Origin of the sequence: Curtobacterium sp. ZW137 (genome assembly GCF_003762905.1) — a bacterium.
Classification (GTDB): Bacteria; Actinomycetota; Actinomycetes; order Actinomycetales; family Microbacteriaceae; genus Curtobacterium.
This window is the reverse complement of record NZ_RJKS01000001.1, coordinates 114,328-229,111: the sequence shown is the minus strand read 5'-3', so window position 1 is coordinate 229,111 and position 114,784 is coordinate 114,328. Positions and strand designations below refer to the sequence as shown.

The following is a 114,784-nucleotide window of genomic DNA, read 5'->3' as shown; positions in this document are numbered from 1 at the left end:
CTCGTGTTCCCGAGCGGAATGCGGGACGGTTCGCGCTCCTCGACGGATTGCGTTTCGCTGCCGCCCTCACGGTTGTCGCCTTCCACTTCACTGCTCGGAAGACGGATGCCTGGGCCACCCCGGTTTCCGAGCAGTCACCGGCGGTCTTTGACCTCACGAAGTACGGCGTTTTCGGCGTCGACCTGTTCTTCGTGATCAGCGGATTCGTGATCCTCATGACGGCCTGGGGGCGCCCGCTCCATCAGTTCGTGTCTTCCCGGGTCTCTCGGCTGTACCCCGCCTACTGGGTCTGTGTCCTCCTCACCGCCGGCGTGCTCGTCTTCAACGGCGCGCATTGGTTCACCACCAGCGATGTCCTGATCAATCTCACCATGGCGCAGGAAGCGTTCAACGTTCCCCACATCGACGGCGTCTACTGGACGCTGTGGGTCGAGATGCGGTTCTACGCGCTGATGGCGGTGTTCGTCATCGTCGGTATTTCAGAGCGTCGTTTGATTGCTTTCTCAGTCCTATGGCCGGTCGTGGCCGCGATCGCGGAGAAGACGCACCTTGACTTCGTCGCGTACGTGCTCGTTTGGCAACACGCGGCCTTGTTCGCCGGGGGAATGATGCTCTTCGTGATCATCCGGAACGGACACGAGTTCGTCCGGTGGCTAGCCGTGGGCACCGATCTCCTCCTCGCTCTCGCAACTTCCGCGCCGGAAGCCGCACAACGGATCCTCGGCACAACGGGAAGCGGCGTCCCGTCCCTTGCCGCGATCGGCTGTGTCCTTCTGTGCTTCGTCGCCGTTGCGTTGGTCACGATGACCCCGCTTCGCCGCGTGAACTGGAAGTGGCTCTCGGTCCTCGGAGCGCTGACGTATCCCCTTTACCTGCTGCATGAACAGATCGGCTGGGCGGTCATCGAGCACACACAGCAGCTGGGCTGGTTTCCTGCGGCTCTGCTTGCCGCGGCAATCGCCCTTGGTCTTGCTGCCGCTGTCCATTTCCTTGTCGAGCGGCCCGGCGGGCCCGTCCTCCGCCGAAGACTAACCGCAGGCCTTGCCCCCGCGATGAGCGGATCGACGCGTCCAACCGGTACGACCACTGCTGAAAACCTCAAGGTGAGCCAATCGTGACAAAGCGAGCGGTTATCATGGGTGACATCGGGTGGCCCGATCTTTACCACGTCGGCGACGAAGCCATGACCGAGGCGGCAGTCGAACAACTTCGGCTTCGGGGCGTGACTGACGTGACGTTGATCGCCGCAGATGCAAGCACGGCGTCAGCGGTACACGGCACGAAAGCAGTACCCAGATTCCACTTCAAGCTCAGGTGGCCGCGTGCGTGGCAAGACAGCCACCTCCGGAAAGTACTCACACCGCTCGAAGGGTACGTGCGAGGCGACGGCCCCGCCACGGACGTCTACGACGCGGTGTACGACTCCGACTTCGTGCTGATCGCGGGCGGGGGCAACCTCACCAGCACGTTCGTGCACCAGCTCTACGAGCGGCTCGCGCTGGTCCGGGTCGCTCGGCACTTCGGGCGCCCGGTCTACATCAGCAGCCAGTCACTCGGTGCTACCTACCGCCCGGCAGACCTACCCGCGATTCGGGAGATTATCGACTCCGCCCGCTGGTTCGGTCTCCGAGAGCGGGCTTCTTTCGAAAACGCCATCGCGCTGTCGACGAGCAGCCAGCGTGTTTGCTACACGGGCGACGACGCTCTGTTGCTCGAACGCAACTCCGTTCCAGCGGTGGCTCGAGACAGCCTGCCCGCTCGGTACTTCGTCGCGAGCTTTGAACGTCCCAGTTGGATTGCGGAGTCCGAGATACCTCGGTACTACGGCCAGATCCGTACGCTGCTCGAAACACTGAGCACCGCCCTTGACTGCCATGCTGTCCTCGTGCCGCACGCGGGCTCCTTCGACATCGAAAGGCCGAAGGACGACATCGTGTCGCACGACGAGATCGCGAAGGACTCGTTGGTCATCCATGCGCTCCCTTTGCTTCGATCGAAAGATGTGCTTGACATCATGGCGGACGCTGAGTTCTCGATCTCAACGCGCTACCACCCAATTGTGTTCGCCGGCCAATTGGGCTTGATCGGATTTGGGCTCGCGCACACTGCGTACACGTGGAACCGGATGCGCGGGGCAGCGCGACAGCTCGGCGGAGCGGATCTCGTCATGCCCGTGTCGGCCGTCTCCGACCCGGAGGCAATCACCGAAGTCATCCTCGAGACTCTGCGCTCCGGCGAACACAAGGGACGTCTCGCAGCAGCATCAGCGGCGAGGAAAGAGAATCAACGGACGTGGTGGGACACGATCGTGGCCGACGCGTCCTCATCAGAACGAGTCTCGGGGTTCGTCGAACTACCGGATCCCATCGTCGCGCACCCGGTTCCCGCCCTCCGCTCGTTCGCGCACTACCTCGCCAACGAAGCGACGGCTCGCGGGGTCGCCGATGAGTCACTGGCCTGGTGTCGCGAGACCCTCGAGACCGAGCGTCAATCCGCTTCGAAGGCAATCGACGACCAAAAGGCTCGAACCCGAACGGTTGAAGGGATGATGAAGCAGCGTGAAGAAGAAGTCCACAGAGGCCTTGAACAAATCCGGTCACTGCAATCAGCCTTGACCGAGGCTCGGGAAGCGGCCGCCTCTTCACGGACAGAGCTGGATCAGGCGACGGAGGAGCGGGACGCCTGGCGGACTTCCGCCCGCCAATTCCGGGCGGAAGTCCAGAGGTATCGCGACCGCCGGATCACCAGGTTGGTTGACAAGCTGGCAGGGCTCGTTCGCCGCCAGAAGTGAGACGCGTGCGGTGTGTCGACATCTGCTCAGCTTCAGGCCTGGCGATGTCGCTGAGCACTTGATACTCGGGTAACCTCCTGAGTATGACTTCAGTTGGGGCGACCAAAACTCGAAGCTGGCGTCGACGTCAGTCCTCTCTGGACCGTTTCATCAGCGAACACGCACAGCCGCTCCAGGAGCTACAGCGCCCTGTGGTCCTGATCGCTGGCTACCAAACCCGTGAGACCCTCGCGGCCTGGCGTAGCGCGTTCCAGTTCAGACTTCACGTCATCACCCCTCACGAGGTGATCCCTGGCATCGAAGGCATCACGAAGTTCGCCGCGACGTCGAATGACGCGATGGAGGAGTACATCGCCTCGATTGGGCCTGTGGCCGCCGTGATTGATGAGGAAGCCGAGTCGCTCCCGGATCGCCTGCAACGTTGGCAGCGATTCTTTTTCCACGTGACTGCTGGCGGCTACTTCATCGCCCCGGTCACCACCATCTCCAGCGCCTGGGCTGCGGGCCTTGAATCATTGAGCGCTCGGAGGATCAGTCCGGCAGAGATCGAGGAACTTCAAGCCTCCTCAGGGCTGACGGTCGACAGTCACGGTTATTCGATCACGGTGAAGAACCGAGATCACCTCGTCAAGGTCAAAGACGAAGATGCGATGGCAATCCTGCCAACGCGGCTCGGCGCCAACAACGTTCGGTTACTCGGCAGCCGAAAGTCCGGCGTTGGCCGCGGCGATTTGCACGTCGAGTCCCACGGCACGTTGGCCAAGCCCCGAATCCCCGCCCAGGCGATGAAGTACCCGACGCTTACATTGCGGGAGTTTCGAGGGCCGACGCACCTGAAGGATGCGATGTTGGCGGTGAACGGAACCACCGTGCTTCCGAGCTCCTTCAAACACCCCTGGCGGGCTTGGAACGACCGTCTGGTTAACCTCAACGAAGGTGTTGCAGCGCTCAACCCGGAAGACAAGCCGACCGAACGTCTTGAGGGGACCTACTACGACCTGACCTGCGCGGTACCCGGTCACTTCGGCCATGTTGTCACGGAGTCGTTGTCGAAGGTCTGGGGCTGGGATGAGGCAAAGGATCGAGATCCTGGCCTGAAAGCGATCTATCGCGTACCCAGCAAGGACTATGTTCCTTCGTTCGAGCGGACCCTCTTCGAAGCGGCAGGAATCGTCGAGTCCGACATCCACTGGGAGCACCGCAATGTCACCGTCGATCGGTTCGTCAGCGCGTCGCAAGGCTGGCAGAACGGCGGCTGGCATTACGTCCACCCCGTGGTCCCAGCCACGTGGTCGAAGCTCCGTGCCGCACTCGTCCATTCGTCGCCTGACGCGGCGAAGAAGATCTTCGTGTCACGGAAGTTCACCACAGTCAACCGTGCATGTCGGAACATCGAGGAGGTGGAGAGCTATTTCGCCGATCGTGGCTTTGCGATCGTCTATCCAGAGGCCTTGACAACAGAGGAGCAAGCAACCGTGTTCGGCAACGCGACAACCGTCGCTGGGCTCGCGGGCTCCGGCATGTTCAACATGCTCTTCGCAGAGCACCTTGACAAGGTGCTCCTGCTGTCTCATGACGCGTACACCGCCCGCAACGAACACATGTACGCCTCCGTACTCGCGGACGAATTCCACTACTTCTGGTCACGCGCCGACGAGCAGCACCCCCGGGGCAAGTTCTCTCTCGAGGCGTTCCATTCCGCTTGGGAGTTCGATTTCGAAGCGAACGGCGAGGCACTCGAGCGCGTGCTCCGCTAGGTCTTCACCCCAGAGCCAACGCCGGGAATGCTATGGCGCGGGACGGTCGCACAGGCCAGCCACGCGCACGCGCGACTCAGACAGTCTTGTTGTAAGCACCAATGACGTCGTTCGTCTTGCCGATCATCTTGAGCTCACCCTCGTTGAGCCAAGCGACCTCGTCGCACATGTCCTTCACGGTGCTCATGGAGTGCGACACGAGGATGACCGTGCGGCCCTCCTCCTTCATCTCCTTGAACTTCGTCCGGCAGCGCTTCTGGAACGTGGCGTCACCGACGGCGAGCACCTCGTCCACCACGAGGATGTCCGGCGTGACGGCGACGGCCACGGAGAACCCGAGCCGCACGTACATGCCGGACGAGTAGTTCTTCACGGGCTGGTCGATGAAGTGGCCGACGCCGGAGAACGACACGATCTCGTCGAACTTCCGGGTGACCTCCTTCCGGCTCATGCCGAGGATGGACCCGTTCAGGAACACGTTCTCGCGTCCGGAGAGCTCCGGGTGGAAGCCCGACCCGACCTCGAGCAGCGAGGCCTGCTTGCCGCGGGCGGTGATGGAGCCCTGCTCCGGCCAGAGGATCTTGGCCAGGCACTTCAGCAGCGTGGACTTCCCGGACCCGTTCTTGCCGATCAGGCCGAAGGTCGTGCCGTGGGGCACCTCGAAGGAGACGTCCTTGAGCGCCCAGAAGTCCTCGTGCACGGACTTCTTGCCGCGCATGACCATGCTCTTCAGCGAGTCGTTGCGCTCGCTGTACATACGGAATCGCTTCGACACGTGGTCGACGGTGACGGCAGCATCGCTCACAGCAGTTCAGCCAGCTTCTTCTCGTTGCGGGAAAACACGAAGTAGCCGAGCGCGAGCGAGAGGCATCCCGCCAGGGCGCACGCGACCAGATCGGTCCAGTTCGGCATCCGGTTGTCGTACATCAGGTTGCGGAACACGGTGGAGAACCGCTCGATGGGGTTGAGCTTGTAGACGTGGATGATCCACGAGTGCCCCGACTTGTTCGCGGCGTCCTCGACGAGCGAGAGCGGGTAGATGATCGGCGACAGGTACATCCACATCTGCAGGCCGATCCCGACCAGGTGCTGCATGTCGCGGAAGTGCACGTTGATGATCGAGAGCATCAGGCCGAGCCCGGCGGCGAACATCGCGAGGAACACCATCGTCAGCGCGATGACCGGCAGGTACAGCCAGAAGTTCGAGCCGGCGATCGCCAGCACGATCAGCAGCACACCCATCTCGACGAGCCACGTGAAGCCGAAGGACCCGACCGCCGCCAGGGGCAGCGTCATCCGGGGGAAGTAGACCTTCTTGATCAGCGACCCGTTGGAGACGATCGACGTCATCCCGGAGTTGATCACGTTGCGCGCGAAGATCCACGGCAGCAGACCGCACATGAGCCACAGCGGGTAGATGTTCAGGCCACTCGGGTCGCCCACCTCGAGCCGTGCCCGGAAGATGAACGAGTACACGATCGTGTAGATCAGCATCGTCGCGAGCGGGTTGATCAGGGACCACAGCTGACCGAAGACGGTACGGCGGTACTTTCCCTTGACCTCGCGCGCCGTGAGGTTCGCGAGGAGCTCGCGGGACGACACGAGTTCGTTGAGGTAGGACATGCTTTTCGGTTACAGCTCCTCCGGGGCGCGCCCTTGCGGCCCGATCAGATCAGGACGAGGCGGCCCGATCAGGATCAGGACGAGACATTCTCGCACAAGTATGTCGAGCGCCTCGCGACCGTCGATGTATGCCGCCCCGCACTTGGGGGTGGCTGGTTGGAGAACGATTGGGGAATCCTTTGTAGAGTAGTTGGGTGCTCGTCAGTTTCGCGAACCACTCCACAGCGCCCGTGAGTCTCGGCGGCGCTGAGCGGTCGCTCATCCGGTTCGTGGAGGACTGGCAGTCACGCGACCCCTCGATGACCCCGTCGTTCATCACGAAGGCGCCCAGGGGCAAGTTCATCGAAGCCCTCGACGAGCGCGGCTGGCGCTACCAGGCGCTGAGGTTCCGCGGGTGGGCACTCCCCAGCTCGCAGCCGGCTCCGGCGGCGGAACGAGCCGCGTTCGCGACGGTCGACTACGCCGCCGTCCGCGCGATCATCGCCGAGTACGAGCGGAACCGCCCCGACCTGGTCGTCACGAACACCCTCGTTGCACCGTGGGCGTCGTTCGCTGCCGCGGTCCTCGGGATCCCGCAGGCCTGGTTCGTCCGTGAGTACGGCGACCTCGACCACGGGCTGCACTTCCAGAGCGGTCGTGCGGCGACGCTCGGCGACATCGGCCTCTTCTCCGGCGCCGTCATCACGAACTCCGAGGCGATGCGCGACCACCTCGCCGAGCACATCCCGGCCGAGAAGCTCTCCGTCGCGTACCCGATCGTCGACACCGAACGGCTGCTGCGCACCCGTTCCGACACGCCGACGGTCACGCCGTTCCCGGAGGACGACCCGGGCCTCCGGATCACGGTCGTCGGTCGCGTGGAGGAGTCCAAGGGCCAGCACCGCGTGATCGACGCGCTCGGAGCGCTGCGCGAGCGCGGCGTCACGGCGAGCGTCTGCTTCGTCGGCGGCTGGAAGCACCCCGGCGAGGACCAGCGCCTCACCGACCGCGCACGCGCGCTCGGCATCGCCGACCACGTCGTCTTCGCGGGTGAGCAGCGCGACACCGCGCCCTTCATCGACGCCGCCGACGTCTGCGTCACCCCCTCGACCATCGAGGCGTTCGGCCGCACCACGGCCGAGTACATGACCCTCGGCCGTGCCGTCGTCGCCTCCCGCCAGGGCGGCAGCGCCGAGCTGGTCGAGCCCGGTGTCACCGGCGCCCTGTTCGACGCGGACGACACGGCGGGTCTCGCCGACGCTCTCGCCGCGTACGCGGCCGACCCCGCTTCGGCCGGGAGGCACGGTGCGGCTGCTCCGGACCGCCTCGCCACCGTCGTCGGCGCGGGTCGCGACAACGGCGCCGCCATCGAACGTCTGGTCGCGTTGGTCGGCACGGAGGGCTACCGGCTCCCCCAGGTCGCGCGCTACTGGTTCGAGCTCCCCGGTGCCTACGCGTCGCTCGGTGCGACGAGCGCCCGTGCGGCGGTCGGCCTGCTGGCGAACCGCGTCCGGTCGCGCTCCGGCCTGGTCGGTCGTGTCCTCGCGCGTCCGGGTGTCGTGATGCGGAAGCTGGCGCGTCGATGAGTGCTGACCGTCGACCGGTGACCATCGTCGTCCCGGTCTACGACGACCTGCCGGGGCTCGAACGCTGCGTCGAGGCCCTGCTCGAGACCGTCGACTTCTCCGTGGACCGGGTACTCCTCGCGAACGACGTCGGACCGAACGTGGACGCCATCGAGCGTCGGCTCCTCGAGCTCGTCGCCGACCACCCCGGCTTCGAGTACACCCGCAACGAGCGGAACCTCGGTTTCGTCGGCAACTGCAACCGTGCGGTCCTCGAACTCGACCGGACCGGCAACGACGTCCTGCTCCTGAACAGCGACACCGTCCCGCTGCCCGGGTTCCTCGACGAGATGACCGCGGTCCTCGCCGAGGACGACTCGATCGGCGTGGTCTGCGCGCGGAGCGACAACGCCACCATCGCGTCGTTCCCCTACGCCCGCCGGAACCCGCGCGCCAACCTCGCACCCCGGCGCACCCGTGAGCTGCACGGCCGCGTGAAGTACCTGCTCCCCCGCTTCTCACTGGCGCCGGTCGCGATGGGCTTCTGCTTCCTCATCCGCCGCGAGACGATCGACCGCTTCGGCCTGTTCGACGAGGTCTTCTCCCCCGGCTACGGCGAGGAGAACGACTTCTGCCTCCGCATCAACGAGCACGGCTACACCGCGGCGCTCGCGAACCACGCCCTCGTCCTGCACACCGGGTCGACGAGCTTCAGCGGTGACCGCGGCCCGACCCTCCGCCTCGAGCACGAGCGCATCCTGCTCGAGCGCTACCCGTTCTACGGCGGCGCGATCGCCCTGTTCCTCAGCCGCTACCGGGACGCCGTCGACGTGTTCGCGGACGCGTTCCTGCCGGACGACGACGCGGTCCGCGTGGCACTGCACCTGCCGGCCGAGGTCGACGGTGCCGTCGTGACCCGCGTCCGTTCCGTCCTCGCCGCCGCGCCCGAGCACATGGTCATCACGCTCATCGTCGCGCGTTCGCAGCTCCGCGCAGCGCGTCAGGCGTTCCCCGGCGCGCTCATCGCCGTCGGCGGCCGTCCTCGCCAGATCTTCGACGTCGCCGTCGCGCTCGGCGCCCTGACCACGTTCGGCCAGCTGTCGATGCTGAACGCCAACGCCCCGCGGTGGGTCCTCGTCGACCCGATCCCGCAGGACGTCCGGTGGTCGCAGGCCGTCACGCACCACCGCGCGAACGCCATCGACCGGATCCTCCGGCGGTTCGAGAACGAGACCCTGCCCTGGCAGGACGGCAAGTCCCTCGTCGAGGCCATCGAGACGGCCGCGCGGACCGAGATCGACCCGACCGCCCTCCGCGCCCGCTGGCACGCGGTCACCGACATCGCAGAAGCGACCGGCCTCCTCGTGCACCGCGCCCAGGTCTCGATGCGCCGCCTCGCCGCCCTCACCTTCGGCGCACGGAACCCCCGGATCGTGGCGCGCATCCGCTCGATCACCGGACGCGGCTGACCATCACGCCGAGCGTGCGGAGATGACGGAGCGCGAGGTCGTGGTCGACGGTGACGTCGTCCGTCGCCCCCGGAAGCCCTGGACCCTGACGGTGCACTCCCTGCTCCGGCACCTCCACGATCAGGGACTCCCCGTCCCGGAACCGCTCGACACCGACGAGCACTTCGAGTTCGTCCGCCTCGTGCCCGGCGACGGTGGCGACGCCGCCTGGCCGCACCAGACCACGACCGCTGCGGTCGCATCTGCTGGGGCGCTCCTCCGTCGGGTGCACGACGCGACGCGGAGCTGGGTGCAGCCGAGCTGGGCGGTGTGGGCTGTTCCACCCGAGGGCACCACCGTCATCTGCCACGGTGACCCGCAGCCCCGGAACACGGCCTGGCGCGACGGCCGAGCGGTCGGGTTGTTCGACTGGGACGTCGCACGTCCGGCGGAACCGGTCAGCGACGTCGCGTACGCACTCGAGTGGCTCGCACCGTTCGACGACGACGTGCAGCAGCTCCGTCGGCGAGGACTACGACCCGACGTGGATCGTCGCGGTCGCATCGGTGCCTTCCTCGACGGGTACCGGTGGGACGGCGCGTTCGACGTCGTCGATGCCGTCCTCGCGCGCCAGCAGCGCGCGATCGACGAGGTCGTGTGGCTCGGCCGCGCCGGCCATGAACCGCAGCGGTCGTGGGTGGCCGCGGGATGGCCGGACCGGTGGTCGGAGAAGCTCGTCGTCACCGAGCGGCTCCGCGAACGGGTCTCCTGACCGCGATCAGTCGCTCAGGTTCACCGCGAACTCGAGCAGCTCGAGCTCGAACCAGTCCCCCGGCTGCAGCCGCTGGTACAGGTACGAGCTCGTCGCGCGCGCCTGCACGCAAGCGAGCGCCGTCGCAGCGTCGACGCCGGCCGTGTCCGCGAACCGGCGGATCCGGTCGCGGAACACCCGACCGAGGTCGGGAGCGTCACGGAGTCCCTCGCGCTTCCCCGCGACCACGGTGAACGCGTCGTAGGCAGCGCTGCCACGCCAGCCCTTCGGGTCGATCGCCAACCACGGTTCACGCTCCGCGCTGAGCACGTTCCCGAAGTGCAGGTCCCCGTGGAGCATCGTCGTGGTCGTGTCGCCCCCGAGCAGCCGGATGGTGCTCCTCGTCCGCTCGATCACCGCGGAGGACAGGACACCGGGCAGGAGTGCGACCTGCCGATCGAGCTCCGCTTCCCACCCTCCGGCCGTGTCCGCGAGTGCCGGTGTGGCCGGCCCTGCGGGAACCGCGAGGCGCCGAGCCAGGTACCCGGCCGTCTCGATCGCCTCCTCCGCCGTCCCGATCGACTCGAGCGTGTCGGGACCAGCACGTTCCATCAGGAGCGCGAACGAGTCGGCGTCGGCATCGAGAAGTCGGACGGCGCCGTTCCCTCCGAAGCTGCGTAGCGCGTCCGGCTCGCTGCGGTTGCCGGGGTGCGGGAACGACACCTTGAGCGCTGCGGCAGTCTCGCCCCGCCGCACCGGCAGGACGATCGCGACCTCACCGTGCATCGGGGCGCCGTCGAGCTCGCACCCCCACCGGTCGAGCAGGCCGCCGATGATCGCCGGCAGTTCCGCGAGCCACGCCGTACCGGCGGATTCTTCGCGGTTCGTCGTCGCGCGGACGAGTCCTTCGGGCACTTCGACGGCCGGCCCGGGCATCAGGTCGCTTCCGGGAGGATCGTTCCAGCGCTGATGGTCATCCGGCGTCGGCGTCGGCGTCGGCGGCCGCGGTGAGCATCTCGAGGATGCCCTCCGGGAAGACCGGTGTTTCCGTGTCGAGCGGAACCCACCGCACCGGACTGCCCTCGTCCAGGACGACGAGTTCCGCGCTGAGCGGGACACGGTCCAGTTCTTCCGACTGCACCGCGAAGACATGCGCGTACTCATGCCCAGGGGAACCCTCGAACTCGAAGATGTTCTCGATGACGCCGAGGAGTGTCACGGTGGAGAGGGCCACGTCGAGTTCTTCCCGGAACTCACGCCGGAGCGCTTCGTCCGCGCGTTCGCCGAACTCGATGCCGCCACCCACGGCACGGTGGAACACGAGACCGCGGACGGTGTCCGTCGACTCGGAGAGCAGGACATGACTGCTCTTGACCGGCAACCCGACTGCGATGTTCCTGATCCCCGTCATCCGACCACCTTGTACAACCGACGGGCTGCGCACAAGAGCCTGTCCGCTCCCTAACCGACGGTGTGCAGCATCTCGACTCCCATGGAGCCGACCCGAGGGCGGTACCGCACCAGCGCGACCCGAGAGCCTTGGAGGTCGCCGAAGTCCCGCCGGCGCGATCGCTCCACGACGGCGACGGCTGCGTTTTCGGGCCCCGCCTGCCGGTGGACGCTGAGCGATATGTGCGCGGTGTCCCGGACGAACGCCATCGGGGGCGCAGTCCCACCGTGCAGATCGGCAGCCGCCTGCCGCATCCGCACGCGGATCGGAAGGAGGCTGTCGTCGTCGAACCCCTGGACGAACACACCGGCTGCCGAACCACCGAGGCCGAGCAGGCGACACCGGACGTCGAGCAGGTCGCGCGAACGATCGATCGCGTCGACGTAGTGCTGAACCGTCTCCGGCGCGATCCGATCCCGGTACGGCTCGAGGCTCGTGATCGTCATGTGCAGGTCCGCCGCCCCGTAGAGGTGGTGTCCGCCCCGGTACGCGGCGTCCAGCTCGGACGTGACTCCGGCGAGGCGTCGCGCCGTCTCCTCGGCCGGGAGCAGGACGAGGCTGAGCCCCCATCGTGGGTCCCCATCCGTCGGCGTCCGGTCGGGTCGGAGATCGCCAAGGACCATGCGCGCTCGGCCCTCAGCCCACAGGGCGTCGTACTGGTCCTGGCTCGCCACGGCACCACGGTATCGGGTGCGCGGACTTCGGACGGGACGTCCGTGGTGGGCCCGCACCGAGCCTCCCGGTTGAGCGACTGGCCGACGACCGTCGGAAGTTCCGCGAACCCCCCCTCGGTACTGTGTCGTCATGGCCCAAGCGACGCCACGAAGCGATCGCTCGTGCGTGAGCTGTTCGCTCGCATCGAGTCCGAGGCGGGGATCTCGCCGCACAGCGTCGAGATCACCATCACGGAGACCCCGAAGGTGAACTGGGGCATCCGAGGCATGAACGCCGAGGACCTGGTGCTGGACTACGAGATCGACGTCGAGTCGCCGATGGACCAGACCGGCCTGGTCGATCTCATCCGTGCGCGTCAGCGTGACCTGGGACACCCGCTCGTGGTGGGGATCTCCGGCTACTGCGGGTCCGGCAAGTCCACCCTGGCCAGGACCCTCGCGGCGGAGCTCGCAGGTGCGGTGCGGATCCGTGGTGACGACTTCTTGGACCCGGTGCGATCCCATCGGCGGTCGACGGACTGGGACGGTGTCGACCGACGACGACTGCTCGATTCGGTCCTCGCCCCGCATCGCGCCGCGCAACCCGGCGTGTTCCACCGCTTCGACTGGACCACGAGGTCGCTCGGCCCCGCTGAGCCGCTCCCCAGCGCTGACATCCTGGTCGTGGACCTGATCGGGCTGTTCCATCCGGACACGCTCCCGAGCCTCGACGTGACGGTCTGGTGTGACGTCGAGCTCGACGTCGCCGCACAGCGGGCATGGCGCGCGATGCGCGGCTCGGCAGGCGTCACGAGTCGCTCTGGCGAGACGTGTGGGTCCCGAACGAGCGCGACTTCGAAGAACGCTTCGCCCCGCAGCGGAGCGCGATGGCGCGCTACCGCCCTGCCTCGTAGCCCAGGTCCGAACGAGACGTGACCGGACACCGGACGGGAGGCCCGTGGCGGGCCCGCACCGGGCCTCCAGGCCGTCAGACCAGCGCGTCCACCACCGGACGGTGCGTCGCGACGCCGGTCGCGTCCCACGAGCCGAGCAGGTGCAGGGTGGCGATCCGGAACGTGAGGGCGCGGACGAGCAGCTGGCGCCACTCGCCGATGCCGTCGCCGAGCGCGTCGAGCGCGCTGACCGCCACCCGGTGCCAGCACACGGCGTCGACGGCGGCGACCGCCGCGTCGAACCCGGCGGGACGCCAGTAGGGCGGCCAGTCGATGATCGCCGGCGGTTGGCCCTCGGCGAAGAGCACGTTGCCGAGCAGGTCGCCGTGGACGAGCTGGGCGGGTGACTCGACGGGACGGAACGCCGCCGCGAGCCGGTCGAGCGTCGTGTCCGGCGGGAGCTCGGCCTCGCCCCAGGCCATCCGGTCGGCGCGACTCCAGGCGTTGTCCTTGCGGTCGAGGAACGCAGGTCGGTCGAGGTGCGTGATCGCCCGGTGGAAGGCGGTGCCCGCGCGGATGACGTCGGCGACGCGGGTCTCGTCGGCGCGGCCGGGCAGCCACTCCCACGCTTCCCAGCGGCCGGACCGCCAGCTGCCATCGGTGGTGGCGACGGGCCGGGGCGTGCGGAACGCCGCCGTGTGCTCGAGCGACGCGAGGACCTCGGCGCGCCAGTCGGTCTCCTCCGCGCCGTCGTGCGGGCGCAGGACCACGTCCCCGGCGCGCCACGTCAGGCCACGGCCGCCGGCGAGCCGTTCGAGCCGCGACCCCGCGACGCCGAACGCCGCCAGGGCGGCCGCGTCCGGCATCGTACGGTCGTCCATCGCGGGGGCGGGCGCTACACCAGGCAGCGCGGGCCGAGCAGGCTCTTCAGCTCACCGAACAGGTCGGGCGTCAGGTTCACCGGGAACGGCAGCTCGAACGTCCGGGCGACGTCGTCCTTGAGCAGCCGCAGCCGGACCTCGGTCTCCCCCGTGTGCCGGCCGAGCACCGCCGCCAGCTCGGTCACCGTCTCCGTCGTGGCCTGCCGTTCGGGCAGGGACAGCGTGAGCGGCCCGGAACCCATCACGTCGCCGAGCGCCGGCTGGAACATGCTCACCGCGTGCAGCGCCTTGCCGTCGTCGCGGACGTTCACGCGACCGCGGAGGACCACGATCGAGTCGGCCACCAGCGACGGCCCGAACTCCTGGTACGTCTTGCCGAGGAACATCACGCCGATCTGGCCGCCGAAGTCCTCGATGTCGACGATGCCGTACGGGTTGCCGCTCGTCTTGGCCACCCGGTGCTGCACGCTCGTCAGCAGTCCGGCGACCGTGACGGTCTCCCCCTCGACGGAGTCGTCGGCCGCGATGAGGTCGGCGATGGTGATCGACTGGTGCTTCGCGAGCTCGATCTCGAGCCCCGCGAGCGGGTGGTCCGAGACGTAGAGCCCGAGCATGTCGCGCTCGAACGCGAGCTTGTCGCGCTTGGACCACTCCGGACGCTCCGGCACCTGCGAGACGACCGCCAGCGACGGCTGTTCCTCGGCGACCTGGGCGAACAGGGAGTCGAAGTCGAAGCCGACGTTGCCGTGGACCTCGTCGCGCTTGACCTTCACCGCGGCTTCGACCGCGCCCTCGTGGATCTCCACGAGCGCACGGCGGCTGTCCCCGAACTCGTCGAAGGCACCCGCCTTGATGAGCGACTCCACGGTCCGCTTGTTGGCGGAGGAGATCGGGATCTTCCGGAGGAAGTCGTGGAAGGACTCGAACGCGCCCTTCTCCGTGCGGGCCTTCACGATGTCGTCGACGACGTTGAAGCCGACGTTGCGGATCGCGCCCATGCCGAATCGGATGTCCTCACCGACGGCGGCGAAGAAGCCGATCGACTCGTTGACGTCCGGCGGCATCACCTTGATGCCCATCCGGCGGCACTCGTTGAGGTACAGCGCGAGCTTGTCGCGGGCATCACCGACGGAGGTGAGCAGCGCCGCCATGTACTCGGCCGGGTAGTGCGCCTTGAGGTAGGCGGTCCAGAAGGACACCACGCCGTACGCGGCGGAGTGCGCCTTGTTGAACGCGTAGTCGGAGAACGGCAGCAGGATGTCCCACAGCGTCTTGATCGCCGCGGCCGAGTAGCCGTTGTCGAGCATGCCCTTCTCGAAGCCGGCGTACTGCTTGTCCAGCTCGGACTTCTTCTTCTTGCCCATCGCGCGACGGAGGATGTCCGCCTGGCCGAGCGAGAACCCGGCCACCTTCTGCGCGATGGCCATGACCTGCTCCTGGTAGATGATCAGGCCGTAGGTCGTGCCGATGATGTCCTTGAGGGGCTCGGCGAGCTCCGGGTGGATCGGCGTGATCGCCTGCTCGCCGTTCTTGCGGAGCGCGTAGTTCGTGTGCGAGTTCGCACCCATGGGGCCCGGACGGTACAGGGCGATGAGCGCGGAGATGTCCTCGAAGTTGTCGGGCTTCATCAGGCGCAGCAGGCCACGCATCGGGCCGCCGTCGAGCTGGAACACACCGAGGGTGTCACCGCGCTGCAGGAGCGCGTACGCCTCGGGGTCCTCGAGGCCCATGGTCTCGAGGTCGAGGTCGATCCCACGGTTGGTCTTGATGTTGTCGAGGGCGTCACTGATGATCGTGAGGTTCCGGAGCCCCAGGAAGTCCATCTTGATCAGGCCGAGCGACTCCGAAGCCGGGTAGTCGAACTGCGTGACGATCTGACCGTCCTGCTCCCGCTTCATGATCGGGATGATGTCGATCAGCGGGTCGCTGGACATGATCACGCCGGCGGCGTGCACGCCCCACTGACGCTTCAGCCCCTCGAGCCCCAGCGCGGTGTCGAAGACCGTCTTCGCTTCGGGGTCGGTCTCGACCACGGTACGGACGTCGACGGCTTCCTTGAAGCGTGGGTGGTCCTTGTCGAAGATCCCGGTGAGCGGGATGTCCTTGCCCATCACGGGCGGCGGCATCGCCTTCGTGAGCTTCTCGCCCATGCCGAACGGGAAGCCGAGAACGCGCGAGGAGTCCTTCAGCGCCTGCTTCGCCTTGATCGTGCCGTACGTGACGATCTGTGCAACGCGCTCCGACCCGTACTTCTCGGTGACGTACTTGATCGCCTCACCGCGGCGCCGGTCGTCGAAGTCGACGTCGAAGTCGGGCATCGAGACGCGGTCCGGGTTGAGGAAGCGCTCGAAGATCAGGCCGTGCCGGATCGGGTCGAGGTCGGTGATGCGCATCGCGTACGCCACCATCGAGCCGGCACCGGAACCACGACCGGGGCCGACGCGGATGCCGTGGTCCTTCGACCAGTTGATGAAGTCGGCGACCACGAGGAAGTAGCCCGGGAAGTTCATCTGGTTGATGATGCCGACCTCGTAGTCGGCGCGCGCCTGGACCTCGGGCGAGATGCCGCCGGGGTAGCGGTACTCCAGCCCCTTCGCCACCTCTTTCTCGAACCAGCTGTGCTCGGTCTCCCCCTCGGGCACCGGGAACTTCGGCATGTAGTTCGCCGCGGTGTCGAACTCGACGTTGCACCGCTCGGCGATGAGCAGCGTGTTGTCGCACGCTTCGAGGTTGTCCCGGAAGACGTGCCGCATCTGCTGCGGGGTCTTCAGGTAGAACTCGTCGGCGTCGAACTTGAAGCGGTTCGGGTCGTTCAGGGTGGAGCCGGACTGCACGCAGAGCAGTGCCGCGTGCGACTTGGCGTCGTGGGAGTGCGTGTAATGCAGGTCGTTCGTGCCGACGAGCGGCAGGCCGAGGTCCTTCGCGAGGCGGATCAGGTCCGTCATGATCCGGCGCTCGATCTCGAGGCCGTGGTCCATGATCTCGGCGAAGTAGTTCTCCTTGCCGAAGATGTCCCGGAAGTCCGCCGCCGCCTTGATCGCTTCGTCGTACTGGCCGAGGCGCAGGCGCGTCTGGACTTCACCAGAGGGGCAGCCCGTCGTGGCGATGATGCCGTCGTGGTACTCGCTGAGGAGTTCGCGGTCCATGCGGGGCTTGAAGTAGTAGCCCTCGAGCGAGGCCTTCGACGACAGCCGGAACAGGTTGTGCATGCCGGCGGTGTTCTCGGCGAACATCGTCATGTGCGTGTACGAACCCGCACCGGAGACGTCGTCCCCGCCACCGTCACCCCAGCGCACACGGGTCTTGTCGGAGCGGTGGGTGCCCGGCGTGATGTACGCCTCTGTCCCGATGATCGGCTTGACGCCGCCGGCCTTGGCGGCCTTCCAGAACTCGAACGCGCCGAACATGTTGCCGTGGTCCGTCACCGCCACGGCCGGCATGCCCTGCGCGGCGGTCTCCGCCACGAGGTCGTTGAGCCTGGCCGCGCCGTCGAGCATCGAGTACTCGCTGTGCACGTGCAGGTGGACGAAGGAGTCGGAATCCGCCACGGAACCTCCGGTTCGTACGAGCTGCTGCGGGACTCGAACAGCCTAACCGCGACCGCGGACAGACACGCCGCGGCACTCCCTCACCGCGCCCGCATCGCTCCTTCAGCGCTTCCTCACCGATTCCTCACCGATTCCTCACCGCACGAGCGGCAGCCAGATGTCGTCGACGATCTCCAGCACGCGGGCGTCCGGGATCCGCTTCAGCGTCATCACGAGGTCGTGGCGCATCAGGTCGGACGGCAGCGTGGTGAGCCCGTCGGGCCAGTCGCGTGCGGGGATCTCCCCGCGCGCGGCCGCACGGTCCAGGAACACCCGGCCGACGCTCGACCGGTCCCCGATCAGGCGTGCGCGGAGGTCGGCGGGGGTCAGCCCGGTGTCCGCGTTGATGCTCGACAGGTAGAGGCTGATCACGGTGATGAACCCGGACCGCGCGTCGTTGAAGTCCCGGAGCGCTGCGAGCATGTCGCCCCGCAGGGTCCCGGTGTCCGGCACGGTACGACGATCGAACAGCCCGGCGTGCTGGAGCGCGGCGAGGACGAGGTCCACCTTCGTGGGCCACCGCCGGTAGAGCACGGGCTTCGAGGTCCCCGCGCGGGCAGCGACCGCCTCGTACGTCAGGGACGCGTAGCCGCTCCGTTCGAGCTCCTGCCACGCAGCGTCGAGCAGTGCCGCCTCGAGCTCCGCACCGCGCCGTCTCGTCTTCGCAAGATCCACTTGCGTATCTTAACGCGCCGCAGTACGGTGACGCCAACAAGAAACGGGAGCGTATCTCCATCATGGACAAGAACCTGACCAGACTGGCCGTCGCGCTGATCGTCGGCGCGATGGCACCGCTGTTCGACTCGACGATCGTCAGTGTCGCGCTGCACACCCTCAGCCGCGACCTGCACACGAGCGTCGACACCATCCAGTGGGTGAGCACCGGCTACCTGCTCGCGATGGGTGTCACCGTCCCGATCGTCGGCTGGCTGCAGAACCGCATCGGCGGGCGGCGGCTCTGGATGAGCGCGCTCGTCGTGTTCCTGATCGGCAGCGTCCTGTGCTCGCTCGCCTGGGACGCCACGAGCCTGGTCGGCTTCCGGATCGTCCAGGGCATCGGCGCCGGCGCGATGATGCCGCTGCTGACCACGCTCTTGATGCAGGCGGCGGGCGGCCGGAACATCGGCAAGCTGATGTCGATCGCCTCCCTGCCCACCGCGCTCGGACCGATCCTCGGACCGGTCATCGGCGGCCTGATCCTCGGCGCGGCCGACTGGCAGTGGCTGTTCTGGGTGAACGTGCCGTTCGCGGTCGCCGGCCTCGTCCTCGCGTGGTTGTTCATGCCCGCCGACGGTCCTGTCGGCACCGCGCGGCTCGACGTCGTCGGCCTGGTGCTGCTCTCCCCCGCCGTCGTCGGGATCCTGTTCGGCCTGAGCAACGCCAGCCGGACGGACGGCTTCGCCCGGTTCGACGTCTGGGCACCCCTCGGCGCCGGGCTCGTCCTGCTCGTCGCGTTCGTCCTCTGGGCGACCCGTCGACGGAGCGCAGCCCTGGTGGACCTGGCACTGCTCCGGCACCGCCCGCTCGCCGCAGCCGCCACGCTGATGTTCCTGATGGGCGCCTCGCTCTACGGCGGCATGCTGCTCCTGCCGCTGTCGTTCCAGGAGCTCCGCGGGACCGACGCGCTCGGCGCCGGGCTGCTCCTCATCCCCCAGGGCGTCGGCTCGCTGCTCAGCCGTTCGCTCGCCGGCCGCATGACCGACCGGATCGGCGCCCGGGTCGTCGCCGTCGTCGGGTTCGCCGTCGTGCTCGTTGCCACGATCCCGTTCGCCTTCGCGGACGGCAGCACGAACCAGTGGTGGATCGCCCTGGTCCTGGTGGTCCGCGGGCTCGGCCTCGGAGCCGTGATGATCCCGATCATGTCGGTCGGCTTCGTCGGGCTCGACCGCCCGGACATGCCGCACGCGAGCACGATCACCCGGCTCGCGCAGCAGCTCGGCGGGGCGTTCGGCACCGCGGTGCTCGCCGTGGTCCTCGCGGGTGCGGTCGCCGGCGGCGAAGCTGCGGTGGCGTTCCAGCAGGCGTTCTGGTGGGCGATCGGCATCACCGCGTTCGCGACGGTGCTCGCGTTCCTGCTGCCCGGCCGGCAGCCGGCCGCGGCCGAGCCGGCAGCGCCGACGCCGGCGCCGGTGTCCGCTTCCGCTTCCGCGTCCACGTCCACGAGGTAGCCCCGATCGAGTGAGCAGGAGTGGCGCGCGAGGGCAGCCGACGCCGCGTCTTCTGCGCACTCGATCAGCCGGGGGCCGGGCCCTCCGCGGACCTGCCACCCTCAGAGGGATCGAGTGCGCAGCAGATGCGGCCCGAGCGCGGCTGACGCGCACCTACTGCGCACTCGATGCCCACGGGGACGCCAGCCCCGGGGGCGCCCCCGCCCCGGCCCGGGCCAGGCCGGGCCCGGCCTCAGACCGACGCGCTCCGGATGCGGTCGAGCGCGACCTGCAGGTCCTCCGGGTACGACGCCTGGAACTCGACCCACTCCCCGGTCCGGGGATGCGCGAACCCGAGCCGCACCGCGTCGAGCCACTGCCGCGTCAGCCCGAGCTCCGCGGCCAGCACCGGGTCGGCCCCGTACATCGTGTCCCCGACGAGCGGGTGCCGGGTGGCCGCCATGTGCACCCGGATCTGGTGGGTGCGCCCGGTCTCCAGGTGCACCTCGAGCAGGGTCGCGGACCGGAAGGCCTCGAGCGTCTCGTAGTGCGTCACGCTCGGCTTGCCGTCCGAGGTGACCGCGAACTTCCAGTCGCTCGAGGGGTGCCGTCCGATCGGTGCGTCGACGGTGCCGGAGGTCGGGTCCGGGTGCCCCTGCGCGAGCGCGTGGTAGACCTTCTCGACCGTGCGCTCCTTGAACGCCCGCTTCAGGCTCGTGTACGCCAGCTCGGTCTTCGCGACCACCATGAGTCCGGAGGTCCCGACGTCGAGCCGGTGCACGATCCCCGCGCGTTCGGCGGCGCCGGAGGTCGCGATGGTGAACCCAGCAGCCGCGAGGCCCCCGGGCACGGTCGGGCCGTCCCACCCCGGCGAGGGGTGCGCGGCGACGCCGACGGGCTTGTCGACCACGACGATGTCGTCGTCGTCGTGCACGATCGTCATCCCGGGGACGTGCGCGGGCACGATCCGTGGGGCTTCCTTCGGGGTCCACTCGACCTCGAGCCAGGAGTCCGCGTGCAGACGGTCGGACTTCTCGACGACCACGCCGTCGACGCGCACGCCACCGGCGGCGACGACGTCGGCCGCGAACGACCGGCTGAACCCGAGGAGCTTCGCGATGGCGGCGTCGACACGCTCACCGGCGAGCCCGTCCGGGACGGGCAGGGAACGCGTCTCGCTCACGTTGCGTCGTGCCCCAGCGAGTCGCGCTGGTCGCCATGAGGTCGACTGGAGGCTCGGGGTGCGTCCGCCGCGTCGGTGGACGCGACCGACGGGGTCGCCGTCGCCGCAGCGTCCGTGGCGGAGTCCCCACGGGCCTCCAGGCCGCCCTTGCCCTTGCGCTTGTCCGAGACCGTCCTGGTGCCGTCGAGGTTGACCCCGAAGATCACCAGCAGCACGAAGATCACCATGCTGACGCAGATGAACGAGTCCGCGATGTTGTAGATCGCTGGCATCATCCACGGCGTCGAGATGAAGTCGACGACGTGGCCCTGGCCGAAGCCGGGCTCACGGAAGAGGCGGTCGCTGAGGTTGCCGAGCGCGCCGCCGAGCAGCATGCCGAGGACGATCGCCCACCACATGGAGTGGATGCGCCGTGCGAAGACGATGATCGCGACGACGACCGCAGCGGAGACGATCGAGAACACCCACGTCATGTTGACCGCGAACGAGAACGCGGCACCGGGGTTCCGGACGTAGAGGAACTGCAGCGCGTTGCCGAGGACCGGCACGACCTGCCCGTACGGCAGGTTCGCGACGACCAGCGCCTTCACGATCTGGTCGGCCGCCACCACCACGACAGCGGCGAAGGCCAGTGCCGCGATCGCGCGGACACTGACCTTCGCTCGTTGGTCTTGCTGGGACAACGTCAGTTGCCGAAGCCCTGCGCCGAGGCCGGCGCGGGGGTGAGGCCGGACTGCTCGGTGCCCGACGAGGTGTCGAGCTCGTTGAGCTGACCCTGGATGTAGCTCTTCAGCTGGGCGCGGTAGTCGCGCTCGAACGTGCGGAGCTCGTCGATCTTGCCCTCGAGCTGGCGCTGCTCCTGCTCGAGCACCGCGACACGCTGACGGTTCGTGTTCTCGGTGTCGGCGATGATCTGGCGCTGCTTGCTCTCCGCTTCGGAGACGAGGCGCGCTGCCTGGGCCTGGCCCTCGGCGATGAGCGCGTCACGCTTCTCGATGCCTTCGCGGACGTGCTCCTCGTGGAGACGACGCGCGAGCGTGAGGAGGTTCGTGGTGCCCTCGGTGTCCTCGTCCGCCGGGACCGTGGTGGTCGGGGCGGCGGCTGCGACCGGCGCGGGCTCGGGAGCTGCGGCGACGGGGGCCGGCTCCGGCTCGGGCTCGGGGGTCGGAGCGGGAGCGGCTTCTGCGGCAGCGGCCGGCTTGGGCGCCGATTCGGCGGCCTGCAGGCGCTGACGGAGCTCCTCGTTCTCCTGGGTCAGACGGCGCAGCTCGACCACGACCTCGTCGAGGAAGTCGTCGACCTCGTCCTGGTCGTAGCCCTCGCGGAACTTGGTCGGCTGGAACCGCTTGTTGACTACGTCTTCCGGCGTCAAAGCCATTGCCGTCACCTCAATAGAACTGCTGAACGTGTGGAACCGAAACGTTGGGCCCGAATGTACCAGGCCCGACTTCCGGTGCGGATGCACCGCCGGAGCGGGCATCGATCCCGACCACCGTACACCGACGCCGGGCACGATCCGTGATCGTGTCCGGGCGTGGCGCGTGTCGTGGCCAGCCGGATCGGGTGCGGGAGGTCAGACCGCGGCGGAGATGACCCGGACGATGCTCATCAGGATGATGACGACGAGCATCACGATCGACCAGCCGAAGTCGAGCGCCACGGCTCCCATGCGGAGCGGCGGGAGCGCACGGCGGACGGCGCGGATGGGCGGGTCGGTCGTCGAGTAGACGACCTCGGCGACGACGAGCATGCCGCCGCGAGGACGCCACGAGCGGTTGAACGCCTGCACCATGTCGAGCGCGAACCGCCCCCAGAGCACGAAGAAGTACAGCAGGAGGAGGAAGTACAGGATCGTGAAGATCGCGGACACGTGCGGCTCGCTCGTCTCGGGTGAACGGTGCCGTGTGACACCGCGCACGGGGCGGGTGGGCCTGGGCGGCGCACCGTGGTCGGGTTGACCACGGGACGCGTCGACTCAGGACTGGGCGAAGAAGGACGCCTCGATGTCGGACTCTACCTCGGGCGCCTCACCGCTCACTGCGACGTGCGCCGGGGAGAGCAGGAACACCTTGTTGGTGACGCGCTCGATCTTGCCGTAGAGGCCGAGGGACAGTCCGCTCGCGAAGTCGATCATGCGACGGGCGTCGGTCTCGGTCATCTGCGAGAGGTTGATGATGACGGGGATCCCGTCGCGGAAGCTCTCGGCGATGGACTGGGCGTCCTTGTACTCGCGCGGGTGGACGGTGAGGATCTCGTTCATTTCCTGGACCGGGGTCGCCTTCTGTGCGGTCGTGTGCGAGCGGCGGAGCGGGGTGACCTGGGCGCCGCGCTGGTGGGTGTGCGGGGCCTTGGCCTCGGGGGCTGGCTGCGCCGGAGCCGCCGGGGCGGGCGTCGCGGCGGCCGGTGCGGGAGCCTCGTGCTGGCTCGCGGCGGGCGAGGAGTGGTGCTGCTGCTGCTGCTGGGCGCGTGCCTGCTGCTGCGGCTGCTCGTCCTCGTACTCGAGTTCCTCGTCGGCGAGGCCGAGGTAGACCATCGTCTTCTTCAACGGACCGGCCATGGTTCCTCCAGGGGTGTGCGTGCTCGTGGATGCCCTGCCTCGAGGCTAGGGCGCAGTCGGCCGGTTTCCGGTGATTGCCGTCCCGATCCGCAGGTGTGTCGCGCCCTCGGCGATCGCCTCGGCGTAGTCGCCGCTCATCCCCGCGGAGATGTCGGTCGCGGTGGGCACGATCAGCCGCACGCGCTCGGAGATCCCGCGGAGCCGGGCGAACGCCGGACGGGGTTCCTCGTCGAGGGGCGCGACGGCCATCACGCCGCGGAGCGCGATCGTGCCCGTGGCCGCGATCCGCTCCACCATGGCGTCGACGTCGTCCGGGTGCACGCCACCGCGACCGGGGTCGTCGGTGAGGTTCACCTGCACGAACCCGTCGATCACGGGTGGTTCGGGTTCCTGCTCCGTCGGCGCGAACGCGTCCACGACGGAGTCGCGGTCGAGTGACTGCACGACGTGCGCGTACCGGCGCACCTGGCGGGCCTTCTTCGACTGCAGCTGCCCGACGAAGTGCCAGGTGAGCGCCAGGTCGGCGAGTTCGGTCGCCTTGGCCTGGGCCTCCTGGTGGCGGTTCTCCCCCACGTCCGTCACGCCGAGCGCGGCGAGGTCGCGGACCAGGGATGCCGGGTGGTACTTCGTCACCACGACGAGCGTGAGCTCGTCGGGTGCGCGACCGGCTGCCCTGGCCGCGTCGGCGATGCCGTCGCGGACCGTGGACAGCCGGTCCTGGAGGCTCGTGCGAGCGTCCGACAAGAGCCCTACTTCAGGAAGTCGGGGACGTCGAGTTCGTCGTCGTCACCGTCGAAGGCCGGGTCGGCAGCGCGCTGCGCCGGCGGCTCGTGCTCCGAGGAGGCCCAGGACGGCGAGGAGCTCGTGGAGTCCTCGATCGCGGAGGAACCGGCGCCGGACACCGGGACGGTCGCGCCGGCCTCGGGGTCGACCCAGCTCGCGCGACGCTCCTTGACCTGCGACGAGGGCTCGCCCCCGTCGAACCCGGCGGCGATGACCGTGACACGGACCTCGTCGCCGAGGGTGTCGTCGATGACCGCACCGAAGATGATGTTCGCCTCGGGGTGGACGGCTTCCTGCACGAGGCGGGCCGCGTCGTTGATCTCGAAGATGCCGAGGTTCGAGCCACCCTGGATCGAGAGCAGCACGCCGTGCGCACCGTCGATCGAGGCCTCGAGCAGCGGCGACGCCACCGCGAGCTCCGCGGCCTTGATCGCCCGGTCGGCACCCCGCGAGGAGCCGATGCCCATGAGCGCCGAACCGGCACCCTGCATGACGGACTTGACGTCCGCGAAGTCGAGGTTGATGAGGCCAGGGGTCGTGATCAGGTCGGTGATGCCCTGGACGCCGGCGAGGAGGACCTGGTCGGCGGTCGCGAAGGCCTCGACCATGGAGATGCCACGGTCGGAGATCTCGAGCAGGCGGTCGTTCGGCACGACGATGAGCGTGTCGACCTCGTCCTTGAGCCCGGCGACGCCGTTCTCGGCCTGCGACTGGCGGCGCTTGCCCTCGAAGCTGAACGGCTTCGTGACGACACCGATGGTGAGCGCGCCGATCGACTTCGCGATGCGGGCGACCACGGGCGCACCACCCGTGCCGGTCCCACCGCCTTCACCGGCGGTGACGAAGACCATGTCGGCACCCGCGAGTGCCTCTTCGATCTCCTCGGCGTGGTCCTCGGCGGCACGACGGCCGACCTCGGGGTCCGCGCCGGCGCCCAGGCCGCGGGTGATCTCGCGGCCGACGTCGAGCTTGACGTCGGCGTCGCTGAGCAGCAGTGCCTGCGCGTCGGTGTTGATCGCGATGAACTCGACGCCACGGAGGCCCAGCTCGATCATGCGGTTGACGGCGTTCACGCCGCCGCCGCCGACACCGACGACCTTGATGACGGCGAGGTAGTTGTGGTTCGTGGTCACGTCAGTCCGGCCTCCGGTTGAACCCTCAACCTTTACTTGAAGTTCAGGGTCTTTGCTGCTAGGTGTGGTGCTTGCATCGACGCTACGGGGGTGCTCGCCGCGGTGTCGCCCCGCCACGCCGCGTGTCGCGAACCCGCCCCGCAATTCTCCCCCGCGCGGCGCAGGGTGCGTCGGGACGAGGCGCGTCAGGACTGGGCGCGGATGATGCCGTTGTCCGGGGCGGAGACGTCGTACTCCACCGCGGTCTTCGGGTCGCGGGACGCGTGGTCCTTCACGAGGGCGTCGAGGAGCGCCGCCTTCGCGTCGGAGTCGTCCGGGCTCCCCCAGACGACCCGGGAGCCGTCCTTCATGGTGAGCGTCACGTCGTCCGCGGTCGACGCGGACACGCCGGACACCTGCGCCCGCACGGTGGAGGGCAGCGCCAGCACCACCTCGGTCATCGTCCGGAACACCGAGGACCCGAGCTTCGCCGACCCGATGTCGGCGAGCGGCATCGTGTCCGGCTGCTTCGGCGCGGACTGCACGACGATCCCCGCGGGGTCGACGAGGTCGAACGTCTTCCCGGTCTTCACGGCGACGACCGGCGTCCGCTCGGTGACGGTCACGACGAGCGTGTTCGGCGGCTCTTCCTCGGTCACGTAGCTCTCGATGAGCGGGAAGCCGGCGATGTCCTTCTTGATCGCACCGAAGTCGAGGCGCGCGAGCGGCGTCCCGATCTGCTCGGAGAGCGCCTGGCGGAGCGCGGCGTCGTCGACCCGGCTGGTGCCCTTGATCTCGATCGTCCGGAGCGCCATCAGCGGCGAGTACACCGCGACGAGGATCGACACGCCGAGCACGACGACCACACCACCGGCGGTCACCCACGCGGCGCGGCGGTGCCGGGAGCGGCGGGTGAACCGCCGGACCTCGGCACGCTCGAGGAGCTTGCGCCGCTTGCGGGCGACGCGGGCGTCGCGCGCGGTCTCCGCGGCGCGGACCCCGGCACCGATGGGCGCCTCGTGGTCGTCGCTCGCGTCCGCCGACTCGGCCGGCCTGGAGGCGGTGAGCAGGTCGACGACGTCGGTCGCGGCCGCGTCGTGGTCGGTTGCCGCGGGACGGGACACGGGTGACGCGACGGTCTCCGGAGCCGCAGCCGGCGTCTCCGGGGCGACCCGTGCCTCCCGGCCGTCGTCCGTCCCGGCCCCCTGCCTGCGGGGCAACCGCGGGATCCGCGGTGCACGTCGCTCACGCGGTGCGCGCTCGCCCTCGACGCCGGCGGCCGGCTGCGCCGGTCGCTCGTCGAAGCCCTCGGGACGTTTCACCGGGACGTTGCCTCGTCGGTCTGCAGCGCGGCCAGCACCTGCGGGATGATCCGGTACACGTCGCCGCAGCTGAGGGTCATGATGATGTCTCCGTCGCGCGCGACCGCTGCGGCACGAGCCGACGCGTCGGCCCAGTCCGGCAGGTAGTCGACGTGCGACTGGTCGTGGAAGCGCTCCTGGACGAGGGCGCCGGTGACGCCGGGCTCCGGGTCCTCGCGCGCGCCGTAGACGTCGAGCACGACCGTGTGGTCGGCGAGGTCCTCGTAGACCTTGGCGAAGTCGCCGGCCATCATCCGGGTGCGGGAGTACAGGTGCGGCTGGTGGATCGCGATGATCCGGCCGTCGCCGACGACGTTGCGCGCTGCCTTGAGGGCCGCCGCGACCTCGGTCGGGTGGTGGGCGTAGTCGTCGTAGACCGACACGCCGCGCTCGACGCCGTGCAGCTCGAAGCGTCGCTCGGTGCCGCCGAAGGCCTCGATGCCGCGGATCGCGTCGGCCGGTGCGACACCGAGTCCGGTGAGGACCGCGAACGCGCCGACCGCGTTGATCGCGTTGTGGCGGCCGGGGACGCGGAGCGTGATGTGGTGCGCCTCGCCCGCAGCGCGGAAGTCGACCTCGACGCCGGCGGACTCGACGATGCGCTCGATGCGGACGTCGGCGTCGACGGCCTCCCCGAACGTGACGATCTCGGGGGCGTGCTCGAGGGCTCGGACGCCCGCCGTCACGCGCTTGGCGCCGGCGTCGTCGCTCGAGACGACCACGCGCTCGCTCGCCTTCGCGGCGAACTCGACGAAGGCGTCGATGAAGGCGTCCTCGCTGCCGTAGTGGTCGAGGTGGTCGGCGTCGACGTTCGTGATGAGCGCGACGGCGACGTCGTAGAGCAGGAAGGAGCCGTCGGACTCGTCGGCCTCGACCACGAAGAGGTCGCTCTTCCCCGGGGCCGAGCTGGTGCCGAGCGACTGGATCACGCCGCCGTTGACGAAGCTCGGGTCGAGGCCGAGCTCGACCATCGCGGTGACGATCATGCCGGTCGAGGTGGTCTTGCCGTGCGCGCCGGCGACCGCGACGAGGCGGTGCTCGGCGATCAGCGCGGCGAGGGCCTGGGAGCGGTGCAGGACCGGCAGACCACGGCGCTGGGCCTCGAGGAGTTCGGGGTTGTCCGGCCAGAGGGCGCTCGTGACGACGATCGTGTCGGCGGCGCCGACGTTGCTCGCGTCGTGGCCGATGTGCACCTCGGCACCGAGCTCGCGCATCCGGCCGGTGGTCGCGGTCTCGCGGGAGTCGCTGCCCGTGACGGTGTGACCGGCGGCGAGGAACATCCGGGCGATGCCGCTCATGCCGGAGCCGCCGATGCCGACGAAGTGGACCGTGCCGAGGTCGTCCGGGATCGGCTGGGTCAGGTCCGGCTTGATGGTCATGGTTCCTCCGTGGTGCCGGTGCTGCTGGTGCTGGTGCCGTTCGTTCCGCCGGTGTTGCCGGTGCTGGTGCCGTTCGTGCCGCCGGTGCTGCCGGTGCCGCGCTCACGCGCGGCGTCGAGGGCCAGGTCGGTCATCCGGTCGGCGCCGTCGCGGTGGCCGACGCTGCCGGAACGGACCGCCATGCTCGCGATGCGGGCCCGGTCCTGCAGGATGCCCAGCAGCTGGAACGTCACCCAGTCCTGGTCGAATTCCTGGTCCGCGACGAGGACCGCTCCCCCGGCGCCGACGACGTCGCGGGCGTTGTGCCGCTGCTCGCCGTTGCCGACAGGGTACGGCACCAGGACGCTCGGCAGCCCGACGGCGGTGAGCTCGCAGACCATGCCGGCGCCGGAGCGCGAGACGACGAAGTCCGAGGCCGCGTACGCCAGGTCCATCCGGTCGCAGTACGGCAGCACGGTGTAGCCGTCGAGGTCGCTCGGGCCGATCTCGGACTTGCCGCCCACGACGTGCAGGACCTGCCAGCCGGCACCGACGATGGTCGCCGCCGAGCGGTTGATCGTGGTGTTGATGCTCCGCGCACCGGACGACCCGCCCGTGACGAGCAGCACCGGGCGGGCGGGGTCGAGCCCGAACTCGGCGAGCCCCTCCGCGCGGCTGGCGCGGCGGTCGAGCGACTCGATCTCCCGGCGGAGCGGCATCCCGACGACGCGGGAGTGCCGTAGGCGAGTGTTCGAGAACGTCACGCCGACGTGGCTCGTCAGGAACGCGGCGTGCCGGTTCGCCAGACCCGGCTTGGCGTTCTGCTCGTGCACGACGATCGGGGTGCCGGTGCGCTTCGCCGCGATGTAGGCGGGCGCGGACGCGTACCCGCCGACGCCGAGGACGACGTCGACGTCCCGCTCGCGGATGATCTGCTCGGTGCGCTTGACCGCACGCCAGAAGGCGCCGGGGAACCGCAGGGCTGCGGCGTTCGGCTTCCGCGGGAACGGCAGGCGCGGGATCGTCAGCAGCTCGTACCCGCGCATCGGGACGAGGCGGGACTCCAGGCCCTCTGCGGTGCCGAGGACGATGACGGTGTCCTCCGGGGAACGCTCGGTCAGCCGGTCGGCGACGGCGAGCAGGGGGTTGACGTGGCCGGCGGTGCCGCCGCCGGCGAAGAGGTAGGTGCTCACCGGAGCGCTCCGTTCGTTCGGGGCAGGTCGCGGTTCGAGAGCTCCGCCTTGCCGGGCAGTTCGCGGGCGAAGGACAGCACGACGCCGATCGCGACGAGGGTCATGATGAGCGCCGAACCACCTGCCGAGATCAGTGGGAGTGGGACGCCGAGCACCGGGAGCAGGCCGAGGACCACGCCGATGTTCACGAGCGCCTGGCCGATGATCCACGCCAGGACGCCGCCGGTGACCGTCCGGACGAACGCGTCGTCGGAGAGGCGGATGATCCGGACCATGCTGATCGCGAGCACGACGAACAGGGCGAGGACGACGACCGCGCCGATCAGGCCGAGCTCCTCGCCGATGATCGCGAAGATGTAGTCGTTGTCCGCCTCGGGCAGCCACGACCACTTCGCCTTGGAGTTGCCGAGCCCGACGCCGAACACGCCGCCGGATGCCAGCGCCCACATGCCGTGGACCGGCTGCCAGCAGAGGTCCTGGTACTGGCTGGTGTCCGTGCAGCCGGAGAGCCACGCGCTGATGCGGGACGACCGGGAGCTCGAGGCCATCGTCACGAACGGCAGCAGCACGAGGACCGCGCCGACCACGATGCCGAGGTGCCGCAGGCGGATGCCGCCGACGAACATCGCGCCGAAGACCAGGATCATCATCACCATCGCGGTGCCCTGGTCGCCACCGAACAGCACGAGGCCGATCGAGGCGGCCGTCACGAGGCCGATCGGGATGAGGATCTGCTTCCAGTCGTCGAGCTTGTTGCGCTTCTGGTAGACGATCGTGCCGATGCCGAGCACCAGCGCGAGCTTGAGGATCTCGGAGGGCTGCGCGGTGAACGTCCCGAGCTTGATCCAGTTCCGGTTGCCCTGGATCGAGTAGCCGAGCGGCGTCAGCACGACGAGCGCCTGGACGAGCAGGCCGATCACGATGATCCACCTGGCGTACTTCCGCCAGGTCGCGACCCGGAAGCGGCTGGCGATGAGCATCAGCGGGATGCCGATGATGGCGTACAGCCCCTGGCGCGTGAACGCGCCGAAGAAGTCGTGCGTCGCCGCGTACTGCTCGACGCTCGACGACGAGAGCACCATCACGACGCCGAAGACGACGAGGAACAGCGTCACGCCGAGGATCGTGTAGAACGTGCTCGACTCGGCGACGAAGACGTTCTTCACCGCGACGACCGCACCGTTCGGCCGGCGCGCAGCCCCCTGGACGCGCGCGCTACGGGCGTTCGTCGGAAGGTCCGTCGGTGTCGTCGCCATCGGCGTTGCCTCCCAGGTGCTCGTGGACCGCCGCCGCGAAACGCTCGCCCCGGTCCGCGTAGGAGCCGAACTGGTCGAACGACGCGGCAGCGGGGGCGAGGAGGACCGTGTCGCCCGGTCTCGCGACCGAAGCGGCATGCCGGACCGCCTCGGGCATGACCTGATCAGTGTCCGATGCTTCGACCTGCAGCACCGGCACCGCGGGCGCGTGTCGTCCGAATGCCTCCAGGACGGGGGTCCGGTCGGTGCCGATCACGACGACGCCGCGGGCGGTCGGCCCGAAGCGCTCGACGAGGCCGTCGATGTCGACGCCCTTGAACTGGCCGCCGACGATCCACACGACGGGCTCGAACGCGGACAGCGATGCCGTCGCCGCGTGCGGGTTCGTGGCCTTCGAGTCGTCCACCCAGGTGATGCCGTCGACGCCGGTCGCGACCAGTTCGGTGCGGTGGTGGTCGGCGCGGAAGGCCTGCACCGCGCTCTGGATCGAGCTCGGTCGGACGGCGCCGGCACGCGCGAGGGCGGCCGCGGCGAGCACGTTCATCGTCATGTGCGGGCTGGCGAGACCGGCCTGCTCGAGGTCGGCGTGCGTCGCGAGCTCGAGCGCCGAGTTCCGGCGGTCCTCGGTGAACGCGCGGTCGCAGAGGACGTCCTCGACGACCCCCACCTCGCCGGGGCCCGGGATGCCCGGGGTGAAGCCGACGGCACGGCAGCCCTCGACGACGTCGGCGTCCTCGACCATGGCGCGGGTGACCTCGTCGGTGACGTTGTAGACGCACGCGAGCACGGTGCGCTCGTAGACCTTGGCCTTCGCGGCCCGGTACGCCGCGGCGGAGCCGTGCCACTCGAGGTGGTCGTCGGCGATGTTCAGGCACGCCGACGCGAGCGGCAGCACCGCCCCGTCGCCGGAGTCCGCCATGTAGTGGAGCTGGTGGCTGGAGAGCTCGACGACGAGGACGTCGAAGCCGTCCGGGTCGCGGACGACGTCGAGCACCGGCACGCCGATGTTGCCGCATGCCACGGCGCGGAGCCCCTCGGCCTCGTACATCGCGGTGGTGAGCTGCGTGGTGGTGGTCTTGCCGTTCGTGCCGGTGATCGTCACCCAGGGTGCGGCGACCGGGCCACGGACGACCTTGTCGCGCACGCGCCAGGCGAGCTCGATGTCGCCCCAGACGGCGCTGTTGGCCACCGACCACTGCACGGTCGCGTTGTGCGGCGGGAGTCCCGGCGACACGATGACGACGTCGGGCGCCTGCTCTTGCAGCGCCGCGGGGACGCTGTCGAGCGGGGTCTGCACGAACCGGGCGCCGATGACCTCGAGGAGCTCCACGCTGTCCGCGGGGGCGTCCGTGGAGTACACGGTGACGCTGCTGCCGAGCTCGACGAGGGTGTCGGCGACGGAGAACCCGGTCGCACCGAGCCCGAGCACGGCGACGCCGAGGCCCTTCCAGCCGTCCGAGTACCAGCTGTCGAGGCCCTGCAGACGATCAGCCAACGCGCGCGATCCATTCGAGGTAGAAGAGTCCGACACCCGCGGCGACGCAGAGCCCGGCGATGATCCAGAACCGCACGACGACGGTGACCTCGGCCCAGCCCTTGAGCTCGAAGTGGTGGTGCAGCGGACTCATCCGGAAGATGCGCTTGCCGTGGGTGATCTTGAAGTACGCCCGCTGCAGGATGACCGAGCCGGTGACGATGAAGAACAGGCCGCCGATGAGGACGAGCAGCAGCTCGGTGCGGCTGAGGATCGCGAGACCCGCGAGCGCGCCGCCGAGGCCGAGCGAGCCGGTGTCGCCGAGGAAGATCTGTGCCGGCGACGTGTTGTACCAGAGGAAGCCGATCAGACCACCGCACACGGCGGCCGCGACGACCGCCAGGTCGAGCGGGTTCGTCACCGTGTAGCAGGCGTGCTCGGTGCTGGCGTCGAGCCGGGCACCGCCGCAGATCTGGTTCGACTGCCAGAAGCCGATGATGACGTAGGAGCCGATCGCCAGGATGCTCGACCCGGTCGCGAGGCCGTCGAGTCCGTCGGCGACGTTCACGCCGTTCGACGTCGAGACCGTCAGCAGCACGATCCAGGCCAGGAACAGGATCGTCCCGATGACCGTGCCGAGCGCCATGAAGTCGAGCCACGGGATGTCCCGGATCGCCGAGATCATCGTGGACGCCGGGGGCTTGCCCGTCGAGGTCGGCACGACGAGGGCGATGGTCGCGAAGATCACGCCGACGATGACCTGGCCGAGGATCTTCGCCCAGCCGCCGAGCCCGAGGCTCCGCTGGCGCCGGACCTTGAGGAAGTCGTCGACGAAGCCCACGAACCCGAGCCCGACCATGAGGAAGAGCACGAGCACACCGGAGAGCGTGATGGAGTCCCCGCCGACGAGGTGCCCGACGAAGTAGCCGATCACCGTGCCGAGGATCAGGACGATGCCGCCCATGGTCGCGGTGCCGCGCTTGGTGTGGTGCGACTGCGGACCGTCGTCACGGATGAACTGTCCCCAGCCGAGCCGGTGGAACAGCCGGATGAACAACGGCGTGAGCAGCAGTGTGAACACCAGCGACACCGCGCCGGCGATGAGCAGGGCGATCATGCGGAGACACCTCCGAGGCGGTCGCCGAGGAATCGCAGCCCGGCCGACTTCGAGGACTTGACGAGGACGACGTCGCCGGGGCGGACCATCTCCTGCAGGGCGTGGACGGCGTCGTCGACGTCCTCGATGAACACGGACTCGCCGTCCCACGATCCCTCGAGGGTGGCGGCCTGGTGGATCGGCATCGCGCCGCGGCCGACGACCACGAGCTGACCGACACCGAGACGGACGACGAGTCGACCGATGCGGTCGTGCTCCTCGACGGAGAACTCCCCGAGCTCGGCCATCTCGCCGAGCACGGCGATGGTCCGCTCCCCCGGACGCACGATCTGCGCCAGGGTGCGGAGCGCGGCCGACATCGAGTCGGGCGAGGCGTTGTACGCGTCGTTGATGACGGTGACGCCCTCGGGGCCGCCCTGGAGCAGCTCCATGCGCCAGCGCTCGGCGCGCGTCATCGACGCGAGCGCGGCGGCGCCGTCCGCGAGCGGGACGCCCCAGCGGTGCCCGACGGCCAGCGCGGCCGTCGCGTTCATCGCGTGGTGCTCGCCGAGGATGGCGAGGCGGACGTCGACGGTCTCGGGGACTGGTGCCGACCCTCCAGACCGGTCACTGTCCGTCGGTTGGTCACCGACGGTCCGGACGGGAGGCGCGGTGAGGGTGAAACGGGTGCCGTCACGGTCCGTGGACACACCGGACAGGCGGTAGTCCGCCTGGTCGGACGTGCCGAAGCCGACGACCTCGGCGGCCGTCAGGTCGCGCATCGCCGCGACGCGGTCGTCGTCGACGTTGAGGAGCGCGGTCGCGGTGGCCGGCAGGTCGGTGACCATCTCGGACTTCGCGCGCTGCGTCGCCTCGATGCCGCCGAACTCGCCGGCGTGCGCGAGGCCCACCTTGAGGACGACGCCGGTGTCGGGCTCGGCGATGCGCACGAGCTTGGCGATGTGGCCGACGCCGCTCGCGCCCATCTCGACGACGAGGTAGCGGGTGTCGTGCGTGATGCGGAGCATCGAGATCGGGGCGCCGACGTGGTTGTTGAACGACCCCTCCGGCGCGACGGTCTCGCCGTGCGCGGACAGGATCGTGCGGAGCATGTTCTTCGTGCTCGTCTTGCCGTTCGAGCCGGTGATGCCGACGACGCGGAGCGGTGCGGGGCTGCCGTCGGCCGCGGTGCGCTCGGCGCTGGAGGCACGGACGCGGGCGACGACCTCGTGGGCCAGGGCAGCGAGCGCCGCGTAGCCGTCCGCGACGACGATCTGCGCGGTGTCCCCCGGGGTGTCCGTCTCGTGCTCGGTGATCACCAGCGCGGCACCGGACTCGGCCGCGGCCGGGACGAAGCGGTGCCCGTCGGTCTCCTCACCGAGGAGCGCGAAGAACACACTGCCGGGGCCGACCAGGCGGGAGTCGGTCTCGACGGAGCCGTCGACGACCGTCTCGGCGGCACCGCGGACGAGCTCGCCGTCGACCGCGGCGGCGATCTCGGCGAGGGAGAGGGCGATCATCGCGCTTCCTCCACCGGGCCGGCGTTCGGCTCCCAGCCGGCCTCGCGGAGTGCCGCACGGGCCTCGTCGCGGGCGGAGTACGGGGTCCGGACGCCCTGGATGTCGCGGTAGTCCTGGTGGCCGGGGCCGGCCCAGAGGATCGAGTCGCCCTCGCCGACGAGACCGACGGCGGTGCGGATCGCGGCCTCCGGCGGGGTGACCTCGTGGATCTCGTGCTCGGGGAAGGCGTCGCGCGCGGCGTCGACCAGGGTCTTCCGGATCGACGCGGCGTCCTCGAAGCGCGGGTGGTGGTCGGTGACGACGAGGATGTCGGACCCCTCGGCGGCCACGCGGGCCATGTCGCCGCGCTTGGTCTTGTCGCGGTCGCCGTCGGCACCGAACAGCATCACGACCTTGCCCGGGGTGAACTGGCGCACCGCGGCGAGGGTGTTGAGGAAGGCGTCGGGGCTGTGGCCGAAGTCGACGTAGACGCTCGGGCCACGGTCGCCGGAGACGCGCTCGGTGCGGCCGGGGAGGTAGCACTCGATGGCGGAGACGGTCGCGCCGTCCTGCTCGTCGGGGTAGCGGCGGTGGTTGCTCTCGAGTGCGTGCGCGATGGCGCCGAGCTCGAAGCCGCCCTCCACCAGCATCACGATCGCCAGCGCGGCGTTCGCGGCCATGTGCCAGCCGATGAGCGGCACACGGGTGGTGAGCTCGCGACCCTCGGGGCCGGTGAGCCGGAACTCGGTGTACGCGGCGTGGGCCTCGACGATGTCGACGTGCCACTCCGCCTCGACGTCCGGGTGCACCGTGATGGTGGTCACCGGGATGCGGGAGTCCTCGACGACACGGTGACCCCACTCGGAGTCGAGCGAGACGACGCCGCGACGGCCGTGCTCCGGCTGGAACAGCGGCAGCTTCGCCTGGAAGTACTCCTCCATGTCGGCGTAGTCGTCGAGGTGGTCGTGGCTGAGGTTCGTGAACGCGACCACGTCGAAGACGATGCCGTCGACGCGGTGGCGGCTGAGGGCCTGGGCGCTCACCTCGACGGCGACGGCGCGGACCTCGCTCTCGCGCATCCGGGCCAGGAGCGCGTGCATCTCGCTCGCTTCGGGCGTGGTCAGGCGGCTCGTGACGCTGAGCGAACCGATGTGGCGCTCCGCGGTCGAGCTGAGGCCCGTGACCAGGCCGAGCTGCTTGAGGATGCCCTCGAGGATGTACGACGTGCTGGTCTTGCCGTTCGTGCCCGTCACCGCGAAGAGCTGCGGGAGGTCGGTCGCCTCGTCCGGGTGCGTCCGGTAGACCCATGCCGACACGTCGCCGAGCGCCGCGCGGGGGTCGTCGACGACGAGCACCGGCAGGCCGGACGGTTCGGCCAGCGCCACGCCGGCGTCGTCGGTCAGCACCGCGACGGCACCGCGCTCGGCGGCGTCCGCGGCGAACTCCGCGCCGTGCCGGTTCGCACCGTGCACGCCGACGAAGACGTCACCCGGCGCGACCTCGGCCGCGCTCAGCGTGACGCCGGTCGTCTCGACGCCGTCGAGCGAACCGACGACCCGCAGACCGAAGGCGTTGGCCAGTTCGGCGAGGGCCCTCGGGGTCGGGTGTTCGGGCCGGAGGACCGGGGGGATCCGTGCGGACAAGTGCTCCTTCTTCCTCACCACGGGGACGGTCTGGTCTACCACGTCGACGGGTAGGTCTTCGCCTGGGTCGTGGAGGGGGCAACGCGGTACTTCTCGAGCACCTGGGACATGAGTGTGCGGAACGCCGGAGCCGCTCCGCTCGACCACTTGTTGGTCTGCGGCTTCGTGAACGTCACCGTGACAACATACTGGGGGTCCTCGGCGGGTGCCATTCCGGCCACCGAGGTGATGCGCTCCGAGCCGTAGCCCTTCGAGCCCTCCGCGACCTCGGCGGTACCCGTCTTCGCGGCGATGTTGTAGCCCGAGATCGGCTTCATGCCGACCAGCGTGCCGCCCGTGACGACGCTCTGGAGCATGTCGGTGACCTGCGTGGCGGCGCTGGCGGAGACCACGCGCTCGCTCTGCACGTCGGGCGCGTCGATGGTCTTGCCGTCGGCCGTCGTGCAGCCCTTCACGAAGTGCAGCGGGATCCGGACCCCGTCGTTCGCGATGGTCTGGTAGATGCTCGCGACCTGCATCGCGGTCGTCGAGATGCCCTGCCCGAACATCGAGTTGATGTCCGTCTGCTGGTCCCAGTCCGGCGTGGAGCCGTACTGCATGCCCGGCTGCCCCGGGTAGTCGATCGCCGACTCCGGCTGGAACAGCCCGAACTTCTTCATCACGTCGTAGCGCTGCTGCTCGGTCAGACGGGCACCGAGCTCGGTGATGCCGACGTTCGAGGAGTCCCGCAGGATGCCGGTCAGCGTCAGGTTCTCGGTCGCGTGGAACTCCGAGTCGTGGATCGTGCCGCCCCACGGGAACGTGCGCGAGTACGGCACCACGACGCCGGTGGTCGGAGTCGCCTTGCCCTGGTCGATCAGCGCCGCCGCGATCGCCGCCTTGATCGTCGACCCGGGCTCGTACGTGTCGGTGAGCGCGCGGGAGCCGTACGCCCCCTTGTCCTTCGTCGCGTCGACGTCGTTCGGGTCCACCGTCGGGTAGTCCGCGACCGCGAGGACCTCGCCGGTCTTCACCTTCGTCACGGTCGCCGTGGCGGACACCGCACCGAGCTGCTGCGCGGCGTCGGCGATGTCCTGCTGGGCCATGTACTGCAGGTCGCTGTCGATCGTCGTCGTCAGCGTCCCGCCGTCCTTGGCCTCCTTCGTCGTCACGGTGCTGCCGGGCAGCTGGACGCCGTCCTCACCGCGCTCGTACGTCTCGGAGCCGTTCGTGCCGGCGAGGCACTGGTCGTACGCGTACTCCAGGCCCGCCTGGGCGCCGTCGGTCCCCATGAAGCCGGTCAGGTTGCCCGTGGTCGCCCCGGTCGGGTACGTCCGCGCGGACTGCTGCTGCGGGTAGAGCCACGGGACGTCGAGCGCCTTCACGGCCTCGTAGTGCTTCACGTCGAGGCCCTTGACCAGGTACGCGAAGTCGGACTTCGGGTTCGCCTCGATGGCCTTCTGCATCGCTGCCGCGTCGCCGTCGGACGCCTTCGCGATCGCGGCGAGGGCGGTCTCGACGGTGACGTCCTTGACGCGGGTCCCGCCGAGCTTGCCCGCGAAGTCCTTCACCAGCCGCGGGGCGGTCGTGATGTTGTACCGGGTGACGCTGTCGGCCAGTTCGGTACCGTTCCGGTCCACGATCGAGCCACGCGTGCCGTACAGCGTCACGGGGATGCTGCGCTTCGCGGTGGCCGCCTCGTTCAGCGTCGCGGCCTGCACGACCTGGATGTCGACCAGCCGGATCACGAAGACCGCCACGAGGGCGATCACGGCGATGATCACGACGCTGTACCTGAGCCGGCGGTTGCGGATCGTTCTCGTCACGCGGTGCGGTCCTTCCCGGGTGGTGCTGGGGGCAGTGCTGACCCGCAGGTCACCTGGTGGAGGGCGCCTGGAGCTGGTTCGGGTCGGACTCTACGGACGACTTCGACGAACCCGTGTCCGACGCGCTGGCCCCGCTCGTGTTCTCAGAGTCGTCCTTGGTGGACGTGCTCTTGTCCGTCGCGCTCTTGTCCGTGCTCGTCGTGCTCTTGTCCGTGCTCGTCGTGCTCTTGTCCGTGCCCGTCGTGCCCGTCGTCGCGCCGTTCTCCTTGCTCGTGGTGGTGTCACCCTGCTTCGCGACCAGGGGGACGTCGTCGAGCAGCGAGTTCGGGACCTGGTTCGCGGTGTTGCCCGTCGCCTCGTCCGGGGTCGCCGGGGTGGGCGTGCCGTACACGCGGCCGGTCTTCGGGTCGAGGTACACCGGCGTCGAGTTCGCGATCATCCCGAGGGCCTGCGCGTTGCGGGCCAGGTTCTGCGGCGAGTCCAGGACGCGGAGGTCCTCGGACAGGGACTGCTGCGTGCGGCTGAGCTTCGTCTGCTCCGCGCTCAGGGAGTTCAGCTGGTACGCGCCCTGGCTGAGCACCATGCTGATCCCGAGCTGCGCCAGGAGCAGGAGGCCGAGCGCCGCGACCGCCACGATGGCGTACGCGATGCGGGGACGTGCGCGGCGCTGTGCGCGGGTCGGCGTGACCTCGACGAGCTCCGGGCGGTTCCGGTCGCGCGACGGGCGGGGCGCGCGCGACGGGGCGACGGCGGGGTCGACGAGTGCGAGGTTCGTGCTCATGTCACTTCCGGATTCGCTCGGCCGCGCGGAGTCGCACGGGTGTTGCTCGGGGGTTCGCGGCGCGTTCGGCCTCGTCGGCCAACTCGGCACCCTTGACGACCAGGGAGAAGGTGGGGGCGTGCTCGGGCAGCTCCACCGGCAGGTCCGCCGGCGCACTCGAGGTGGTCCGCTTCACCAGGGCCCGCTTCACGATGCGGTCCTCGAGCGACTGGTACGACTCGACGACGATCCGGCCGCCGACCGCGATGGCGTCGAGCGCCGCCGGGATCGCCCGCTCGAGGACGCTGAGCTCGGTGTTGACCTCGATGCGGAGCGCCTGGAACACCCGCTTGGCGGGGTGGCCCTGGCGCTGGATGGCCACCGGGGTCGCGTCGTGGAGCACCTGCACCAGGTCGCCGGACATCGTGAACGGGGTGGTCGCCCGACGCTCGACGATCGCCTTCGCGTAGCGGCCGGCGAGCTTCTCCTCGCCGTAGCGCTGGAAGATCCGCCGGAGTTCGCCCTCGTCGTACTCGGCGAGGACCTCTGCCGCGGTGATGCCCTGCGTCCGGTCCATCCGCATGTCGAGCGGGGCGTCCTGGCTGTAGGCGAAGCCGCGCTCGGCCCGGTCGAGCTGGAGCGAGGAGACGCCGAGGTCGAACAGCACGCCGTCGACCTCGCTGAAGCCCAGACCCTCGATCGCGTCGACGATCTCGTCGTAGACCGTGTGCACCAGGTGCACGCGGTCACCGAAGCGGGCGAGCCGCTCCCCTGCGATGCCGAGTGCGTCGGTGTCCCGGTCGAGCCCGATGAGCGTCAGCTCCGGGAACCGCTCGAGCAGTCCCGCGGAGTGGCCGCCCATGCCGAGCGTCGCGTCGACCACGACCTTGCCCGGGCCCTCGAGCGTCGGCGTGAAGAGGTCCACGATCCGCTCGAGCATGACGGGGGTGTGCGGGAACCGCTCGGGTTCGCGCTGTTCGTTCTCTTCGTGGGGTTCGTTCTGTTCTGCCATGTGCAGCCCTCGATCTCCTGGGCCGCGGGTCCGGATCCCCATCCATACCGACCTGACACCGGGGAAGGTGCATCAGGGCGGACGGCTGGGAGTCCCGATCCGCGGATCAGAAGATGCCCGGGATCACCTCCTCGTCGTTCTCGGCGAATGCCTCTTCGGCTTCGGCGTAGTAGGCCTCCCACGCGGTGGTCGACCAGATCTCGGCACGGTCACCGCTGCCGATGACCGTGAGGTCCCGCTCGAGCCCCGCGTACTCACGGAGGTTCTGCGGGATCGTCACGCGGTTCTGCTTGTCGGGCTGTTCTGCGCTGGCCCCCGAGAGGAACAGGCGCATGTAGTCCCTGGTGCGCTTCGACGTCATCGGTGCCTGACGGATGCGCTCGTGGATCTCCTCGAACGTCCGGGCACTGAAGACGACCACGCACCGTTCCTGCCCGCGGGTCATCACGAGGCCCCCGGACAGTTCGTCCCGGAACTTGGCGGGGAGGATCACGCGACCCTTCTCGTCGAGCTTCGGGGCATGGGTACCGAGCAGCACGTCGGGGCCTCCCCTCAGCTCCACCGGTTGTCGATGAGCCCCACGGTACTCCACTTCCCTCCACCAGCCCAGCGTTCCGCTCCCGAAATCGCCCCTGACACCCCTTTTGGGGCCGCTTCCCGCGCTCCCGACGGCACCGCGCACGCAGAACAGCCCCGAATCCATGCGGATCCGGGGCTGGGGCGCTGCGGTGGAGCAAAGTGGAGGACTTTCGCAGCCGCGGGGCCACGGCGTCCCGGCAGCGCGCGGCTGCTGCGCGGCGGGGCGCGGCGGAACGACTCGGAACGACACCCACGCTGTCGTACGACGACGACTTCGTCGTCCCTTGCAGACGCAACAGGTGCGAGCGCCGCCCAGCGACAGAAGCGCTGTCGTACGACAGCGGCCTCGTCGCCCCTTGCAGACGCGACGAACACACGCCGGTCGCAACCCCCACCCGGCCTGGAGGCTCGGCGCGTCCCCGCCACGAGCCTCCAGTCCGGCGGTCGGGCGCGACCAGAGCCTCCGGCTCGCTCGTTCCTTCCCATCACACCCGCGCTGGGAAGACGATTCGCGCGTAGGAGGTGGAAACTTCCGACCCCCTACGCGCGAAACAGCTCACTACGCGCGAAACGACCGACGGGAACGCGAGCGGCGGGCGGCCCGCGCGCGGCGCCGCGGCCCGCGCGCCGCGGCCCCGCGGCGGCGCCGCGGCCCCGCGCGCGCCGCGCCGCGGGCACGCGGAACGGGGCCGGCCCGTGTGGGCCGACCCCGTTCAGGAGTGGTGCGAGCTAGCTCGGGTCGTTCCGCTTGTCCCAGCGGTCGTTCATGCGGTCCATGAACGAGCCACCGGAGGAGGTCCCACGAGCCCCGCCGGGCGACGATGCCCGCGGTGCCTTGGCGGACTTCGGCGCGCGCATGCCCGGGCGGAGCGCGAACAGCACCCCGGCGAGCATGACCACGAAGCCGAGGACTCCGATCAGGGGCTGGCGGATGACCAGCCCGAGGATGACGACGGCGACTCCAGCGAGCGCGCCCAGAACCCCGAGCGTGATCGACGTGTACGTCGGACGCCCTTGTCGCCGGGTGACGCGCGCCACGAAGTCGGAGTCGTTCTGATAGAGGCTGCGCTCCATCTCTTCGAGAAGGCGCTGCTCTTGCTCCGAGAGTGGCATCTTGATTCCCTCTTGTCCCTGGGATCGACGCGTGGATTTGGTGGACCGATTCTATGTCTCGGCCACCCACTAGGGTAGGGATCGTGGCTGAGAGTACGCGATTAGTGGACCTCGTCTCGGCGCGGATCGATCGGGCGCTCGACGAGCAGCGCGATCGGCTCGCCGCGATCAGTCCGGACCTGGCTCCGTTCGACGAGTTCGCCCGAGACCTCCTGTCCGGCGGCAAGCGCTTCCGGGCCCTGTTCTGCTACTGGGGGTGGCAGTCCGTCGCGGGTCGTTCGGGCTCGTTCGACCCCCTCGCGGAAGGGTCGCGCCAGACCACGGCCGAAGCGGTCGTCACGGTGGCCGCGGCACTCGAGATCTTCCACGCGGCAGCCCTCGTGCACGACGACATCATGGACCGCTCGGACACCCGCCGCGGGCGTCCGGCAGCGCACCGCCGCTTCGAGTCCAAGCACCAGGAGTCCGGCTGGGTCGGTGACCGTGCCCTCTACGGGACGAACTCCGCGCTGCTCCTCGGCGACGGGCTGCTCTCGTTGAGCGACGCGGTCTTCGACGAGGGCCTCGCACTCCTCGACCCCGCCCGTGCGCGGATCGTCCGCCAGGAGTTCCACGCGATGCGCCTCGACGTCACCGCCGGTCAGTACCTCGACATCCACGAGGAGACGGCCTGGCCGACCGTGGACGAGAGCGAGCACCTGCTCCGCGCCCAGCGTGTCGTGGTCTTCAAGTCGGCGAAGTACTCGGTCGAAGCACCCCTGGTCATCGGTGCCCTCGTCGCCGGCGCGTCCGAGTCTCAGCTCGAGGGGCTCCGTGCGTTCGGCCTCCCCCTCGGCGTGGCCTACCAGCTGCGCGACGACATGCTCGGCGTGTTCGGCGACCCCGAGGTCACCGGCAAGCCCGCTGGTGACGACCTCCGCGAAGGCAAGCGCACCGTCCTCATCGCCACGGCCCGCAAGGCACTGCCCGGTGGTTCGCGGGCGCTCCTCGACGAGCTGCTCGGCGACCCGGACCTCGACGAGGCCCAGGTGCAGATGCTCCGGGCCACCCTCACCGAGTCCGGCGCGGTGACCGCGGTGGAGCGCTCGATCGACCGGCACGTGCAGCGCGCCAAGGCGGCGCTCGACGCCGCCCCGCTCACGCCGTCGGCGCGTGAGCAGCTCGCGTCACTGGCCGAGACCGTCAGCCGTCGCGTGGCGTAGACGCAACCGGAGACCGACGGGAGGCCCGGTGCCAGCTGGCACCGGGCCTCCCGTCGGTCTCCGGCCGCGACCAGAGCGTCGGGCGGGACCGGCGAGAGCAGGGACCGGCGAGAGCAGGGACTGGGCCTAGAGCAGGGACTGAGCGATGCGGCGCACCTCGGCCTTGCGGCCGGCGCGCAGCGCGTTGATCGGCGAGTCGCCGATCACGTCGTCGACCGCGAGCATCCAGCGCACCGCTTCGTCGTCGGTGAAGCCGTTGTCGCCGAGCACGACGAGCGTGCCGCGCAGTTCGGGCAGCGGCTCGCCCTCGTCGAGGAACTCGCTCGGGACCCGCAGCACGCCACCGACGCGTGCGGGCAGCAGGGTGCGCTGCTCGAACAGGCGGTGGACGCGGCCGGGGCTCACGCCGAGGAGGTCGACGAGATCCGGGACCGTCAGCCAGCGTTCGGAAAGGGACATGTCATCCGTGGGTGTGGCACTCACACGCCCATGTTGCCAGAGGGACGGCCGAACGGAATCCACACGCGAGTCACATTGGTCACACACATCACATCCGACTCTCTGGTTGACTTGCGATTCACGACATGCCAGCGTGGTGCCACCTGTGAGTGCGCGCCAGCGTGCGCACGGCTCACCCGGAGACAGGAGCACCACGTGGACACCGCCGCAGACGACCACGCTCGACGCCAACGATCGGCCCGCTTCGCGACCATGCCGATCGTCCTCGCGGGGACCATCGCCGTGACCGCCGGACTCACCGGCCCCGTCGCCCACGCCGAACCGCGCCACGAGGACGACGGCGCGAACAACAAGCGCCACGTCGACCAGGACCACAACGTCGGGCACCGCTCGGTGTTCGGCACCGCGGTCGCCCGGCCGGCGCAGACCACCGTCACCACCGTCGCTGCGGTCCGCAAGGCACCCACCACGTACACCGTGCAGCAGGGCGACACCGTGTCGGGCATCGCCGCCCGGTACGGCCTGTCCGCGCAGGAGATCCTGGTGCGCAACGGCCTCGGCTGGAACACGATCATCCACCCCGGGCAGACGCTGCACCTTGCGTCGACCCCCGCGGTCACCACGGCCAGCGCGACGAGCTCCTCCACGTCGAGCTACCACGTGAAGTCGGGCGACACGATCTCGGGCATCGCGTCCCGGGTCGGCGTGTCGACGTCGGCGCTCCTCGGGGCGAACAAGCTCTCGCTCGCGAGCGTCATCTACCCGGGGCAGTCACTGACGGTGCCGAAGGCCGGCTCGTCGTCCGCGGCGGCGCCCGCTGTCGCGACCACCAGCTCGTCCTCCTCCTCAGCTGCTTCTTCTTCGTCGTCGTCGTCGTCGTCGACGGGGTCCGTCACCATCCGCAGCGGGCAGACCATCGCCACGATCGCCGCCGCGCACGGGGTGTCGGTCTCCGCGCTCCTCTCCGCGAACGGCCTGACGTACACGAGCACGATCTACGCGGGCAAGACGCTCGTCCTGCCGACCTCCGGACCGTCCCTGTCCGCCGAGCAGCGCCAGAACGCCGAGACCATCGTCAGCGTCGGCCGCTCGCTCGGCGTCCCGGACCGCGGGCTCGTCATCGCACTGGCCGCGGCGATGCAGGAGTCGAGCCTCCGGAACCTGCCGCACGGCGACCGCGACTCGGTCGGCCTGTTCCAGCAGCGTCCGAGCCAGGGATGGGGCACCGCGGCGCAGCTGCAGGACCCGACCTACGCGGCGAAGCTCTTCTTCGGGGGGAAGTACAACCCGAACAAGGGCACGACGGCCGGGCTGCTCGACGTCCCGGGGTGGTCGACGAAGAGCGTGACCGATGCCGCACAGGCCGTCCAGCGCTCCGCGTACCCGAAGGCGTACGCCCAGTGGGAGAAGTCCGCGACCGCCTGGTTGGCGACGCTCTGAGCGCAGCGCGCACGCGTCCGCGTCGCGGGGTCGACCTCATCCCTGAGATCGAGATTGCATCACGACCGGTGCGCCGATGCGTCGTCGTGCAGTCCCGATTCGTAGAATGCCGCCGATGACCACGAACGCCGCCACGGATCCGATGATCGGTCGCATGATCGATCAGCGGTACCGCGTCCGCTCCCGCATCGCGCGTGGAGGCATGGCGACCGTGTACCTCGCGACCGACGTCAGACTCGAGCGCCGGGTCGCGATCAAGATCATGCACGGCCACCTCGCCGACGACGAGGCCTTCCGTGAGCGCTTCATCCAGGAGGCCCGTTCGGCCGCACGGCTGTCCCACCCGAACCTGGTCGGCGTCTACGACCAGGGTGCCGAGGGTGACACCGCCTACATCGTCATGGAGTACATCCCGGGCATCACGCTGCGGGACCTCCTGCAGGAGCACCGCGCCCTGACGCCCGAGCAGGCGACGGACATCCTCCGCGCCGTGCTCGCCGGACTGGCGTCGGCGCACCGTGCCGGCATCGTGCACCGCGACCTCAAGCCCGAGAACGTCCTGCTCGCCGACGACGGTCGCATCAAGCTCGGCGACTTCGGCCTGGCCCGCGCCTCGACGCAGAACACGGCGACCGGGGCGGCGCTCCTCGGCACGATCGCGTACCTCTCCCCCGAGCTCGTCACGCGCGGCGCCGCCGACTCCCGGAGCGACATCTACGCCGTCGGCATCATGCTCTACGAGATGCTCACCGGCGAGCAGCCCTACAAGGGCGAGCAGCCGATGCAGATCGCGTACCAGCACGCCAACGACACCGTGCCGATGCCGAGCGCAGCGACACCCGGCGTGCCGGCGGAGCTCGACGAGCTCGTCGCGTGGTCGACCGCCCGCGACCCCGACGACCGTCCGCGAGACGCCCGCGAGATGCTCGAGCACATCAACGGCAACCAGCAGCGGGCGACCGGCCAGTACCGGACCGCGGTGCTGCGGCCGGAGAACGCGACCGCGATCCTCCCCGCCGGCGCTCCGGGCCCGGACGCCACCGACGCCACCGCGGTGATCGGCGCCCGCACCGACGTCCCGGCGTCGGGAGCCGGCCCCGACGGCGGTCGTGGCACCGGCCCGACCGGCGGCCGCGGACGCAACGCCCCGGGTCCGCGACGCACCGGCCAGGCGCCGGGGGCGCTCTCCCCCGCGGCTCAGCGGCTCGCCGACAAGTCCACCAAGCGCCGGAAGCGCGGCTGGATCGCCCTCGTGGTGGTCGTCGTGCTCATCCTGGCCGGCGCCGGCTTCGGCTGGTACTTCGGCCCGGGGCCCGGCGGCAACGTCCGGATCCCCCAGGTCGCCGGCAAGTCGGTGTCCCAGGCCCGCCAGATGCTCGAGGCCGAGGGGCTCCAGGCAGCCGCGAAGACCCGGGCACGGTTCGACGCCGTCGTCGCGAAGGGGCAGGTCTCCGCGACCGCCCCCGCCGCCGCGCGTGAGGTCCGCAAGGGGACCTCCGTGCAGATCCTCGTCTCCGACGGCCCGAAGATGATCACCCTGCCCGCGATCGTCGGGCAGTCGGTGTCCACCGCGCAGGCCGCCCTCGACGACGACTTCGACCTGCAGGACCCGCAGTACCAGTTCTCCTCCGAGGTGGCGAAGGACACCGTCATCGCGGCCACCGGGCGCGACACCGACGGCGAGACCGTGGACCTGACCAAGGTGAAGACCTACGGCGAACGCGGCCCGGTCACCCTGACCGTGTCACTCGGCGCCGTGCCGGACGTCACCGGCAAGACCGTGGCGGACGCCACCGCCGCACTCGAGGCCGTCGGGCTCACCGTCGGCGCGCAGGACGAGCAGTACAGCGAGGACGCTCCCGAGGGGCAGGTCATCTCCGCGAAGGCCGAGGCCGACCCCGCCGTGAAGGGCACCGCGATCGACCTGGTCGTGTCGAAGGGCCCGGCGCCGATCACGCTGCCGGACGTGCAGGGCAAGACGCTGAACCAGGCCACCTCGACGCTCGAGAACCTCGGGCTCAAGGTCTCCTACCCGGACTGCAAGAACGTGCTGTGCAGCTTCTACGACTGGAAGTCGACGCTGCCCGTCACGGCGACGGACCCGGGCGCGAACGCCACGGTCCACAAGGGCGACACCATCACGCTGCACTACGACCAGTAGGCGCGCGCGCGGGGCGGCAGCGCCGGGCGCCGGACGCGGAAAGCGCCCGGGCGCACTCGCGACGGAAGCGACAGCGCGCAGGCGGATGCGCGGCGCAGACGGCCGCACGCTGTCGCAATCGGCGCGTGCGGCGCCGGGCGCGACCACAGACGGACGGGAGGCCCGGTGCCAGCTGGCACCGGGCCTCCCGGCTGTGGCTGGTCGCGACCAGTGCGCGAAAGCGACAGGACGGCGCTGGCGCACACACCACCACTGTCGCTCTGCCGGACCACTTGCGACCGATGCGACAGCGCGCAGGCGGATGCGCGGCGCAGACGGCCGCACGCTGTCGGGCTAGCGCGCGGTGTGCGGGTGTGCGCTCAGCTCCTCGGCCACGAGGAACGCGAGCTCGAGCGACTGCATGTGGTTCAGGCGCGGGTCGCACAGGGACTCGTAGCGGGTCGCGAGGGTGGCCTCGTCGATCTGCTCCGACCCGCCGAGGCACTCGGTGACGTCGTCACCGGTGAGCTCGACGTGCATGCCGCCCGGGTACGTGCCGGCTTCGCGGTGCACCTCGAAGAAGCCGAGGACCTCGTCCACGACGTCGTCGAACCGGCGGGTCTTGTAGCCCGTCGGGGTGGTGAGGCCGTTGCCGTGCATCGGGTCGGTCACCCACAGCGGGTTCGCGTCCATGCCCTTGATGGCCTCGAGGAGCTTCGGGAGCTCGTCGCGGATCTTGCCGGCGCCCATGCGGGTGATGAACGTCAGACGGCCGGGCTCGCGGTTCGGGTCGAGCTTCTCGATGAGGGCTTCCATGTCGGCGACCTTGGTGGTCGGGCCGAGCTTGACCCCGATCGGGTTCCGGACGCGCGAGAGGAAGTCCACGTGGGCGCCGTCCAGGTCGCGGGTGCGCTCCCCGATCCAGATGAAGTGCCCGGAGGTGTCGTACGCCTGGCCGGAGCGCGAGTCGATGCGGGTCATCGGGCGCTCGTAGTCCATGAGCAGCCCCTCGTGCGAGGCGTAGAACTCGACGTGCTTCAGCTCGTCGAAGTCCGCACCGCAGGCGTCCATGAAGCGGATCGCGCGGTCGATCTCCTTCGCGAGGTGCTCGTACCGGGCGTTCGCCGGGTTGGACGCGAAGCCCTTGTTCCACGAGTGCACCTGGCGGAGGTCCGCGAAGCCGCCCTGGGTGAAGGCCCGGACGAGGTTCAGCGTCGAGGCGGCCGTGTGGTAGCCCTGCACGAGGCGACGGGGGTCGGCGGCGCGGCTCTCCGGCGTGAAGTCGTAGCCGTTCACGATGTCGCCGCGGTAGGCGGGCAGCGTGACATCGCCGCGGGTCTCGAAGTCGCTCGAGCGGGGCTTGGCGAACTGCCCGGCCATCCGGCCCATCTTGACGATCGGCATCGATGCGCCGTACGTCAGCACGACGGCCATCTGCAGGATCGTCTTGACGCGGTCGCGGATGGAGTCGGCGGTCGCACCGGCGAAGGTCTCGGCGCAGTCACCGCCCTGCAGCAGGAAGGCCTTGCCCTGCGCGGCCGCGGCGAGGCGGTCGCGGAGCTGGTCCACTTCCCCGGCGAAGACCAGCGGCGGGAGCGTCGCGATCTCGGCGGAGGCGGCTTCGGCAGCGGCCTGGTCGGGCCAGCTGGGCTGCTGCTTGATCGGGAGCGTCCGCCAGTAGTCGAGGCCCTCGATCACGTCCGGATCCTGCAGGGCGACGAAGTCGGTCGACTCGAACAAGGCTGTACCTCTTGGTTCTGCGATGGTGGCTGCCCCGGCGGGGTGCCGGGACCATCAGAGCCTAACGTGCAGGCGTGCTCTGGCGTTCCCGCATGACCTTCTCGCGTGCCGTGCTCGCACGTTCCTTGACACTCGTCGCGTAGACGTCCTCGTACTCCTGGCGGCTGAGGCCGGCGAGTGCGTGCATGACCTCGTCGGTGACGCTCCGGAGGATGAAGCGGTCGGTCTCGAAGCCCTGGAAGCGGGAGAAGTCGAGGGGCTTGCCGAAGACGACGCCGACGCGCTTGAACTTCGGGATGCGCTGCCCGATCTGCTGCACTTCCCGCGTGCCGACCATGGCGACCGGGACCACGACGACGCGGCCTTCGAGGATCATCCGCGCGATGCCGGTGCGACCGCGGTAGAGCTTGCCGTCCGGGCTGCGGGTGCCCTCGGGGTAGATGCCGAGCTGTTCGCCGCGCGCCAGGACCTGCAGGCCGGTGCGGAGCGACGCCTCCGAGGCCTTGCCACCGGAGCGGTCGATCGGCAGCTGCCCGATGGCGTTGAAGAACGTCTTCGTCGCCCAGCCCTTGAGCCCGCGTCCGGTGAAGTAGTCGCTCTTCGCGAGGAAGGACAGCCGGCGGTCGAGCACCGCGGGGAGGATCACCGAGTCGATGAACGACACGTGGTTCGACGCGAAGATGACCGGCCCCGAGGTCGGCACGTGCTCACGACCCACCACCCACGGCCGGAACAGCGTGAGGATGAGCGGGCCGAGCAGGAAGTTCTTCAGCAGCCAGTAGAGCATCGTCGACTCCGTATCGGGTGAGGCGTGAGGCGTGCGCGCCGGTCGTCAGGCGGTGCGGGCGTGGATCCGCGCGAGGTCCGCCGCGCCGACGACACCGGCGTCGTTGACGAGCTCGGCGATCACGAACTCCGGCTCCGGGTGGTACCCGCGGGCCGGGAGGTTGTTGAGGTACGCCTGACGGATCGGGTCGAGCAGGCGCTCCCCCGCGCTGGCGACGCCGCCGCCGAACACGAAGAGCTGCGGGTCGAGCACGGCGGACAGGGAGGCGCAGGCCTCACCGAGGTGCCGACCGAGCCGACGGAGCGCCGCGAGGGCACCGGGGTCGTCGGCGAGGATGAGGTCGCCGATGAGCCCGCCGTCCAGCTGGCCGCCGTTGTCGTCGCGGGCCTGGGCCAGGGCGACACCGATTCCGCCGGCGTCGGCGACGTCGTTCGCCATGCGCTGCAGGGCACGGCCGGAGCCGTACTGCTCGATGCAGCCGCGGGCGCCGCAGCCGCACGGCAGGCCGTTCGGGACGATGCGCAGGTGGCCGATCTCGCCGCCGGTGCCGAAGCCGCCGCGGAACAGGCGGTCCTCGGTGACGATCGCGCCACCGACGCCGGTGCCGATCGTGAGCATGGTCATGTCCGAGACGAGCCGTCCGGCGCCGAAGCGGAACTCCGCCCAGCCGGCCGCGTTGGCGTCGTTGTCCACCGTGATGTGCAGGTCGCCGAGGCGCTCCTGCAGCTTCTGGCGGAGCGGTTCGTTCCGCCACCGGATGTTCGGCGTGTAGTAGACGATCGACTGCGACGCGTCGATGAACCCCGGCGCGGCGACGCCGACGGCGCCCACGTCGTGGCCGTCGCGGAGTCGCGAGACCATCGCGACGACGTCGTCCAGCATGGCGTTCGGGTCCGCAGCGTTCGTGGCGACGCGGTCCTCGGCGAGGATCTCGCCCAGTTCCGTGACGACCGCTCCCGCGATCTTGGTGCCCCCGATGTCGATTCCGATGGCGTGCACGAGGACCGAGCCTACCGGTTCGGTGCGTACTCATCGAACGCGCGACGTCGAGCCCTATGCTGGAAGCAGAGTCGTCAACGTGAGACGTACTCGTCATCGAATCGGTCGACAAGGGAGTTGCCGTGAACGATCAGCGACCCGCACCAACCAGCGAGTCCCAGCCAGCCACGACGCCGCCCGTCGCACCGGACCACGGCTCCGCCGCCCGGCTGCTCTCGGACCGCGCCCGCCTGACACCGGGCCGGCCGATCCTCAGCGAGCGGCACGGCGACACCTGGACGACGATCAGCGCCGCCGACGTCGAGCGCCGGGTGCGCGGGATCGCGAAGGGGTTCATCGCCGCCGGCCTCGAACCCGGTGCGCACGTCGCGATCCTCTCCAGGACCCGCCTCGAGTGGACCCTCGTCGACTTCGCGATCTGGACCGCCGGCCTGGTGTCCGTCCCGGTCTACGAGACCAGCTCCCCCGACCAGATCCGGCACATCCTCAGCGATTCCGAGTCGGTCGCGATCGTCGTCGAACAAGAGGAGCACGCGCGCCGCGTCGCCGGGATCGCCCCCGACCTGCCGCACCTCGGGCAGCACTGGACGATCGACGGCGGCGGTCTCGACGACCTGGCCCGCCTCGGCGAGGACGTCACCGACGACGACCTCGACGCCCGCACCGCCGCGGTGCACGGACACGACGACGCCACGATCATCTACACGTCGGGCACCACCGGCCGGCCGAAGGGCTGCGTGCTCCGGCACGACAACTTCACCGCAACCGTCGAGGGCTCCACCGAGGCGATGTCCGAGATCATCGCCGGGGACGCCTCGACCCTGCTCTTCATCCCGATGGCGCACGTGTTCGCGCGGTTCATCGCCGCGATGTCGATCTCCGCCGGCGTCCTGGTCGGGCACGAGCCGGACACGAAGGACCTCATGAAGGCCGTGTCCACCTTCAAGCCGAGCTTCCTGCTCGCGGTCCCCCGTGTGTTCGAGAAGATCTACAACTCCGCCGAGCAGAAGGCCGACCTCGGCGGCAAGGGCCGGGTCTTCCGCGCCGCCGCCGCCACCGCGGTCGCGCACTCCGAGGCCGTCGCCGCCGGCAAGGTCCCGCTCGTCCTCGCCCTGAAGTACCGGCTGTTCGACAAGCTCGTCTACGCGAAGCTCCGGGACGCGATCGGTGGCCGGGTCCGGTACGCGATCAGCGGCTCAGCACCGCTCTCCCCGCGGCTGTCGCACTTCTTCCGGTCGATCGGCGTGCTCATCCTCGAGGGCTACGGCCTCACCGAGACCACCGCACCCGCCACCGTGAACCGCGCCACCGAACTCCGCATCGGCTCGGTCGGCCGTGCACTCCCCGGTGTCGAGATCCGCATCGCCGAGGACGACGAGATCCTGATCCGCGGCGTCGACGTCTTCGACCGCTACTGGAACAACCCCGAGGCCACCGACAAGGCGTTCGCCGACGGCTGGTTCCGCACCGGCGACCTCGGGCGGCTCGACGGCGACGGGATCCTCACCGTCACCGGCCGCGCCAAGGAGCTCATCGTCACCGCGAGCGGCAAGAACGTCGCACCGGCACCGCTCGAGGACGGCGTCCGCGAGCACCCGCTCATCGGCCAGGTCGTCGTGGTCGGCGAGGGCAAGCCGTTCGTCGCCGCACTCGTCACGCTGGACCGCGAGATGCTGCCCGGCTGGTGCGAGTCGCGCGGGATCACGCCGGCGCTCTCCGCGCACGAGGCCGCCTACGACGAGCGCGTGCTGGCAGCCGTGCAAGAGGCCATCGACACCGCGAACGGCCGGGTCTCCCGTGCCGAGTCGGTGCGGTCGTTCACGATCCTCGACACCGAGCTCAGCGAGGCGTCCGGCCACCTGACGCCCAAGCTCACCATCAAGCGGTCCGTGATCCTGTCGGACTTCGCCGCGGACATCGCGCACATCTACGCGGGATCGAAGGTGCAGACCACGGCGACGCCGGTGGTGGAGGGACGCCGCCGGAAGTAGGCGGCCGGGTCCGGAGCGGACCAGACGGGAGGCCCGGTGCCGGTCCACGGGACCGGCACCGGGCCTCCCGTCGGTTGCGTTCGAGGCGTGCGGTGCGTCGCGGACGGTACCGCCTGCTGGTCAGACCGTGCGGTTGTCCGGCGCGTCCGTGGGCTCGAGGACCGCCGTCGACGACGTCGTCGTGGCGACCGGCTCGGGGCGGCGGTTGGTGCGGGTGCGGTGCGAGCTGAGCTCGTCGTTCTGGGGTGCCATCGTGCGTCCTGGAGGTGTGGGAAACCGTGTCGGTGGGAGGCCGACGGGATACGGTACCTCTTCGTCAGGACATGGCGACAATCCCACGTCCGGGTGTCACACCAAGAGGGGTGTCACGACGCCCGTCCGCTCAGTGGAACCAGTCCTGCGAGCGGATGTCGCGGAGCGCCTGGCGGCGCGTCTCCGGGGCGAGCGTCATCACGTAGACGGTGCCGTCGAGGTGGTCCACCTCGTGCTGCAGGGCCTCGGCCATCAGACCGGTGCCCTCGACCACGACCTCGTTGCCGTCGACGTCCACGCCCCGGACCTTCGCGTACGGGTGCCTGCTCGTCGGGTAGGCCAGGCCGGGCACGGAGAGGCAGCCCTCGTCCATGAGCTCGGGCTCGCCCGAGGTCTCGACGACCTCGGGGTTGAGGACGTACCCGACCTCGCCGTCGACGTTGTAGGAGAACGCGCGCAGGCCGACACCGATCTGCGGGGCCGCGACCCCGGCGCGACCGGGCTCCTTGACGGTGTCGATGAGGTCCTGCACGAGGTCCCGGATGCCGGTCGACCCGAGTGCCGCCGGAGCGATCGGGTCGGCGGTGGAACGGAGGACGGGGTCGCCGAAGAGGCGGATCGGACGGACGGTCACGTTACTGCAGCACCACCAGGAGGTCTCCGGCGTCCACCTGCTGGGTCACCGGGATCGCGAGACGGCCGACGACACCCGCAGTGGGTGCCGTGATGGCCGCTTCCATCTTCATCGCCTCGATGCTCGCCACGGCCTGCCCGGCCTCGACGGCGTCACCGACGGCGACCTTGAGCGTCACGACGCCGGAGAACGGCGCCGCCACGTGCTTCGGGTCGGTCTTGTCCGCCTTCTCGGCGGCCTTGGTCTCGACCGTGATCGAGCGGTCGCGGACGTACACCGGACGGAGCTGCCCGTTGAGGGTCGCCATCACGGTGCGGATGCCGCGCTCGTCGGCTTCGCCGATCGCTTCGAGCCCGACGAGCAGGTTCACGCCCTTGCCGAGCGGCACCACGTGCTCTTCGCCGGGGCGGAGGCCGTAGAGGTAGTCCACGGTCGACACGACCGAGAGGTCGCCGTACTCGTCGCGGACCTGCTGGAAGGCCTTGGTCGGGGCCTCGAAGAGGAGGCGGTTGAGCGCCTGCTTGCGGGCGTCCCCCGGCGTCGCGAGAGCTGCACGCTCGCTGTCCGGCACCGGGGTGATCGTCGGGACGATGTTCCGGCCCTCGAGCACCTTCGAGCGGAACGGCTCCGGCCAGCCGCCGGGGAGCTCCCCGAGCTCGCCGGCCATGAACCCGATCACCGAATCCGGGATGTCGTACTTCTGCGGGTTCTGCTCGAAGTCCACCGGGTCGGCGTCGACCGCGGCGAGCTGCAGCGCGAGGTCGCCGACGACCTTCGACGACGGCGTGACCTTCGTCGGGCGGCCGAGGATGCGGTTCGCCTCGGCGTACCAGTCCTCGACCTGCTCGAAGCGGTCGCCGAGCCCCAGCGCGATGGCCTGCTGGCGGAGGTTCGAGAGCTGCCCGCCGGGGATCTCGTGCTTGTACACGCGGCCGGTCGGCCCGGCGAGGCCGGACTCGAACGGTGCGTAGGCACGGCGGACGGCTTCCCAGTACGGCTCGAGGTCGCCGACGGCGGCGAGGGAGATGCCGGTGTCGCGCTCGGTGTGAGCCAGGGCCGCGACGAGCGCGGACATGCTCGGCTGGCTGGTCGTGCCGGCCATCGGCGCGGCGGCGACGTCCACGGCGTCCGCACCGGCACGGGCGGCGGCGAGGAGGGTCGCGAGCTGTCCGCCGGCGGTGTCGTGGGTGTGCACGTGCACCGGCTGGTCGAAGCGCTCCCGGAGCGCCGTGACGAGCCGTTCGGCGGCGCTGGCGCGGAGCAGGCCCGCCATGTCCTTGATGCCGATGACGTGCGCGCCTGCCTCGACCATCTGCTCCGCGAGGCGCAGGTAGTAGTCGAGCGTGTAGAGGTCCTCGGCGGGGTCGAGGAGGTCGCCGGAGTAGCAGATCGCGGCTTCGGCGACGGCGGTGCCCGTGGCGAGGACCGCTTCGAGCGCCGGGCGGAGCTGGCTGACGTCGTTCAGGGCGTCGAACACGCGGAACACGTCGACGCCCGTCGCGGCGGCCTCGGCGACGAAGGCGTCCGTGACCTCGGTCGGGTACGGCGTGTACCCGACGGTGTTGCGGCCGCGGAGGAGCATCTGGATCGGGATGTTCGGCATCGCTTCACGCAGGGACGCCAGGCGCTCCCACGGGTCCTCGCCGAGGAAGCGGAGCGCGACGTCGTAGGTCGCACCGCCCCATGCCTCCATGCTCAGGAGCTCCGGGGTCAGCCGGGCGACGTACGGGGCGACCGCGACGAGGTCCTTGCTGCGGACGCGGGTGGCGAGGAGCGACTGGTGGGCGTCGCGCATCGTCGTCTCGGTGACGGCGAGGGCGGTCTGCTCGCGGAGGGCCTTCGCCCACGCGGCCGGGCCGAGCTCCAGCAGTCGCTGCCGCTGCCCCGCCGGCGCGGGCGTGTTGAGGTCGAGGCGCGGGAGCTTCAGCGCGGGGTCGACGATCTGCGCACCGGGCTCGCCGTTCGGCTTGTTCACCGTCACGTCGGCGAGCCAGTTCACGACCTTCGTGCCGCGGTCCTTCGAGACGTGGCCGCTGAACAGCTGCGGGCGTTCCTCGATGAAGGCCGTGGAGATGTCGCCGCGGGCGAAGTCCGGGTCCTCGAGCACCGCCTGGAGGAACGGGATGTTCGTGCTGACCCCGCGGATGCGGAACTCGGCGAGGGCACGCTTGGCGCGGGCGACCGCTGCCGGGAAGTCCCGCCCACGGCACGTCATCTTCGCGAGCATCGAGTCGAAGTGCGGGCTGATCTGGGCGCCGGTCGCGACGGTGCCGCCGTCGAGCCGGACACCGGCGCCGCCGGGGCTGCGGTACGTGGTGATGCGGCCGGTGTCCGGGCGGAAGCCCTGGGTCGGGTCCTCGGTCGTGATGCGCGTCTGGAGCGCGGCACCGTGCACGGCGACCGTGTCCTGGCTGAGGCCGAGGTCGGCGAGGGTCTCCCCCGCGGCGATCCGCATCTGCGACTGCACGAGGTCGACGTCCGTCACCTCTTCGGTGACGGTGTGCTCGACCTGGATGCGCGGGTTCATCTCGATGAAGACGTGCTGGCCGGCGCGCTCACCCACGGTGTCGAGGAGGAACTCCACGGTGCCGGCGTTCACGTAGCCGATCGACCGGGCGAACGCGACGGCGTCGCGGTGCAGCGCCGCGGCGACCGCGGGGTCGAGGTTCGGCGCCGGGGCGATCTCCACGACCTTCTGGTTGCGGCGCTGCACGGAGCAGTCCCGCTCGAAGAGGTGGATCGTGCCCGCGTCGGTGCCGGTGGCGTCCGCGAGGATCTGGACCTCGATGTGGCGCGGCCGGAGCACCGCCTGCTCGAGGAACATCGTCGGGTCGCCGAACGCACTGTCGGCTTCGCGCATGGCTTCTTCGAGCGCGGCACGCAGCTCGGCCTTCGTCTCGACGCGGCGCATCCCGCGGCCACCACCACCCGCGACGGCCTTCGCGAAGACCGGGAAGCCGACGGCGTCCGCACCCGCGATGAGCTCGTCGATGTCGCGGCTGGCCGGGGTGCTCGCGAGGACCGGGACGCCGGCCGCGATCGCGTGCTCCTTCGCAGTGACCTTGTTGCCCGCCATCTCCAGCACGTGCTCGCCGGGGCCGATGAACGTGATGCCGTTCGCGGCGGCCGCTGCGGCGAGGTCCGGGTTCTCGGACAGGAAGCCGTACCCGGGGTAGATCGCGTCGGCGCCGGACTCCAGCGCCACGCGGATGATCTCCGACACGTCGAGGTACGCCCGCACCGGGTGCCCACGCTCGCCGATCAGGTACGCCTCGTCCGCCTTGAGACGGTGCAGGGAGTTGCGGTCTTCGTAGGGGTAGACGGCGACGGTGCCCGCGCCGAGCTCGTACGCCGCGCGGAAGGCACGGATCGCGATCTCGCCACGGTTGGCGACCAGGATCTTGCGGAACACGCGGGCCCTTTCAGCGCTGGGTCAGGTGGGACAACCCTACTGGCGGTAACGTTGCTCAACGTGCATGTACTCAGCGTGAGCTCTCTCAAGGGCGGTGTCGGCAAGACGACGGTCACACTCGGTCTGACCTCGGCCGCGTTCGCCAAGGGCCTGCGAACGCTGGTCGTCGACCTCGACCCGCAGTCCGACGTCTCCACCGGCCTCGACATCAACATCGCCGGCCACCTCAACGTGGCCGACGTGCTCGAGAACCCGAAGGAGAAGATCGTCCGCCAGGCCATCGCGCCGTCCGGCTGGACGAAGGGTTCCCAGGGCAAGATCGACGTCATGGTCGGGTCGCCCTCCGCGATCAACTTCGACGGGCCGCACCCCTCCATCCGGGACATCTGGAAGCTGGAAGAGGCCCTGGCCAACGTCGAGCAGGACTACGAGCTCGTGCTCATCGACTGCGCGCCGTCGCTGAACGCCCTCACCCGCACCGCCTGGGCCGCGTCCGACCGCGTGACCGTCGTCACCGAGCCGGGGCTGTTCTCCGTGGCCGCCGCCGACCGCGCCCTCCGCGCGATCGAGGAGATCCGCCGCGGACTCTCCCCCCGACTCCAGCCGCTCGGCATCATCGTGAACCGTGCGCGCGTGCAGTCCCTCGAGCACCAGTTCCGCATCAAGGAACTCCGCGACATGTTCGGCCCGCTCGTGCTCTCCCCGCAGCTGCCGGAGCGCACGTCGCTGCAGCAGGCGCAGGGTGCGGCGAAGCCGCTGCACGTGTGGCCGGGCGAGTCCGCGCAGGAGATGGCGCGGAACTTCGACCAGCTGCTCGAGCGCATCATGCGCACGGGCAAGATCGGCCCCTACGCCGACGGCAACCCCGCGTAGCGCGGGCCGGCGCCCGCGCGTGCGCCCCGGCGCCCGGCGCCCGGCGCCCCGGCGCCCGGCGCCCGCTGAGATCGCACTTCGTGTCGCTCCGGTTCACCGGAAGCGACACGGAGTGCGATCTCACGTTGGGGGCGGCGCGACGCCGTGCCCGGCGCCGTGCGTGGTGCGAGAGGCGTGGTGCGAGGCTCCACGACTCGCCGCTCAGGTTCGTCGAAGTGTCACGAATGCTCTCTGTTCGGACTCGAGATGCGCGAATGACGGCATCTCGACAGACAGACGGGCCGCCGGCGGCACCGGGCGCGCGGCGCGGCCCGGGCGCGGGTCAGGACGCGCGAGTGGCGCGGCGCGCCGCGAGCTCGTCGGCAGGGTCCGCCGCGGGCGTCGCGTCGAGCTCGACGAGGGAGGACTCGACCTCTCGCAGGACCTTGCCGACCGCGATGCCGAACACGCCCTGGCCGCGGGACACGAGGTCGATGACCTCGTCGTCGGAGGTGCACAGGTACACCGAGGCACCGTCGGACATCAGGGTGGTCTGGGCGAGGTCCGAGACGCCGGACTCCCGGAGCTGGTTCACCGCCGTGCGGATCTGCTGGAGCGAGATCCCGGTGTCGAGGAGGCGCTTCACGAGCTTGAGCACGAGGATGTCCCGGAAGCCGTAGAGCCGCTGCGACCCGGAGCCGGCGGCCCCGCGGATCGTGGGTTCGACGAGCTCGGTACGTGCCCAGTAGTCGAGCTGGCGGTAGCTGATGCCGGCTGCCTTCGCGGCGACGGTGCCGCGGTAGCCGTTCTGCTCGTCGTGTTCGGGCAGGCCGTCGGTGAAGAGCAACCCGAGGTCGTACCGCGTCATGTCTGACGGGGTACCGGGGGTTTCGTTCCCACTCATTGGACTGCCTTCCAGGACGATCGAGCCCCCGCCCGAAGCTTCAACGACGGGTTGAGAGTTGTGCCGAGGTCCACGGTAGCGACTCCGACGGCTCCGACGCGGTACATCCGACTCGGCGCGTCCGGCGTGTCGAGGATACGCCCGCCCACCGACGAAACGACAGGCCCGGACGACGAGCCCACCGGCGGGACGACAGGCCCGGTGGAGACCGGGCTCACGCGTCCATCCGCCCGATCGCGGCCCGGATGAGGTTCGACCGGATGACCTCGAGGTGCCCGGCGATCTCCCGCGCGAGCTCGAGCGCCTTCGCCTTGGACGTGGCGTCACCGCGGCGGGACACCGGCATGAGCGCCGACTCGATGAGCCCGACTTCCCGCTCGGCGGTGCTGCGGAAGGTCCGGAGGTGCCGCGGCTCGATGCCGGACCGCTGCAGTTCGACGAGGGCCTTCAGCACGACGACGGAGTCCTCCGCGAAGGTGTCCGACGCCGGCAGGAGCGACGCGGTGACGGCGTCGGAGAGCAGCATCGGCGACGCCCCGGCAGCACGCACCAGGTCGTCGCGGGAGTACCGCTTCTCGCGCACGAGGATCGACGGCTTCGGCGCGTCCCCACCCCCGGGCAGCACCGGGTCACGCCCGGCGTCGACGTCGGCGAGGTACTCCTTGATGACCTTGAGTGGCAGGTAATGGTCACGCTGCAGCCCGAGCACGACGCGGAGCCGCTCGAGGTCCGCCGGCGAGAACTTGCGGTACCCGCTGGCGGTCCGGACCGGTGTGACGAGCTCGCGTTCCTCGAGGAATCGCAGTTTCGAGCTCGACAGGTCCGGGAACTCCGGCTTCAACCGCGCGAGGACCTGGCCGATGGTCAGCAGGTCCGCGGACGGCGAACCCGACCGCACCGCGGCCGAGCGAGCAGCCACTACGCGTTCGCCAGGCGCGCCAGGTCGACGCGGGACGCGTAGAACGTCAGGCGGAACTTGCCGACCTGCACCTCGGCGCCGTCGGTGAGCTGTGCTTCGTCGATGCGGTCACCGTCGAAGTACGTCCCGTTCAGGGAACCGAGGTCCTTCACGGTGAACGCCGTGCCCCTGCGCAGGAACTGCGCGTGCTTCCGCGACACCGTGACGTCGTCGAGGAAGATGTCGGCGTCGGGGTGCCGTCCTGCCGTCGTGACGTCGGAGTCGAGCAGGAACCGGGCGCCGACGTTGGGGCCGCGGCGGACGACGAGCAGCGCCGAGCCGGACGGCAGGGCGTTGATCGCTTCACGTTCTTCGGGTGAGACACCGGACTCGGGCGTCAGGGCCGCTCCGAGTTCCATGCTGAAGGTCAGCGTCGTGTCGACCAGCCGCTGCTCCGGGGCGCGCTGTCCCTCTGGCTGCGGGACCACTGGATCTGGCATCGGTGGACCTCCTCCTCTTGGCGTCCAAGCGTATCGGAAACGCGGGTGCCGTCGAGAGCCCCGTCCTCGGGTGACACGACCTGTCCGCGGCCAGCGGACAGGGACCGGGTGAACGGCGGACGGGAGGCACGGTGCCAGCTGGCACCGCGCCTCCCGTCCGGTGGTGATCGCGACCAGTGCGCTCAGCTGCCGTCCTGCAGGATCTGCTTGATCTCGGAGTCCTTGAGCTTCACCCAGGGCGAGCCGTCGGGGTCGCTCGTGGAGGCCTCCGGGCTGTTGCCGGTGTTCCACCACTTCGCCTGGTACGGGATCCCGTCGAAGAGGACCCGGTCGCCCGTGTCGTACGTCGCGGTGCCCGACCACGCGTCGTACGTGCCGGCCGGCAGGGTGACCTGCTTCACCGGCTTCTCGCCCGCGAGGACGGGGCCGACCAGCTGCCACGGCGTCTCGTAGGCACTCAGCACCGGGTCGTCGGGCAGGTCACCGGAGGTCCACCACTTCGCCTCGTAGACGTTCCGGTGCCAGACGATCTTCGTGCCCTCGAGGTAGGACGCGTCCGAGCTCCACACCGGGTAGGGGCTGGTCGACGGGTCGTCCGTCGGCTGCACGGTCGCCGAGGGCTCGGCGGTCGTGACGTCCGACGCGGCCGCGACGACCCCGCCGCTGAAGCCCTTGCCGAGCACGTCGGCGAAGAGCACGCCGTCCTGGTCGACACCGGAGCAGGAGTTCGAGACGGTCGAGAGGTTGACGTAGTTCGTCCCACACGTCGTGTCCCGGTTCAGCGACCACATCGACATCCGGCCGAGGCCCCGCTGCGTCGCCCAGGTGTTGAGCTTCTTCGCGTCGGCCATCGTGAAGACCTCGTCCTGCACGTCGTTCTGGCCGATCATCGGCGTCGCGCCGATCTTGTGCCAGAGCGTGCCGTCGGTCAGCGGCGTGCCGGACCGCTTGTAGAGGACACCGAGCTGGCGGTGCACCTCCTGCAGCGTCTGCACCGAGGCGGAGTACATCCTCTGGCTCGCACCCTTGCCGTCCCCGTAGTCCATCGTCATCGCGTTCACCCCGGCGAGGTCGACACCGGCCTTGAGGAACTGCGCGACCGCGGTGGTGCCGTCGCTCGTGAGTCCGGACGGTGCAGCGGGCAGCGTCAGCCACACGGCGAGCGGGTGCCCGGCGGCGCGGCGCTCCTCCTGGAGCTTCGCGACCGCCTTCGCGCGGCGCTCCCCCGCGGCGTGGTTCGTCAGGTCGTCACCCTCGACGTCGTAGTCGACCGTGCTGACGTCGTAGCGCTTGACGACGGTCGTGTAGGCGTCCACCAGGTCGGCGCTGTTCGTGCAGGTGGTCGCGAGCTCGTCGTTGGACAGGCCGCCGAAGGACACGCCGACCTCGCCGTGCTGCTGCTGCAGGCGGGCGATGCGCCGGTCGAGGTCGAGCTGGTCCGACGCACCCTGGAGTGAGTAGAACGAGCCCCACGTCGGGGTGCAGGCGGCGTCGTTGTCCGCGACGACGAAGGACAGCATCACGTTGCGGCCCTTCGTGGACTTGACGTCCTCGAAGGCGAACGTCGGGGTGGCGGTCACGTCGGTGTACGCGGCGAACCAGGACTGCTGGGTCTCCGAGGCCTGCGCGGACTGCCAGCGGTCGAAGCCGGCGTAGCCGGCGGCGAGGAGGGCGACGGCCACGACGGCGGCGAGGCCGACGCGGAGCGGGGAGAGGCGTTTCGTGGTCGACATGGTCAGGCGGCCGTCTTCTCGTTCGTGTCGGTGGTCGTCGTGCCGGTGTGGCCGGTCCCGGTCGTGCTGCCGGTGCGGCCCGCGCCGACGACGTCGGCGTGGTGGCGCTTCGGCATGGTCTGGCCGCGGTCCCCGAAGTAGAGGACGGCGCGCCAGTCCTCGGTGACGGGTTCGAGCGTCGGCATGCCCGTGCCCGTGCTCGCGCCGCGGCGCCCGGCCCGCGCCTGCTGCCGCGCCTGCTTGCGTGCCTGCTTCCGCGCCGCACGGGCAGCCGGGTCGTAGAACATCCACCCGGTCGCCCAGATGAAGACGTCGACCACGGAGTTCCAGATCCCGATGTAGGCGACGATCGCGTACATCGCGAGCAGGGCGTTGAACGCGGCGAACACCGCGTTGCCCCAGTTGCCCGCGTGGAAGTCGCGCACGAACGTGAACACCGAGAAGACGACCATCGCGTACGGCGCGAGGACGTACAGCGCCGGGGAGGCGGTCCGGTCCCGGACCTTCGGCGTGCGGGCGAAGGGGATCTTCTTCGCGGTCAGTGCCTGCTGGATGCTCTTCAGCACGCCGGCCACGTTCACCGGCATCAGGATCAGGTTGAAGCCGTAGATGCGGAGCACGTCCGTGCGCTTGTACCCGCAGTACTTCAGGTCGCTGCTCAGCAGCCAGAAGTACGGCAGCGCGGCGAGGAGCACCATCGGGCTGAGCAGCCGCGAGTCGTACGGGTAGGCCAGCAGGAAGATCAGGCCGAACGACGCCCACGCGATCGACGCCATGTAGTTGACGCGGAGGGACATCTCGACGATGCCGACCCGCTCGCCGCGGGCACGACGCTCGCGCACCTGGCGGAGGTACTTCGGCAGGATCAGGAGCCCGCCGTTCGCCCAGCGGCGCCGCTGCACGATCAGGGACCCGAAGTCCGGCGGGGTCGCGCTGTACGACAGACGCTCCGGGTAGTTCACGAGCGACCAGCCGTGCATGCCGAGGTCGACGCTCGACTCGGTGTCCTCGATGACGGTGCGGTCCTGCACGTAGCGCTTCACCTCGAAGCCGCCGACGGTCTCGACCTCCTCGATGTCACGGAGCGCCCGGGTGCGGATGACCGCGTTCGCGCCGACCCAGAAGGTCGCGTTGTGGCGCGACATGCCCTGGTGGAGGATGTGCTGGATGTCGGTCGTCGCCCCGGCGAGCCGCTCGATGCGGGTCGCAGCGCCGCGGAACGACGAGTACGGGGTCTGCGTGACGGCGACGCGGGCGTTCTCCGGCTGCTCGAGGAAGTACACCAGGCGCAGGCAGTAGTCGCGGAGCAGGACCGAGTCGGCGTCGAGCGTCAGGACGTAGTCCGACGCGGGCACGACGAGGTCGGCGGTCGCCGGGTCGGTGACCGTGCGGAGGATCGTGCCCGACGCGGTCTCGTCGAACGCGTACGCACCGCCGAGCAGGCCGATGTACGAGTTCAGGTTCATCGCCTTGTTCGCCTCGTCCGAGAGGTTCGCGAAGCGCTTCCGCTCGAACGTGGTGATCTCGGCGGTGAAGGTCCAGGCAAGGCGGCGCTGGAGTTCCACGACGCGGGACGAGGGGATCTCGGTGAGCAGGGCACCGTGCGCGCGGGCGTCAGCGCCGGCGTCGGCGTGCGCCCCGGCGTCAGCGCCGGCGTCGCCGTGCGCCCCGGCGTCGGCGTCCAGCGCGTCCACGATCGCCGCTTCGAGTGCCTCGGACGTCAGCCGCAGCTCGTCCGCCAGGGCGACGAGGACCTGGTCGTGGAAGAAGTGGTCGACGTGGTCGACGACATCGTGCTCCCGGGCGTGCCGGCGCAGCCAGGCGTCGGCCCAGCGGTGGTGCTCGACGAGGGTGCGGAGCGAGTCGACGGTCGCGACGGGGGTGTGCGACGCCTCCACCTCGGCGGAGAGCAGCGCCTCCTGGAACCGCTCGGCCGCGGGGGCGAGCTGGTTCTGGATGGTGGCTGCGACCGCGCGGGTGCGCTGCAGCTTGTCGAGCGTCTCGGGGTCGGTCGGGAACGGCGCGTCGTCGACGAGCAGCACCACCCGGAGCGACGGGTACTCCTGCAGTGCGGCGGACCAGAGCGTCGTCGCGATGACGTCCGGCTCCTCGGCGTAGCTCGGCACGAGGACCGTCAGCGGGGACTCGTGCCCCTCGCCGAAGTGCCGGTCGAGCTCGGCGCGCGGCACGCGGACGTGAGTGGCGAAGCGCTCGAGCGCCCCCTGCCGTGCGACCAGGTGCATCAGCGCGGAGAACGTCAGGAAGGTGACCACGACCAGGTAGGACAGCGCCTCGGTGGTGAACCGGAAGCTCTCGGTGCCGTAGTTCAGGAACTGGCGGATCACCGTGTAGATCACGTAGGCGAGCCAGAACGCGATGGTCAGGATGATGGCGATGCGGCCGGAGACGAGCTTCCGGTCGGAGGGGCGGGCGTGCAGGGTGTCGAGCGGGTGGGTACGCCGCTCGGAACCCCACTGCCGACGGCGCACGGGCGCGTCGTCGAGCTGTTCGGGCATGGGTGTCCTTCGTTCGACCGGACCAGCGCTCGCTCGGGTGGGGCACTGTCGGGAGTCCGGGGTCGTGTCCGACGTTAGGGGGACACCGCGGGGGGCGTGGACACCCGGAAGGGGGGTTCTGAGCGTGCCGTGCGGAAAACCGCAATCCCGCGCGGATCCCCGTACCGGCGCACCCGCAGGCGTGTCGCGTCACACCCGGCCGGGAGGCTCGGCGCACCCCCGCCCCGCGCGTCACCCCGTCGCGCGCCGGTGTCGCCTCGGTCGCGGGCACCCCCGGTGAGATCGCAGTCCGTGTCGCCTCGGTCGCAGGCACCCGACACGAAGTGCGATCTCAGTCCGTGTCGCCTCGGTCGCGGGCACCCCCGGTGAGATCGCAGTCCGTGTCGCCTCGGTCGCGGGCACCCCCGGTGAGATCGCAGTCCGTGTCGCCTCGGTCGCGGGCACCCGACACGAAGTGCGATCTCAGCGGGCGGGTTTCGGCGGGCGCGCGGCGCGCGAGCGCGGCGGGTGCCGCGCGCGCAGGCGCGTCAGCGGCCTCGGGCCAGGAGCCAGAGGAGGTACGGGGCACCGACGACACCCGTCACGACGCCGACCGGCAGCGCGTTGCCCGGGATCGCGAACTGCGCGATGAGGTCGCTCGCGAGCACGATCACCGCGCCGACCGCCGCCGACACCCCGAGCGCGACCCGCCCCCCGCCGACGAGCCGCCGCGCGATCGGCGCCGCCATCAGCGCGACGAACGACACCGGTCCGGCGGTCGCGACGGCAGCGGCGGTGAGGAGCACCGCGGTGAGGAGCAGCAGCACCTTCGCCCGGTTCGGCCGCAGTCCGAGGGACGCCGCGACCTCGTCCCCGAGGGTCAGCACCGTGAGCCGCGGCGACTGCACCAGCGCCGCGACCATGAGCACGACGAACCCGACGCCGAGGAGCCCGACGACCCCACGGTCCACCGCGTTGAGGCTGCCGGAGAGCCACAGGAGCGCCGTCCCCGCCTGCTGCACGGTGCCGCTCGTGAGCATCCAACCGGTGACACTGAGCGACATCGCCGCGACGCCGATCCCGACGAGCACGACCCGGTTGCCGGTGATCCCGCGGCGCCACGCGAGCCCGCCGATCACCAGCGAGACCAGCACGGCGCCGATGAGCACGACGGTGAACAGCGACGCCCCCGATGCGCCGAAGAGCACGATCGCGGTGAGCCCGGACGCGCTCGCGCCCGACGTGATCCCGATGACGTCCGGGCTGGCGATCGGGTTCCGGACGACGCTCTGGACGATGCCCCCAGCGACGCCGAGGCTCGCGCCGACGAGCAGCGCGGCCAGGGTGCGGGGACCGCGGAGCTGGCCGATCACGAAGTCCGACACGGTGTCGCCGTGCCCGAAGAGCGCGGCGACGACCTGGCCCGGGGAGAGCGGGATCTCGCCGACACCGAGGCCGACGAGCACGAGCGCGACGAGCACGACGACGACGGCCCCGAGCACGACGAGTTCGCGTCGGAGCCCGCGGACGGCGGCGCGCACACGGACGACCACGGCGCTCACAGCCCCTTCACCGCCTTCGACCGGACGAGCCCGATGAACACCGGCGCGCCGATCAGCGCCGTGACGATGCCGACCTGCAGCTCCCCCGGGTACGCGACGACCCGGCCGATGACGTCGGCGACGAGGAGCAGCGCCGGTGCGACGATCGCCGACAGCAGGATCGTCCAGCGGTGGTCCGGTCCGCTCAGGCGCCGGACGGCGTGCGGCACGGCGAGCCCGATGAACGCGATGGGGCCGGCTGCGGCGACCGCGGAGCCGGCGAGCAGCACGGTCACGAGCCCGCCGACGGCGCGGACGAGCACGACGCGCTGCCCGAGGGAGGCGGCGAGCTCGTCGCCGAGCGCCAGGGTGTTCAGCGACCGACCGAGCGCGAACGCGATGACGAGCCCGACGAGCACCGGGATCGTGACGACGCCGGCGGTGCCGAGGTCCTTGCCCGCGAGCGCACCCACCTGCCAGAAGCGCAGCTGGTCGAGGAGGCTCTGGCTCGTCACGAGGACCGCGGTCGTGATGGACGCGAGCGCCGCGGCCACCACGGCGCCGGACAGCGCGAGGCCGACCGGGGTCAGTCCGCGCTTCGCGACGGCGGCGATGCCGTAGACGAGGAGCGCCGCCAGGGCGGCGCCGGCGAACGCGAACGGCAGGTACGCCGCGGTGCCGCTGATGCCGAACAGCGCGATGCCGGTGACGACGGCGAGGGCCGCGCCGGAGTTGATGCCGAGCACGCTCGGGTCGGCGAGCGGGTTGCGCGTGACGCCCTGCATGACGGCGCCGGCGACCCCGAGTGCCGCACCGGCGAGCAGTCCGACGACGGTCCGCGGGACCCGGTTGCCGAGCACGATGAGCCCGATCTCGTCGTTCCGGCCGGGGTGCGTGACCGCGTCGAACACCGTGGCCAGCGGGATCGGCCGCGACCCGAAGGCGATGCTGAGCGCCACGGCGACGGCGAGCACCACGACCGCGAGGACGGTCGCCCCGACGAGTCGGGGCACGGAGCTGGGCGCGGGAGGCGCGGGCGACGGGGAACGCATGAGAGGTGAGGCAACCCTAACGTGCGACCGTCCACGGCGATCGCCGAGCGAGTCATGAGCATGCGCAGGGGTCGCTCATAGGTTCGTCATTGGGAACGGGCTTGTACTCGTATCCATCGACGCCCGACCGGGACGTCGAGAGCGACCGGAGAGCACCGATGAACGAGACCCCGAACCCCGACGCCGAACCGGGCACGACGCCGATCGACGCACAGGACACCGCCCCCCGCTCGACGTGGGAGGCCCCGCACGCGGACGCTTCGACGCTCCGCCCGGCCTACGCGTTCGACGGCTCCGGTCCGTACCTCTACGCTCCCGACGGCTCCGGCCCCTACGCCTACGCCGCCGACGGCCGCGGCCCGTACCTCGTCGGCAGCCCGGCCCTCACCGGTGCCGCCAACGCCTGGACGCACGCCGCCCAGCACGGCGAGCAGACCGGTGCCCAGCACGGCGCCCCCTACGGCCAGCCGTACGGCGCAGCCGCCCCCGGCCACCAGGGCTGGACCGGCGCCTTCGGCACCCGCCCCGGCACCAAGAAGCGCAAGCTCGGGCTGATGATCGGCTCCGGCATCGCGGCGCTCGCGATCGTCGGCGCGGCCGGCGGCACGGCGCTCGGGCTCTCCTCGCAGAGCACCGAGACCACCTCGAGCCAGTCGCAGGGCACCACGACGACGCCGGACACCGGCAGCGGCACCGACGGCAGCGGCACGAACGGCTTCACCGTCCCGGGTGACGGCAGCGACAGCAGCGGCAGCAGCTCGGGGACGAGCACCGAGTCCGCCGCCACGGCCGCGACGACCGCCCAGAAGAAGGGCGTCGTCACGATCAACACCGTCCTGAACTACGACGAGTCCTCGCAGGCCGCCGGCACCGGCATGATCCTGACCTCCGACGGCACGATCCTCACGAACAACCACGTCATCCAGGGCGCGACGAGCATCACCGTCACCGACGAGACCACCGGCAAGGAGTACAAGGCCGACGTGGTCGGGGCCGACGCCACGAACGACGTCGCGGTCCTGAAGCTCGAGGACGCGTCCGGCCTCTCCACCGTGAAGCTCGACGACGACGGCGAGCCGAGCACCGGCGACACCGTCACCGACGTCGGCAACGCGGAGGGAACGGGCAACCTCGTCGCCGCGGAGGGCACCGTCACCGCGACCGACCAGGACATCCAGGTCCAGAGCGAGTCCGGCACCGGGACCGAGTCCCTCACCGGCCTGATCGAGGTCGCGGCGAACATCGTCTCGGGTGACTCCGGCGGCCCGGTGCTCGACTCCGAGGGCGAGGTCGTCGGCATGGCGACCGCGGCGTCCTCCGGCACGACGGACGTCACCGGCTACGCCATCCCGATCACCACGGCGAAGGCCATCGCGACGAAGATCCTGGCGGGCGAGTCCTCCTCGACCATCACGATCGGCCTGCCGGCGTTCCTCGGCGTGGAGATCAGCAGCACCGCGACCGGCACCACGAGCGGCGTCGCCGTCGCCGGCACGGTCGAGGGCTCGGGAGCCGCGACCGCCGGACTCGCCGCCGGAGACACGATCACCTCGATCGACGGCACCGCGATCACGACGTCCGACCAGCTGACGCAGGTCATCCAGTCGAAGTCGGTCGGCGACAAGGTCTCCGTCGGCTACACGAACAGCGCGGGCACGGCTGCGACCGTCACGGTGACACTCACCGCGGGCCCCGCGCTCTAGTCGGCAGGGGCGAGGAACGATCGCACCAGTGACCGGTACACGTTGGCCGGCGACTCCGCAGAGAACGCGGAGGCGCCGGCCTCCGTGCGTCCGACGCGCGCGAAGCCGATGCCGTCCGCGTGCACGATCGTGATCGGTCGCGGCTTGCCGGGGCGGCGCAGGTGCGACACGGTCCACGGTGCCGCCCAGAACCGGGCGAGCCGGGGATCGGCCTCCCCGATCGCCGCGGGCAGGTCGGGAGCGTCGTCCCCACCGGCCAACCGCCTTCCGAGCAGGTCGGCCCTGAGCGTCTCCGTGCGGAACGGGAAGGTCCATGCCGGACCGACACCGAGCCTCCCGGCCGCCACGGCGACCACGCGCTCGGCCGCCAGCCGCGTGACGACGGAGACGGTGTCGTCCGGTGCGTCGACCACCGTTCCGGACCAGGCCTGGAGGCGCGACACGCGCCCGTCGGGCAGGTGCTGTTCCAGCGTGGTCGGCTGGGCGTCGCCGCTCCACGGGTCGAGCAGTTCCTGCGTGGTCGCGGGGACCGTGCCGAATCGGCTGACGAGGCCGGCCTCGACGAGTGCGCGGCCGCCGGGGGTGCGGAGGAGCGTCGGGCTCCACCGCTTGCCGGCCATGCTCGTCAGGGTCGTGAGGGCCTCGTGGCCGAGGCGCGCGCCGGTGATCTCGGCGGGGGCTGCGGCGTCCGGGAGCGGTTCGAGCTCCCGCGGGGAGGTCGCGGAGACCGGGCCGACGGCGCGGACGGAGTCGAGGACGGCGAACACGACGTCGTCGGTGTCGTCGAGGCGGGCGAGGGGGCGTTCGATCGTGACGTCGACGCGGTGCCGCCCGGTCACGAAGAGCAGGTGCGCGCCGACGATGTCGCCGGGGCCGTCCGTGTCCTCGTGCCCGTCATCGCGGCCGGCGTCGGGTCGGACGTACTCGACGAGCCGTGCCGGTGCGCCGACCGTGCCCCAGACGTCGCAGCCGACGAGGAGCAGGCCGTCGACCGAGCCCGGGAGGCGGTCGAGCAGCGAGCCGTTCTCGTCGCCGATGGCCCGGTCGCTCGGGCGGGAGCGGACGGTGATGACGACGTCGTCGCCGGTGACGCGCAGGTCCGCCTGGGCGACGTCTTCGCGCTGCCACGAGTCGGGGCGGCGGAGGGTGACGCGGGCGGTGCGGTCCTCGGTGCCGAGTGGGACGGGGACGGGCATGGCCCGAGGCTACGACGGGGCGGGCGCTCGGGCGCGGGCGGCTCGCCGCGCGCGTCCGGCTTCGCCACCTCGCACGGTGCGAGGTGGCGCGGGCGAGGTCAGCGCGGGCGGGGTGCCGGGGGCGGCGGGACGCGCTTCGCGGCGACGACGTCGGCGAGGGCGACCCGGACCGGGCCGCGGCGGGTGTCGATCGTGACGGAGTCGGGCGTGCGTGCGGCGAGCTCGCCGAGGGCGTCCCGGGCACCGTCGCCGTCGTGGGCCCGGACGACGACCCGCTCGCCGAGTGCGGCGTCGTGCAGGACCCCGAGCGCCAGGGCCCGGGCGACCCGCGCCTGCTCGCTGCCGTCCATGCCCCTGAGCGTACGTGTCCGGCCCGCGGCGGTCGAGCGGGCGAAATACCAGGCCTGGGCGGGCATGTGACCCGGGCATTTCGCCCGCTCGGCGTGCGCGGGGCGGGCGCGCCTAGGGTGGGGGCATGGACAAGGCCCGGGTGGACAGTTGGATCTGGGCGGTCCGGATCACGAAGACCCGGTCCGCCGCGACGACCGCGTGCAAGGCCGGGCACGTCAAGGTGAACGGCGAGCGCGCGAAGCCCTCGCAGCCGGTCGGCCCCGGGGACGAGGTCCGCGTGCGCCAGGCCGGCTTCGACCGGATCGTCGTCGTGAAGAGCCTCATCCTCAAGCGCGTCGGAGCGACCGAGGCGGCGAAGCACCTCGAGGACAAGACCCCGCCGCGCCTGCCGAAGGAAGAGGCCGGGTTCGTCCCGATGCGCGACCGCGGCGCGGGACGTCCGAGCAAGCGGGAGCGCCGGGACCTCGAGAAGCTCCGCGGTTACTGACCCCGGGCCGGGCCGGCGTCAGATGAAGCGGACCGTCTGCTGCAGTCGGTCGCGGATCTCGAACACGTCGACCGCACCCTCGGGCGACCAGACACCGTTGAGCACCTGCCCGAGTGCACTCCGTCGGACGACCAGCGCGGTGGGCTTCCGCTGCGGCCCGACGACCTGCACGTCGTGGTCGACCGCGGAGTCCGGCACGACGAGCAGCCGGCCGGTGAACCGCACGCGCGTCTGCTTCTGCACGGCCCGGGCCGCGCGGACGAGCTCCTTCACGGGGCGCTCCCCCGGCTCGAGGGTCTCCCCCACGATCTCGCCGTGGTCGATGGTGACGGGGCCGCCCCAGTCGATCGACTCCAGAGCCCAGAGCCCGCTCGGCATGAGCACGACGTGGTCGAGCTTGCCTTCGGCTCCGGCGTCGAGGTCGTGCCAGACGGTCACGCCGATGCCCATGTCCGCGACGATCGACGCGGTCGCCTCTTCTGCGAGGGCCTCGCCGAGCAGCCGGCGGATGTACCGCGGGGCGGACCGGATGAGCCCCGGGTCGTACGGGTCCTCGATGGGGTCGCCGAGCCCGACCCACTCGCGCTCTGCCGCGAGGAACACCTCACGCGACCGACCGCCGGGGTGTCCGTGTGACCGGGCGCGGGGTCGGGAGTCGCGGCGCGCCGTGGGTGGTGCGTACTCGTCGCGACCGGACCCGGGCCTCCAGGCAGAGCTGCCCGACGGGGCGGACGTCGGGCGCGATCCGGAGTCGTAGGCGCGACGCGCGGCCGGCGTGCCGACTCGCTCCCACGCGATCTGCACGCGCCGGAACCGGACGGCGTCGCCGCCGAGGTCGGGGTGCGTCTCGCGGGCGGCACGTCGGTAGGCGCGACGGAGTTCCTCGTCGTCGGCGGTCGCGGCAACGCCGAGGACTTCGTACGGGGTGGCGTCGGCCGGGCTGTCGGTCATGGCCCTGGCACAGTACCCGACGGCGCGTATGCATCCGCCGCACGCGCGCTGGGCACCTCCTGGGCCCACGCCGCCGGTACCGGCGCGACGCGCCAGCGGCGTGGCGGCCGTGCCGGTGGGGAGAGGTTGTGTCGGGTCGCCGGGGCCGGTCGGGTGGTCAGGCGGGTGCGTCCAGGACCTCGATCACCAGGGGCAGGCCGAGGAAGCGCGCGTGGTGGGCGGCCGCGGACTCGAGCGCGCGGACCGCCGGCGCGGCCAGCGGCACGAACGGGGTCACCGTGGTGCGGACGTCCCGGGTGCGCTCGGCGCTCTTCCACGTGCCGACGACCTGTCCGCGGTGCACGGCCATCGGCAGGAACATGCCGTTGCCGCCGGGGACGACCCGGTCCGCGTGCACGGCGTCGAGGTGCCCGCTGCGGTCCGCGTACCCGAGGAGGTACTCGTCGAAGCCCGGCAGCAGCTGCCCGGTCGCGACGCCACCGGGCTCCGGCCGGTCGGCGAGGGCGAGGAGTCCGTCGCCGAGGTCCTCCACCGCGTCGCCGGCCGCGGCCCGGGCGCGACGGAGGTCCCCGAGCGGGAGCTTGGTCCAGTTCGCGGCGTCGACCTCGGTCGCCGGGCCGCGGCCGCGGAGGTACCCGACGAGCGTCCGCCGGAGCGCCTCGTCCCGGTCGGGCACGGACTCCGTGGCGGGCGCCCACTCGTCGAGCAGCACGAGCTCCTGCCCGACGCGGCCGGTCGGCCCCCAGGCGACGAGGCCCTCCTGCGCCAGGTGGAGCAGCAGGTGGTACCCGCGGCCGCCGGCAGGGTCGATGCCGGCGTCGCGGTAGCGGCCGAGGATCCCGTCACGATCGAGCGACCGGCCGCCGCCGAGCGCCTCGACGGTGATGTCACGGGCGCGGGCGACGAGCGCGTCGTCGATGCCGAGCTGGCCGGCACGGCGGGTCAGCGTCGTGAACGTCCGCGATGCCGTCAGGGAGAGGAGCATCCGGAGGTCGTCGGGCCGCAGCACGTGCAGCGTGCCGCGCATCGGCCACGAGCGGACGAACTCCCCGCGGTCGAACGCGGCGCGGACGTCGGCCCGGGTGCGTCCGAGCGCGCGGGACCCGATCGCCCAGAGCGACTGCCCGAGGTCCTGCGCCTGGAGCGCCGTCATGTGCGTGACGACGTCGAGCGCCGACCCGCCGGACACCCCGACCCCCTGCGCGGCGAGGCGCATCGCCCGGAGGCGTGCGGGGGTGATCACGGCGAGCTCAGGCCACCGCGGCGGCGATGTCGTCGACGTGCTGCTCGATGTACGCCACGTCGGCGCGGTACAGCTCGGCGTGCCCGTGTGCGAGGTCGCTGATGAACTTCGGGTTGCCCGCCGAAGCTTCGGACTCGAGCGTCGTGACGAGCGCCACGATCGACGCCACCATCGTGTCCGCGAGCCGTGCCCGGGACGGTTCGTCGAGGCCGTAGGCACGGCAGAACTCCGCGGCCCGGGCGAGGCGCTGCTCGAGGGCGGGGGCCGTCGACCCCTCGACCTCCCCCGTGGTGAACGGGGCGAACCGGTAGACCGCGCTCGCCACGTCCCAGACGCGCGGCCCGGGGTGCGCGGTGTCGAAGTCGATGATCCCGACGGCGGCGATGCCGTCGTAGACGCAGTTGTACGGGGCGAAGTCACCGTGCACGACGGTCTCCACGGGCGCCCGGGCCGACTGGGACCAGACGTCGGTGTCCTCGTCGAGGGGGAAGGTCGCCGCGGCGTCGTGGTAGTGCCGGAGCATCCGGGCGCTCGTGACGAGGGCCGCTTCGCTCGCGATGTCCTCGGTCCACGGGTACTCCCCCGCGACGCCGGGCACGAACGACACGGTCTCGAGGGTGTGCCCGAGCTCGATCGGTTCCGGTGCAGCCACGAACCCCTGTTCGTGGAGGTGCCCGAGCAGGCGGTGGACGGTGGGCGTCCACGGCCCGGCAGGCCGGTGGACTCGGTCATCTGCCCTGGTGATGCGCTCCATGGGAGCCCTCCTGTCGCGGTCGTCTCCGTTGACGTGCTTCCGGCGTGTGGGAGAGCGTATCGGGCCGTGGCTGATGATGTCGCGATCCATTCGCACACATACGACGGTCGGAAGCGTGCTCACATCCGTATGCACCGTTGCATGCAAGGCGTAGGATCGAGCCCGTGAACAGCAGCACGACCAGCGCCCAGGCCGCGTCGGACCGGGCCTACGACCACGTCAAGCGCGCGATCATCCGCGGCGACCTGCCCGGCGGCACCGCCATCAGCGAGAACGCCCTCTGCCAGGACCTCGGGGTCTCCCGGACGCCGGTGCACGAGGCGTTCCTGCGCCTGGCGGCCGAGGAACTCCTCACGCTCGAGTCCCGCAAGGGCGCCGTCGTGCGCCCGATGTCCCCGAACGAGGCGGCGGACGTGCTGGAGATGCGCGAGGCGATCGAGAGCACCGCGGCCAGCCGGGTCGTGACCGACGGTCGCGTGGCGGACCTCGCCCCGAGCCTCCAGGCCATGCTGGCGGAACAGGCGACCGCGGTCGCCGACGGGGACGTCGACCGCTTCATCGAGGTGGACGCCGAGTTCCACGGCGCCGTGATCGGCGCGTCGCGGAACGCGATCGCCGTGCTGTTCGCGCGGACCCTGCGCGACCGGCAGCAGCGGCTCCGGCACCAGCTGATGCGGGTGCAGCCGTCCCAGCTGCAGTCGTCGCTCGACGACCACCGCGCGCTCGCCGCCGCACTCGAGGACGGGGACGCCGCCCGGTACGCGGCCGTGCTCCACGACCACGTCGCATCGCACCGGGGCGCCCTGTGAGCGCGACCGGATCGATCCCCACCACGGGCTCCGTCGCGCTGCCGCGCGCCCGGGTGATGCCGTGGGTCGCAGTCTGGGGTGCCGTGTTCGTGTGCTCGTGGGGCGGCAACCAGTTCAGCCCGCTGCTGCTCATGTACGAACAGCGTGCGCACTACTCGTCGGTGCTCGTCAACGTCTTCCTCGGCGTCTACGTGCTCGGGCTCGCGCCGGCACTGCTCATCGCCGGGTCCCTGTCCGACCGGCACGGCCGTCGCCCGCTCATGCTCGCCGGCATCGGGTCGGCGGTGCTCGGCAGCGGGTTGCTCGCGCTCGGGCCGCTCGGACCGGAGTTCCTCGCGATCGGGCGACTGTTCTCCGGCGTGACGGTCGGCATCGCGATGGCGGTCGGGAACAGCTGGGTGAAGGAGCTCTCGCAGGGCCGCTTCGACCGGGCCGCGGACGCCGGGGCCGGAGCACGACGGGCATCGCTGGCGTTCACGCTCGGCTCGGCGTCCGGCGCGCTCGTCGCGGGGCTCATCGCGCAGTGGGGACCGATCCCCGAGGTGCTGCCCTTCCTCATCCACATCGCTGTCGCGCTGCCCTTCGCCGTCGTCGTGTGGCGGACGCCGGAGACGCAGACCTCGGGTGGCCTCCCCGGACCCTGGTGGCGCCAGCTCCGCGTCCCGAGCGCCGGACACCGCCGGTTCACCCGCGTGGTGCTCGTCGCCGCGCCGTGGATCTTCGGCTCGGCCGCGATCGGGTACGGGTACCTGCCGACCCGGCTCGTGGGGGCCACCGGGGCGTGGGGGCTCGTGTTCGCCACCGCCGCGACCGTCGTCGCACTCGGGGTGTCCAGCGCGGTCCAGCCGATCGCGAAGCGGGTCCACTCGATCACCTCGGCCAGGGGGCTCGCGTGGGCGGTGTTCCTGATGACGCTCGGGATCGCGGTCGTCGGCGTGGCGATCGTGCTGCAGTCGGTGTGGATCGGGCTCGCGGCCAACGTGGTCATCGGCGTCGGGATCGGCTTCGGGCTCGTGTCGTCGCTGCTCGAGGTGCAGCGGATCGCGGGGCCGCGGGACCTCGCCGGGCTGACGGGGGTGTTCTACGCGGCGGCGTACGCGGGGTTCCTGGCGCCGGCGGTCATCGCGGCGGTGGCGGGCGTCGTGGCGCTGCCGGTCGTCCTCGCCGTCATCGTGGCGCTCGGGCTCGTGTCGTGGGGCGGCGTGCTGGTGTCGTCACGCCGGCACATCCCGGGCGCGTAGGCGCGGCGCCGGGCGCGGGCGCGGGCGCGCGCAGCGCGGGGCGCGGGGCGCGGGCGCGCGCAGCGCGGGGCGCAGCGCGCTACAGCCGGTCGCGGAGCCAGCTCGGGCCGCGCGTGGACACGTCGGCGCCCAGCGCCGACACCCGCTCCCGCAGCTCCCTGTCCGCCGTCACGACGACGACCGGGGCGTGCCCAGCGTCGAGTGCCGCTGCGGCAGCGGCGACGATCGCGTCGTCCCCGGACCCCGGCGCGCGTACCACCGACACAGGCCCTGCGTCAGCAGCAGACGCAGCGACCGCCGCGCCCTCGAGCACCACGGTCCACCGCGGCCACCACTGCGTGAACCCGAGCCCCAGCGCATCGGCGGGCAGCCCCACCGCGGCGAGCGCCGTCACCTGCGACAGCAGCCGCCCGGCAGCCCCCGCCCGGTCCTTCCACCACCCGTCGGGCACGCTCCCGACGACGTTCGCCGCGTCGACGACGACGTGCGGCGTGGTGCCGATCGCGTCGCGGAGCGCGGGCCACGATGCTCCGAAGCCCGGGTGCAGCGGCAGCGTGTCGACCTCGGCGAGCGGGATCCAGGACAGCGCGAGGCTCTCCCGGTCGCTGATCACCGGTTCGAACGGCGTGCTCGCCCGTCCGACGACGGTCGTGTAGGTCCAGTACCCGAGGTCGAGCACGGACGTGTGCCGGAGGTCGACCCCGTCGAGCGGGACGCCGGCTTCCTCCGCTGATTCGCGGAGCGCGCCGGTGACCGCGTCCTCGTGCTGGTGGCGTGCGCCGCCCGGGATGCCCCAGGTGCCGCCGTGGTGGCTCCACTCGACGCGGTGCTGCAGGAGCACGCGTCCGTGGCCGTCGTCGACGAGCAGTCCGGCGGCGCCGAACACGCCCCACGCCTTGGTGCCGTCGGGTCCGTACGCCCAGGCGTCGCCGGGGTCGCGGGGGCCGGGCGGCGGACCGGGAGGCAGGGCATCGGGCACGCTCCCACCCTTCCACACGCGCCCGTGGACGGGCCGTCATGTGACCGCGGGCGTCGTGTACGGTGCTGATCGAGACACGGGGTGCCGCATCCAGCGGCTGAGATCACACCCGTCGAACCTGCTCGAGCTCGTACTCGCGAAGGGATCGTCCATGGAAACCGCTGCGCCCGCACGGGCTGAACGCACCGCTGAACTCCTCGAGGCCGTCAGGGCCAGGAGTCCCCTGGTGCAGTGCATCACGAACACGGTGGTGCAGAACGTCACGGCGAACGTGCTCTTGGCGCTCGGCGCCTCCGCTGCGATGGTCGACGTGCCGACCGAGGCCGGTCCGTTCGCCCGGATCGCCGACGCGCTCCTGGTGAACACCGGCACCCCGCACGCCGAGCCGCGGACGGCGTCGCTCGAGGCGGCCGCCGCTGCCGCCGAGTCGGGGACCCCGTGGGTCCTCGACCCGGTCGCGGTCGGCTCACTGCCGGTGCGCACCGCACTGGCCCGCGACCTGCTGGCGCTCCGTCCGACGGTGCTGCGGGGCAACGCGTCGGAGGTCCTCGCCCTCCTCGGTTCCTCCGCCGGTGGGCGCGGGGTGGACAGCACGGCCAGCACCGATGACGCGCGAGCGTCCGCCGTCGATGCGACCGCCGGGAGGCTCGTGGGCGCGGTGGCCGTGTCCGGTGCCGTCGACCTCGTGGTCGGGTCGAGTGCCCCGGGCGGCTCCGTCACGCCGGTCCGGATCGCGAACGGCACGGGGCTCCTCACCCGGATCACCGGCGGGGGCTGCGCGCTCGGCGCGGTGATCGCCGCGTTCGCGTCGGTGAGCCCCGGCGACCCGGTCGCCGCCGCCGTCGCCGGGACCGCCGTGCACACGATCGCGGCCGAACTGGCTGCGCGGGACGCCGGCGGTCCGGGGACGTTCCAGCCGCTGTTCCTGGACCGGCTCGCGTCGCTGACCCCGGAGGACGTGGTCCGCGAGGCGCGCATCAGCGAGGAGACGGCGGCATGAGGGACCTCGGCGTCTACCTCGTCACCGACCCCGTGCTCTGCGACCGGCACGGGCTCGGGGTGCTCGGCGTCGTCCGGGCGGCCGTGCACGCCGGGGTCCGGATCGTGCAGGTGCGGGACAAGCAGGCGAGTGCGCGGGACCTCCTCGCACTGACCGGTGCGGTCGCTGATGCCGTCGGCGACCGGGCGGAGGTCGTCGTGGACGACCGGCTCGACGTCGCCCTGGCCGCTCGGCACGCTGGGCACCGGGTCGCCGGGGTGCACCTCGGGCAGTCCGACGTGCCGGTGTCGGCGGCGCGGGCGCTCCTCGGGCCGGACGCACACGTCGGTCTGACGGCGAACACCCCGGCGCACCTCGCTGCCCTCGAGCGGCTCCCCCGCGGCACGGTCGACCTGCTCGGTGTCGGGGTCGTGCACCCCACGTCGACGAAGCCGGACCACCCGCCGGCGCTCGGGTACGAGGGGATCGCGAGGCTCGCGGCAGCGACGGACCTGCCGTGCGTCGCGATCGGCGGAGTGGACCTCGACGACGTCGCACCCCTGCACGCGGTCGGTGCGGCGGGCATCGCCGTGGTGTCCGGGATCTGCGCGGCGCCCGACCCGGGGTCGGCGGCCGCGGCGTACGTGGCGGCGTGGGCGGGCTCGGGGGCCGGCCGTGTCGGCACCGCGGCGGCACGTGACGGGCGCGTGGCGAGCCTCCGGACCGGGTCGACCGGAGCCGCGCGATGAGCGGGCCGGTGCGCGTGCTGAGCATCGCCGGGACCGACCCGACCGGCGGCGCCGGGCTGCAGGCCGACCTGAAGTCGATCGCGGCGCACGACGGGTACGGCATGGCGGTCGTGACGGCCGTCGTCGCGCAGAACACGCGCGGCGTGCGGTCGGTGCACGTGCCGGACGTCCGCGTCCTGCGCGACCAGCTCGACGCCGTGTCCGACGACGTCGTCGTGGACGCGGTGAAGACCGGGATGCTCGCCACTGCAGCCGCCGTCCGTGAGGTGACCGACTGGCTCCGCACGAACCGGCCGCCGGTCGTGGTCGTGGACCCGGTGATGGTGGCGACGAGTGGTGACCGGCTGCTCGACGCCGACGCCGAGCAGGCGATGACCGAGCTGCTGGTGTTGGCGGACCTCGTGACGCCGAACCGGGCCGAGCTCGCGGTGCTGGCGGGGCTGGCGGGGCCGACGGGGCCGTCTGGATCGGCGGGGTCGGCCGGGCTGGCCGGCGCTGCGGCCACGGATCCGCTCGATGCCGCTCGTGCGGTCGCGGCGCGCTGGGACGTCCTGGTGCTCGCGAAGGGCGGGCACGCGGCGGGGCCGACCTCGGACGACGTGCTCGTCGCGCCGGACGGCACCGCGCGGGTGTTCTCCGCACCGCGCGTCGACACCGCGAACACACACGGCACCGGGTGCTCGCTCTCGAGCGCGATCGCGACCCTGGCGGCGCGGCACGGCGACTGGGAGATCGCGGTCGGCGTGGCGAAGGACTGGTTGACGGCGGCGCTCCGCGGGGCGGACGCACTCGAGGTCGGGAGCGGCAACGGGCCGGTCGACCACGGCGCGCAGCTCCGGGCGGCCCTGCCGGAGCCCCGGTACACGGACGTGTGGTGGGACGACGTGCGGGCGGTGCTCGACGAGACCATCCGGGCGCCCTTCCTCGTGCGGATGGCCGACGGCACGCTCGAGCCCGACGTGTTCGCCGGGTACCTGGCGCAGGACGTGCACTACCTGCGGGCGTACGAGGGGCACCTCGCCGCGGTCGGTCGTGCTGCAGCCGCAGGGTCCGAGGCCGCGGCGTTCTGGGCGGCAGCCGCTGCCGGCTGCGCCGACGAGGCGGCGAGCCTGCACCACCGGCGCCTCGCCGGCACGCACGCCGACGACCCTGTGCACCCCACGAGCGCCGGGTACCTCGCGCACCTGCGGGCGGCCGCGGACTCCGGCGAGGCCGCGGTCCTCGCCGCAGCGGTCCTTCCGTGCTTCCGGCTCTACGCCTGGGTCGGGTCGCAGCTCGGGGTCGCCCCGGTCGGCCACCCGTACGCGGACTGGATCACGGCGTACGGGGACCCCGGGTTCGGGGCGTCGAGCGCCGCGGCCACGGCGCACGTGGAGACGCTGGCGCGGGCGGCGGGTCCGGCCGTGCGGGGTGCGATGGCCCGGGCGTTCCGGGACTCCACGCGGTGGGAGCTGGCGTTCTTCCGGATGCCCTACGAGCTCGGGGGCGCGGTCGTCGGCGGCTCGGTGGTCGGCGCCGCCGTTCCCGGGGCCAGCCGGACCAGCGCGACGTCGAGTGCTCCGTCGGACACGGTGCAGCGCATCCAGGTGTAGTCGGGCTGACGCCGTCGGTCCGTCGGCGACCCCGGGTTGAGCAGTCGCAGCCCACCCGGGGCCGTCGTGTCCCACGGGATGTGCGAGTGCCCGAACACGAGCACGTCGACGTCCGGGTACTCCGCCGCCGCCCGCCGCTCACGGCCGGTCGCGGCGCCGGTCTCGTGCACGAGCGCGAAGCGGAGCCCCTCGACCTCGAAGCGGGCGACGAGGGGCAGGCGGTCGTCGAACTCCGGACCGTCGTTGTTCCCCCGGACGCCGACGAACGCCGCGCTCCTGGCCTCGATCGCGTCGAGCGTCGCCAGGTCCACCCAGTCCCCCGCGTGCACCACGAGGTCCGCGGCGTCGATGTCGGCCCAGAGCGCTGCCGGCAGGTCCTTCGCGCGCTTCGGCAGGTGCGTGTCCGAGAGCAGGACGAGCGACGTGGTCACTCGGACCCGGGCTGGCGGTTCGCGCCGTTCGGCATCGGGAGTCCGGCCTCGTCCGAGGCGCCGAGCCGTTCGAGCAGCCCCGCGAGCAGTGCGATGTCGTCGTCCGACCAGCTCGCGATCCGCTCGTCGAGCGCGTCGCGGTGCAGCTGCACGGACCGTTCGAGCGCGGCGCACCCGGCTTCCGTCGCCGCGAGCGGCTTGGCGTTGCCGGTGCCGCCGTCGGTCGTGCGGATGAGCCCCGCCGCGAGGAGCCCGGACAGCTGCCGGGAGATCGTCGAACGGTTCAGGCGGAGGTAGCGGGCGATGTCGATCGCCATGCAGCCCTCGTGCTGGACGATGAAGTCGACGAGGGACTGGTCGACGACGCTGAGCACGGACTCGGTTCCGCGGGCGCGGATGCTCGCGCGGCGGGTGATGCGTGAGAGCTCGGTGTAGGCGCGTCCGATGTCAGCGTTGCGGACGTCGGACCTCGGGTGGTCCATCGTGCCTCCAGCCATTTCTGCCGCTCCCCCACGGGTCGACGGCGGTGTTGATCTGCCGGTCACCATACCGGCGGGGTCGCCGGACCGGCTACTCGCCGCGGATCGCGGCTTCGAGCGTGGGGATGTCGAGCTTCACCATGCGCATCATCGCGTCGAAGGCCCGCGCCCGGCCCTCCGGGTCACCGCCGGCGCTCATCAGCTCGCCCCAGTTCGCCGGGGTGACCTGCCACGAAACCCCCCACGCGTCGGTGAGCCACCCGCACATCGACGGTGTGCCGCCCGCGTCGAGGAACGCGTCCCAGATCCGGTCCAGCTCGTCCTGGTCGTCGACGTCGATCTGGAACGAGATCGCATCCGAGTGCGGGTGGCCGGGGCCGGCGTTCATCGCGCGGTAGGGCTTCCCGCCGAGGACGAACTCGACGACCATCGTGGTGCCGTCGGGCAGCCGCTGCACGTTCTGCACGGACGAGTCGGGGATGACGGAGGTGTAGAAGGTGGCGGCTTCCTCGGCCTGCCCGTCGTACCAGATGAAGGGGACGATCTGTCGCACGGTGGTGCCTCCTCGGTGTCTCAGTCCGCGACGTTGCGGCTGAGCAGTGGTGCCTTCTCGGGGTGTTCGTCGAACCAGGTGCCGACGAACCAGCACATCGGGACGATGCGCTTGTCGTTCTTCGCCTCGACGTCGCCGACGGCGTACGCGACGAGTTCCGCGGCGTAGCCGTGCCCGCGGTGCTTCGGCACGGTGTAGGTGTGCGGGAACGCGACGGCGTCGACGTTCTCGCGGTAGTCGAGCACGCTCACGAGTTCACCGTCGACGTACATCGCGTACCGGCTCTGGTCGGCCTCGTCGCGGAACTCGTGTGCCATGTCGCCATCATGCCTCGGAATGCACCAAGCGGCACGGCGTTGTGTGGTGACCATGACAACTGAGGACATCACGACGATCGGCATCATCGGCGCAGGCAACATCGGATCGCAGCTCGCACGGCTCGCCGTCCGGAACGGCTACGACGTGGCGATCGCGAACTCCCGCGGTCCGGAGACCCTGCAGGACCTCGTGTCCGAGCTCGGCGAGCACGCGCGTGCCGTCACCCGTGACGAGGCCGCCGCAGCGGGTGACCTGGTCGTGGTCACCACGCCGCTCGCCGCGATCGAGACGATCCCCGTCGAGCCGCTCGTCGGCAAGGTCGTCATCGACACGAACAACTACTACCCGCAGCGCGACGGCCACATCGCCGCGCTCGACGACGAGACGACGACCACCGCGGAGCTGCTGCAGGACCACCTGCCCGGCGCGAGGGTGGTCAAGGCGTTCAACCACATCGCGGCGGCGGACCTCACCACGGCGGGCTCCCCGCGCGGCACCGAGGGACGCCGTGCACTCATCGTGGCGGGCGACGACGCCGATGCGAAGCGGACCGTCGCGGACCTCCTCGACGAGTTCGGCTTCGACGCGGTCGACATCGGCCCGCTCGCCGAGGGATGGCGCATCCAGCGGGACACCCCCGGCTACGTCAAGCCGTACGCGGCGCTCGACCTCGAGCTCGCCGTGGCGGACGCGAAGCGCTACCGCGACATGTGAGCCGGGCGCCGGGCGTGCGACGGCACGCCCGATCGTGCTCAGGCCTCGTCGAAGATGACCGTCATCTCGGCGAGGTCGTCCTCACTCGGCACCCACGTGGTGCCGGCCTCGACGTTCTGCACGATCTGCTCGGGCTTCGTCGCCCCGGCGATCACGCTCGTCAGCCCCGGCTGCGCCAGGAGCCACGCGAACGTCGCCTGCAGCATCGTGACGTCGCGCTCGTCGCAGAACCGCTGGTACTCCTCGAGCGCGTCCCACGGAGCACTCTCGAGCAGCTCCGGCTTCAGCTTCGACAGACGCCCGTCAGCCGGGCCGCCCTCGCGCGTGTACTTGCCGCTGAGGAGGCCGTTGTAGAGCGGGAAGAACGGCAGGAACCCGAGCGCGTACGCACGGACCGCCGGCAGCACCTCGGCCTCGACCCCGCGGGACAGCGGGCTGTACTCGTTCTGCGCCGACACGAACGCCGTGGTGCCGGCGATCGACGCGGTCAGCTCGGCCTCGGCGACCTGCCACCCGGCGAAGTTCGAGTGCCCGATGTAGCGGATCTTGCCCTCGCGGACCAGGTCGTCGAGGACCGACAGGGTCTCCTCGATCGGCGTCACCGGGTCCGGGCGGTGCATCTGGTACAGGTCGATCCAGTCCGTCCCGAGGCGCTGCAGCGACGACTCCACGGCGAGCCGCACGTACCGGCGGGAGCCGCGGACGTCCCAGTCCGGCCCGTTGACGCCCTGCATGTCCATGCCGAACTTCGTCGCGAGGACGACCTCGTCACGACGGCCGGCGATCGCCTTCCCGAGCATCGACTCGGACTGGCCGGGGGTCCCGCCGTAGATGTCGGCGGTGTCGAGGAGGGTGACGCCGGCGTCGAGTGCGGCGTGCACGACGGCGTCGGTGCCCTCCTGCGTCTCGGTCGCCGTGCCGACCCGGCCGAAGTTGTTGCAGCCGAGGCCGACGGTGGAGACGACGAGCCCGGAGGGGCCGAGTGGACGGTGTTCGATGACTGCCATGCGTCGACCGTACCGATCACCCCGGAACTGGGGCTGCATCCGGTCGACGCGTTGCCGTTACAACTGACGATGGATCAGTACACGGAGGGAGCAGCGCACGTGGCGTCGCATCGCATGCACGATTCCGATCGACCCCGTCGGCCCGTTCCGGCGTGGGTCACGGCCCCCTTCGTCGACGGCGCGGTCGGCCCGGGCGACGGCGCGGCCGGCTCGGTCGACACGTCCGGCACCGGCCTGGAGGCTCGCCCCACGCCCGTCCCGTCCGCTCCCGCCCCGGAGACGATCGAGTCCAGGGCACCCCGGGTCACGCCCGGCAGCGTCCCGGCTCCGGGCAGCGCTCCCGGTCCGGCCGCGCAGCACGCACTCGACCCGGACGCCGTGGTCCCCGACTACCCGCCGACCGAGGCACTCCTTCCCCCGGCCCCGATGTCGCCCGTCGTGCACACGACCCCGTTCGACCGGGTCACCGGCGCCTCGGCTCCCGCACCGGTCTCCCCCGTCGACGCCCCGGCGCTCGTCGCAGCGGCCGCGTCGGCACCCGCTCCCGTTCCCGCGCCGTCCGGCCCCGTGGTCCCCCGCGCCGGCCAGCCGCGGTTCTCGGTCCCCGGCCTCGAGCACGTCGTCGTCGAGGGCACCGAACCCGAGCCGACCGGACCCGTCGGCTACCGGACGCCCGCCCGGTTCGCACACCAGCAGGGTCTGGTGCCGCCCACGCCGACTCCGGCTGCGGCGCCGTCCTTCGACGCGGTGCTCGCCGCACCGCCCACCACCGCGACCCGGGCGCTCCCGACGCAGCCCGAGGCGGACGCGACCGCTCCTGCCGGGGCCGACCCGAGCCTCCAACCTGATGCTCCTGCACCGTCTGCTCCCGCACGTCGCGCGCTCGGGGCCACCCCGGGAGCCGTGCTCGGCGCGGTCGCGGCACTCGCGACGCTGGGTCTCGCGGCGTGGTGGTTCACCGCTCCCGGAACCGTGCATGCCGTCGGACTCGCACTCGGCGTGATCGCGCTCGTGTGCTCGTTCGCGACGCTGCGGAACCGCGCGGCGACGTGGCAGCGGCCGGTCGCGCTCCTCGGGGCGGTGCTCGGCATGGTCGGCACGCTGGTGCTGCTCTGGGCCGTCGCGAGTGCGGCGCTGCCGATGGCCGGCGTGACGCTCCCCGACCTCACCGGCGCCGGCGTCGTCCCCACGCTCGCGCCCTGACGCGCGCGGGCCGGACTCACCGGCTCGCCGGCCCCCGGCCGGGCCTCGGCCCGCCGGTCGAGTGCGCAGACGTTGCTGCCGAAGCCGGATTCGTGCGCGACTGCTGCGCACTCGACTGCGGGGGCGACGGCGACGGCCACGGCGCCGGCATCGGCCACGGCCACGGCCTGTCGAGTGCGCAGACGTTGCTCCCGAAGCGGGATTCCAGCGCGACTACTGCGCACTCGATGCTGCGGAGACCGCACGCCCGGCCGCGCCGCCGCGCGGCTCAGACCGCGCGGACGACCCCGCGGGACAGGATCGCGTTCGTCAGGGCGTCGATCGGTTCCCGCTGCACCGTCGGGTTCGCGATGAGCACGTAGTCGACGGCCGGCAGGTCCGGCAGCCCCAACCGCTGCGACACCTTCACCAGGTCGGCCGGGATCAGCGAGTGCGGGAACACCGCGACGCCGATGCCCGCCCGGACCGCCGCCAGCACCCCGTTCACGTCACGCGTGTTGCAGGTGATGCGCCAGGTGCGGCCGGCGGCCTCGAGCGCGTCGATCGCCATCTGCCGGCTGATGCTCGGCGCCTGGTACGCGATGAGCGGCACCGGTTCGTCACGCTCCACCGCTATGCCGTCCTGGGCCATCCACACCATCTGGTCCGTCGCCACGCGGGTGCCCTCGGCGGACTCCCCCGCCGTCTGCTTGATGAACACGAGGTCGAGCTGCCCCGCGTGCACCCGGCGCAGGAGCGGTGACGACTGGTTGACCGTCAGCTCGAGGTTGACCTGCGGGTGCAGCCGCCGGAAGTCCCGGAGGATGCGCGGCAGCTGGGTGATCGCGAGGTCGTCCGCCGCACCGAACCGGAGCCGGCCGCGCGTGGCTGATCCGGAGAAGTAGGCGTCGGCGGTGGCGTGCGCCGCGAGGATCGTCCGTGCGAACCCGGCCATCGCGTCGCCGTTGTCCGTCAGGGAGACCCCGCGGGTGTCCCGCGCGACGAGGGTCCGGGACACCGCGGTCTCGAGGCGCCTGACGTGCTGGGACACCGTCGGCTGGCTGATGCCGAGACGGGCCCCGGCCTGCGTGAAGCTCTGCGTCTCGGCGACGGCGAGGAAGGTCTGGAGCAGCACGGGATCGAGCACGGGTCTCCTTCGACCGTCGTCCGGGCCCATTCGGGATCGCAATGGACTGATAGCCACCATAGGGGTATCGAATGACTCCGGGCCAAGTAGTTTCGATGGGGTACCGATTCCGCCCTCGACCGCCGGAGAACCCCACCGTGAGCGCGTCATCGACGACCCTCTACCCGCCCACCGAACCGCTCCCGATCCAGGCCACCAGACCGCCGTGGCGACACACGCTCATCGCGCTGTCGGTCCCGAACTTCCGCCTGTTCACGGCGACGAACCTCGTCGCGATGACGGCCGGCTGGATGCAGCGCATCGCGCAGGACTGGCTCGTCCTGCAGCTCACCGGCTCGGTCGCGCAGGTCGGCATCACCGTCGCGTGCCAGTTCGCGCCGATGCTCTTCTTCGGGCTGTTCGGCGGCGTGATCGTCGATCGGTTCTCCAAGCGCGCGCTGATGATGATCACGCAGGGCGCCTTCGCGCTGCTCTCCGCACTCCTCGCGGTGCTGACGCTGTCGGGGGTGGTCCAGGCGTGGCACATCTGGGCGATCGCCTTCGTGGTCGGCATGGTCACCGTCATCGACAACCCGGCACGCCAGGTGTTCGTCACCGAGATCGTCGGCCACGAGCACCTGCGGAACGCGATCAGCGTGAACTCGTCGGTGTTCCAGCTCGGCGGGATGATCGGCCCGGCACTCTCCGGGGCGCTGCTCGTCGCCGTCGGGGCGGGGTGGTCGTTCGGGGTGAACGCGATCGCCTGCGCCGCGGTGGTCGTGACGCTCGGGTTCCTGAAGGTCTCGGAGCTCCACCGGACACCCGCGACCCCACGCGGCAAGGGGCAGCTCGTCGAGGGGCTCCGCTACGCCGTCGGGAAGCCGACCATCATCGTGCCGGTCATCCTCGTGGCGTTCTTCTCGGTCTTCGCGCTGACGATGCCGGTGCTGCTCTCCGCATTCGCCTCGCAGGTGTACGACGTCGGCGCAGGCGGCTACGGCCTGTTCAACTCCGCGGTCGCGGTCGGTGCCCTCGTCGGCGCCCTCCTGTCGACCCGACGGGCGGTGGTCCGGCTGCGGACGATCGTCGGCGGAGTGTTCTGGACCGGGATCCTGCTCGTGATCTCCGGCTCGATCCCGGTGATCGCCCCGTTCACCGTGATGCTCGTCGCGGTCGGGATGTCGCAGCTGCTGTTCCAGACGGCGTCGAACTCGCTCGTGCAGCTGTCCTCGAACACGGCGATCCGCGGCCGCGTGATGTCGCTCTACATCCTGGTGCTGCTCGGCGGACAGGCCATCGGCGGTCCGCTCATGGGCCAGGTCGTCGACCACTTCGGCGCACACGTCGGGATGATGGTCGCCGGCGGCGTGCCGGCCGCGGCGGCGGCCGTCATCGGCCTGGTCCTCGCCCGCCGCGGCGGCTTCCACCTGGCGGTCCGGATGCGGCACCACATGCCGCTCCCGGCGATCGTCGGTCACCGCTGACGGACGGGAGGCTCGGTGCGGGCCCGCACCGAGCCTCCCGTCCGGCCGTGGTCGCGACCATCCTGTGGGTCGCTCCCGGTGATCGCTCGCACCGTGCGGCGCGGCGTGGTCCGCACAACGGAAAGCACCCCGAACCACGGGTGTCCGCGGTTCGGGGTGCTTTCGGTTGTGCGAGGTGCGTCAGTACGCGACGCCGAAACGCGCGCGGCGGTGCGCCGGCGTCTCGATCTCGTCGACGAACGCGATCGCGAAGTCATCGCCGGAGATGTCCGAGTTGCCGTCGGCGTCGGTGAGCAGGACCTCGTCGGTGGTGCGGTACGTGCCGCGACGCTCGCCGGGGTTGTAGCTGCCGAAGGCGGCTGCGGGGCTGACGTAGAACCAGTCGACCTCGGTGTCGGCGGTGCGGAGCGCCTCGAGGATCTGCGCGTGGCTCTTCGCCTCGCCCTTGAACGCGTCCGGGAACTCGGCCGTGTCGAACAGGTGCGGACCGCCCTCGGCGACGAGCAGCGACCCGGCGCCACCGACGATGCCGAGGCGTGCACCGGCGGCCGCGGCGGCGTCGACGAACGGCTGGAACCGGTCCTTGAGCTCGCTGCCGTCGGCCTGGACCGCGTGCAGCGCGACGACGACGACGTCGGCGCCCTTCGTGACCTCGGCGACGAAGCCGGCGTCGAACGCGTCACCCTGTGCGGGCGTCAGGCCCTCGGCGGCCTCGAGCTTGGAGGTGTCGCGGGCGACGGCGACGACCCGGTGGCCACGGGACAGGGCTTCGCGGGTGATGGCGGAGCCGGCGTACCCGGTGCCTCCGAAGACGACGATGGTGGACATGTGTGTTCCTCTCGTGGTGGTGCGTGCTTGCCAGACTCACCTTAAGGGCGTTACTCTCTTTGGGTAAGTAGGCACCTCGCGGTGCGTGACTCTCGGCTCCCGGAGGACCCATGACTGCGCTCGAGTACAGCCCCTACGCCGCGGACTGCCCGTCACGACAGCTCCTCGACCGCATCGGCGACCGGTGGAGCGTCCTGACGATCGGCACGCTGGCGTCCGGTCCCCAGCGGTACTCCGTCATCGCGACGCGGGTCCAGGGTGTCTCCCAGAAGATGCTCACGCAGACGCTCCGGGCGCTGGAACGCGACGGCCTCGTCACGCGCACGGTGTTCCCCGAGATCCCGCCGCACGTCGAGTACGAGCTCACCGACGCCGGCCGGTCGCTCCGCCGCGTGCTGGAGCCGCTCGAGGACTGGGCCACCTCGCACATGGACGCGGTCGCCGTGTCACGCCAGGAGTACGACGCGGCACGCTGACCCGGCTCCGGGGTGCGCGTGGTTGCGTGGGGTGCATGCGATCGATCGTCTACTCCCAGCCCGGTGACTCGTCCGTCCTCTCCCTCGTCGACCGCGACGTGCAGGAACCCGGCACCGGCGAGGTCCGCGTCCGCGTCGTCGTGTCCGGCGTGAACCCCACCGACTGGAAGGCCCGCGCCGGCGGCACCTACGGCGACGGCCTGCCGTTCCCGGAGATCACCCCGAACCAGGACGGCGCCGGCGTGGTCGACGCCGTCGGGCCCGGCGTCGACGAGTTCGCCGTCGGGGACCGCGTGTGGCTGTTCATGTCCGCGGCGCAGCGTCCCACCGGGACCGCGCAGGAGTACACCGTCGTCCCGGCGTCCCGCGTCGTCCCGCTGCCCGACGGGATCTCGTTCGACGTCGGCGCCTCGCTCGCGGTCCCCGCGATGACCGCGCACCGGGCGCTGACCACGCACGAGGAGGGCCCGGCACGCCTCGGACCCGGCGCACTCGACGGGATGACGGTCCTCGTCGCCGGTGGTGCCGGTGCCGTCGGCCACGCCGCGATCCAGCTCGCGCGGTGGGCCGGTGCGACGGTGATCTCCACGATCAGCTCCGACGAGAAGGCCGCGCTGGCCACCGCCGCCGGCGCCCACCACACCGTGAACTACCGCTCCGGGGACACCGCCTCCGCGATCCGGTCGATCGCCCCGGACGGCGTCGACATCGTCGTCGAGGTGTCCATCCCGCAGAACGCCGACCTCGTCGCCGAGGTGCTCGCGAACCACGGCGTCGTGTCGATCTACGCGAACAACGGGGGCGACTCGGCATCGCTGCCGATCCGGCCGAACATGAGCGTCAACGCGCGGTACCAGTTCCTGCTGCTCTACACGATCGGGGACGAGGCCCTCGCCGCCGCCGCCGAGGACATCACCGAGGCACTGCACGACGGGGTGCTGCCCGTGGGGGTGGACGCGGGGCTGCCGCTCACCCGGTTCGACCTGGCGGACACGGCGGCGGCGCACGACGCGGTCGAGGGGGACGCCGTGGGCAAGGTGCTGATCGACGTGCAGCCGGCGTAGGGGGCGGCGCGCGGCGCGCGCCCCGCGCGGCGCTGCGCCCGCTCGGCGCGGGCGGTGCCGCTTGGTTCCGCACAACCAAAGTCGCGCCGAACCACGGAAATCGGTGGTTCGGTGTGCTTTCGGTTGTGCGGCGTCGCGGTCGCCGGTTGCGCTCCGCTGCAGATGTCGCGCCCCGTCACACCGAGGCGCGATGTCCGTACCGGGGCGCGATTCGCAGCCCCCGGCGGACGCCACCGGCCGGACCCACCGGCCGGCCTGCGGCGGCGCAGCCGCAGCGGCGCAGCGCTACGGCGGCGCTGCGGCGCACCGGCCCGCGGCACAGCGGCGCACCGGCCCGCGGCGCAGCGGCGCAGCGGTGCACCGGCCCACGGCCCGCGGCACAGCGGCATGGCGCCGCCGCAGCGGCGCAGCGGCGCAGCGGCGCAGCGGCGCAGCGGCGCACCAGCCGCCGGCGCGGCGGCGCCGCCGGGAGCGGCCCGCCTCAGCGCGCGCGGCGCGTGAGCCGCGCGCGGGCTGCACGGAGCGCCCGCTCGAGGTTCGCCGCGACGACGCGCGGGTCCTCGTAGTCGGCGTCGGAGGTGTCGGAAGCGTCCACGGCACCCATCGCGAAGCCCCCACCGCCCGCAGGCGCGCGACGCTCCACCACACGGATGGGAGCCCGGCCGAACAGCGGCGTCGTCGGGTGCACGCTCGTCATGCCGTCAGCGTACGACCGGCGTCCGACAGCCGTCACGAACGCGGCGCACCGACGCTCACACGGCCGCCGGCTCGCTCACGCTCCGGCGCCGTGCCGGGAACGTCAGCGTGCACGCCACGGCGACGTACTGCGCGACGACACCGACGTTCCGGACGTCGAGGTCCGTGAACGCCCGCGGCGTCGGGCAGTCCACCGTGAGCATGCCGAACGAGTAGCCCTCTCCCCGGATGACGACCGCGACGTAGGACCGGTACCGCGGGTCGAAGTCCGGCGCGTCGTCCACAGCGTCGACGTCGGACTCCCGGTCGCCGACCACGCGCGGCGCTCCGCCGTCCAGCACCCACTCGAGGTTCCGGTCGCCGTACGGCGTGCCCGCGCGGAAGGTCCCGGCCGTGTCACCCGCTCCCCCGTGCCCGATCGGCTCGAGCGCGTCGAGCCGCTTCGAGAGGAGGTAGACGTTCGCCCGGACGTCGGGCACGTGCGGCAGCAGGTAGAAGGCCAGCGCCGCGGCGGCCCGGTCGGCGAACGCCCCGAGTTCGGTCCGTCGGACGGCGGGCTCGTGCGCCGCGAACCGGGTGAGCCGCGTGGCGATCTGGCCGAAGCCGTACTGCACCGCGACCTCGTACGCGGCGAGCGCGGTGGCCCCGGCTTCCTCGGCGGCAGCGCGCACCGTGGCGTTGCGTCGGGCCCGGACCACCTGCCACACCACGACGACGACGAACACCACGAGCGCGGCGACGATGAGGGCGACCCGGGCGGTGGGTGCTCCGACGATGTTGGGCACCTGGAACGCGGCCGTGGGCACCGCGGCGGCCACGACGGGCAGCGCGATGTCCCGGTAGTGCGTGCGGCGGCCCCGCTCGTTCCCCTCGATCACACCCCGACGCTACGGCCGACCACCGACGACGCCATTGCCACAACGGGTGCGATGGGAGGACCATCGTCCAATGCGCATCAGTGACGATCCGCTCCACCCCGCCGCGACACCCCGCGCGATGCCCCGCGCGACGACCACCGCGACACGGACTGCGACGCCCGCCGCGAACCGGCTCGCCGCCCCCACCGCAGCACCACCCGCGCCGACGAAGGCACCACGCGACTCGAGCGTGCACACCGTCGCGAAGACGCTGGCCATCCTCGAGGTCGTCGCCGAGCGCGGCAGCGCCACCGCCAAGGAGGTCTCCGAGGCCCTGGGCTTCCCCCTCCCGACCGCGTACCGGCTCCTGCACGCACTCGTCCACGCCGACTACCTGGTCCACGTCCGGGACGAACGCCGGTTCGAGCTCGGCCGGAAGCTCCACGCCCTCGGAGCGATGGCGTCGACGTCGGCACCGACACCCCGCCCCGCTGCCGGCTGAGCACAGCACGCCCGACCGGGCTGGTAAGCATGGTGCATGACCCAACTCGCCACGCCCGCCGCCGGAACCCGAGCGATCGTCCTCGGAGGCGGCGGGGTCGCCGGCATCGCCTGGGAGCTGGGGGTCCTCGCCACCCTCGAGGAAGCGGGCGTCGACCTCGGCGCCGCGGACCTCGTGATCGGCACGAGCGCCGGCAGCGTCGTCGGGACCTTCGTCCGGCACGGCGGCGTGCGGGAGGCCTACGAGCAGCAGATCTCCCCGCTCGCGACGACCTACGAGGAACCTGCCGTCATCGACGCCGAGGCGATGCAGGAGCGGTTCGGTCAGGCACTCGTCGGCATGACCTCCGAGCAGGACGGCCGCGCCCGCCTCGGCCACGCGGCGCAGGCCGTGACCACCGGGCAGACCGACGACGAGCGCGTGGCGACGTTCACCGAGACCCTGCCGTCCACCGAGTGGCCGGCAGCGCCCCTGGCGATCACGACGGTCGACGCCACCGATGGCTCCTTCCGCGTGCTCACCGCGGCGGACGGCATCCCGCTCCCCCGTGCGGTCGCGGCGAGCTGCTCCGTCCCCCTCGTCTGGTCGCCGGTCACCGTCGAGGGCCGCCCGTACATCGACGGCGGCGTCCGCTCCGGGACGAACTCCGACGTCGCTGCCGGGTACGAGCGGGTGCTCGTCATCGCCTGCGGTCCCGAGGCGCCGTCGCCGCTCGGGCCGTGGCTCGACCAGGCTGTCGAGTCCCTCCGCGCAGGCGGTTCCTCGGTCGAGGTCGTCGTCGCCGACAGCGCGTCGCAGCAGGCCTTCGGCACGAACTCGCTCTCGCTCTCCACACAGCGCCCGTCAGCCGAGGCAGGTTCTGCACAGGCCTCGGCAATCGCCTCCCAGATCGTGGACTTCTGGGCATAGTGGAGGCATGACGACCCCGTTCTCGGACCTCGACCAGTACATCGCCCTCCCCCGTGTGGACGGGATCGCGCTGAGCCCGGACGGTGGTCGTGTCGCCCTGACGGTGAGCACGCTGGATCCGGACGCCACCGGGTACCGGCGCGCGGTCTGGTCCGTCCCGGCGACCGGCGACGGCGAGCCGGCGCGGCTCACCCGCTCGGCGAAGGGCGAGTCCGGCATCGCCTTCACCCGGCAGGGCGACCTGCTGTTCGTCTCGGGTCGCCCCGACGCGGACGCCGCCGACAGCGACGCCCCGCAGCTCTGGATCCTGCCTGCCGCTGGTGGTGAGGCACGTCCCGTCACCCGCCTGTCTGGAGGCACGGGTGGCGTCCTCGCGACGGCCAGCGCTGCTGACGTGGTCGCCGTCACCGCCGACCTCCTGCCCGCGGCGTCCGCGGGCGATCCCGACGGGGCGATCGCGCGCGATGCCGAGCTCCGGAAACAGCGCAAGGACAAGAAGGTGCAGGCGATCCTGCACGAGAGCTCCCCCGTGCGGTTCTGGGACCACGACCTCGGCCCCGACCAGACCCACGTGCTCGGCATCGACCTCACGGCGCTGTCCGACCCGACCGGCGCAGCGCCGAAGACCGACGACGACTCCTACCCCGCGCACCTGCCCGCGCCGACCGACCTCACGCCGGCGCCGGGGCGGACCCTCGACCACGTCGACGGCGCGCTCACCCCGGACGGCGCCACGCTCGTGCTGCAGGTCGGGGTCAAGGAGAGCCGGGGCCAGCGTTCCGCCATCGTGACCGTCGACGTCGCGACCGGTGCGCGGACGGTGCTCTTCGACGACGACGGCGTCGACCACGAGATGCCGGCCCTCAGCCACGACGGCCGCACGCTCGCCTGGGTCCGGACGGTTCGCTCGACCCCAGCGGGCGCGCACCAGCAAGAAGTCTGGACGGCGTCGATCGACGGCTCGGATGCGCACCGCATCGCCACCGACTGGGACCGCTGGCCGAGCGAACTCGTGTTCGCGGCGGACGACACCGCGGTCCTCGCGACCGCCGACCAGGACGGCCGCGCGCCGGTCTTCCGGATCCCCCTCGACGGCGCAGCCGTCGAGCAGCTGACGGACGACGACTGGGCGTACTCGAGCCTCCGTGTGTCGGCGGCGACGGGCGTGGTCGTGGCACTCCGAGCCTCCTGGGCGGCGCCGCTGCACCCCGTCCGGATCGCGACGGACGGCACGGTGACCCCGCTCGCGACGCCGGCGCCCCTGCCGGAGGTGCCCGCCCACCTGGAAGAAGTCGAGACGGTCGCGGCCGACGGCGCGCGCATCCGCGGGTGGCTCGTGCTGCCGGAGGGCGACGGGCCGCACCCGTTCCTGCTCTGGATCCACGGCGGGCCGCTGAACTCCTGGAACCAGTGGTCGTGGCGGTGGAACCCGATGCTCGCGGCGGCGAAGGGGTACGCGGTCCTGCTGCCCGACCCGGCCCTCTCCACCGGCTACGGGCTCGACTTCGTGAACCGCGGGTGGAACGCGTGGGGGCAGGCGCCGTACACCGATCTCATGGCGATCACCGACGCCGTCGTCGCGCGGGACGACATCGACGAGACCCGGACGGGTGCGATGGGCGGCTCGTTCGGCGGGTACATGGCGAACTGGGTCGCCGGGCACACCGACCGGTTCCGGGCCGTCGTCACGCACGCCTCGCTGTGGGCGCTCGAGCAGTTCAACGGCACCACGGACGCGCCGGAGTACTGGTCATCGATCTTCGACGCCGACGGCATGCGCGAGAACGACCCGCACCGCTTCGTGGCGGACATCGTCTCCCCGATGCTCGTCATCCACGGCGACAAGGACTACCGGGTACCCATCGGTGAAGGACTCCGGCTCTGGTCGGATCTGGCGGAGCACCATGCGGCGCCGGACGGCTCGATGCCGCACCGGTTCCTGTACTTCCCGGACGAGAACCACTGGGTGCTGAAGCCGCAGCACGCGGTGGTCTGGTACCAGACGGTGTTCGCGTTCCTCGGGCAGCACGTCCTCGGCGACGACTGGGAGCGTCCGACATTGCTCGGCTGAGGGCGGCTGGCCCGACCCCGAACGACAGCACCGCTGAGGGCGGCTGGCCCGACCCCGAACGACAGCACCGCTGTCGTACGACGTCGACACCGTCGTTCCGGGTCGGGCCGCCGACTACACGAAGGCAGCCTGGCCCGTGATGGCGCGGCCGACGATGAGGGTGTTCACCTCGCGGGTGCCCTCGTAGGAGTAGATCGCCTCGGCGTCCGCGAAGAACCGGGCAACGCCCTTGTCGAGCACGATGCCGTTGCCGCCCTGCACCTCACGGCACCAGGCGACGGTCTCACGCATCTTCGCCGTCGCGAACGCCTTCGCCAGCGCGGAGTGCTCATCCCCACCGGCGCCGGCGTCCTGCATCGCCGACGCCTGCGTGCAGAGGGCGATCGACGCGGTGATGTTCGCGAGCGACTTCACGAGGAGGTCCTGCACGAGCTGGTGCGCGGCGATCGGCTTGCCGAACTGGATCCGCTCCCTGGCGTAGGACAGTGCGGCCTCGTAGGCGCCGACCGCGATGCCGATGGCCTGCCAGGCCACCTCGGTGCGGGTCAGGCGGAGCACCTCGGCGGTCGCACGGAACGAGTTCGCCCGCTGGAGCCGGCGGGACTCGGGGACGCGCACGTCCGTCATCACGATGTCGGCGTTCTGCACGCCGCGGAGCGCGATCTTGTCCTCGATCTTCGTGGCGGTGAAGCCCGGGGTGTCGGTCGTGACGAGGAAGCCCTTGACCTGCCCGTCGGCGACGTCCTTCGCCCAGATCACCACGACGTCGGCGAACGTGGCGTTGCCGATCCAGCGCTTCTCGCCGTCGAGGACCCACTCGTCCCCCTCACGGCGCGCCGTGGTCCGGAGGCCCTTCGCGGAGTCGCTGCCGGAGTACGGCTCGGTGAGGCCGAACGCGCCGATGAGCTCGCCCGCTGCCATGCGGGGCAGCCACTCGCGCTGTTGTTCCTCGCTGCCGGCGACCGCGATCGAGTTCATCGCGAGGCCGGACTGCACGCCGATGAAGGTGGCGACGCTGGCGTCGACCCGGCCGAGCTCGAGCGCCGCCCACCCGCGGTACACGGCGGAGTTCTCGAACTGCCGCACGAGCGGGACACCCGGCCCGTACATACCGAGCTCCGCGAGCGGCGCGATGACCTGCATCGGGAACTCCGCACGGGCCCAGTAGTCGTCGGCGATGGGCGCGACCTCGCGCTCGAGGTACTCCCGGAGTCGCCCGATCGACGCACGCTCCTGGTCGGAGAGCTGCAGCGCGAACCCGTAGAAGTCGGATTCGAGCAGGGTGGTCGTGGGCGTCGACGTTGACATGGGAACCACGATGCATCATTCTCGGAAACGTTGCAAGGGAGGAACGCGATGAGGACGTCGGATTCCGCTGTGCGCGCCTTCCAGGAGGCCCGCCACACCTTCATCGCCGGCGAACGGATCGACATGGGCGCGTTGGCCGCCTCGCTCGGCGTGGACCGCACGTCCCTGTTCCGGTGGGTGGGGAACCGCGACCGGCTGCTCTCCGAGATTTTCTGGTCCCTGGCGGTGCCGACGCTCGACGGCGCCGCCCGAGCTGCCGACGCCGCAGGATCCGTCGGAGCCGCACGCATCGTCGACGTGCTCGACCGGTTCACCGCGGACCTCATCGTGGCGCCGTACTTCCGCGCGTTCCTGACGCGGGAGCCCGCCCGGGCACTGCGGCTCCTCACCACCTCGTCGAGTGACGTGCAGAGCCGGCTCGTCAGCGTGGTGAGCACCATGGTCGAGGCCGAGCAGATGTCCGGCGAGTTCGACCCGGCGCCATTGTCCGCCGAGGAGCTCGCCCGGCTGCTCGTCCGGATCTCCGAGTCCTTCACGTACGCCGACCTGATCTCCGGCGAGACCCCCGACCCCGTCCGGGCCCGAGCCGCGTTCGAGTACCTCCTGCGCATCTAAAGTACCAGCGGATGCATTCAATCTGCTACGTTTCCCATGACGGACCAGGGGGTCCGTCCGCGTCAGCGATGACGCCAACTGATGGGGGAACCATGCACATTCGCATCATCACAGCTGCAGCCGCTCTCGTCGCAGCGGGTGCGCTCGCGGTGCCGACCGCCGCAAGCGCGACGCCGGGCACGACGACGACCACGAACACAGTGCTCGAGGAACACGGGATGGCCATCCCGCCTGTCGGCACCATCACGCCGAACTACTCCGTCTCACCGGAAGGCGGCGGATCGTGGACGTACGGAACGAACGGCCCGAACAACACCGCGTTCTCGAACTTCTACCACGCCTCGCGGAAGCACGGATCATCGGTCCAGAACGGTCGGGGACAGGTCGCGCGGAGCAGGGACACCCTCGGGGGTGCGACGGCGAAGTCATCCATCACGAAGACCTTCGCGGGCAACAACGCCTACTACCGGTTCGTCAAGTAGGCCGATCAGGACCCGCCTCCCGGATCGGCTGACGATCCGGGAGGCCACTGCATCGACATGCTCCGGACACTCATCGCGGGGAGCGTCGCGCTCGTCATCGGGCTCGCGTTCCTCGTCACGGCCGTCATCGACGACCTCGCCCCCGCCGGTTCCACCGACGTCATCACCGTCTGGAACGCCGACGCCTCGAACGACGGCGCCTTCCAGCGACTCGTGCGCGACGCCGCCGCCGAGCACGACATGACCGTCGTGAAGGAATTGCGAACGGACTCCGGCACCGGTGTCAGGCGTTCGGAGTACGTCACGAACCGCGGAGCCGCGCGCGGATTCGGCTCCCTCGACCACGATGTCGCGGGGTTCGACCCGACGCTCGTCACCAGCTTCAGGCCGCTCGCGGACCTGCCGGACAACCGGATCAACGGGATGTACGCCACCGATGCCGGCAGCGCGTCCGCCCGGGCGTTCGCATCATCGTTGAGCGACGCAGGTGTCGCGGTCACGGTCAACCCGCTGTCTCCCTTCTTCGTCTCACTCTGGGTCGTCAGCGAGGTACCCGCGATCCCACTCGCGGGGTGTCTCGTGATCTTGGTGGCCATCGGTGTCGCGGGGTGGCAGGCGTCCCGCCGCAACGCCGTTGCGATCGCTGCCGCGCACGGCCGTGGCGTCCTGCGATCGGCGAACCTCGACGCCGCGGTGATCGCCGCACGCGCCGTCGCTTGCGGTGTCGTCGGCATCGGTGTCGCTGCCACGGTGCTCACGATCGTCAACGGTGGGGCTCGACTCGGGACGTTCGTCTTCGCCGCGGGGATCGGCATCGTCGCGTCCTCGGTGTTCATGGCGTTCGTGACGCTCGCCACGGCGGTGATCCCCGCTGGCTCCATCGTGCGGAGCATCGCCGGCGAGCGTCCGTGGCGCACCCTGCTCACCATCGCGATGGTCGGCAACGTCGTCGCCCTCGCGCTGGCGTCCGGGGCTGCGGCCACCGCGTGGAGCAGCGTCGAGCTCGCGCGACACGACTCGTCGGAGCGTGGCACGTGGCACACATCGCTCGACGACGTCCGGATGACGTTCGAGTCGTCGTTGACCGAGTTGGACGCGGCAGAGGCCGACCTCGCCGGCGTGTACGAGCGGCTCGACGCCGCGGGATCCGCGATCCTCGCCGACCATCCGATCTCGCCGGATCTGAGGAGCCACGATCCGGACGCCGGTAACGTGCTCATCGTGAACGCGCAGTACCTGCGCGAGCAGCCCGTCCGTTCCCCCGGGGGCAGCCGGGTGACGCCCGATCAGCTCGAGCCCGAGGCGCTCACCCTGCTCGTCCCGGAGGGCGTCCGGCTGACGGGTGCCGAGCGTCGAGCGTGGCGGGACTTCCTGGTGTTCCAACGCGAGAACTCGACCGATCCCGGAGCCGTCCCCACCAGGATCGACATCGACGAAGTTCGCGTCGATGTCGGCAGGGTGTTCGACTACGCGACGGACGACATCGCCGCCACCAGCACGCTCGAGTCCCCCGTCATCGCCGTCCTGCCGGCTGCGACGGTCTCCATGTCGGAAAACTACCTGACTGCGAACATGACGACCGGTGAGATCGTGTTCACCGACGAAGCAGCGCTTCGTTCGGACGTGGCGGCGCACGGGCTGACCCGCATGGTCGCCACGATCGAGCCGCTGCGGGACTTCGTGACCTACCGATCCGCCGTGATCGACCGCGGACTCCGGCACGCAGTCGCGGCGCTCGTCGTGGTCCTCCTCGTGCTGCTGTGGTCCGCTGCGCTCACCGGTCGCGCGGTCAGGATGATCCGGAGTCGCCGCACGATGATCGGGCTTCTCCACGGCCGCCGGCTCTCCGTCGCCTCGGCCCCGGCCCTCGCACTCCCGGCGACGGTCATCACCGCATCGACCGTGGCGCTCACCGTCACCGGGGCACAGGCAAGCGCGCCCGCGGTGTTCGCGAGTGCAGCGATCGACATCTTCTTCGTGTCGGTCACGATCGTCCGACGACTTCACGAGGAGGAACTCCGATGAGCAACGTCCCCATCCGTGCGACGTCGATCAGCAAGGCGCACGGAGGGACACCGCTCTGGTCCGATGTCACGTTCGTCGTGCACGACGGCAGCTCGCTCGCGATCACCGGGCCGAGCGGGAGCGGAAAGTCGACGCTCCTGCGCTGCCTCGGGCTCCTGTCGCCGCTCGACACCGGCACGATCGAGATCGGCGGTCACGATGTGACGAACGTCCGCGGGCGGCAGCGCTCGGCGTTGTACCGAACGACGATCGGTCATCTGTTCCAGAACGGTGCACTGGAGGACAACTGGTCAGTCCGGCGGAACCTCGATGTCGCGTTCATCGGGTCGTCGACGAAGCGACCCGATCGAGCGCTTCTCCGGCGTGCCGCACTGTCGTCCGTCGGACTCGACCTGCCCGAGGGAGCACGGACGCACACGCTGAGCGGCGGTGAACGTCAGCGACTCGCACTCGCACGGCTCTTCATTCGTCGGCCGCCGGTCGTGTTCGCGGACGAGCCCACCGCTGCACTCGACGTCACCACCGGCGCGGACGTCCTCACACGGCTTTCGGAACTCCGAGATGACGGCGCTGCGATCGTCGTCGCAACACACGACCCGGCCGTGATGGCGTGGGCTGACGAAGGGCTCGACCTTTCTCCGAGAGGATGAGGGAAACCGATCGGAGACCGATGACCATCGACGAGTACCCGTTCCGCCGCACCTACCCCACCCGGTGGAACGACAACGACATGTTCGGGCACGTGAACAACACGATCTACTACAGCGCGATGGACAACGCCGCGACGTACTGGTTCCGGGAGCAGGCCGGCCTCGACCCGTTCTCGTCCGAGTGGATCGCCGTCCTGGTGTCGTCGAGCTGCCGGTTCGTCGAGTCCGCCGTGTGGCCCGACGTCATCGACGTCGGGATGCGGTCGAAGCACCTCGGGAACACGAGCCTCTCGTGGGAGTTCGGCCTGTTCCGGCAGTCCGACGGCGCCCTGCTCGCGACCGGCGAGTTCGCGCACGTCATCATCGACCGCGAGGGCGCCCGCCGCCCGATCCCCCTTCCTGCGGACCTCCGTGCCCTCGTCGAGGGCACGATGGTCGCCGTCGACGCCTGACCCCTGCGACGTCGCGCCCCCACACGGACATCGCACCCCGGTGTGGTGGGGCGCGATGTCCGTGGCGGGGCGCGAAGCTTGCCCCGGGGGCGCGCCTAGCTGCTCAGCGCCGCGAACTCGAGGTTGATGTCGTCGGGGTCCTGCACGGACAGGATCGTCATGCCGGCCTGGCCGAGCTCCGTGACCTCGCCGTGCTCGACCCCGGCGGCATCGAGTCGGGCGGCGGCCTCGTGCAGCTCGTCGACGGAGCCGACGACGAAGCTGACGTGGTCGAGCCCGACGGTGTCCGGGTCGAACCGCTGCCCGGCGGGAGCGACCGGCCGCAGGCCGAACACCTGGTCGCCGAGCTGGAACACGCAGCCGCCGTAGAAGCGCTCGCGGTCCTGCCGGATGCCCGGCTCGTCCACCTGGTCGCTGAAGTCGATCACCGGATCGGCGCCGAGCAGCTGCTGGTAGAACGCCTTGCTCCGGGCGATGTCGGTCACGGTGACCCGCACGTGGGCGAGTGCGGTCGGGCGTGCGATCGGTTCGGTCATGGTGGTGTTCCTCCGTGGTCGGACGGACGCCGGACCCCGGCGCCCCAACCGACACAACGCGCACGACCTCGGAGGCACCCGACTCCGCGCGGAGACCGGACACACGCCACGCCGCACAACCGAAAGCAGCTCGCACCACGGGATCCCGTGGTGCGAGCTGACTTTGGTTGTGCGACCGCCGGCACCCGCCGCGCGGCCGCAGCGCACGCCGCCGCGCCGCGCTAGAGCAGCGCGTCCGTCAGGTGGTTCGGCGTGCCGAAGCGGTGCGCCGTGATCGACACCGCCTGCTCGCGGAGGAACGGGAGCATCTCGAGGCGCCCGGCCTCGGTCACCGGCTCCGCGTAGACCGCGACGTCGGGGCGCCCCTCCACGGCCGAGTACAGCGCCGATGCGGATCCGCCGATGAGCCGCACGCGGGTCGACGGCCCGGCGGCCACCCGGGCTCCGAACGCCTCGTCGGACTCCGACGACACGACCGACCGGACGTTCGGCAGCGCGGCGATCGCCGGCGGCACGGGACCGGCCGACGAGACGTCGATCGTCGTCCCAGCACGGAGCGCAGCCGCGACGACCCGGACGAGCGACTCGACCGAAGCCGAAGCCGAAGCCGAACCAGAACCAGAAGCCGAAGCCGCCAACCGCACCTGCACCCCCGGGTACGGCAGGTACCGCGCGATGTTCCGCTCCGCCGACAGCGCCGACACGTCGGTCGCCACGCCGAACAACGACGTCCACGCGAGCTCGTCGGACGCGATCGCCCGCGACAGCGACGCCGACGAGATCCCGGAGGCCCGGACGAACGACGACACCGGCGCGGAGACGGGAGCCCCGGCGGTCGCAGCAGCGGGAGCCCAGGACCCGAGCCCGAAGAGGTAGTTCACGCCACCGGCCTTGGTGCCGGCCCCCACTGCGGACTTCTTCCACCCACCGAACGGCTGCCGGCGGACGATCGCCCCGGTGATGCCGCGGTTCACGTAGAGGTTGCCGGCGTCGATGCGGGAGAGCCACGTGCCGATCTCGGACGGGTCGAGCGAGTGCAGCCCCGAGGTGAGGCCGTAGTCGACCTCGTTGACGATGTCGATCGCCTCGTCCAGCGACGACGCGGTCATGACGCCGAGGACCGGGCCGAAGTACTCCGTCTTGTGGAAGTCCGAACCACGCTGCACGCCGCCGCGGACACCGGGGCTCCAGAGCTTGCCGGACTCGTCGAGGCGACGGGGCTGCACGGCCCAGCTCTGGCCGGGCTCCAGCGTCGTCAGCCCGTCGAGCAGCTTGCCCGCAGCGGGTTCCACGACCGGCCCCATCTGCGACGTCGGGTCGGACGGGTACCCGACGGTCAGCGAGGACACCGCGTCGATCAGCTGCGAGTGGAACCGGCGCGACTTCGCGACGGACCCGACGAGCACGACGAGCGAGGCCGCGGAGCACTTCTGCCCGGCGTGGCCGAACGCCGACGCGACGACGTCCTTCACGGCGAGGTCGAGGTCCGACGACGGCGTGACGATGATCGCGTTCTTGCCGGAGGTCTCGGCGAGGAGCGGCAGGTCCTGACGGAAGGAGCGGAACAGCGCGGCGGTCTCGTACGCACCGGTGAGGATCACCCGGTCGACGAGCGGCGACGCGACGAGCGCGGTACCCAGGGTCGATTCCTCGACGTCGACGAACGCGAGCACGTCAGCGGGAGCGCCGAGAGCGTCGAACGCGGTCGACATGACCGACGCCAGCACCGCACCGCAGCGCGCGGCCGGCGGCGCGGGCTTCAGCACGACGGCGGACCCGGCGGCCAGCGCGGCGAGCGTCGACCCGGCCGGGATCGCGACGGGGAAGTTCCACGGCGGCGCGACGAGCGTCAGGCGGGCGGGCGAGAACGCCGCACCGTCGACGTCGTCGAGGGAGGCGGCGAGCTCACCGTAGAAGTGCGCGAAGTCGATCGCCTCGGACACCTCGGGGTCGGCCTGGTCGATCGTCTTCCCGGTCTCGGCGGCCATCACCTCGATGAGGGCGGCGCGGTTCGCCTCGAGTGCATCGCCGACGGCGTGCAGCACCGCGCCGCGCGCGGCACCGGACCAGGTCCCCCAGACCGCGCCGGCGCTCTGGACGCGTTCCAGGACGGACGTGAGCTGCGACTCGGACGAGAGGCGAGCCTCCCGGACGCCCGATTCGCCGAGAGTCGAGGACGCGACCCGGGCCGTGATCGCGGCACCCCACGACCGGACCGCCGCGACCGAGGGGTCGCTGTCCGGAGTGTTCTCGAAGTGGCCGGGCGTGGGCCGGCCGACGGCGGCGTAGCGGTCCGCGACGCGGTGCGACGCCGGAGCGTCGAGACCGCCGGGCTGCGCCAGCGGTGCGAGGGACGCGCGGAACCGGGACTCCTCGCGGGCGAAGAGCGGCGGCGAGGACTGCAGCGAGAACACCGCGGACATGAAGTTGTCCTGCGACGCCCCTTCTTCGAGCCGGCGGATCAGGTACGCGATCGCGACGTCGAACTCGCCCGGGTGCACGACCGGCGTGTAGAGCAGGAGCGACCCCACCGTGCGGCGGACGGCGGCCGCCTGGCCCTGCGCCATGCCGAGCAGCATCTCGAACTCGATGCCGTCGCGGACGCCGCGCGCTCCGGCGAGCAGCCACGCGTGCGCGACGTCGAACAGGTTGTGCCCGGCGACACCGACGCGGACGTTGGCGACGCGGGAGGGGGTGAGCGCCCAGTCGAGCACCCGCTTGTAGTTCGTGTCCGAGTCCTGCTTGGTGTGCCAGGTGGCGAGCGGCCAGCCGTGCACGGACGCCTCGACCTGCTCCATCGGCAGGTTCGCGCCCTTCACGAGCCGGACCTTGATGCCGGCGCCCCCGCGGGCACGGCGGCCGGCCGACCACTCCTGCAGGTGCTGCATCGCGGAGAGCGCGTCGGGCAGGTACGCCTGCAGGACGATGCCCGCCTCGAGCTCGAGGAACGCCGGCTCGTCGAGGAGACGGGTGAAGACCGCGATGGTGAGGTCGAGGTCCTTGAACTCCTCCATGTCGAGGTTGATGAACTTCTTCGGCGACGAGTCCGCTGCACGCTGGAACAGCGGGCGGAGCTTGTCGACGATGTCGGTGACGGCGTGGTCGAACGCCCACGGCGAGTGCGGGTGCACCGTCGAGGAGACCTTGATCGACACGTAGTCGACGTCGTCCCGCGCCAGGAGCTTGTGGGTGCCCTCGAGCCGGCGGGCGGCCTCGCCCTCGCCGAGCACGGCCTCGCCGAGCAGGTTCACGTTGAGCCGGACGCCGTCCTGACGGATCTTCGCGATGGCCGGACCGAGCTTCGCGTCGGTCGCGTCGACGATGAGGTGGCCGACCATGTTCCGCAGCACGCGTCGGGCGATGGGGACGACGACCGACGGGAGGCTCGGTGCCAGTCCGCCACCGAGCCGCACCAGGCCGCGGAGCGCGCTGGGCAGGAACCCGGGAGCGTCCGGCGCGATGGCGCGCAGCTTGCGCGCGGCGACGCCGAGGTCCTCCGGACGGACGACGCCGTCGACGAAGCCGACCGCGAACGCCAGGCCCTTCGGGTCGGCGAGGACGCCGGCGAGCTGCTTCGCGGAGCCGTCGACGGGGTACGTCTCGGCCTCGGCCAGCCACTGGCGCACGAGGGCGACGGACGCGTCGGCGAGGTCGTCGTGGTCGGTCGAGGAGGCTGCGTCGGAGCGCGGCTGGACGTCGGTCATGGGATCAGTGTGTCGTCTGCGGTTTCGGTAGCGGAAGCGAATTGTTCTGACGCATACCGTGCAGTTGAACTACGCTTTCTCCATGCTCGACGTCCGCCGCCTGGTGCTCCTCCGCGAGCTCTCGATCCGGGGCACCGTGGCCGCCGTCGCCGAGGCCGCGAACCTCACCCCGTCGGCCGTCTCGCAGCAGCTCGCCGTGCTCGAGCGCGAGGCCGGCGTGCAGCTCCTCCGGAAGGCCGGGCGCCGTCTGCAGCTCACCCCGCAGGCCGAGGTGCTCGTGACCGCGGCCGGCGACGTGCTCGACACGCTCGACCGCGCACAGGCGTCCGTGGAGTCGACGCTCACCAGCGTGCAGGGTCGTATCCGGGTCGCGGTGTTCCAGTCGGCGGCGCTCGCACTGATGCCGACCGCGCTCCGGATCATGGCGACCGAGCACCCCGGCGTCCGCGTCGAGATGGTGCAGCGCGAGCCGGAGACCGCACTCAACGAGACCTGGGCGCGGGACTTCGACATGGTCGTCGCCGAGCAGTACCCCGCACACGCCGCACCGCGCTTCCCCGGGCTCGACCACCGCGACCTGACGACGGACCCGGTGCGGCTCGCGCTGCCGCCGGTCGACACCGCGCTCTGGCCGGTCGACTCGCTCGCGTCGGCCGCGGGACTCCCGTGGGTGATGGAGCCGCGCGGGGCCGCGTCCCGCCACTTCGCCGAGCAGACCTGCCGCCGCGCGGGCTTCGAGCCCGACGTCCGGTACGAGACCGCCGACCTACAGGCCCAGATCCGCCTGATCGAGTCCGGGAACGCGGTCGCGCTGATGCCGGACCTGGTGTGGGCCGGCCGCACCACCACGTGCCGGCTGCTGGAGCTGCCCGACCCCGCCCGACGGACGCTCTTCACGGCGCAGCGCCTGGCGAGCGCCGAGTCCCCGGCAGTGACGGCGTTCCGGGCTGCGCTGGAGCAGGCGGCCTCGGCCTCGCGGTCCTGAGGTCGCACCCCCAACCCTGGTCACATTCCGGTCACGCGATCCCCGCGGGCGCGCGGGTATCAGTACGATCCGATCACGCCTGAGGATTCTCGGCGAACTCTTATGATCCGGTCCCGTGACCGGACCTGAACACCCTGGGGGAACCCGTGCACCGCAGCACATCCGGCGTCCGACGCGCCTGCGCCGTCGGCACCACCATCGCGCTCATCGGCCTGACGACCGGCCTCGGCGTCTTCTCCGCGACGGCGGCGTACGCCGTCGATCCCGGCTCCGCGTCGTCCGTTTCCGCCGACCCCACCGACGCTGACGGCGGCGCGGCGGGCACCGGCGACGGCGCGCCCACGACCGACCAGACCACGGACGGCCAGCCCGACTCCGGTGCCGGTGCTGATGCCGGTGCCGGTGCCGGTGCCGGTGCCGACCAGACGAACCCCGGGTCCGACCAGACCGCCGGCGACTCGTCCGACCAGGGCACCGACGGTTCCGACGCGGGCAACACCGCCGGCAACACGGGCACCGGCGACGCCGACACGAGCACCGACGGCACGACCGGCTCGGGCACCGGCACCACCGGCACCACCAACCCGTCCGACACGGACCCGTCCGACACCGACGGCGGCGACACCACCGCCGTGGCACCCGCCCCCGTCGCTGCGACGATCAAGGGCGACGCGAAGGTCGGCACCGTCCTCGAGGCCAGCGCCGACGAGCTCGACGGCCCCTACGCCTACGCGTGGTCCCTCGACGGCGGCCCGGTCGTCTCGACGAAGACCTCGTACACGATCACGAAGGCCGACATCGGCAAGACGATCACCGTCGTGATCACCGGCGCCGACGACGCCACCGCCACGGCCACCACGGCCGCGGTCACCCAGGACGTCGCCTACGACGGCGCGACGTCGTACGACGCCCCCCGCACCATCGAGGTCACCGCCGGCGACACCATCGAGGAGTCCTTCGCGGTCGCGGAGGGCAGCGGCGACGTGACGTACTCGATCGGCTACTCCGACCCGGAGAGCGCCGACCCGAGCGACCCGGACGACTCCCCCGAGTCGTACCTGCCGTACGAGAGCGTCTTCGACACCACGACGGGCACCCTGAGCGGCACGCTGACCACCGCGAGCGCATACGACTTCACCGTCGTCGCGAGCAACGGCACCTCGACCGCGACCGAGTACGTCGAGGTCGTCGTCGACCCGGCCGCCGCCGTCGGCGTGCTGGCCCAGGCGATCAACACCTCGCCCGAGGACCTGTTCGAGAACGGCAAGCCCGCGACCGCCTGGATCATCAACTGGACCGGCGAGGTCGTCCAGATCGACATCCCCGCGGACATCGAGAACGACGACGTGACCATCACCCCGGGCGGCAAGCCCACCGTGAAGCAGGGCGGCTCGCTCTGGGTCGACGGCTCCCCGGTGGACCAGTACGGCAACCAGACCACCGACTGGGACGGCGAGGGCGAGTACCCGATGGCGACGGTCACGAGTGACCATGCCACCGACCAGGTCAGCGTGGACGAGGACACCTTCACGTCCAAGGTCACCTTCCCGCACGCGTCGACCCACGTCCTGACGGTGGCCGAGGACGGCCAGTCCGTCTCCTTCGCCGTCACGGTCGTGCCGACCGCGACCACCACCGTCGCCACGGTCACGCCGACCGCGACGTCCGGCGGCCAGACGCAGCAGCTCGCCTACACGGGTTCGGACGCCACCGGCGCCCTGCCCTGGGCGCTCGCGATGCTCGCCGCCGGTGCCGGCCTCGTCGGCCTCCGCGCGGTGCGTCGACGCGCCCAGCGCTGACCGCAGGCTCTGACCCCCGCACTGACCGACGGCACTGACCGCCGGGAGGCTCGACTCGGCCTCGCCAGACCACGCACGTGGTCCGGCGGGGCCGTTTCGTTCCGCACCCACGCCCGGCGGCGTCGGTAGCGTTGGCACCATGCCCACGCTGCTGCACGTCGACTCCTCCGCCGATCTCCGCCACTCCCGCTCGCGCGCCCTGACCGCCGCGTTCGCCGACGCCTGGCGTGCCCGGGGTCCGGAGTACACGGTCGTGGTCCGCGACCTGCACACGTCGCCGCTGCCGCACCTGGAGACCTCGGCGTTGCACTGGGCCGCCGGTGACCGCACCGCCGAGGAGTCGGTCGACCCCGCGGCGGAGGCCATCCGCCAGGACGTCATCGACGAGCTGCTCGCTGCCGACGTCGTCGTGGTCGGCGCCCCGCTGTACAACTACACGGTGCCCTCGAGCCTCAAGGCCTGGATCGACCGGATCCACGTCCCCGGGGTGCTGGCGGGCGATGTGCAGCCGCTGGCCGGTCGCCCGGTCGTGACCGTCGTCAGCCGCGGCGCCACCTACGACGCCGGAACCCCGACCGAGCACTGGGACCACGGCTCCCCCGTCCTCGAGCTGATCCTCGGGACCGCGCTCGGGATGCGGCAGTACCCGGTCACCGTGAGTGCCACCCTGGCCGACCGGCTGCCGGAGCTGGCTCCGCTCGCCGACCACGCCGCCGCCGAGTTCGCCGACGCGAAGACCACCCTGGAGCGCCTCGCCACCACCCTCTGAACCCGCGGGTGGTGGGCCGTCCGTCAGGACGCGTGCGCGAGCTGATGGACGCGCTGCGGTGAGACTCCGAGCACCGATGCGGTCTCGGCGTAGGTGTACCCGTCGGCCCGCATGGCGCGAACGACCTCGCGCGCCAGGGCGGCGGCTTCCGCGGCCTCGGTCCGAGCCGCCTCGGCCTTCCGACGCGACACCTCCCACTTCGCCCGGGTGTCGTCTGGGATGTCGAAGTGCACGTCGATCTCGACATCCGTCTCCGGGACGTCCAGCGTCAACGCGACGCATTCGCGCGCCATCCACGCCACGTCGGCCACGCGCCGCGCCTGCGTCGCTGCACCGGCAGCCGGGATGTCGATTGCCCACCAGCGGCCTTCTCGGTGCGCTCGTGCTTCGTAGACCGCCATGCTCACTCCGTTCATCGCCAGCTCCCCGGGGTGTCCGGGAAACGCTGCACCACCTGCCGGACCACGCCGGGACTGATCTCTCTGTGTCGTGGCAGCACGAGCCGGCCGTCGCCGTGCGGTCCACACCACACCTCGTGGCTGCCCTTGATGCGATCGAGCCACCAGCCCTTCGCCCGGAGGAACGTGGTCACGTCCCGGTGCCGCACTGCTCGAGCCACGGTATCAATTCCCTCTTGTCGTTGCCATCAAGGAGCACTAGATGTGCGCCCGTCACGACAACGCTACGAAGACCGCCGAACGCGCGAGACCGACACCGATGACCGGTGGAGAAGTGCCGCTCCGCCAGCGGCTGTGGAGGAGTCAGGCGGGGCGGATCTCGCCGGCGCGGCCGAGCAGGTCCGCGTGGAACGCCGTCTGCGTCAACGCGCTCGCGAGCAGGAAGCCCCGCATCGACTCGATCCCGCCACTGAACGGCACGCGGGACGCCACCGCGAACAGCGTCGGCGCATCGAGGGCGTCCAGGGCCTCGGCGACGTGCCGGCTCCGCTCCTCCCGGTGCCGCACGAGGGTCCGCGCGCGCGACACCACGTCCGCGAACCGGTACTCGTGCCCCGGGCAGACCTCGAGCGCCGCGTACCCGTCCAGCCGCGCGAGCGACGCCAGGTAGTCGCCGAGCGGGTTCGACGCCGTGCGACCGCCGAGCCCGATCCCGGAGTTGATCCGCGGCAGGACGTGGTCGCCGGTGAAGAGCAGCCCGTCGGGCTCGTCGAGGAAGCAGAGGTGCCCGGCGGTGTGGCCCGGCGTCCAGATCGCCCGGAGCGACCGGCCGGTCACGGGCAGCAGGTCGCCGTCGTCGAGGAGCACGTCCGCGTACGGCGGCTCCGTCGCACCGAGACCGATCCGACGACCGATCCCCCACGCGTCGCTCAGGCCGGACCGGAACTCGTGCGGCACACCCCACGTGGCGATGTCGGCCTCGTGCCGAGCGGCGTCGGCACGCTCGTCCTCGAGCGCGCGGACCTCGAGCCCGTGCATCGCGATCCGGGCACCGGAGGCACGACGGACGGCGGCGGCCGCGCCGAGGTGGTCGGCGTGCAGGTGTGTGACGGCGACGAGCCCGACGTCGGACACCGACCTGCCGATCTGCCGGAGCCCGTCGGAGAGCGCGTCGAGCGAGCCGTCCTCGCTCCACCCGGGGTCGACCACGGTGAGCACCCCGTCGGTGCCCTCGATCACGTAGACGAGCGTCGCGTCCGGGACGCCGAACCGGAACGGGACCGCGAGGGTCCAGATGCCCGGGCGGACCTCCTCGACCGGCGGCAGCACCCCCTCGGCGAGCGCGCGAGCCTGGACGGGACTGATCGGCTCCGGGGCGGGAGCTGCGGGGGGCGTCGTCACCCGGCCACTGTAACGACGCGACCGCCGGGCGGCGGCCACCTGGGCGGTGCGGACCGGAGCACCGCCGACGCGACCGGCGGGGCGGAGCCGACCCGAGCCTCCCGGCCGGTGTCGACCGGAGCACCTGTCGGACGTGACCGCGTAGACAGGACGCATGGAGATCGCACCGATGCTCGCCAAGGCCGTCCCGGACGTCCCGGAACCGGACAGCGTGAAGGGCGGCCTGCGCTACGAGCCGAAGTGGGACGGGTTCCGCGGCATCGTGACCGTCGACGGTGACGACGTCGAGATCGGCAGCCGCGGCGCCAAGCCGCTCACCCGGTACTTCCCGGAGCTCGTCGCCGCGTTCCGCACGCAGTTCGGCGGGCGGGACCACCCGGTGGTCCTCGACGGCGAGGTCGTGCTGCGCTCGGGCGAGCCCGGGAACGAGCGCCTGGACTGGGAGGCGCTGTCGCAGCGCATCCACCCCGCGGAGTCGCGGATCACGAAGCTCAGCGTGGAGACGCCGGCGCAGTTCGTGGCGTTCGACCTGCTCGCGGCGGACGGCGCCGGGCTGACGGACCTGCCGTTCGACGAGCGGCGCGCACGGCTGGAGGCACTGGCGGCGGACCTCGAAGACCCGCTGTTCGTCACCCGGACCACGCTCGACGTCGACCTGGCCCGCGAGTGGCTGACGACGTTCGAGGGAGCCGGACTCGACGGTGTGGTCGCGAAGCCGCGGACCCGTCCGTACGAGCCGGGCAAGCGCTCGATGCTCAAGGTGAAGCACCACCGCACCGCCGACGTCGTCGCGATCGGGTACCGCATCCACAAGAGCGGCACCGGCGTCGGCTCGCTGCTCGTCGGCCTGTACGGGGACGACGGGGAGCTGCGGCAGGTGGGCGGTGTGTCCGCCTTCTCGGACAAGCGCCGGGTCCAGTTGGTCGACGAGCTCGAGTCCGTCGTGCTCCGAGATGCGGACGGGAGGCCCGTCACCGGTGACGGGGAACGGTCGCGGTTCTCGTCGGGTCGCGACACGTCCTTCGTCCGCCTGCAGCCGTCGGTGGTGCTGGAGGTCCGCTACGACCAGATGGAGGGCGCGCGGTTCCGGCACACGGTGCAGTTCGAGCGGTGGCGGCCGGACCGCGACGCGCGCTCGTGCGGGTTCGAGCAGCTCGAGGTCCCGGCGGCGTACGACCTGCGGGACGTGCTGGACTGAGCCGTGCTTGCCGGCTCGTCGGGCGGCTCGTCGGGCCGCTCGTCAGGCCGCTCGTCAGGCGCTCGTCGGGCCGCTCGTCGGGCCGCTCGTCGGGCCGCTCGTCAGGCCGCGATGCGGAAGCCGATGTGGCTCATCCCGGTGTCGACCTCCTGTCCCCGCCTGGCGGCCGGTCGGTAGCGGCGGCAGTAGCTGTCGGCGCAGAGGAACGAGCCGCCCTTGACCACGCGGCGCTCGACCCCTGCGTGCTCGTCGGTCTCGGGCGCGCAGCAGTCGTGCGCGGTGGCGTGCTCGACGTACGGGTCGCTGGTCCACTCCCACACGTTGCCCGCGGTGTCGTGCAGGCCGTACCCGTTCGGCGGGAACGACCCGACCGGCATCGTGCTGCCGTACCCGCGGTCTGCGCGCCAGGGGAACTCACCGTGCCAGTAGTTCGCACGCGGGCCGCCCTGGGGGTCCGCCGCACCCGGCCGCTCGGGGTCGTTCCCCCACGTGAACTCGGCCCCGTCGAGGCCGCCGCGCGCTGCGTACTCCCACTCGGCCTCCGTCGGCAGGCGACCGCCCGCCCAGTCGGCGTAGGCAGCGGCGTCCTCGTGCGCCACGTGCACGACCGGGTGGTCGGCACGGTCCGCGATGGTCGAGCCGGGGCCGAACGGCCGACGCCAGTTCGCGCCGGGGGTCCACGCCCACCACTGGCTGAGGTGCCGGAGGTCCACCGGTCCGCTCGTCCCGGTGAAGACCATGGAGCCGGCGTGCAGGTTCTCCGGCGGGGCGCCGGGGAACAGTGCGGGATCGAGCGGCCGCTCGGCCACCGTGCGGTACCCGGTCGCCCGGGTGAACGCCGCGAACTCCCGGTTCGTCACGGGCTCCGGGGCGATCGCGAAGGTGTCGACCGTGACCCGCCGAGCGGGGGCCTCCTCCGGGTAGTGCGCGTCGGAGCCCATCGTGAACGTCCCGCCGGCGATGCCGACCATCGCGATGGTGTGGCGGGTCACGGTCTTCGCCGGCATCCTCAGTCGCCCGCCAGGAACGACTGCAGCTTGTCGACCGCCTGGTCGATGCTGAACGTCGCCGCGCGCTGCCGGGGCGGGAACTCCTCGAACGTGTCGAGGAACTCCGTCACCAGCGCCGTCGCCGCGAGGAGCAGGTAGTCGTTCTCGAACAACCAGTCGAAGTACGTGTTCGAGGTGACGTCCGCGCGTTCGAACGGGTCCGTCCGCAGGTTGTAGAGCTTCGGGACGCGGAGCGTGACGAACGGGTCGAACCAGACCTGCAGGGTGCCGGCGACCCGCTGCTCCATGAAGACGGCCTTCCAGTTGTCGAACCGGAGCGCGAGGACGTCGCCGTCGTCGGAGAAGTACACCAGTCCCGGCCGCGGCCCCTTCTCCGCAGCACCGGTGAGGTACGGCAGGAAGTCGTACCCGTCGATGTGCACCTTGTAGGTGCGGTCGCCGATGGTCTTGCCGGCCTTGAGCTCGTCGACCGTCGTGGTGTCCCCGACCGCGGCGAGGAACGTCGGGAACCAGTCGTGGTGCTGGATGATCGCGTTCGAGATCGACCCGGCCTCGATGTGCCCGGGCCAGCGGATCATCTGCGGGACGCGGAAGGCGCCCTCCCAGTTCGTGTTCTTCTCGCTGCGGAACGGGGTCATGCCGGCGTCCGGCCAGGTGTTCATGTGCGGCCCGTTGTCCGTGGAGTAGATCACGATCGTGTCGTCCGCGATCCCGAGCTCGTCGAGCTGGTCGAGGAGCGACCCGACCACCCGGTCGTGGTCGATCATCGTGTCGTGGTAGGTCGACTGCCAGCGGCCTGCCTGCCCGATGCTCTCCGGCTTCGGGTGGGTCCGGAAGTGCATGTGGGTGGTGTTCATCCAGACGAAGAACGGCGTCTCGGACTCGGCCTGACGCCCGATGAAGTCCATCGCGGCGTCCGCGAACTCCTCGTCGATCCGCTCCATCCGCTTCTTGGTCAGCGGGCCCGTGTCCTCGACGCGCTGCTTGCCCCGGCGGCCGTAGCGGCCGTCGACGGTGTCGTCGTCCTCGTCGGTGGCCCACGAGTGGATCACCCCGCGGGGACGGGCGCGGTCGTTGAACGCCGGGAACTCCTCGACCGACGGCCAGTTCGCGGACTCCGGCTCCTCCTCCGCGTTCAGGTGGTAGAGGTTCCCGTAGAACTCGTCGAACCCGTGCGCCGTCGGCAGGAAGTCGTTCTTGTCGCCGAGGTGGTTCTTGCCGAACTGGCCGGTCGCGTACCCGTGGGGCTTCAGGACCTCGGCGATCGTCGGGTCCTCGAAGCGGAGCCCGAGGTCGGCGCCGGGCATGCCGACCTTGCTCAGCCCGGTCCGGAAGACGCTCTGCCCGGTGATGAACGACGAGCGGCCAGCCGTGCAGCTCTGCTCCCCGTACGAGTCGGTGAAGCGCATCCCCTCGTCCGCGATCCGGTCGATGTTCGGCGTGCGGTACCCCATCAGCCCGTCGCTGTACGCGCTCAGGTTCGTGATCCCGATGTCATCGCCCCAGATCACCAGGATGTTCGGCTTGTCCTTCGGCATCGCGCCCTCCTCGGTTCGTGGCGAGCACGGCGTCGGCGCCAGCTCGCGGTCCTGGGGAGCCTGCTCGTCCGGCGCTCGACACGGGCCACCCAGTGCGGGTGAGATCCCGTTCCTCACCCGTTCGGGGTGGCGGCTCCCGGCCCGAACCGCAGCACGATGATCGGCACCACGGAGGTCGCACCACGCAAGGAACGAGGACCCATGGGCCGGAACCACTCGCTGCGCTCGACGATCGCGGCCGTCACGGTCGCGCTCCTCGCCCTCGGCGCCGTCGCCACGACGGCGGTCCCCGCGATGGCCGCCGATCCGGCAGCGCTCGAGGTGAACAAGCTGGTCGACGGCGGGAAGAGCGCGACCGTCGGTCCCGGTGACGAGTTCACGTTCACCATCCGCCTCGGCTGCGACGACGCGGACTGCGTCAACGCACGGATCGACGACACGATCCCGGTACAGCTCGCCGGGTTCCCGATCGTGGACCTCAGCGCGAGCCCGCCGAACCCGGCACCGCCGGCCGCTCCGGACTGGGTCGTCTCGCACACCGGCTGTGGCGGCACACCGCCCACCGTCGTCACCGCCGATCCGCCCTGCGTCGGCACGCTCCAGTTCGTGCAGCCGCTCGCGGACGGGTCCCAGGGGCTCGCCGCCGGCCAGGCCTACACGCTCACGGCGACGCTCCGCGTCCCCGACGACCTCCCCCCGACCTGGGCGTACAACGGCACCCCGATCACGAACACCGGCACGGGCACCGCCGACAACGCGGCGACGACGTCGAGCGGCGCGACGATCACCGTGGACGTACCGACCACCGTCGACGTCGACACGACGAAGGGCTGGACACCCACGAGCGAGCGGTACTCACCCGGGGTCACGTCCACCGTCGACCTCTCCGCGACGAACACCTCGAACACGCCGGCGAGCTCCATCGTCGTCCAGGACCCGGCGGACGCCGCGGACGGCGCGACGGCACTCGCCGCCACGAACCCGTTCCGGTACGTCGACGTCGCCGGACCCGGTACCGTCACCCTGCCGGCGGGCGCCACCGCGGTGCAGGTCGACGCGTACGTCCTCGACCCCGCGACCGGCACGTACCACTGGGTGACCGGGACGCCAGGACCGGCGGGCTCGGCGGCGTTCCCTGCCGGGGTCGACCCCGGCGACGTCGCCGGGGTCCGGTACACCTTCACCGGCGACGGCGGCGCCGTGCTCACGCCGGGAGCCCCGGCCGCGGCGGTGCACGTCGACGTCGCCCAGCGCGAGACCGAACGCGGCACCGATACCCCGCTCGGCGCGGGGTGGACGCTCACCAACACCGCCGACGCCACCGTCGCCGTGCCCGGGCAGGACCCGGCGACCGAGAGCGCGTCCGCCGACCACACCGTCACCCCGACGACCCTGGCGGCGGACGTGACGAAGAGCATCACACCGGCACGTCTCCCCGCCGGCGCATCGGCGGCCGGGATCATCACCGCGACGAACACGTCGGACGGCCCCGTCGAGCAGCTGCGGATCAGCGACCTCGACTACTTCACCGAGGACGTCTCGTTCGCCGGGTTCACGAGCCCGCTGACCTACCCCGCGACCGCGTCGGGTGCCGACGTGGTCTGGCACTTCAGCGACGGCACGACGCGGACCGATCCGTTCGCCGACGGCGACACCCCCGCACCCGCAGCGCCGGCGGGGACCTTCGTCACCGGGTTCGAGCTCGTGTACGACGGTCCGGTCGACGCCGGCGCGACCACGACGGCACCGTTCGGGATCGACACCGCCGCCGACGCCGCCGACGCCGGGACACTCCGGACCACGAACGCCGCCCGCGCCGTCGTGGCCAACGGCGACGCGACCG

101 protein-coding genes, 1 pseudogene and 1 riboswitch (2 of these 103 running past the window's edge) are annotated in these 114,784 nt (G+C 71.1%); of the genes and pseudogenes, 38 read left to right on the top strand and 64 right to left on the bottom strand.

The genetic code is table 11. The features are described from left to right. The 3 genes from EDF55_RS01040 to EDF55_RS01030 all read left to right on the top strand — a co-directional run. Nucleotides 1-1,118: the 3' portion of an acyltransferase gene (locus EDF55_RS01040; RefSeq protein ID WP_123653097.1), read on the top strand. It extends 34 nt beyond the left edge of the window; only the last 1,118 of its 1,152 coding nucleotides appear in the window; its start codon lies off the left edge, out of view; the stop codon is at nt 1,116-1,118. A gap of 17 nt (nt 1,119-1,135) precedes the next feature. Continuing rightward, nucleotides 1,136-2,791 carry a polysaccharide pyruvyl transferase family protein gene (locus tag EDF55_RS01035; RefSeq protein WP_123653096.1) on the top strand — a complete coding sequence of 552 codons (1,656 nt, stop codon included), beginning with the start codon at nt 1,136-1,138 and terminating at the stop codon, nt 2,789-2,791. Nucleotides 2,792-2,982: 191 nt separating this feature from the next. Then, nucleotides 2,983-4,548 (top strand): DUF563 domain-containing protein, encoded by a 1,566-nt coding sequence (locus EDF55_RS01030; RefSeq protein WP_185017027.1) that lies wholly within the window; start codon nt 2,983-2,985, stop codon nt 4,546-4,548. A 76-nt stretch (nt 4,549-4,624) separates the two neighbouring features. Here EDF55_RS01030 and EDF55_RS01025 read toward each other — a convergent pair whose 3' ends face one another. Then, nucleotides 4,625-5,323 (bottom strand): ABC transporter ATP-binding protein, encoded by a 699-nt coding sequence (locus EDF55_RS01025; RefSeq protein WP_260233497.1) that lies wholly within the window; start codon nt 5,321-5,323, stop codon nt 4,625-4,627. Between the two features lie 26 nt (nt 5,324-5,349). Next, on the bottom strand, nt 5,350-6,171 hold the full coding sequence (locus EDF55_RS01020; protein WP_123653094.1) for an ABC transporter permease: 822 nt from the start codon (nt 6,169-6,171) through the stop codon (nt 5,350-5,352). Between the two features lie 194 nt (nt 6,172-6,365). Between EDF55_RS01020 and EDF55_RS01015 the strand changes: the two genes are divergently transcribed. Genes EDF55_RS01015 through EDF55_RS01005 form a run of 3 tightly spaced genes read left to right on the top strand, consistent with a single transcriptional unit; the run spans nt 6,366 to nt 9,935 of the window. Continuing rightward, entirely contained in the window at nt 6,366-7,736 is a 1,371-nt protein-coding gene (locus tag EDF55_RS01015; protein WP_123653093.1) for a glycosyltransferase family 4 protein, read from the top strand. Nucleotides 7,737-7,753: 17 nt separating this feature from the next. Further along, nucleotides 7,754-9,184 carry a glycosyltransferase family 2 protein gene (locus tag EDF55_RS01010; protein WP_185017025.1) on the top strand — a complete coding sequence of 477 codons (1,431 nt, stop codon included), beginning with the start codon at nt 7,754-7,756 and terminating at the stop codon, nt 9,182-9,184. Nucleotides 9,185-9,206: 22 nt separating this feature from the next. Further along, complete coding sequence (locus EDF55_RS01005; protein ID WP_123653091.1) at nt 9,207-9,935, top strand: phosphotransferase; 729 nt, start codon at nt 9,207-9,209, stop codon at nt 9,933-9,935. A 6-nt stretch (nt 9,936-9,941) separates the two neighbouring features. Here EDF55_RS01005 and EDF55_RS01000 read toward each other — a convergent pair whose 3' ends face one another. Together EDF55_RS01000 and EDF55_RS00995 are read right to left on the bottom strand one after the other, a co-directional pair. Beyond that, nucleotides 9,942-10,850 carry an aminoglycoside phosphotransferase family protein gene (locus tag EDF55_RS01000; RefSeq protein ID WP_185017023.1) on the bottom strand — a complete coding sequence of 303 codons (909 nt, stop codon included), beginning with the start codon at nt 10,848-10,850 and terminating at the stop codon, nt 9,942-9,944. Nucleotides 10,851-10,887: 37 nt separating this feature from the next. After that, on the bottom strand, nt 10,888-11,325 hold the full coding sequence (locus EDF55_RS00995) for an NUDIX domain-containing protein (RefSeq protein WP_123653089.1): 438 nt from the start codon (nt 11,323-11,325) through the stop codon (nt 10,888-10,890). 266 nt (nt 11,326-11,591) lie between these two features. On the opposite strand from EDF55_RS00995, the gene EDF55_RS19050 reads away from it, so the two are divergent. Then, nucleotides 11,592-12,953 (top strand): tautomerase family protein, encoded by a 1,362-nt coding sequence (locus tag EDF55_RS19050; protein WP_260235682.1) that lies wholly within the window; start codon nt 11,592-11,594, stop codon nt 12,951-12,953. A gap of 52 nt (nt 12,954-13,005) precedes the next feature. On the opposite strand, the gene EDF55_RS00980 is transcribed toward EDF55_RS19050, so the two are convergent. From EDF55_RS00980 to EDF55_RS00970, 3 genes are all read right to left on the bottom strand, one after another. Further along, the gene (locus EDF55_RS00980; protein WP_123653088.1) at nt 13,006-13,791 is read right to left on the bottom strand and encodes a hypothetical protein; all 786 of its coding nucleotides are present in this window, start codon (nt 13,789-13,791) and stop codon (nt 13,006-13,008) included. Nucleotides 13,792-13,805: 14 nt separating this feature from the next. After that, on the bottom strand, nt 13,806-17,288 hold the full coding sequence (gene dnaE, locus EDF55_RS00975; RefSeq protein WP_395869881.1) for a DNA polymerase III subunit alpha: 3,483 nt from the start codon (nt 17,286-17,288) through the stop codon (nt 13,806-13,808). Between the two features lie 186 nt (nt 17,289-17,474). After that, nucleotides 17,475-18,053 carry a TetR/AcrR family transcriptional regulator gene (locus tag EDF55_RS00970; protein WP_123653086.1) on the bottom strand — a complete coding sequence of 193 codons (579 nt, stop codon included), beginning with the start codon at nt 18,051-18,053 and terminating at the stop codon, nt 17,475-17,477. Nucleotides 18,054-18,115: 62 nt separating this feature from the next. Here EDF55_RS00970 and EDF55_RS00965 point away from each other — a divergent pair, with 62 nt between their 5' ends. Further along, the gene (locus EDF55_RS00965) at nt 18,116-19,546 is read left to right on the top strand and encodes an MDR family MFS transporter (RefSeq protein WP_123653085.1); all 1,431 of its coding nucleotides are present in this window, start codon (nt 18,116-18,118) and stop codon (nt 19,544-19,546) included. A 232-nt stretch (nt 19,547-19,778) separates the two neighbouring features. On the opposite strand, the gene EDF55_RS00960 is transcribed toward EDF55_RS00965, so the two are convergent. From EDF55_RS00960 to EDF55_RS00865, 20 genes are all read right to left on the bottom strand, one after another. Further along, on the bottom strand, nt 19,779-20,708 hold the full coding sequence (locus tag EDF55_RS00960; protein ID WP_123653084.1) for an RluA family pseudouridine synthase: 930 nt from the start codon (nt 20,706-20,708) through the stop codon (nt 19,779-19,781). Beyond that, complete coding sequence (gene lspA / locus EDF55_RS00955) at nt 20,705-21,391, bottom strand: signal peptidase II (protein WP_243698346.1); 687 nt, start codon at nt 21,389-21,391, stop codon at nt 20,705-20,707. Before lspA ends, EDF55_RS00960 begins: the two co-directional genes overlap by 4 nt. 2 nt (nt 21,392-21,393) lie before the next feature. Further along, nucleotides 21,394-22,086: a DivIVA domain-containing protein gene (locus EDF55_RS00950; RefSeq protein WP_165931492.1), complete on the bottom strand. Its 693-nt coding sequence runs from the start codon at nt 22,084-22,086 to the stop codon at nt 21,394-21,396. A gap of 195 nt (nt 22,087-22,281) precedes the next feature. Then, nucleotides 22,282-22,578, bottom strand: coding sequence for a YggT family protein (locus tag EDF55_RS00945; protein WP_123653083.1), 297 nt, complete (start codon nt 22,576-22,578; stop codon nt 22,282-22,284). A 105-nt stretch (nt 22,579-22,683) separates the two neighbouring features. Then, on the bottom strand, nt 22,684-23,265 hold the full coding sequence (locus EDF55_RS00940; RefSeq protein WP_123653082.1) for a cell division protein SepF: 582 nt from the start codon (nt 23,263-23,265) through the stop codon (nt 22,684-22,686). Nucleotides 23,266-23,310: 45 nt separating this feature from the next. Beyond that, the gene (locus tag EDF55_RS00935) at nt 23,311-24,009 is read right to left on the bottom strand and encodes a YggS family pyridoxal phosphate-dependent enzyme (RefSeq protein WP_123653081.1); all 699 of its coding nucleotides are present in this window, start codon (nt 24,007-24,009) and stop codon (nt 23,311-23,313) included. 5 nt (nt 24,010-24,014) lie between these two features. Then, a complete protein-coding gene (ftsZ, locus tag EDF55_RS00930; protein WP_123653080.1) occupies nt 24,015-25,181 on the bottom strand; it encodes a cell division protein FtsZ in 1,167 nt (388 codons plus the stop codon). 185 nt (nt 25,182-25,366) lie between these two features. Continuing rightward, nucleotides 25,367-26,482, bottom strand: a complete 1,116-nt coding sequence (locus EDF55_RS00925) for an FtsQ-type POTRA domain-containing protein (RefSeq protein ID WP_123653079.1) — start codon at nt 26,480-26,482, stop codon at nt 25,367-25,369. After that, a complete protein-coding gene (gene murC, locus EDF55_RS00920) occupies nt 26,479-27,900 on the bottom strand; it encodes a UDP-N-acetylmuramate--L-alanine ligase (protein WP_123653078.1) in 1,422 nt (473 codons plus the stop codon). Before murC ends, EDF55_RS00925 begins: the two co-directional genes overlap by 4 nt. Further along, on the bottom strand, nt 27,897-29,072 hold the full coding sequence (locus EDF55_RS00915) for a glycosyltransferase (protein ID WP_123653077.1): 1,176 nt from the start codon (nt 29,070-29,072) through the stop codon (nt 27,897-27,899). The genes murC and EDF55_RS00915 overlap by 4 nt, the downstream gene beginning before the upstream one ends. After that, on the bottom strand, nt 29,069-30,238 hold the full coding sequence (ftsW, locus tag EDF55_RS00910) for a putative lipid II flippase FtsW (RefSeq protein WP_260233496.1): 1,170 nt from the start codon (nt 30,236-30,238) through the stop codon (nt 29,069-29,071). The genes EDF55_RS00915 and ftsW overlap by 4 nt, the downstream gene beginning before the upstream one ends. Nucleotides 30,239-30,287: 49 nt before the next feature. Next, complete coding sequence (gene murD / locus EDF55_RS00905) at nt 30,288-31,823, bottom strand: UDP-N-acetylmuramoyl-L-alanine--D-glutamate ligase (protein ID WP_260235679.1); 1,536 nt, start codon at nt 31,821-31,823, stop codon at nt 30,288-30,290. Then, nucleotides 31,816-32,919, bottom strand: a complete 1,104-nt coding sequence (gene mraY, locus EDF55_RS00900) for a phospho-N-acetylmuramoyl-pentapeptide-transferase (protein ID WP_123653074.1) — start codon at nt 32,917-32,919, stop codon at nt 31,816-31,818. The genes murD and mraY overlap by 8 nt, the downstream gene beginning before the upstream one ends. Beyond that, nucleotides 32,916-34,418, bottom strand: coding sequence for a UDP-N-acetylmuramoyl-tripeptide--D-alanyl-D-alanine ligase (gene murF, locus EDF55_RS00895; protein WP_123653073.1), 1,503 nt, complete (start codon nt 34,416-34,418; stop codon nt 32,916-32,918). Before murF ends, mraY begins: the two co-directional genes overlap by 4 nt. Continuing rightward, entirely contained in the window at nt 34,415-36,040 is a 1,626-nt protein-coding gene (locus tag EDF55_RS00890) for a Mur ligase family protein (protein WP_123653072.1), read from the bottom strand. Before EDF55_RS00890 ends, murF begins: the two co-directional genes overlap by 4 nt. A 35-nt stretch (nt 36,041-36,075) precedes the next feature. Next, complete coding sequence (locus EDF55_RS00885; protein ID WP_260235677.1) at nt 36,076-37,845, bottom strand: penicillin-binding protein 2; 1,770 nt, start codon at nt 37,843-37,845, stop codon at nt 36,076-36,078. A gap of 49 nt (nt 37,846-37,894) precedes the next feature. After that, nucleotides 37,895-38,626: a hypothetical protein gene (locus tag EDF55_RS00880; RefSeq protein ID WP_123653071.1), complete on the bottom strand. Its 732-nt coding sequence runs from the start codon at nt 38,624-38,626 to the stop codon at nt 37,895-37,897. Nucleotide 38,627: 1 nt separating this feature from the next. After that, nucleotides 38,628-39,617 carry a 16S rRNA (cytosine(1402)-N(4))-methyltransferase RsmH gene (gene rsmH, locus EDF55_RS00875; protein WP_123653070.1) on the bottom strand — a complete coding sequence of 330 codons (990 nt, stop codon included), beginning with the start codon at nt 39,615-39,617 and terminating at the stop codon, nt 38,628-38,630. A gap of 106 nt (nt 39,618-39,723) precedes the next feature. Then, a complete protein-coding gene (gene mraZ / locus EDF55_RS00870; RefSeq protein WP_123653803.1) occupies nt 39,724-40,155 on the bottom strand; it encodes a division/cell wall cluster transcriptional repressor MraZ in 432 nt (143 codons plus the stop codon). Nucleotides 40,156-40,925: 770 nt separating this feature from the next. Next, nucleotides 40,926-41,309 (bottom strand): DUF3040 domain-containing protein, encoded by a 384-nt coding sequence (locus EDF55_RS00865; protein ID WP_123653069.1) that lies wholly within the window; start codon nt 41,307-41,309, stop codon nt 40,926-40,928. Between the two features lie 83 nt (nt 41,310-41,392). On the opposite strand from EDF55_RS00865, the gene EDF55_RS00860 reads away from it, so the two are divergent. After that, entirely contained in the window at nt 41,393-42,511 is a 1,119-nt protein-coding gene (locus EDF55_RS00860) for a polyprenyl synthetase family protein (RefSeq protein WP_123653068.1), read from the top strand. 126 nt (nt 42,512-42,637) lie between these two features. Here EDF55_RS00860 and EDF55_RS00855 read toward each other — a convergent pair whose 3' ends face one another. Further along, complete coding sequence (locus tag EDF55_RS00855) at nt 42,638-42,970, bottom strand: Rv2175c family DNA-binding protein (protein ID WP_123653067.1); 333 nt, start codon at nt 42,968-42,970, stop codon at nt 42,638-42,640. A gap of 195 nt (nt 42,971-43,165) precedes the next feature. On the opposite strand from EDF55_RS00855, the gene EDF55_RS00850 reads away from it, so the two are divergent. Continuing rightward, nucleotides 43,166-44,410 (top strand): LysM peptidoglycan-binding domain-containing protein, encoded by a 1,245-nt coding sequence (locus EDF55_RS00850; protein WP_260235676.1) that lies wholly within the window; start codon nt 43,166-43,168, stop codon nt 44,408-44,410. Nucleotides 44,411-44,525: 115 nt separating this feature from the next. Further along, entirely contained in the window at nt 44,526-46,571 is a 2,046-nt protein-coding gene (gene pknB, locus EDF55_RS00845; protein ID WP_123653066.1) for a Stk1 family PASTA domain-containing Ser/Thr kinase, read from the top strand. Nucleotides 46,572-46,904: 333 nt separating this feature from the next. On the opposite strand, the gene EDF55_RS00840 is transcribed toward pknB, so the two are convergent. The 3 genes from EDF55_RS00840 to EDF55_RS00830 form a co-directional block, all read right to left on the bottom strand. Further along, nucleotides 46,905-48,248, bottom strand: a complete 1,344-nt coding sequence (locus EDF55_RS00840; protein WP_123653801.1) for a class II 3-deoxy-7-phosphoheptulonate synthase — start codon at nt 48,246-48,248, stop codon at nt 46,905-46,907. 103 nt (nt 48,249-48,351) lie between these two features. Beyond that, a complete protein-coding gene (locus tag EDF55_RS00835; RefSeq protein ID WP_123653065.1) occupies nt 48,352-49,077 on the bottom strand; it encodes a 1-acyl-sn-glycerol-3-phosphate acyltransferase in 726 nt (241 codons plus the stop codon). A gap of 45 nt (nt 49,078-49,122) precedes the next feature. Beyond that, on the bottom strand, nt 49,123-50,076 hold the full coding sequence (locus EDF55_RS00830) for an ROK family glucokinase (protein WP_123653064.1): 954 nt from the start codon (nt 50,074-50,076) through the stop codon (nt 49,123-49,125). A gap of 122 nt (nt 50,077-50,198) precedes the next feature. Here EDF55_RS00830 and EDF55_RS00825 point away from each other — a divergent pair, with 122 nt between their 5' ends. Beyond that, nucleotides 50,199-52,067, top strand: a complete 1,869-nt coding sequence (locus EDF55_RS00825) for a long-chain fatty acid--CoA ligase (protein ID WP_185017021.1) — start codon at nt 50,199-50,201, stop codon at nt 52,065-52,067. 120 nt (nt 52,068-52,187) lie between these two features. Here the strand turns inward: EDF55_RS00825 and EDF55_RS19045 are convergent, their stop codons facing one another. From EDF55_RS19045 to EDF55_RS00815, 3 genes are all read right to left on the bottom strand, one after another. Next, a complete protein-coding gene (locus EDF55_RS19045; protein ID WP_260235675.1) occupies nt 52,188-52,319 on the bottom strand; it encodes a hypothetical protein in 132 nt (43 codons plus the stop codon). Between the two features lie 130 nt (nt 52,320-52,449). Next, the gene (locus tag EDF55_RS00820; RefSeq protein WP_123653063.1) at nt 52,450-52,953 is read right to left on the bottom strand and encodes a peptide deformylase; all 504 of its coding nucleotides are present in this window, start codon (nt 52,951-52,953) and stop codon (nt 52,450-52,452) included. 1 nt (nt 52,954) lies between these two features. Beyond that, nucleotides 52,955-56,365, bottom strand: a complete 3,411-nt coding sequence (locus tag EDF55_RS00815) for a pyruvate carboxylase (RefSeq protein ID WP_123653062.1) — start codon at nt 56,363-56,365, stop codon at nt 52,955-52,957. A gap of 60 nt (nt 56,366-56,425) precedes the next feature. Between EDF55_RS00815 and EDF55_RS00810 the strand changes: the two genes are divergently transcribed. After that, complete coding sequence (locus EDF55_RS00810) at nt 56,426-57,238, top strand: ParA family protein (RefSeq protein ID WP_123653061.1); 813 nt, start codon at nt 56,426-56,428, stop codon at nt 57,236-57,238. Nucleotides 57,239-57,560: 322 nt separating this feature from the next. On the opposite strand, the gene EDF55_RS00805 is transcribed toward EDF55_RS00810, so the two are convergent. The 7 genes from EDF55_RS00805 to EDF55_RS00775 form a co-directional block, all read right to left on the bottom strand. Beyond that, nucleotides 57,561-58,085 carry a MerR family transcriptional regulator gene (locus EDF55_RS00805; protein ID WP_395868411.1) on the bottom strand — a complete coding sequence of 175 codons (525 nt, stop codon included), beginning with the start codon at nt 58,083-58,085 and terminating at the stop codon, nt 57,561-57,563. Between the two features lie 250 nt (nt 58,086-58,335). After that, nucleotides 58,336-59,040: a MerR family transcriptional regulator gene (locus tag EDF55_RS00800; protein ID WP_123653060.1), complete on the bottom strand. Its 705-nt coding sequence runs from the start codon at nt 59,038-59,040 to the stop codon at nt 58,336-58,338. Next, on the bottom strand, nt 59,040-59,519 hold the full coding sequence (locus EDF55_RS00795) for an FHA domain-containing protein (RefSeq protein WP_123653059.1): 480 nt from the start codon (nt 59,517-59,519) through the stop codon (nt 59,040-59,042). Before EDF55_RS00795 ends, EDF55_RS00800 begins: the two co-directional genes overlap by 1 nt. A gap of 182 nt (nt 59,520-59,701) precedes the next feature. Beyond that, nucleotides 59,702-61,252: a chitinase gene (locus EDF55_RS00790; protein WP_123653058.1), complete on the bottom strand. Its 1,551-nt coding sequence runs from the start codon at nt 61,250-61,252 to the stop codon at nt 59,702-59,704. A gap of 2 nt (nt 61,253-61,254) precedes the next feature. Continuing rightward, nucleotides 61,255-63,768 carry a glycosyltransferase family 2 protein gene (locus EDF55_RS00785; RefSeq protein WP_123653057.1) on the bottom strand — a complete coding sequence of 838 codons (2,514 nt, stop codon included), beginning with the start codon at nt 63,766-63,768 and terminating at the stop codon, nt 61,255-61,257. Nucleotides 63,769-64,295: 527 nt separating this feature from the next. Further along, entirely contained in the window at nt 64,296-65,309 is a 1,014-nt protein-coding gene (locus EDF55_RS00780) for an iron chelate uptake ABC transporter family permease subunit (RefSeq protein ID WP_243698350.1), read from the bottom strand. Continuing rightward, entirely contained in the window at nt 65,306-66,340 is a 1,035-nt protein-coding gene (locus tag EDF55_RS00775) for an iron ABC transporter permease (protein WP_185017019.1), read from the bottom strand. Before EDF55_RS00775 ends, EDF55_RS00780 begins: the two co-directional genes overlap by 4 nt. 158 nt (nt 66,341-66,498) lie before the next feature. On the opposite strand from EDF55_RS00775, the gene EDF55_RS00770 reads away from it, so the two are divergent. Continuing rightward, nucleotides 66,499-68,043, top strand: a complete 1,545-nt coding sequence (locus tag EDF55_RS00770; RefSeq protein ID WP_260235673.1) for a S1C family serine protease — start codon at nt 66,499-66,501, stop codon at nt 68,041-68,043. On the opposite strand, the gene EDF55_RS00765 is transcribed toward EDF55_RS00770, so the two are convergent. Both EDF55_RS00765 and EDF55_RS00760 read right to left on the bottom strand, forming a co-directional pair. Then, complete coding sequence (locus tag EDF55_RS00765) at nt 68,040-69,239, bottom strand: hypothetical protein (RefSeq protein WP_123653056.1); 1,200 nt, start codon at nt 69,237-69,239, stop codon at nt 68,040-68,042. The two genes, EDF55_RS00770 and EDF55_RS00765, sit on opposite strands and share 4 nt — an antisense overlap. Before the next feature lie 98 nt (nt 69,240-69,337). Beyond that, entirely contained in the window at nt 69,338-69,589 is a 252-nt protein-coding gene (locus EDF55_RS00760) for a hypothetical protein (RefSeq protein WP_221180710.1), read from the bottom strand. Nucleotides 69,590-69,714: 125 nt separating this feature from the next. Here EDF55_RS00760 and EDF55_RS00755 point away from each other — a divergent pair, with 125 nt between their 5' ends. Further along, nucleotides 69,715-70,077, top strand: a complete 363-nt coding sequence (locus EDF55_RS00755; protein WP_123653055.1) for an RNA-binding S4 domain-containing protein — start codon at nt 69,715-69,717, stop codon at nt 70,075-70,077. 18 nt (nt 70,078-70,095) lie between these two features. Here the strand turns inward: EDF55_RS00755 and EDF55_RS00750 are convergent, their stop codons facing one another. The 3 genes from EDF55_RS00750 to EDF55_RS00740 all read right to left on the bottom strand — a co-directional run bounded on the left by EDF55_RS00750 (nt 70,096) and on the right by EDF55_RS00740 (nt 73,025). Continuing rightward, nucleotides 70,096-71,028 carry a DnaJ domain-containing protein gene (locus tag EDF55_RS00750; RefSeq protein ID WP_123653054.1) on the bottom strand — a complete coding sequence of 311 codons (933 nt, stop codon included), beginning with the start codon at nt 71,026-71,028 and terminating at the stop codon, nt 70,096-70,098. A 157-nt stretch (nt 71,029-71,185) separates the two neighbouring features. Beyond that, nucleotides 71,186-72,271 (bottom strand): winged helix DNA-binding domain-containing protein, encoded by a 1,086-nt coding sequence (locus tag EDF55_RS00745; RefSeq protein WP_123653053.1) that lies wholly within the window; start codon nt 72,269-72,271, stop codon nt 71,186-71,188. Between the two features lie 7 nt (nt 72,272-72,278). Continuing rightward, nucleotides 72,279-73,025 (bottom strand): phosphotransferase, encoded by a 747-nt coding sequence (locus EDF55_RS00740; protein WP_165931493.1) that lies wholly within the window; start codon nt 73,023-73,025, stop codon nt 72,279-72,281. Nucleotides 73,026-73,189: 164 nt separating this feature from the next. Between EDF55_RS00740 and EDF55_RS00735 the strand changes: the two genes are divergently transcribed. Both EDF55_RS00735 and EDF55_RS00730 read left to right on the top strand, forming a co-directional pair. Continuing rightward, nucleotides 73,190-73,834, top strand: coding sequence for a GntR family transcriptional regulator (locus EDF55_RS00735; RefSeq protein ID WP_123653051.1), 645 nt, complete (start codon nt 73,190-73,192; stop codon nt 73,832-73,834). Continuing rightward, nucleotides 73,831-75,075, top strand: coding sequence for an MFS transporter (locus tag EDF55_RS00730; RefSeq protein WP_221180709.1), 1,245 nt, complete (start codon nt 73,831-73,833; stop codon nt 75,073-75,075). The genes EDF55_RS00735 and EDF55_RS00730 overlap by 4 nt, the downstream gene beginning before the upstream one ends. A gap of 79 nt (nt 75,076-75,154) precedes the next feature. Here EDF55_RS00730 and EDF55_RS00725 read toward each other — a convergent pair whose 3' ends face one another. Continuing rightward, on the bottom strand, nt 75,155-76,054 hold the full coding sequence (locus EDF55_RS00725) for an NUDIX domain-containing protein (RefSeq protein ID WP_123653050.1): 900 nt from the start codon (nt 76,052-76,054) through the stop codon (nt 75,155-75,157). Between the two features lie 67 nt (nt 76,055-76,121). Continuing rightward, a riboswitch (TPP riboswitch) is annotated at nt 76,122-76,217 on the top strand. On the opposite strand from EDF55_RS00725, the gene thiM reads away from it, so the two are divergent. The 3 genes and pseudogenes from thiM to thiD form a co-directional block, all read left to right on the top strand. Next, a complete protein-coding gene (gene thiM / locus EDF55_RS00720) occupies nt 76,206-77,054 on the top strand; it encodes a hydroxyethylthiazole kinase (RefSeq protein ID WP_123653049.1) in 849 nt (282 codons plus the stop codon). It overlaps the preceding riboswitch by 12 nt. Then, the gene (thiE, locus tag EDF55_RS00715; RefSeq protein WP_123653048.1) at nt 77,051-77,782 is read left to right on the top strand and encodes a thiamine phosphate synthase; all 732 of its coding nucleotides are present in this window, start codon (nt 77,051-77,053) and stop codon (nt 77,780-77,782) included. Before thiM ends, thiE begins: the two co-directional genes overlap by 4 nt. Beyond that, nucleotides 77,779-79,200: pseudogene (gene thiD / locus EDF55_RS19040) on the top strand (bifunctional hydroxymethylpyrimidine kinase/phosphomethylpyrimidine kinase); the annotation flags it as partial. The gene thiE and the pseudogene thiD, both read left to right, overlap by 4 nt. A gap of 53 nt (nt 79,201-79,253) precedes the next feature. Here thiD and EDF55_RS00705 read toward each other — a convergent pair. From EDF55_RS00705 to EDF55_RS00690, 4 genes are all read right to left on the bottom strand, one after another. Further along, nucleotides 79,254-79,805 (bottom strand): metallophosphoesterase, encoded by a 552-nt coding sequence (locus tag EDF55_RS00705; RefSeq protein ID WP_123653046.1) that lies wholly within the window; start codon nt 79,803-79,805, stop codon nt 79,254-79,256. Next, nucleotides 79,802-80,287, bottom strand: a complete 486-nt coding sequence (locus tag EDF55_RS00700) for a MarR family winged helix-turn-helix transcriptional regulator (RefSeq protein ID WP_185017016.1) — start codon at nt 80,285-80,287, stop codon at nt 79,802-79,804. The genes EDF55_RS00705 and EDF55_RS00700 overlap by 4 nt, the downstream gene beginning before the upstream one ends. Nucleotides 80,288-80,375: 88 nt before the next feature. After that, nucleotides 80,376-80,837, bottom strand: a complete 462-nt coding sequence (locus EDF55_RS00695; protein ID WP_123653044.1) for a VOC family protein — start codon at nt 80,835-80,837, stop codon at nt 80,376-80,378. Nucleotides 80,838-80,857: 20 nt separating this feature from the next. Continuing rightward, entirely contained in the window at nt 80,858-81,208 is a 351-nt protein-coding gene (locus EDF55_RS00690; protein ID WP_395868402.1) for a GNAT family N-acetyltransferase, read from the bottom strand. Between the two features lie 13 nt (nt 81,209-81,221). On the opposite strand from EDF55_RS00690, the gene EDF55_RS00685 reads away from it, so the two are divergent. Further along, on the top strand, nt 81,222-81,869 hold the full coding sequence (locus EDF55_RS00685) for an NADPH-dependent F420 reductase (protein ID WP_123653794.1): 648 nt from the start codon (nt 81,222-81,224) through the stop codon (nt 81,867-81,869). Between the two features lie 38 nt (nt 81,870-81,907). On the opposite strand, the gene EDF55_RS00680 is transcribed toward EDF55_RS00685, so the two are convergent. Further along, nucleotides 81,908-82,876, bottom strand: coding sequence for an aldo/keto reductase (locus EDF55_RS00680; protein ID WP_123653042.1), 969 nt, complete (start codon nt 82,874-82,876; stop codon nt 81,908-81,910). Between the two features lie 114 nt (nt 82,877-82,990). Here EDF55_RS00680 and EDF55_RS00675 point away from each other — a divergent pair, with 114 nt between their 5' ends. Continuing rightward, nucleotides 82,991-84,079, top strand: coding sequence for a hypothetical protein (locus EDF55_RS00675; RefSeq protein WP_123653041.1), 1,089 nt, complete (start codon nt 82,991-82,993; stop codon nt 84,077-84,079). 268 nt (nt 84,080-84,347) lie between these two features. On the opposite strand, the gene EDF55_RS00670 is transcribed toward EDF55_RS00675, so the two are convergent. Continuing rightward, nucleotides 84,348-85,205, bottom strand: a complete 858-nt coding sequence (locus EDF55_RS00670; RefSeq protein ID WP_123653040.1) for a LysR substrate-binding domain-containing protein — start codon at nt 85,203-85,205, stop codon at nt 84,348-84,350. A gap of 137 nt (nt 85,206-85,342) precedes the next feature. Between EDF55_RS00670 and EDF55_RS00665 the strand changes: the two genes are divergently transcribed. After that, nucleotides 85,343-86,668, top strand: coding sequence for an MFS transporter (locus EDF55_RS00665; RefSeq protein WP_123653039.1), 1,326 nt, complete (start codon nt 85,343-85,345; stop codon nt 86,666-86,668). Nucleotides 86,669-86,848: 180 nt separating this feature from the next. Here EDF55_RS00665 and EDF55_RS00660 read toward each other — a convergent pair whose 3' ends face one another. Next, entirely contained in the window at nt 86,849-87,496 is a 648-nt protein-coding gene (locus EDF55_RS00660; RefSeq protein ID WP_123653038.1) for an NAD(P)-dependent oxidoreductase, read from the bottom strand. 110 nt (nt 87,497-87,606) lie between these two features. On the opposite strand from EDF55_RS00660, the gene EDF55_RS00655 reads away from it, so the two are divergent. Then, nucleotides 87,607-87,972: a helix-turn-helix domain-containing protein gene (locus EDF55_RS00655; protein ID WP_123653037.1), complete on the top strand. Its 366-nt coding sequence runs from the start codon at nt 87,607-87,609 to the stop codon at nt 87,970-87,972. A 35-nt stretch (nt 87,973-88,007) separates the two neighbouring features. After that, nucleotides 88,008-89,036, top strand: coding sequence for an NADPH:quinone reductase (locus tag EDF55_RS00650; protein ID WP_123653036.1), 1,029 nt, complete (start codon nt 88,008-88,010; stop codon nt 89,034-89,036). 481 nt (nt 89,037-89,517) lie between these two features. On the opposite strand, the gene EDF55_RS00645 is transcribed toward EDF55_RS00650, so the two are convergent. Continuing rightward, entirely contained in the window at nt 89,518-89,733 is a 216-nt protein-coding gene (locus EDF55_RS00645) for a hypothetical protein (protein WP_123653035.1), read from the bottom strand. Nucleotides 89,734-89,788: 55 nt separating this feature from the next. Then, nucleotides 89,789-90,610, bottom strand: coding sequence for a GAF domain-containing protein (locus tag EDF55_RS00640; RefSeq protein WP_123653034.1), 822 nt, complete (start codon nt 90,608-90,610; stop codon nt 89,789-89,791). A gap of 70 nt (nt 90,611-90,680) precedes the next feature. On the opposite strand from EDF55_RS00640, the gene EDF55_RS00635 reads away from it, so the two are divergent. Genes EDF55_RS00635 through EDF55_RS00625 form a run of 3 tightly spaced genes read left to right on the top strand, consistent with a single transcriptional unit; the run spans nt 90,681 to nt 94,071 of the window. After that, entirely contained in the window at nt 90,681-91,091 is a 411-nt protein-coding gene (locus EDF55_RS00635; RefSeq protein WP_123653033.1) for a helix-turn-helix domain-containing protein, read from the top strand. 36 nt (nt 91,092-91,127) lie between these two features. Further along, complete coding sequence (locus tag EDF55_RS00630; RefSeq protein WP_123653032.1) at nt 91,128-92,000, top strand: patatin-like phospholipase family protein; 873 nt, start codon at nt 91,128-91,130, stop codon at nt 91,998-92,000. 7 nt (nt 92,001-92,007) lie between these two features. Continuing rightward, the gene (locus EDF55_RS00625; RefSeq protein WP_123653031.1) at nt 92,008-94,071 is read left to right on the top strand and encodes an alpha/beta fold hydrolase; all 2,064 of its coding nucleotides are present in this window, start codon (nt 92,008-92,010) and stop codon (nt 94,069-94,071) included. 114 nt (nt 94,072-94,185) lie between these two features. Here the strand turns inward: EDF55_RS00625 and EDF55_RS00620 are convergent, their stop codons facing one another. Beyond that, nucleotides 94,186-95,379: an acyl-CoA dehydrogenase family protein gene (locus EDF55_RS00620; protein ID WP_123653030.1), complete on the bottom strand. Its 1,194-nt coding sequence runs from the start codon at nt 95,377-95,379 to the stop codon at nt 94,186-94,188. Between the two features lie 69 nt (nt 95,380-95,448). Between EDF55_RS00620 and EDF55_RS00615 the strand changes: the two genes are divergently transcribed. The 5 genes from EDF55_RS00615 to EDF55_RS00595 all read left to right on the top strand — a co-directional run bounded on the left by EDF55_RS00615 (nt 95,449) and on the right by EDF55_RS00595 (nt 99,603). Next, nucleotides 95,449-95,994, top strand: coding sequence for a QsdR family transcriptional regulator (locus EDF55_RS00615; RefSeq protein WP_260235664.1), 546 nt, complete (start codon nt 95,449-95,451; stop codon nt 95,992-95,994). 92 nt (nt 95,995-96,086) lie between these two features. Beyond that, nucleotides 96,087-96,476, top strand: a complete 390-nt coding sequence (locus EDF55_RS00610) for a lactococcin 972 family bacteriocin (protein WP_185017014.1) — start codon at nt 96,087-96,089, stop codon at nt 96,474-96,476. A gap of 57 nt (nt 96,477-96,533) precedes the next feature. Beyond that, a complete protein-coding gene (locus tag EDF55_RS00605; RefSeq protein ID WP_123653027.1) occupies nt 96,534-98,501 on the top strand; it encodes a hypothetical protein in 1,968 nt (655 codons plus the stop codon). Beyond that, the gene (locus EDF55_RS00600; protein ID WP_123653026.1) at nt 98,498-99,151 is read left to right on the top strand and encodes an ABC transporter ATP-binding protein; all 654 of its coding nucleotides are present in this window, start codon (nt 98,498-98,500) and stop codon (nt 99,149-99,151) included. The genes EDF55_RS00605 and EDF55_RS00600 overlap by 4 nt, the downstream gene beginning before the upstream one ends. 20 nt (nt 99,152-99,171) lie before the next feature. After that, a complete protein-coding gene (locus tag EDF55_RS00595; protein WP_123653025.1) occupies nt 99,172-99,603 on the top strand; it encodes a thioesterase family protein in 432 nt (143 codons plus the stop codon). A gap of 95 nt (nt 99,604-99,698) precedes the next feature. On the opposite strand, the gene EDF55_RS00590 is transcribed toward EDF55_RS00595, so the two are convergent. Both EDF55_RS00590 and EDF55_RS00585 read right to left on the bottom strand, forming a co-directional pair. After that, a complete protein-coding gene (locus EDF55_RS00590; RefSeq protein WP_123653024.1) occupies nt 99,699-100,139 on the bottom strand; it encodes a VOC family protein in 441 nt (146 codons plus the stop codon). A gap of 221 nt (nt 100,140-100,360) precedes the next feature. Further along, nucleotides 100,361-103,843, bottom strand: coding sequence for a proline dehydrogenase family protein (locus EDF55_RS00585; RefSeq protein WP_123653023.1), 3,483 nt, complete (start codon nt 103,841-103,843; stop codon nt 100,361-100,363). Between the two features lie 82 nt (nt 103,844-103,925). On the opposite strand from EDF55_RS00585, the gene EDF55_RS00580 reads away from it, so the two are divergent. The 3 genes from EDF55_RS00580 (at nt 103,926) to EDF55_RS00570 (ending at nt 107,396) form a co-directional block, all read left to right on the top strand. Further along, nucleotides 103,926-104,828, top strand: a complete 903-nt coding sequence (locus EDF55_RS00580; RefSeq protein WP_123653022.1) for a LysR family transcriptional regulator — start codon at nt 103,926-103,928, stop codon at nt 104,826-104,828. A 146-nt stretch (nt 104,829-104,974) separates the two neighbouring features. Beyond that, nucleotides 104,975-106,627 (top strand): hypothetical protein, encoded by a 1,653-nt coding sequence (locus tag EDF55_RS00575; protein ID WP_123653021.1) that lies wholly within the window; start codon nt 104,975-104,977, stop codon nt 106,625-106,627. 139 nt (nt 106,628-106,766) lie between these two features. Next, the gene (locus EDF55_RS00570) at nt 106,767-107,396 is read left to right on the top strand and encodes an FMN-dependent NADH-azoreductase (protein ID WP_123653020.1); all 630 of its coding nucleotides are present in this window, start codon (nt 106,767-106,769) and stop codon (nt 107,394-107,396) included. A 23-nt stretch (nt 107,397-107,419) separates the two neighbouring features. Here the strand turns inward: EDF55_RS00570 and EDF55_RS00565 are convergent, their stop codons facing one another. The 3 genes from EDF55_RS00565 to EDF55_RS00555 all read right to left on the bottom strand — a co-directional run bounded on the left by EDF55_RS00565 (nt 107,420) and on the right by EDF55_RS00555 (nt 109,195). After that, a complete protein-coding gene (locus EDF55_RS00565; RefSeq protein WP_123653019.1) occupies nt 107,420-107,797 on the bottom strand; it encodes a sigma factor-like helix-turn-helix DNA-binding protein in 378 nt (125 codons plus the stop codon). A gap of 11 nt (nt 107,798-107,808) precedes the next feature. Then, nucleotides 107,809-108,015 (bottom strand): type II toxin-antitoxin system HicA family toxin, encoded by a 207-nt coding sequence (locus EDF55_RS00560; protein ID WP_221180708.1) that lies wholly within the window; start codon nt 108,013-108,015, stop codon nt 107,809-107,811. A 142-nt stretch (nt 108,016-108,157) separates the two neighbouring features. Further along, nucleotides 108,158-109,195: an MBL fold metallo-hydrolase gene (locus EDF55_RS00555; RefSeq protein ID WP_185017012.1), complete on the bottom strand. Its 1,038-nt coding sequence runs from the start codon at nt 109,193-109,195 to the stop codon at nt 108,158-108,160. 154 nt (nt 109,196-109,349) lie between these two features. Here EDF55_RS00555 and EDF55_RS00550 point away from each other — a divergent pair, with 154 nt between their 5' ends. Beyond that, nucleotides 109,350-110,393: an ATP-dependent DNA ligase gene (locus tag EDF55_RS00550; protein ID WP_123653017.1), complete on the top strand. Its 1,044-nt coding sequence runs from the start codon at nt 109,350-109,352 to the stop codon at nt 110,391-110,393. A 101-nt stretch (nt 110,394-110,494) separates the two neighbouring features. On the opposite strand, the gene EDF55_RS00545 is transcribed toward EDF55_RS00550, so the two are convergent. Continuing rightward, entirely contained in the window at nt 110,495-111,364 is an 870-nt protein-coding gene (locus EDF55_RS00545) for a formylglycine-generating enzyme family protein (RefSeq protein ID WP_221180724.1), read from the bottom strand. 38 nt (nt 111,365-111,402) lie between these two features. Then, a complete protein-coding gene (locus tag EDF55_RS00540) occupies nt 111,403-112,941 on the bottom strand; it encodes an arylsulfatase (protein ID WP_123653015.1) in 1,539 nt (512 codons plus the stop codon). Between the two features lie 156 nt (nt 112,942-113,097). On the opposite strand from EDF55_RS00540, the gene EDF55_RS00535 reads away from it, so the two are divergent. After that, nucleotides 113,098-114,784, top strand: partial view of a DUF5979 domain-containing protein gene (locus EDF55_RS00535; protein ID WP_148079022.1) — the 5' portion only. It continues 4,334 nt past the right edge of the window; the window shows 1,687 of its 6,021 coding nt (coding positions 1-1,687); its start codon is at nt 113,098-113,100; its stop codon lies off the right edge, out of view.

What these genes read in the sequence shown, in the direction of transcription:
- EDF55_RS01035 (WP_123653096.1), top strand. Translation starts at nt 1,136, where the DNA reads ATGGGTGACATCGGGTGGCCCGATCTTTACCACGTCGGCGACGAAGCC.
- EDF55_RS01020 (WP_123653094.1), bottom strand. Translation starts at nt 6,171, where the DNA reads ATGTCCTACCTCAACGAACTCGTGTCGTCCCGCGAGCTCCTCGCGAAC.
- EDF55_RS01005 (WP_123653091.1), top strand. Translation starts at nt 9,207, where the DNA reads ATGACGGAGCGCGAGGTCGTGGTCGACGGTGACGTCGTCCGTCGCCCC.
- EDF55_RS01000 (WP_185017023.1), bottom strand. Translation starts at nt 10,850, where the DNA reads ATGCCCGGGCCGGCCGTCGAAGTGCCCGAAGGACTCGTCCGCGCGACG.
- EDF55_RS00995 (WP_123653089.1), bottom strand. Translation starts at nt 11,325, where the DNA reads ATGACGGGGATCAGGAACATCGCAGTCGGGTTGCCGGTCAAGAGCAGT.
- EDF55_RS00980 (WP_123653088.1), bottom strand. Translation starts at nt 13,791, where the DNA reads ATGGACGACCGTACGATGCCGGACGCGGCCGCCCTGGCGGCGTTCGGC.
- dnaE (WP_395869881.1), bottom strand. Translation starts at nt 17,288, where the DNA reads ATGCTCGACGGCGCGGCCAGGCTCAACGACCTCGTGGCGGAGACCGCC.
- EDF55_RS00965 (WP_123653085.1), top strand. Translation starts at nt 18,116, where the DNA reads ATGGACAAGAACCTGACCAGACTGGCCGTCGCGCTGATCGTCGGCGCG.
- EDF55_RS00950 (WP_165931492.1), bottom strand. Translation starts at nt 22,086, where the DNA reads ATGGCTTTGACGCCGGAAGACGTAGTCAACAAGCGGTTCCAGCCGACC.
- EDF55_RS00940 (WP_123653082.1), bottom strand. Translation starts at nt 23,265, where the DNA reads ATGGCCGGTCCGTTGAAGAAGACGATGGTCTACCTCGGCCTCGCCGAC.
- murC (WP_123653078.1), bottom strand. Translation starts at nt 27,900, where the DNA reads ATGACCATCAAGCCGGACCTGACCCAGCCGATCCCGGACGACCTCGGC.
- mraY (WP_123653074.1), bottom strand. Translation starts at nt 32,919, where the DNA reads ATGATCGCCCTGCTCATCGCCGGCGCGGTGTCGCTGGTGTTCACACTG.
- murF (WP_123653073.1), bottom strand. Translation starts at nt 34,418, where the DNA reads ATGATCGCCCTCTCCCTCGCCGAGATCGCCGCCGCGGTCGACGGCGAG.
- EDF55_RS00880 (WP_123653071.1), bottom strand. Translation starts at nt 38,626, where the DNA reads ATGAGCACGAACCTCGCACTCGTCGACCCCGCCGTCGCCCCGTCGCGC.
- rsmH (WP_123653070.1), bottom strand. Translation starts at nt 39,617, where the DNA reads ATGGCAGAACAGAACGAACCCCACGAAGAGAACGAACAGCGCGAACCC.
- EDF55_RS00865 (WP_123653069.1), bottom strand. Translation starts at nt 41,309, where the DNA reads ATGCCACTCTCGGAGCAAGAGCAGCGCCTTCTCGAAGAGATGGAGCGC.
- EDF55_RS00855 (WP_123653067.1), bottom strand. Translation starts at nt 42,970, where the DNA reads ATGTCCCTTTCCGAACGCTGGCTGACGGTCCCGGATCTCGTCGACCTC.
- pknB (WP_123653066.1), top strand. Translation starts at nt 44,526, where the DNA reads ATGACCACGAACGCCGCCACGGATCCGATGATCGGTCGCATGATCGAT.
- EDF55_RS00835 (WP_123653065.1), bottom strand. Translation starts at nt 49,077, where the DNA reads ATGCTCTACTGGCTGCTGAAGAACTTCCTGCTCGGCCCGCTCATCCTC.
- EDF55_RS19045 (WP_260235675.1), bottom strand. Translation starts at nt 52,319, where the DNA reads ATGGCACCCCAGAACGACGAGCTCAGCTCGCACCGCACCCGCACCAAC.
- EDF55_RS00805 (WP_395868411.1), bottom strand. Translation starts at nt 58,085, where the DNA reads ATGACGCGGTACGACCTCGGGTTGCTCTTCACCGACGGCCTGCCCGAA.
- EDF55_RS00795 (WP_123653059.1), bottom strand. Translation starts at nt 59,519, where the DNA reads ATGCCAGATCCAGTGGTCCCGCAGCCAGAGGGACAGCGCGCCCCGGAG.
- EDF55_RS00790 (WP_123653058.1), bottom strand. Translation starts at nt 61,252, where the DNA reads ATGTCGACCACGAAACGCCTCTCCCCGCTCCGCGTCGGCCTCGCCGCC.
- EDF55_RS00785 (WP_123653057.1), bottom strand. Translation starts at nt 63,768, where the DNA reads ATGCCCGAACAGCTCGACGACGCGCCCGTGCGCCGTCGGCAGTGGGGT.
- EDF55_RS00775 (WP_185017019.1), bottom strand. Translation starts at nt 66,340, where the DNA reads ATGCGTTCCCCGTCGCCCGCGCCTCCCGCGCCCAGCTCCGTGCCCCGA.
- EDF55_RS00770 (WP_260235673.1), top strand. Translation starts at nt 66,499, where the DNA reads ATGAACGAGACCCCGAACCCCGACGCCGAACCGGGCACGACGCCGATC.
- EDF55_RS00765 (WP_123653056.1), bottom strand. Translation starts at nt 69,239, where the DNA reads ATGCCCGTCCCCGTCCCACTCGGCACCGAGGACCGCACCGCCCGCGTC.
- EDF55_RS00760 (WP_221180710.1), bottom strand. Translation starts at nt 69,589, where the DNA reads ATGGACGGCAGCGAGCAGGCGCGGGTCGCCCGGGCCCTGGCGCTCGGG.
- EDF55_RS00755 (WP_123653055.1), top strand. Translation starts at nt 69,715, where the DNA reads ATGGACAAGGCCCGGGTGGACAGTTGGATCTGGGCGGTCCGGATCACG.
- EDF55_RS00750 (WP_123653054.1), bottom strand. Translation starts at nt 71,028, where the DNA reads ATGACCGACAGCCCGGCCGACGCCACCCCGTACGAAGTCCTCGGCGTT.
- EDF55_RS00740 (WP_165931493.1), bottom strand. Translation starts at nt 73,025, where the DNA reads ATGGAGCGCATCACCAGGGCAGATGACCGAGTCCACCGGCCTGCCGGG.
- thiM (WP_123653049.1), top strand. Translation starts at nt 76,206, where the DNA reads ATGGAAACCGCTGCGCCCGCACGGGCTGAACGCACCGCTGAACTCCTC.
- thiE (WP_123653048.1), top strand. Translation starts at nt 77,051, where the DNA reads ATGAGGGACCTCGGCGTCTACCTCGTCACCGACCCCGTGCTCTGCGAC.
- EDF55_RS00700 (WP_185017016.1), bottom strand. Translation starts at nt 80,287, where the DNA reads ATGGACCACCCGAGGTCCGACGTCCGCAACGCTGACATCGGACGCGCC.
- EDF55_RS00690 (WP_395868402.1), bottom strand. Translation starts at nt 81,208, where the DNA reads ATGGTCACCACACAACGCCGTGCCGCTTGGTGCATTCCGAGGCATGAT.
- EDF55_RS00680 (WP_123653042.1), bottom strand. Translation starts at nt 82,876, where the DNA reads ATGGCAGTCATCGAACACCGTCCACTCGGCCCCTCCGGGCTCGTCGTC.
- EDF55_RS00675 (WP_123653041.1), top strand. Translation starts at nt 82,991, where the DNA reads ATGCACGATTCCGATCGACCCCGTCGGCCCGTTCCGGCGTGGGTCACG.
- EDF55_RS00660 (WP_123653038.1), bottom strand. Translation starts at nt 87,496, where the DNA reads ATGTCCACCATCGTCGTCTTCGGAGGCACCGGGTACGCCGGCTCCGCC.
- EDF55_RS00655 (WP_123653037.1), top strand. Translation starts at nt 87,607, where the DNA reads ATGACTGCGCTCGAGTACAGCCCCTACGCCGCGGACTGCCCGTCACGA.
- EDF55_RS00650 (WP_123653036.1), top strand. Translation starts at nt 88,008, where the DNA reads ATGCGATCGATCGTCTACTCCCAGCCCGGTGACTCGTCCGTCCTCTCC.
- EDF55_RS00645 (WP_123653035.1), bottom strand. Translation starts at nt 89,733, where the DNA reads ATGACGAGCGTGCACCCGACGACGCCGCTGTTCGGCCGGGCTCCCATC.
- EDF55_RS00635 (WP_123653033.1), top strand. Translation starts at nt 90,681, where the DNA reads ATGCGCATCAGTGACGATCCGCTCCACCCCGCCGCGACACCCCGCGCG.
- EDF55_RS00630 (WP_123653032.1), top strand. Translation starts at nt 91,128, where the DNA reads ATGACCCAACTCGCCACGCCCGCCGCCGGAACCCGAGCGATCGTCCTC.
- EDF55_RS00625 (WP_123653031.1), top strand. Translation starts at nt 92,008, where the DNA reads ATGACGACCCCGTTCTCGGACCTCGACCAGTACATCGCCCTCCCCCGT.
- EDF55_RS00620 (WP_123653030.1), bottom strand. Translation starts at nt 95,379, where the DNA reads ATGTCAACGTCGACGCCCACGACCACCCTGCTCGAATCCGACTTCTAC.
- EDF55_RS00610 (WP_185017014.1), top strand. Translation starts at nt 96,087, where the DNA reads ATGCACATTCGCATCATCACAGCTGCAGCCGCTCTCGTCGCAGCGGGT.
- EDF55_RS00605 (WP_123653027.1), top strand. Translation starts at nt 96,534, where the DNA reads ATGCTCCGGACACTCATCGCGGGGAGCGTCGCGCTCGTCATCGGGCTC.
- EDF55_RS00600 (WP_123653026.1), top strand. Translation starts at nt 98,498, where the DNA reads ATGAGCAACGTCCCCATCCGTGCGACGTCGATCAGCAAGGCGCACGGA.
- EDF55_RS00595 (WP_123653025.1), top strand. Translation starts at nt 99,172, where the DNA reads ATGACCATCGACGAGTACCCGTTCCGCCGCACCTACCCCACCCGGTGG.
- EDF55_RS00590 (WP_123653024.1), bottom strand. Translation starts at nt 100,139, where the DNA reads ATGACCGAACCGATCGCACGCCCGACCGCACTCGCCCACGTGCGGGTC.
- EDF55_RS00585 (WP_123653023.1), bottom strand. Translation starts at nt 103,843, where the DNA reads ATGACCGACGTCCAGCCGCGCTCCGACGCAGCCTCCTCGACCGACCAC.
- EDF55_RS00580 (WP_123653022.1), top strand. Translation starts at nt 103,926, where the DNA reads ATGCTCGACGTCCGCCGCCTGGTGCTCCTCCGCGAGCTCTCGATCCGG.
- EDF55_RS00570 (WP_123653020.1), top strand. Translation starts at nt 106,767, where the DNA reads ATGCCCACGCTGCTGCACGTCGACTCCTCCGCCGATCTCCGCCACTCC.
- EDF55_RS00565 (WP_123653019.1), bottom strand. Translation starts at nt 107,797, where the DNA reads ATGGCGGTCTACGAAGCACGAGCGCACCGAGAAGGCCGCTGGTGGGCA.
- EDF55_RS00550 (WP_123653017.1), top strand. Translation starts at nt 109,350, where the DNA reads ATGGAGATCGCACCGATGCTCGCCAAGGCCGTCCCGGACGTCCCGGAA.
- EDF55_RS00545 (WP_221180724.1), bottom strand. Translation starts at nt 111,364, where the DNA reads ATGGTCGGCATCGCCGGCGGGACGTTCACGATGGGCTCCGACGCGCAC.
- EDF55_RS00540 (WP_123653015.1), bottom strand. Translation starts at nt 112,941, where the DNA reads ATGCCGAAGGACAAGCCGAACATCCTGGTGATCTGGGGCGATGACATC.